Consider the following 115343-nt stretch of genomic DNA (forward strand, 5'->3'; position numbering starts at 1 on the left):
AGAGAGACGTAACCATGCGCCAGCGCACCGCCGGCCATACATAATGTAATAACTGCCAGGCCTATTTTTGAATAATTCATACCTACTCCGTTTATTAGCGAAATAAATCCACGGCGTTAAATTAATCACTTATTGCCCCAGCAGTAATATCAACCTTCTTTTTCCTCTTCAGATGCAACGCAATAAATCGAGGAAAATTCCCAGCGAGAATAAATAAAAAAAGCCGCAATAAAAATATTGCGGCTAAAACATCAAAAAGATTAACTCAACTAGAACTTACTCAACTACTTGCCACACTTCATTCGTGCCTGGTTCATTACCACGTGTCCACCAACGTGCTTTATATTCAAGCCCTTTCCACGAGACTTTATCACCGCCAACATAAACCTTATCGCTCTTCCACTCATCAGCAGCGGCGGGGTTATCCGGGTTTGTGACGCTACCCTCCTCCGGAACGTGCTTGATGGTCAACGTCAACGGCAGGGAGTCATGCTCACCATCGTTTACCGTCAGGTTGAAGACCAGTGTGCTCTCCTGCTCCGGCGCATTGAGCGTAAAGCTCGCTTTCTGCTGGTTAGCATTATTCAGCGTCACATGGGGACCAGAAACCTGCGTCCAGCTCCAGCTTAGCGCTGCGCCCTCCGGATCCGTTGAGGCAGAGCCATCAAGCACCACGGTATCGGCACCGGTCACCGTTTGCGGATAAACGGCTTTCGCCACGGGAATGTGATTCTCCACCTGCGGTACATCGCCACCCGCCGCCTGTTTCATCTCGTTGATGTAGCTCACCTGATCCGGGAAACTCATCTGCACATTATTGGAGCCGAGCGCCCAGACGAAGACACCGCCGTATCCCTGCTCTGCCTGCCAGGCAGCACGCTTCAAATTATTCTCTTTTGATTCAACATAGCGGCCTTCCGGCCCCCACTGGGAGTTAATGGTGTTGCCGAGAATAACCTTCTTCTTGTCGCCTACCGCACGCGCATAGTTAGCCATTGCGACGTCATAGCGGAAACGTGGACCGGCGTCATATGCCATGACATTAAAGAAGTCGAATACATCGCGCCCGGCGGTGAGCAGCCATATCACTTCGCCGTGATGGGTGGAACGGGCATCTTCAATAAACGAGCAGTTTTCCATCACCGACGGTCTGGAGCAGGCTTCAGGATCGGCCCCGACGTGATAGGTAGTCAGGCTCAACACTTTACCGCTGTTCGGTCCAAGCAGCTCCTTGACGCGTTTCGCCAGGATAAGCAGGTTTACGTTCTCCTGCAGCGTCAGGCGGGCCACTTTTTCATAGTCGAAATCAATGCCATCCAGTTGCACCGTGCCGGCTTTCTGGAAGCTGGCCATATTGCAGGTTTTATCCCAGTTGGCGTTTAAACAACCGCCCACCATCTCTTCCGGCTTCATATCCTTTTTGTAAACCGGGAAGTCGGTTTTCAGCAGTTTAACCAGCCCCTGCGCAATCTTTTCGCGGCTCGCCGGATCGCCGAGATAGCCCCACATTCTTTCATAGGTCTCCCCACCGAAAGCCACCAGCATACGTTTAGATGGCGCAGCCAGCTTGGCCTGTGTCCAGGAGGTATAGGAGGGAGAGAGCCAATAAGGGTCGTACTCAGCAGGCGTAACGATGTTGTCAGAGGAGGAGATATCTCCATTCTGATTCCAGCCGCCAAATGAGAGGAAGAAAGTATCAACATTGGACTTCTCTAACTGGGTCGCGGCATCCTGTGGCAGCCCCCAGGATGTGAGATAACTCATGGTGCGGTTATTTTCAGCCGCGGACACAGATTGCGTCAGTAATACCGAGCCAATCAAGGCAGCTAAAGAGAGCTTTTTCAACGTAACCTCCTGTTACAGGGTAAGTAATTATTCTGTCCTCCATATTAATCTCTGCCATTAATAATCCTATTAGCGCCCTCTTTTCCAGGTTGAGAAGCGAGAGGTATTAACAAGGAAAATTCCTGGCAATAATAGATGCGGATTTTAATTCGCTAATTAGCCCGGCGTTTATATTATCCATTTGGCGATCTCCTGCTGGCTGCAGGGTTTAAATAAGCAGCCATCCATGCCGGAGTTTTTGCACTGCTCAATGATTTCCGCCTGAGCAAGAGCGGTAAAACCCAACAGCGTCGCGCGGGAAATAGCCCGTTGCTGCTCCTGAAGACGAATGATTTTCGCAAGCTGAAAGCCATCCATCAGCGGCATATTGCAATCCATCAGAATGTAATCAAACGGTTTATCGGCATGCCATTTTGCCAGCGCCTCTTCTCCGCTTTGTGCTTCTGTCACCTGGTGGCCGAGCAGTTCGAGCTGGTGGCGCAGCAGCAGCAGGTTTGGCCGGTAGTCATCAACAATCATCACCCGCTTGCCCGCAGCGGTCGTAACCGGTATCGCGGGCAGGCTTCGCTGCGCAGGATAAGGCTCGGGAGACGCCGGTAAAGTAAGTTGCAAGGTGACGCGGGTGCCTTCGCCTGGCGTACTGGTAAGGGAGAGTTCCCCTGCCATTAATTCGCATAGCGCCCGACAGATGGCGAGGCCAAGGCCTGAACCGTTTTGTGCGCGATCCTCACAGGGGCCGAACTGCGCAAAAGGAGTAAAAAGCCGCGCCTGATGTTCTGGCGCAATGCCCGGCCCGGTATCGGTGACGGTCAGCGAAATTGCAACCTGCTGCGCATCCGTTATGTGGTGGCAGAGCGTAATGCGGATCTCCCCTTCGCGGGTGAATTTAATGGCGTTACTCACCAGATTGGAGAGGATCTGCTTGTAGCGCCCGGGGTCAATCAGTACCGGGCAGCGCTCCCCGCCTACAACTGAAAAGTGGAGAGCAAGCTGCTTCTGTTCGCTCGCTTCTTCAAAAAGCAGCACCACGGCGCGGGTGAGGCTAACTAACTCCTGCGCAGACGGCTCAAGGATCATATGGCCCGACTCAATGCGCGACATATCAAGAACATCACCGACTAACACCAGCAGATCTTTTGCCGCGTCGTGCGCTACTTCAAGCATCGGCTGGGCATATTGCCTCTGCGCATTCTGTTTAATTTGTAACTCCAGAATGCCCAGGATCGCATTGAGCGGCGTGCGAATTTCATGGCTTACCATGGCGAGAAAGTGGTTTTGCATAAGATTTGCGGCTGCCGTCTCATCGCGCGGCAGGATGTGCCTGCGCTTTCTGCGCTGTGCGAGCCCGTAAAACAGCAGCAGGAGAAGCACGCCCATACATATGGCGCTCAGCAAACCCGCATCATGCCAGCGCGCAGGGAGAGCGGCACGTGCAGGCAGAGAGAAGAACAACAGCCCCGGCACGCAAGTAAGCCATAAGAGGCGAGAACATGGATCGCTGCGCATCATCTGCTCCGCTTAAATAGGTTCACCATTAAGATCAGGGAGAGCTATTTAACCGTCAGCATCGCGTTAACAGTGCGCGGGTAACAGCCTCCTGCATTGACGAAGCGACGCAAACAGCACTGAAATAAAATTGATGCGCATCTTTTCGCTCTCCTGCGTGCTTATGACCCCGTTATTCAGAAGCGCGGGCAGGCGTTCCATAATGATGCAGCTCCGTCTGGCATGGCTCATGCCCAGCAGATGCCACGAGGATTTCATTCGGTGGGCAATATCTGCGATTGCCGTAAACGACGCCTGTGGAAGCAGGCTGTCGAGGTGATGGATATCATCCTTGAGAGTCTGGATAAGCACCGGGATCATCGCATCAAACACCGCCTGCTGCCCGCCTGCCAGTGCATACAGCTCGCTGAGGTTCGCCGTCGGCGGCGCGCTACATACCAACGTTTCGGTTATCGGTAAAGGAAGAAGCCTGTCAAAACCGTTAAGACGTAGCAGAGAGGGATTTAAGGTTTCCGGGGTCGCACTGCATGCCAGCAGCAACGCTGGCGGTGTGAAGGTGCCGATCAGCCCGGCCGTCAGCACTCTGTCGATAAGCATCAGGCCCGGAGTGGGTTGATGTGTTAAATCAATGATTAAGGCGTTCCAGCACTGGCGGCGCAGCGCGCAGAGGGCGGATTCACTATCAACGACGTCGATCTTATTAAGAACATCCGCCCGGCACTGCCGGGTTAATAGCCGCTGTTGCGAGGCGTTAAAAGTGACGAGCAGGTTTGCTGGCTTTGTCATCTTTATGTCGGCGATCAGCTGGCCAACCCAAGCTGTTGCAACTGTTGGTAGAGCTCATATTCGGAGGTGACGCCGAGCTTGCGCATTGCGCTCTTCTTTTGTGCGCTAACGGTCTGTTTGGTGCGGTTAAGGCGGGTACTGATATCGCTTATCGTTAAGCCGCGCAGCAGCAGACGCAGCACTTCGCTCTCTTTTGGCGTCAGGCTGATGCCTGTCGGGGCGGTTGGTTTGCTGAGTGCAACTGTGCCGGTAACCCCTTTGATAAAATGCACGAGCTCCGTTGAGAGACCTGCTTTGCTGAGCACGGCATGCACGCCGAGCTGCCGTAATGCGCGCTCAATACCCGGGTTGTTGATCATTGTCACCACAATAATCATCAGTGCGGGCCAGCGCCGTTTAATTAGCTGGATAAGCGCGAGGCCATCGTTATATTTATCCCCTGGCATACTGAAATCGGTAATCAGAATATCGATATCACCACTCTCGAGTTTGCTTATTACGTCATCGGTGGTGAGCGCCTCGTCAACAATATGATATTGCCCGGCAAGCGGTGAGAGTAATGCGCGCAGCCCCATTAAATAGATGGGGTGATCGTCTGCTATCAGGATCTTTTTTTCCATTACCATGCTTACGGATGTTGAGGTGGCATCATTGTTACGAGAGTGGCGGCTACTCTAGCAAAAAACCTCCCGGTGCAGGTTGAATATTTATTAGTAATAGCGCGAGAGAAATGAATAAAATTGCAGAACCAATATAAATAATAAATAAAAATAATTAACCAATAAACGCTATGTATATTTCAGGCAAAAAAAACCGCAACGTTAAGCTGCGGTTTTTTATTATTGCTCGTTTGTTACGGCAGAATCGAGGGCTGATCCGCCCCCTCTTTCTCCACTTTCTGCTGCAGGAGATGCTCGCGCTTCATCCCAAGTTTCAGCGCCAGCGCTGAAGCAACATAGATGGAAGAGGCCGTACCGATAGAGACACCGATCAGCATCGTCAGCGAGAAGCCTTTCAGCATCGCGCCGCCGAAGAGATAGAGCATCAGGATCACCACCAGCGTTGTGCCGGAGGTAATCAAAGTACGATGCAGCGTCTGCGTCAGTGAGATGTTGAAGATCTCATACGGCGTACCGCGACGGATCTTACGGAAGTTCTCACGGATACGGTCCGATACCACGATACTGTCATTGAGCGAGTAACCGATCACCGACATCAGCGAGGCCACGATGGTCAGATCAACCTCGATCTGGAACAGCGACAGCACGCCCATGGTAATGATGACGTCGTGCGCCAGCGCGATAACCACACCCGCCGCCAGACGCCATTCAAAACGGAAACCGACATAAACGAGGATGCTGATCAGCGCCACCAGCAGCGCCATGCCGCCGGTTTGTGCCAGATCCGCGCCCACGCTCGGGCCGACGAACTCAATACGCTTCACGGCGGCATTCTGGCTGGTCGCTTCGTTAATCACGCTAACCACTTTGCTGCCCAGCAGCTGCCCGCCGTTATCGCTCTGCGCGGGCGGCATGCGTACCATGATGTCACGGCTGCTGCCGAAGTTCTGCAGCAGCGGATCCTGGAAGCCCGCCTTCTCCAGCGCTTCGCGCATTAAGTCCATATCCGCCGGTTTCTCCAGCGAGATCTCAATGACCGTACCGCCGGTAAAATCCAGGCCCCAGTTAAAGCCGCGAACACCCATCACGACGATGGAGAGGATCAGCAGCGCGCCGGAAATGATAAAAGCCCAGTTGTCCCAGCGCATAAAGTCCCAGACTTTACGGCCATGGTTCAATTGTTCAACAGTATAATCCTGTGCCACAACGCACTCCTCAGATAGACAGCTTGTTAATGCGTTTGCCGCCGTACAACAGGTTGACGATGGCACGGGTACCGACAATAGCGGTGAACATGGACGTCGCCACACCGATACCGGTGGTGATTGCAAAGCCTTTGATTGAGCCAGTACCGACCGCGTAAAGGATAAGCACTTTGATCAACGTGGTGATGTTGGCATCGAAAATGGACGAGAACGCGCCCTGATAACCTTCGTGAATCGCCTGCTGTACGGATCGCCCGTTGCTCAGCTCTTCTTTAATACGTTCGTTTATCAGTACGTTAGCATCCACCGCCACCGCAAGGGTTAGCACGATCCCCGCAATCCCCGGCATGGTCAGTGTTGCACCCGGCAACAGGGACATAATGCCGACAATCAGCACCAGGTTCGCCAGCAGCGCTGAAGTCGCGATCAGGCCAAACTTCTTATAGAAGAAGAGCATGAAGATGATCGACACCGCCAGACCAGCCAGGCACGCTTCCAGACCCTGAGTGATGTTCTGCGCCCCGAGGGTTGGACCGATGGTACGCTCTTCCACGATCTGAATCGGCGCAATCAACGCACCTGCGCGCAGCAGCAGTGAAAGCTGACGTGCTTCATTGGCGTTTTCGATACCGGTAATACGGAAGCTGTTACCAAGGCGAGACTGGATATTGGCGATGTTGATCACCTCTTCCTGCTTCACCAGCACCGAACGACCGTTAGCATCTTTTTTACCGCTGTCTTTGTACTCCACAAACAGGGTCGCCATCGGTTTATTGATGTTGTCCTTGGTGAAGTTAGCCATGATGTTACCGCCCGCGCTGTCCAGTGAAATATTCACCTGCGGCACGTTGTACTCATCCATACTGGAGGTTGAGTCGGTGATATGGTCGCCGGTGAGGATCACGCGTTTGTACAGCACAACTGGCCGCCCATCACGTGTCTCTTTCACTTCGGAATCACCCGGAATACGACCATTTGCCGCAGCGGAAGCATCGACATTGGTGTTAACCAGACGGAACTCAAGCGTTGCGGTTGCGCCAAGGATCTCTTTCGCGCGCGCCGTATCCTGAATACCCGGCAGTTCAACCACAATGCGGTCAGCGCCCTGGCGCTGCACCAGCGGCTCGGCAACGCCAAGCTGGTTGACACGGTTACGCAGGATAGTGATGTTCTGCTGAACAGCATATTCACGGGCTTCGCTCAGGCGCGCATCGCTCATCACCACGCGCAGCACGTTATCGCCCTGATTAGAGAAGACGAGATCGCGATGACGGCCGGTCAGGTAGGTATTCGCCTGATCGCGCGCCGCGCTGTCGCGGAACTGAATGCTAAGACCATAGTTATCTTCCTTACGCACGGTGGAGTAAGGAATGCCTTTTTCCCGCAGATCGCTGCGCAGGCTGTCGATATTCTGTTCCTGCAATTTGCCCAGCGCCGTTTGCATATCCACTTCCATCAGGAAGTGAACCCCGCCACGCAAGTCGAGGCCGAGTTTCATCGGTTCCGCTTTCAGGAGGGAGAGCCAGCGAGGCGTTGCCGGTGCGAGGTTGAGCGCGACAACATACTTGTCGCCTAATGCGCTGAGCAGGACTTCGCGGGCGCGCAGCTGGGTGTCGGTCGATTCAAAGCGAGCAAGTACCGTGCCCTCTTCCATCGCCACAGATTTCCAGCTGATCTTTTCTTTTGTTAGTTCGTTCCGGACCTGGATCAGAGTTTGTTCGCTGGCGGCGACACCGCGCGCGCCAGAGATCTGAACAGCCGGATCCTCACCATAGAGGTTGGGAAGTGCGTAAAGCAGGCCGACGATAAGAACGACGACCAGCATGATGTACTTCCACAAAGGATAACGGTTTAACACGGCAGTTCCCTTTGGGAAAAACGAAAATTACAGCGCCTTCATGGTGCCTTTCGGCAGAACGGCAGCTACGAAGTCACGTTTGATTACCACTTCAGTGGTGTCGTTCAGTGCGATAGCAATGTAGCCGGTTTCCGCTACTTTGGTTACGCGCCCAACCAGACCACCGTTGGTCAGCACTTCATCGCCTTTCGCGATGGAGTCCATCAGCTTTTTATGCTCTTTGGTACGTTTTTGCTGCGGGCGCAGGATCATGAAGTAGAAAATCAGACCAAATACAACCAGCATCAGGATCAGAGACATCGGGCTGCCCTGTGACGGTGCGCCTGCTGCCGCTACCGCGTCAGAAATAAAAAAGCTCATTCAAATTCCCTCATTATTAAATTAATCAACGTTCAAAGGTGGAACCGGTCGACCCTGACGCTGGTAAAAATCTGCTACGAAGCTCTCTAATTTACCCTCTTCAATAGCCTTGCGTAAACCAGCCATTAAGCGCTGATAGTAGCGCAGGTTATGAATGGTATTGAGACGCGCGCCCAGTATTTCGTTGCAACGATCGAGATGATGCAAGTAGGCGAGCGAATAATTGCGACAGGTGTAGCAATCACACTCGGCATCGAGCGGGCTGGTGTCGCTCTTATATTTTGCGTTACGGATTTTCACCACGCCGTTGGTCACGAACAGGTGGCCGTTACGCGCATTACGCGTCGGCATGACGCAGTCGAACATATCGATGCCGCGACGCACGCCTTCGACCAGATCTTCCGGTTTACCTACGCCCATCAGGTAACGCGGTTTATCTGCGGGGATCTGCGGACAGACGTGCTCCAGAATGCGGTGCATATCCTCTTTCGGTTCGCCCACAGCAAGACCGCCGACAGCGTAGCCATCAAAGCCTATCTCTACCAGACCTTTGACGGAGATATCGCGTAAATCTTCGTAAACACTGCCCTGAATAATGCCGAACAGCGCGTTTTTGTTGCCCAGACCGTCAAAGCGGTCGCGGCTGCGTTTCGCCCAGCGCAGAGACATCTCCATTGAGCGTTTAGCGTAATCCCAGTCCGCCGGGTACGGCGTACACTCGTCAAAGATCATTACAATATCGGAGCCGAGATCGTACTGAATCTCCATCGACTTTTCGGGATCGAGGAAGATCGGATCGCCGTTGATTGGGTTACGGAAGTGAACGCCCGCTTCGGTGATTTTGCGGATATCGCCGAGGCTAAACACCTGGAAGCCGCCGGAATCAGTGAGGATTGGCCCTTTCCACTGCATAAAGTCGTGGAGATCGCCGTGCAGCTTCATGATCTCCTGCCCCGGGCGCAGCCACAGGTGGAAGGTGTTACCCAGAATGATCTGCGCGCCGGTGGCTTCGACCTCTTCCGGGGTCATCCCTTTTACGGTGCCGTAGGTGCCAACAGGCATAAACGCCGGGGTTTCAACCACGCCGCGCTCAAACACCAGCCGGCCGCGGCGGGCGCGTCCGTCGGTGGTATCCAGTTCGAATTTCATCGTTTCTCCAACACCAGATAGACAGTCTGATGATTACTCTCTGTTGCGGATTCACTCCACAACCTCGAATTCGCCAATCCGCACGCAGGGCGTTATTGGCGCAGCCACTCTGGACGCGGGCACTGCCCGGGTCCAGAAGGGCACGTAAAATAGCCCTGTTAAGGGCGCTCTAAAATCGCTTGCGGATTGTACGTGATAAACATCGCGTCCCCGTAACTAAAAAAGCGATATTTTTCAGCAACTGCGGCGCGGTACGCATTCATGGTGTGTTGATACCCGGCAAATGCAGATACCAGCATGATCAGCGTCGATTCCGGCAGGTGGAAGTTGGTGACCAGCGCATCAATCACTTTGTATTGATAGCCCGGATAGATAAAGATCTGCGTGTCGCCGAAGAAGGGTTCGATCAGATCCGCTTTTGCCGCCTGCGCGGCACTCTCCAGCGAGCGCACGGAGGTCGTGCCGACTGCGACTACGCGGTTGCCGCGCGCTTTTGCCGCCAGCACCGCATCAACCACCTCTTGCGGCACTTCGGCATATTCGGAGTGCATGATGTGATCTTCGATGCTATCAACGCGCACCGGCTGGAAGGTCCCGGCACCAACGTGCAGCGTGACAAACGCCATCTCGATGCCTTTATTACGCAGGCGCTCCAGCAGCGGCTCATCAAAGTGCAGGCCCGCTGTCGGCGCGGCAACGGCACCCGGCTTCTGGCTATAGACCGTTTGATAGAGTTCGCGGTCGGCGTCTTCATCCGGGCGATCGATATAGGGCGGCAGCGGCATATGGCCGATGGCGTTGAGAATATCGAGCACCGGGCGCTCATCGTGGAATTCCACTTCAAACAGCGCGTCGTGGCGGGCGACCATGGTAGCCTGAATATCTTCCGCGTCGCCCAGCAGCAGCTCGGCACCCGGCTTCGGCGCTTTCGAGGCGCGAATATGTGCCAGAATACGTTTATCGTCGAGCATGCGCTCAACCAGTACTTCAATCTTGCCGCCGCTGGCTTTACGCCCGAACAGACGCGCCGGAATCACGCGGGTGTTGTTGAACACCAGCAGGTCGCCCGGGTTGAGCTTATCGAGCAGATCGGTGAAAGTACCATGCGTCAGCGCGCCTGTTGGGCCATCCAGCGACAGTAAGCGACAGCTGCTGCGCTCAGGCTGTGGATAGTGGGCAATCAGGGATTCGGGTAACTCAAAGGAGAAATCGGTAACGCGCATGACACTGACTCGAGACATAAAATAAGAGGCGGGTAGTCTAGTGCCCACGCCCCTTCGCTGCAACCGTTAGCCGCTTTTGGATAAATAATAGAGATGAATTTTTTAGCACACCTGCACCTTGCTCACCTGGCGAACAGCTCCCTTGCCGGTAACCTGCTGGCGGATTTTGTTCGCGGCAATCCGGAAAACCTCTACGCACCGGAGGTGGTGGCGGGGATCCATATGCATCGCCGTATTGATGTGCTGACTGACAACCTGCCGGAGGTGAAAGTCGCCCGCGAGTGGTTTCGCCCCGAAACGCGGCGGGTCGCGCCCATCACGCTTGATGTGATGTGGGATCACTTCCTCTCGCGCCACTGGGCAAAGGTCTCGCCCGATATCGAACTGGCAGACTTTATCCGCTATGCCCATTCGCAGGTGGCGACTATTCTGCCCGACTCGCCGCCGCGTTTTATCAATCTGAACAATTACTTATGGTCGGAGCGCTGGATGGAGCGCTACGGCGAGATGGCGTTTATTCAGAATGTGCTCAACGGCATGGCGAGCCGCCGCCCGCGGCTCGATGCGTTGCGCGACTCATGGCAGGATCTTGATGCCAATTATCAGGCGCTGGAGACGCAGTTCTGGACGTTTTACCCACGCATGATGGCGCAGGCGCGCGCGGGGACGTTGTAAACATCGTCACGTTTGGCATTGCATTGCCGGATGGCGCTAACGCTTATCCGGCCTACAAAACCTGCGTTGTACCATCCGGCGTTGATGATCGCCGCCCGTAGGCCGGATAAGGCGCAAGCCGCCATCCGGCATCAATAATCGCACAACCCGTAGGCCGGATAAGGCGTAAGCCGCCATCCGGCATCAATAATCGCACCGCCCGTAGGCCGGATAAGGCGCAAGCCGCCATCCGGCACTTTATCGGCGTTAAACTTTAGGACTCTGCGCTTCGCGCCAGATGCGGATTGCCATCCACGCCAGCACCGCGACGCCCAGCACTAATGCTCCCCACACCAGCAACGTCTTCCACATCCCCTGCTGTTCGGTGACGGAAGTCGCCGTCATGCGCGCCTCGCCACCCAGCGTGACGTTTTCTCCCACAAACGCATCAGGAATCGACGCGGGATCGAGCTGCTTACGCAGATCCGGCGGGATCAGCGTATCCGGCGTGACGGCGGCAGGCTGTGCCGCTTTATTTCCCCACGCCAGCATAAACGGCCCTTTCCCCTGGGCGTTAAACACCAGCGCCAGCCGATCGCGGCTGCCGGAAACTTCCGGGAGCGTATCAGGCAATCGCGCGTCCAGCGTGGTGATGCGCACCGCCTGTACCGTCTCGCCCGGCACTTCTACCGGTGCGGATCGCTGCCCGTTACGTTGCCAGAGCACGGTTTTGGTCAGCGGTTGCCACGGCGAGGTGGCCGTGCGGCGAATGGCAATCTCTGCCGGCAGCACCGCATCGTCGTTAAAGCCTACCGAGAGAGAGCGGAACGGCTGTGGCTGCGGCCATTGATATTGCGCCTCGGTCGGCGAAATCTGCCGTCCGTTGCCTGCCATCTCGATTTTTTCAAGCGGTGCAGGCTCGCGGCCAGGTATCGCCGTCGCCTCGGTGAGGGTGACCGGCAGGTTTGGTGTATCAAACACCAGCAGCAGATAGAGTTCACCATCGGATAACGGCATTTCCGGAAGCTGTATACGATCGAGCTTCAGCTTATCGTTCCCGCTCGCCAGCGCCATCACCGGAGCATCATCCTGCAACGTATCCCAGCTGCGCATATCGTGGCTCATCAGAACGGAAACCTTGCTGCGCCAGTTCTGGCCGTTTTCCTGCCAGCCCAGTTTGATCTCGCCAAGCCGGAAGGTATTGGGCAGATTCGGAGGCAGCACCAGCAAATAGCTCTTTCCGACCGGTTTGGAGGCGTCGCCTTCAATACGGATCTCGACCCCGGACGGTGCCTGGAGGCGCACAACATTCTCCTCCTGCGCCGCGCCGCTTACGGGCGATGCATCCAGCGGAAAGAGGCGCAGCGGCACCGCTTCAGGGGGAGTGGTTTTTGTGTTTTGCGTTTCAAGGGCGAACGGTACCCGCTCACCGTCCTGGTTAAACACCCGGACATCGCGCAGATCCGGCCACGCGCTGTGGGCATAGACCTCCTGCGGCAGATCAACGCGATACCAGGAGGAGGGCTGAGGCGAATCCAGCATCACGCCGCGGGCATAATCCTGCGGTTTTTCAGGGAGATCTGCGGCACCCGCCGGGGCGCAAAGCAGCATACTCAACAGTAATCCGTACAGCCTTTTCATTGTCCTTCTCCCTTGTTCTCTTCCCGCGCCGCTTTGGGCGGCAGGGGTGAAAAATAGCCCACGATCAGCACCAGCACCGCGACGCCGATAAAGGCGATGGCGCGCGACAGCCCGCCGCCGCCCGCGCTGTCGACAAGCATCAGTTTCAACAGCACAACGCCCAGTAATCCCCCACCCACCAGCCACTGCTGGCGGGCCTGCCGACGCGTCGCGCGGATCATCACCACCAGCGCAATCAGCATCCAGAAGAGAGCAAACGTCGTCTGGATAAGCCGCGACGCCCACAGGCTTTCCGCACTCCACGTCACCTCGCCATAACAGGAGAGCGCGCGCAGCAGGATGCCATTCAGCCACCAGAAAGCCAGCGCAGCGAGCGCCCACGGACGAGCGCGCCAGAGATCGGGCGCGACGTGCGGATAGTGTTTCCAGGCGAACTGGGTATAGAGCCACACGCCGAGCAGCGCGAACGCCGCGCCCTCTTCCAGCGGATTAAGCAGCGGCAGGTACGGCATGCCCATCACCTTGCCGTCGTTCAGGTTGGCAAACAGCAAGGCGATAATGAGCAGCGGCACCAGCGGTGCCAGCGCCTGTGCGCCATAAAGCGCAGGCCAGACGCGGAACGGCCACAGATTACGGCGCACCGCCGCCAGCGTCAGCATAATCACCGCGCCGCCCGCCGCCATCGGCAGCCCCCAGCGCCACGGCGCATTACCCCACGGCAGCGAGTCTACAAACCACCACAGCTCGCTGCCAGCCGCGATCAGCAGCAGCCAGAAAAGGGAGATGTGCAGCCCTTGCGACAGACGCGGTAACAGCGCGCTGCCCGCTTTACGCAGCAGTAATAGCGCGGAAGGCAGCGCCACGCACCAGACCAGATTTTGCCAGCCGGAGGCCAGAAGGTGCCCCTGAGCAACCAGACGCTCGCCGATTAACAGCGCCATCGCTGGCCACAGCAGCCACTGGGCAAGCCCAAGTTCCGGCCAGGCAAAACGTAAACTGCCTGCACGCCACAGCCACACGGAGAGCGCCACCAGTAGCAGCAGACCAAAGCCCACCTGCATCGACTGCGGCAGTATCAGCTCTGCCGCGCCCGCCAGTGCGACAATCCAGAAGAGGATGCCGCCCGCCAGCAGCAGCCAGCTTCCCTCGCGGCGAATCGTGCGCCACAGCCACGCGCCAACCAGCCAGCTTGCGCTGAGGACGGCAAAGATCATCAGTGTGGAGAGCGCATTGATGCCGTTTGCGGCGGCCCATAGCGCGCTGAAGAGTGCCAGCAGTAACAGCGCCGTGCCGCTGTAGCTCATGCGCCGCTGCTGTTGCTGCACACCGAGCCACAATACGCCCAGCCCCTCAAGCGACCAGGCCATCGCCGTCCAGCGCGCGGACAAGGCCAGCGGAATGGCGAGCGTAGCGAATGCGCCGCCCAGCGCCAGCGCGGCGAGCACCAGCGGTTTACCGGCTGTCGGGAAGCGTTTAAGGGCAACGGCGGCAAGCGTCAGATAGAAGAGACCAAAGCCGAGGGCGCTGAACGCCGGGCCGTAGGTCCAGTGCTGCGTCATGGCGTACTGCATGCCAAAACCCGCCAGCGGCGGTGCAAACAGCAGCACACCGTCAATAATACGCTCGCCCCGGCGCTGGGCGCGCAGGGAGAGCCCGACGCTGAAGACGCCGAAAATCAGCAGGTTGGCGATCAGGAAGAGCTGGCAGCTGAGGTAATCTTCCGGGCGGTAGCTGGCAATGCCCCACAGGGCGGCCACGCCAAAGGTGAAGAACATGCCGAGGATATTCAGCTCGCGCCAGTGCTGCCATACGCTGATGGCGAGAATACCGACGGAGAGCAGAAGATAGAACGAGAAGAGCGCGATATGGCTCCCGCCGCCGGTAGAGAGCAGGATCGGCGCAAGATAGCCGCCGAGGCTTGCCAGCAGCGCCAGGCTCAGCGCGCGTTGCAGCACCGCAAGCCCGACGCTCGCCGCACAGATCACAATCAGCAGCGCAAAGGCGAGCGTCATCGGCAGCATCTGCCAGAGGCGAAACGCGCCAAACACCGTGAGATAGAGTGCGCCGACCGCCCCGCCCTGCAATATAAGGGCAAAGACCGTCTGTTTATGCCGCAATCGCCAGCCGAGAACCAGCAGCACCAGCGCGACAACCGCCACGGCGACAAGCCGCAACTCCAGCGGGAAGAGCGCATATTCAACGCTGTAACGCAGCAGGAAAGAGAGACCGATAAACAGCAGCACCACGCCGAGTTTCGCCAGCGGGTTGCCCTGCATAAACCAGCGCACCAGCGCGGTAACCACGCCCCAGGATTCACCATCCGGTGCTTTCACCTCTTCACGTTCGCGCACCACAGGTGCAGGCGTCGGCGTCGGCTCTGCCGTCGCGACTTTGCGCCCCCAGACATTGGCTGCGGGTTGCGGCTGTGCAGGGGGGATTTCGCTTGCTGCAATCGGCTGCGGCTCAGGGATTGGCGGCCGCGGCTCAGGAGTTGGCGGTGGCACCTCAGGCGCTGCGCTTACCGGCTCGTTTATCGGCTCAACGACCGGTTCCTCGCTTACCGCAGGCGCAATTGCCCGCTGTTCAAGTATGCTGACGCGCTGGCGCAGCAGTTGCAGTTCGACCTGCGTGGCAAGGCTGCGCCGCCAGGCGACAATCGCCATTATCGGCACCACGACCAGCGCCAGAATCAGCACAATGACACCGAATATCAGAAGACCATCCATGTACTTTCGCCTTCGCTAAAGGGGAGACGTTACGCCCGCCTCCCCGCGCGCAGGCTCAGGAGGCAGACCAGACAGAAGCGCTGATGGCTGAAAGCGTCAGCACGCCGTCCTGTAGGTTACCTGTACCTTCCAGAAGCCGCCACTGTTTCGCTTGCAGCAGCGGTGAATCTTCCAGCACAACGTCACACGCCTCGCCGCGGTTGATAGCAATCAGTACCCGCTGCTGGCGATAAACGCGCAGAAAAACCAGCACATCCTGCCGGGCATAGACCACCAGACAACCGCCGTGACGCAGTGCCTGGCTGCGGGCGCGCAGCTTCGTCATTCGCTGGTAGAGCGCCAGCAGGTGGCTATCCTGCTGCGTTTTATCCCACGGGAAGGGCTTGCGGCAGAAGGGATCGTTCGCACCATCCAGCCCTACTTCATCGCCGTAGTAGATGCAGGGCGTGCCGGGCCAGCAGAAGAGCCACACCACTGCCAGCGGCAGGCGGGCGAGATCCTTGCCGAGAATGGTTTTAAACCGCGGCGTATCGTGGCTGTCGAGCTGGTTAAACATCCGCTGCTGCTGCTGATGCGACAGCGCAGCGCGGTAGTTATCCATCCACGCGGCGCAGGTCTGCGCATCGATACTCTGCGGATCAAGGGAGATATCGGTATTGGCAAGAAACGCCCACACCGGCAGGGTAAAGCCGCGATAGTTCATCGCCGCATCTTCCGCATCCGCCTGCAACCACTGGCGCGCATCGCCAAAGTGTTCGCCCACCACATAGGCCTGCGGCTGGGTCTCTTTCGCCGCCCGGGTGATGCCGCTTACGTGATGCAGGTTGTTTCGCGCCCCGCCGTTTTCGCCTAGCATATGCACCACGTCGAGCCGCCAGCCGTCCATATTCCACGGCGCTTTCAGCCAGTGGCGCACAATGCTCTCCTCGCCCTGATAGATCTCTTCAATCAGCGACGAAGAGCGGTAGTCGAGTTTCGGCAGGCTGGCGTAGCCCAGCCAGTCATGGGCGTAGCCGTTCTCATCAAAGTTGTACCAGCTGCGCCAGCGCGAATCGGGGTTATGGCAGGCACCGCCGGTGGCACGGTTATGGCGGTCGAACCAGGCGTGGGAGTCGCCGGTGTGGTTAAAAACGCCGTCGAGGATCAGCCGTATGCCGTTCTCCTGTGTGTTATGGCGCAGACGCAGTAGCGCCTCGTCGCCGCCAAACTGCGGGTCGACGTGGCGGTAATCTTCGGTGTCATATTTATGCACGCTGGGCGCGACAAACACCGGGTTGAGGTAGAGCGCGGTGACCCCGAGCTTTTTCAGGTACGGCAGCTTTTCGCTGATGCCGTCCAGATCGCCGCCGTAAAAGGTCGATCCGCCCGCTTCGCCGGTAAGCGGCTCATCCCAGTCACAAAAACGAATTTCGCGCCCTGCGGCGTGGTGCCAGTAACGCTGGTCCTGCTGCGCGGTGCGCGCTTCGCTACGGGCAAAGCGATCCGGAAAGATTTGGTAGAAGACCTGATCGGCGACCCACGCCGGGCCTTCATCGGGCGCATCGATAGCAAACTGCTCAAGTCTGGCGGGCGGGAAGCGACTAAACCCCTGCGGGGTAAACCAGATCTGGCGATCGTCCCACAGCAGCTTAAAGCTGTAGCGGCGGCGCGGCTGGCCGTTGCGGATATCAATGGCGGCGCGCCAGAGGGTGACGCCATTATTGGCGGTGTTGCGCGCGCGGTGCATTGCAACCGGCGTCTCTTCGTTATCGATCTCAATTCGCAGCGTGACGCGCGACGGTAAATCCGTGCCGCGCAGCCAGAGGTTAATGATTAACTGCTGCTGGTGCGCTTTGACAAACGGCGCGACGGGCAGGTGCCATGCATTCAACATCAACGATCCCCTTTACATAATCAGGATCACTGTAGCCAACGTTCGGCCCGACCCGCCTCCTTCTTTCAACTTTTTTAAGGGGTTGAGAGACGGGGCGCAGAGATAAGACGGAAAAAATGGGGGAGAAATCGTAGGCCTGATAAGCGCAGCGCCATCAGGCATAACGCCTTACCCGGTCTACAGAAGCCAGAGCACGGCACTCGTAGGCCTGATAAGCGTAGCGCCATCAGGCACAACGCCGGGTGGCGGCTACGCCTTACCCGGCCTACAAAAGCCAGAGCCCGGCACTCGTAGGCCTGATAAGCGTAGCGCCATCAGGCACAACGCCGGGTGGCGGCTGCGCCTTACCCGGCCTACAGAAGCCAGAGCCCGGCACTCGTAGGCCTGATAAGCGTAGCGCCATCAGGCATAACGCCGGGTGGCGGCTGCGCCTTACCCGGCCTACAGAAGCCAGAGCCCGGCACTCGTAGGCCTGATAAGCGTAGCGCCATCAGGCACAACGCCGGGTGGCGACTGCGCCTTACCCGGCCTACGAAGTAAAACGACGCTAGCGGAGATTACGCCCGGCGCTTAAACGCCCAGCCAATCAGCAGCAGCACAATCCATGCAAAGCCGACATAGAGCGAAATGCGGGTTTCCGGGTGCCAGCCAATCAGCGCGATGATAAACACCAGGAAGATCAGCCCGGCAACGGTGGTTGCCACGCCACCCGGCACTTTAAACTTCAGCGCCTTCACTTCATCCGCCGAGAGGCGACGGCGGAAACCAATCTGCGACAGCAGGATCATAATCCACACCCACACCGTGGCGAAGGTCGCCAGTGAGGCAATCACCAGGAAGACATTCTCCGGCATGATGTAGTTGAGATAGACCGCCATCAGCAGCGCCAGCGTCATCACCAGCACCGTTACCCACGGAATGCCGCGGCGGGAGGTTTTGGCGAACATCTTCGGCGCACTGCCCTGCTCCGCCATGCCGTGCAGCATACGCCCGACGCCAAACACATCGCTGTTGATCGCCGACAGGGAAGCGGTCAGCACGACAAAGTTCAGGATGCTGGCGGCAAAGGTGATGCCCATATGCTGGAAGGTCAGCACAAACGGGCTACCGTTAGTGCCCACCTGGTTCCACGGGTAGATCGACATAATCACAAACAGCGTGCCGACATAAAACACCAGGATACGCATCGGCACCGAGTTGATGGCGCGCGGAATCGACTTCTCCGGCTCTTCCGCTTCACCGGCGGTAATGCCGATGATTTCGATACCGCCGTAGGCGAACATCACCATTTGCAGCGCCATTACCGTGCCCAGCCAGCCGTTACTGAAGAAGCCGCCGTGGCTCCAGAGATTGCTGATGCCGGTCGGTTGCCCGCCGTTGCCGATCCCCCAGATGATGATGCCGAAACCGGCGGCGATCATGATGATAATGGTGGCGACTTTAAAGAAAGAGAACCAGAACTCCAGCTCGCCGAAGACTTTTACGCTCATCAGGTTGATGGCGCAGATCAGCAGCACCACGCTCAGCACCCAGATCCAGTGCGGCACCGTCGGGAACCAGACGCCCATATAGATGCCGAAGGCGGTAACGTCGGCGATGGCGACAATCAGAATTTCAAAGCAGTAGGTCCAGCCAGTGATATAACCGGCCAGCGGGCCGAGGTTTTCCTGTGCGTAGCGTGAGAAGGAGCTGGCGGAGGGGTTGTGCACGGACATCTCGCCCAGCGCACGCATAATGATATACGCCGCGACCCCGCCAATAATGTAGGCCAGCAACACGCTGGGCCCGGCCATTTTGATGGCGTCCGCGGAGCCGTAAAACAGCCCGGTGCCGATCGCTGAACCCAGCGCCATAAAGCGAATGTGGCGGGTACTTAGCCCACGCTTCAGCTTATTCGTACTTTCCATCGTTTCCACTGCCGTTATTCATCACAAAAAATAAAAAACCACGGAGTGCGCTACCCCGTGGTTCAACAAACCGTGCTTGCTGCTGTTAATGCGCGCTGGAAGTCACCTGACGTCCCGCCGCGCGATCCCAGATAGCGGCCAGAACCACCATCACCAGGCTCGGCAACAGCCAGGCCAGGCCCTGCTCCGCCAGCGGTAAGCGCTGTGTCCAGAGCGGAAGGTGCTCAGCAAACGCGGAGGCTTTCACGCCGTCAAGGATACCAAAAAGCAGGCTGATAAACATGGTCGGCGCAATTACGCGGGTGGAACAATGCCAGAAAGAGCGGGTAAAGCTCAAGACCACCAGCACGATACACGGCGGATAGATCATGGTCAGCACCGGAATCGAAATCTGGATCAGGTGGCTCAGACCGAGGTTTGAGACCGCCATTGAGAAGATGCCGAGGATAAAGACCAGCGCACGGTAGGAGAGCGGCAGGTACTGGGCGAAGAACTCTGCGCAGGCGCAGGTCAGGCCAACCGCCGTCACCAGGCAGGCGATGAAAATCAGCGCTGCCAGCAGGAAGCTACCCGCACCACCAAAGGTGTGCTGGACGTAAGCATGCAGTATCGCCGCGCCGTTAACGGACTGATCGACCAGCGTCGAGCTGTCGGAGCCGAGGCGGAAGAGCGCCAGGTAGAGCAGCGTCAGGCCAACACCCGCCATCAGACCCGCCCAGACGGTGTAGCGAGTCAGCAGACGCGCTTCGGTCACGCCGCGCGAACGGGCGGCATTAACGATAACAATCCCGAAGACCATCGCGCCGAGAGTATCCATCGTCAGGTAGCCATTGACGAAACCGTTAGAGAACGGCGCGGTCTGGTAGGCTTCCAGCGCGTGGCTAATCGGACCGGCTGGCCACACCAGTGCGGCGACTGCCAGAATCGTCAGGGCGATAATTTTCAGCGGTGCGAGGAAGTTGCCGACGGTATCAAGCAGTTTGCCCGGATAGAGAGAGACCAGAATCACCAGCGCGAAGTAGACCAGGCTGTAGATCAGCAGCGCCATAGAGCCGTCGCCGGTCAGCGGCGCAATGCCCACTTCAAACGAAACGGTTGCGGTACGCGGCGTAGCGAACAGCGGCCCCACGGCCAGGTAGCAGATCGTTGCCAGCAGCACGCCCGCGACTTTGCCAATCGGTGTGCTGAGGCTATCAATGCCACCGCCCACTTTCGCTAACGCAACTACCGTTAGCACCGGCAGGCCCACCGCAGTAATCAGGAAGCCCAGCGCCGCCGTCCAGACGAATTCACCCGCCTGCAAGCCGACCATGGGAGGAAAAATAATATTACCTGCGCCAACAAACAGCGCGAAGGTCATAAAGCCCAGCGCGATGATGTCACGCGGTTTTAAGTGATGGGTCATAATGTTTACTGCCTGTGGATGTGGTGTCGTAAAAATGTTGAATAATTAGCCTCTCCGCACCGGACAATAACGCATCATTAACGCGTTAATCAGCGGGAAATGCTTAATGTGCTGCGTGGCGAAGAATAGTTTTTCGGTTTACCGCGCAAACACAGTCGGTCTGGCAATGCATGGGGCGCAATTTAAACGCTTATAACGTTTAAAGGCAAGTCAGGATCGCAAAACCAGATAGTTATACTAAACAGCAGAACAGAGCCAGTGAAAAACTCTATTTATCAGAAAAACACGTGGCTGATCGTGCGAACAAAAAAGCAACAACCGTACAAACTACGTTGCAGGCGCGGGATGAGGCGAGGCAGAGCGGCTCGCCGTAACGAGCCGCCGGAAAGATAAGCTGACAAGGTGGTTATGGGTGGGCGTTTTTGGCAATCAGGCGTTCCGGCAGGACAAAGCTAAAGCGCGTCCCTTTGCCCGGCGTGCTGCTGATATCAAGGCGGCTGTCGTGGTGATTAACCGCATGTTTGACTATCGCCAACCCAAGCCCGCTGCCGCCCGTCTGGCGCGAGCGCGCTTTATCCACGCGGTAGAAACGCTCGGTCAGGCGCGGAATATGCTCGGCGGCGATCCCCGGCCCATTATCCTCGACGCTGAACTCCGCGCCGTGCGCCACCGGCTGCCAGCGCACGATAATGTGCGTCCCGGCGGGGGTGTGATTCACCGCGTTATAGACCAGGTTGGAGATGGCACTGCGCAGCTGCTCTTCACTGCCCAGAACTTTCAACTGGCTGTCAATTTCAAAGCTGAAGCTCTGTTTCTGCTGGCTGAGGGTTTGCGCTTCCCGCTCCACCACGCGCAGCATCATCGGCACATCAATCACTTCATTTGCGCCATGGGTCGGCGCAGCTTCGATTTTTGACAGGGTCAGAAGCTGGCGCACCAGCCCCTCCATCCGCGAGGTTTGCTCGCGCATGGTGTGTAACGCTTTTTCGCGCGGCGCGCCTTCCAGCGTCTGCTCCTGCATCATCTCAAGGTAGCCCTGCAACACCGTTAGCGGCGTGCGCAACTCATGGCTGACGTTAGCGAAGAAGTTGCGTCTGGCCCCTTCCAGCTGGTGCATCTGCGTGACATCGCGCGCCACCATCAGTAGTTGTTGCTCGCTGTAGGGCATCACGCGGATCTCTAAGTGGCGACCGTTGTTAAGCACCAGATTGAGCGGTTTGCTGAAGGACTGGCTTTTCAGGTATTGGGTAAATTCGGGGTAGCGCAGCAGGTTGAGGATGTTCTGCCCGTTATCATCGGGCCAGCGCAGCCCCAGCAGCTGTTGCGCAAGGCCGTTACACCAGAAGATCATCCCCTCTTCCGTGGTCAATACCACCGCATCCGGCAGCGACTCAGCGCCGCTGCGAAAGCGTTTAATCAAGTTACCCAGCTCGCGGCGGCGCTTTTTATTGCGCATCTGCATCTGATGCAGGCCGTAGAGCAGCGGCTCCCAGCTGCCGGTGCCGGGCGGCGGCGTCATGCTTTTATCGACCCATAGCCACCAGGAGAGACGCAGCAGATTCCAGAAGTGCCAGATCAGAAGCCCGGTCACTGCCGCCAGCAAAAACCACGGCAGATAGCCGAACATCGCGCCCAGAATAAAGGCGGGGATACAACAAAGGAGGAGCTCCAGCACCAGCCTTTTCCATGACAGCCTTTCCAGCACGCGTCACACTCCTGTCAAATTTCAGAAACGGGTCGAAAAACGATATCCCGTGCCGCGTACCGTCTGCACCATCCGGTCGTGTCCACTCCCTTCCAGCGCTTTACGCAGACGACGAATATGCACGTCTACGGTTCTGTCTTCAACATAGACATTGGTGCCCCAGACGTGGTTCAGCAGCTGTTCGCGGCTGTAAACACGCTCCGGGTGGGTCATAAAGAAGTGTAAGAGTTTAAATTCGGTAGGGCCCATATCGAGGGGGTTTTCGCCGGTCATCACGCGATGGGAGGAGGGATCAAGGCTTAAGCCCTGCATCTCAATCACCTCTTCCACCGCCATCGGCGAAATGCGGCGCATCACGGCTTTAATGCGCGCCACCAGCTCTTTCGGCGAGAAGGGCTTGGTGATGTAGTCATCGGCGCCCGTCTCAAGGCCGCGAACGCGATCTTCCTCTTCACCGCGCGCGGTGAGCATCATCACCGGAATATCGCGGGTCATCGCTTCGCGCTTCAGGTGCTTGATAAATTGAATGCCGGACCCGCCGGGTAACATCCAGTCCAGCAGCACCAGATCCGGCCAGGGTTCATTAAGCTGGTTTACTGCGCTGTCGAAATCTTCCGCTTCAACCGGTTGAAAACCATTTTGTTCGAGCACAAAGCACACCATTTCACGGATCGGTGCTTCGTCTTCCACGACCAGAATTCGTCTCGCCATCATTCGCCCTGTATTAATTAGTCTGCAGTATAAATAGCGTCGCCATTATGCGTCAGTTTTATGACAGATTTATGAATAACATGACCGCTATATGACCCAGCCCGCGCGATTGTGACAACGCAAATTTGCGCCAGGCGATGTCCCTGACCCGCTTAATGTTTATAATCGCCGTTATGCTTTTTTGCCACGGGATCACTATGCGCATTCTTCACACATCGGACTGGCATCTCGGCCAAAACTTCTACAGCAAAAGTCGCGCCGCCGAGCACAGCGCTTTTCTGGACTGGCTGTTAACCACAGCCGAGCAGCAGCAGGTCGACGCCATCGTGGTGGCGGGCGACATTTTCGATACCGGATCGCCGCCAAGTTACGCCCGCGAACTCTATAACCGCTTTGTGGTTAATTTGCAGCGTACCGGCTGCCAGTTAATCGTGCTGGCGGGCAACCATGACTCCGTGGCGACCCTGAATGAATCAAAAGAGATCCTCGCTTATCTCAACACCACCGTGGTCGCCAGTGCGGGCGTCGCGCCGTTTCTGCTCTATCGCCGCGACGGCGAACCCGGTGCGGTCTTCTGCCCGGTGCCCTTTTTGCGCCCGCGCGACATTACCGTCAGCCAGGCGGGGATGTCCGGGCAGCAAAAACAGCAGCACCTGCTGGCGGCCATCACCGACTACTATCAGCAGCAGTATCAGGCCGCCTGCGACCTGCGCGGCGATAAGCCGTTACCGATTATCGCCAGCGGCCATTTAACCACCGTCGGGGCGAGTAAAAGTGACGCGGTGCGTGATATCTATATCGGCACGCTGGATGCTTTTCCTGCACAGAACTTTCCCCCGGCGGATTACATCGCGCTCGGCCATATCCATCGCGCGCAGAAAATCGGCGGCACGGAGCATATTCGCTACTGCGGCTCGCCGATTCCCCTCAGCTTTGATGAGACCGGAAAAAGTAAAGGCGTCAATCTGGTGACTTTCGCCGACGGCAAGCTGGCTGAGGTCACCACGCTTGACGTGCCTGCCACTCAGCCGCTGGCGGTGATTAAGGGCGAGTTTGCCGATATCTGCCGCCAGCTTGAGCAGTGGCGCAATGCCCCCGCCACGCCGCCGGTGTGGCTCGATATTGAGATTGTCAGCAGCGACTATCTGGTCGATATGCAGCGCAAAATCCAGCAGGTGACGGAAGATCTGCCCGTCGAAGTGCTGCTGGTGCGCCGCAGCCGCGAACTGCGCGATCGCCTGCTCGCCGGTGAACTGCGTGAAACATTGAGCGAGTTGAAAGTTGAAGAGGTCTTTGACCGCAGGCTGGCGCAGGAGGAGCTCGACGAGATGCAGAGTGCGCGCTTACATACGCTGTTCAGCGAGACCCGTCAGGCGCTGGATGAGGAGAATGACGCATGAAGATCCTCAGTTTACGGCTGAAAAATATCAACTCGCTGAAGGGCGAGTGGAAAATCGACTTTACCGAAGAGCCCTTCGCCAGTAACGGGCTGTTCGCCATTACTGGGGCCACCGGGGCCGGGAAAACCACCCTGCTGGATGCCATCTGCCTCGCCCTCTACCACGAGACGCCGCGTCTTAGCACGCTGTCACAGTCGCAAAACGATCTGATGACGCGCGATACCGCCGAGTGCCTGGCGGAAGTGGAGTTTGAGGTCAAAGGCATTGCCTATCGCGCCTTCTGGAGCCAGACGCGCGCCCGCGGGCTGGCGGATGGCAATTTACAGGCTCCGCGCGTGGAGCTGGCGCTCTGCGAAACGGGGAAGATCCTCGCCGATAAGGTCAAAGATAAGCTCGATCTCACCGCCTCCCTCACCGGGCTGGATTATGGCCGTTTCACCCGCTCAATGCTGCTCTCGCAAGGGCAGTTCGCCGCATTCCTCAACGCCAAACCGCGCGAGCGCGCCGAACTGCTGGAGGAGCTGACCGGCACCGAGATCTACGGGCAGATTTCGGCGATGGTGTTTGAGAAGCATAAAAGCGCCAAAGGCGAGCTGGAACAGCTACGCGCGCAGGCCGAGGGCGTCGTGCTGCTGGACAGCGAGCAGCGGGCGCAGCTTGAGCAACGTTTGCAAGTACTGACTGACGAAGAGCAGACACTGCTGAGCGCCCAGCGCAGCGCGCAGGCGCAGGCGCAGTGGCTCAGCCGCGAAGCGGAGCTACAAGCGGCGCGCGGGCGGGCAAAAGCGACGCTGGCGCAGGCGCTACAGGCGCGTAATGACGCCAGGCCGCAGCTTGCGGCTCTTGAACTGGCGCAGCCGGCGCAGCAGCTGCGCCCGCTGTGGGAGCGGCTTGAAGAGCAGCGTAAAACCCTGACGCGCACCCGTACGCAGAGCGAGGAAGTGAATACTCGCTTACAAGCCAGCCTGTTACAGCGCGCGCAGATACGCGCCAGCGCCGGGCAGCAGCAAGCCTCGCTGCTTGCATCGCGGCAAACGCTGGAGGCGTGGTTAAACGAGCATGCCCGTTTCCAGCGCTGGCAGAGTGAGTTAACCGGCTGGCGGGCGCTCTTCAGCCAGCTGGCGGAGGAGAAAAAGCAGTGGCTCGCGGCGCAGCAGCGGGTGCAGAGCCAGCAGGAGCGCCTGCGCACCCTGCCAATCTCCACCCTTGAGATGAGCCTTGAGGAGACAGCGGCGGCGATGGCGCTCTGCGCGCAAAACCGCCCGCTGCGCCAGCAGCTTACCGCCCTGCACGCCCGCTATGCGCCGCTGCGCAAGCAGTTAAGCCAGCGCCAGCAGAGCCTGCTGGATCTGAAAGCGGAGCAGGAGAAACTGACCGCCGAGCTGGCGCACAAACGCGAGCAGTATAAAGAGAAGAATCAGTTACTGAACGAGGTGCGTACCATTTGCGAGCTGGAGAGCCGGATTAAGGATCTCGAAAGCGAGCGCGCGCGTCTCCAGCCTGGCCATCCCTGCCCGCTGTGCGGCGCAACGGAGCACCCGGCAGTTGCCCACTATCAGGCCATCGAGCCGGGCGTCAATCAGACGCGCTTTAATGCACTCGATCTGGAAGTGCGCACCATGAAGGAAGCGGGCGTGGCGCTCGGCGAACGGCTAAAAGGCCTCGCTGAGCGTTACGAGAAAGATGAGCGCGAAGCAAAACTGCTCCAGGAAGAGGAGCGCAGCTGGCTTGAGGCGTGGGCAAAAGCCTGCGCCGCGCTGAACGTCACCCTTGAGCCGCAGCGCGATCTCAACAGCTGGCAAAGCGCGCAGGATGCCTATGAGCATCAGCTTTATCTGCTCAATCAGCGCCTGACTTTGCAACAGCAGATCAATGAGCTGCGCCAGCAGAGCGAGCAGTATCAGCAGGCGGTTGAGCGCCGCCGTGAAAGCCTGGCCGCAACCCTTGCTGAACTCGATCTGGCGCTGCCCGCCGAAGATGACGAAGCGTCGTGGCTGGCCGCCCGCGCCGATGAAGCGCAGCAGTGGCAAGAGCATCAGCAGCAACTTACCGCGCTACAGGAACAGCTGGCGCAGCTTGCGCCGATCCTCGAGACCCTGCCCGAAGAGGAGATCACTGTTGGCGAGGCTCGCGTGGCGCTGGAAGGGTGGCGCAAAGTGCACGACGCCTGCCTGGCGCTGCAAAGCCAGTGGCAAACCCTGCACCAGCAGTTGGCGCAGGTGGCAGAGAGCGAGCGTCAATCTGAGCAGGCATTTAACGATGCGCTGGCGGCGAGCATTTTTGACGATCGCGACGCCTTCCTCCGCGCCCTGCTTGATGATGGCGAGCATCAACGCCTTGCGCAGCTGCGCCAGACGCTGGAAAGCGATTGCCAGCAGAAACAGGCATTGGCGGCAAGTGCGGAGCAGGCACTCACTGACCATCAGCAGCAGCGCCCCGCCGGGCTTGCGGCGGATGCCAGCATGGAGAGCATCGCTCCGGCGCTGGAGCAGCTTGCGCGACAGCTGCGCGAGAACACCACAGGCCAGGGCGAAGTGCGCCAGCAGCTCAAGCAGGATACGGATAACCGCAAACGCCAGCAGACGGTGTTACAGCAGATTGAGCACGCCAGCGCCCGCTGCGATGACTGGGGCCATCTCAATGCGCTGATTGGCTCCAAAGAGGGGGATAAGTTTCGCAAATTCGCCCAGGGGTTGACGCTGGATAACCTGGTGTGGCTGGCAAATAACCAGCTGACCCGCCTGCACGGACGCTATTTGCTTAAGCGCAAAGTGAGCGACGCGCTGGAGCTGGAAGTGGTCGATACCTGGCAGGCGGATGCGGTGCGCGATACCCGCACGCTCTCCGGCGGCGAAAGCTTCCTCGTGAGCCTGGCGCTGGCGCTGGCGCTCTCCGATCTGGTAAGCCATAAAACGCGTATCGATTCGCTGTTCCTCGACGAGGGCTTCGGCACGCTGGATAGTGAAACGCTGGACACGGCGCTGGATGCGCTCGATGCGTTAAATGCCACCGGGAAGACCATCGGCGTGATAAGCCACGTCGAGGCGATGAAGGAGCGTATTCCGGTGCAGATTAAGGTGAAGAAGATAAACGGGCTTGGCTACAGCAAGCTGGATGGGAAGTATTCGGTGTCGTAGGCCGCAGCATCGTGCCGCTGAAAACGCCCAGGCCGGATAAGGCGTAGCCGCCATCCGGCAATGGGATTACCTCGGTGGAATGGTTCCGTTCACCAGGTGCAGTAGGGCACGGCATCATGCCGCTGAAACCGCGTAGGCCGGATAAGCGGTACGCGCCATCCGGCATTATCACCGCACCACTGCCGGATGGCGGCTTCGCCTTATCCGGCCTACAAAAACGTGCTTTCAGCGACACCGACTTTGTTTTTATCTGCAATATGACAGCGACGGGGTTGTGTCCCCGCTGAAATCGGCGAACCGAAGCGGGAATGACAAGGCCTGGACGCCATGGATGGCGGACAGAGGCGAACCGAGACAGGATGTCGAGTCGAGCCGGCCGCAGTCAGGCACGCGGGAGGTGAGCGCAGTGCGCGGCACCGATTTCCTCGCGGGGCCGCGGGGATTGACAAGGGGAGCGCGGCCTCTTCCCTTGTCCCGTTCACCGCATAAGAGGTCAATGAAACCCCACCACGTATGGTGAACGGAACCCTTCCACCGAGGCAACATGCCGCACCCATTGCCGGATGGCGCGTAAACGCTTATCCGGCCTGGGCCGTTTCAGCGGTTCGATTGGCGCATTACTCCCCCTGTGGCCAGAGCCACGCCGCGCCGCGCACGCCGCTGGAATCCCCGTGCAACGCTTTGCGGATTGGCGTTTCACACTCGCCGCCAAAAACCCACTTCTGCATCAACCCGGGAACCGTCTGGTAAAGGCGATCGACATTACTCATCCCGCCGCCCAGCACGATCACATCGGGATCGAGGATATTGACCACATGTGCCAGTGATTTCGCCAGCCGCATCTCATAACGGCTCAGCGCCAGCTCGGCAACCGCGTCCTGCTCGTTTACCAGGCGAATAATCTCGTTGCCCTTCAACGCCTGGCCGCTCAGGCGCTGGTAATCGGTGCCAAAGCCGGTGCCGGAGATAAAGGTCTCAATGCACCCCTGTTTGCCGCAATAGCAGGGCACTTCATTGCGGTAACGCAGCTCATCCTCATCCATCCACGGCAGCGGATTGTGCCCCCACTCGCCCGCCGTACCGTTAGCGCCGATATGTGAATGGCCATTGAGCGCAATGCCGGAACCGCAGCCGGTGCCGATAATCACCGCAAACACCGTCTGCGCGCCCGCTGCCGCGCCGTCGACCGCTTCCGACACCGCCAGGCAGTTGGCATCGTTCGCAAGACGCACTTCACGATTAAGGCGCTGGCTTAAATCTTTATCAAAGGGTTTACCGTTAAGCCACGTGGAGTTGGCGTTCTTCACCACCCCGGTATAGGGCGAGATAGAGCCCGGAATGCCCATGCCCACCGTGCCGCGCTGGCCGGTCTCTTTTTCCGTTAAGTCGACCAGCGAAGCGATAAGCTCAATGGTCTGCTGATAGTCGCGCGGCGTCGGCTGCCGATGGCGGAACAGCGTCTCGCCGCGCTCGTCCAGCGCAATAATCTCTGTCTTTGTACCACCCAAATCGATACCGATACGCACATCAAACTCCTCGTAGTGGACCACGCATTAGCAATGCAAGCGCGGCGACAATTCGCTATTATGCCCGCTGCATTTAACGACAAGGCCGTGGAAAAAATCATGCTGTGGTTCAAAAATTTAATGGTATACCGTCTCAGCCGCGATGTGGCGCTCCGTGCGGAAGAGATGGAAAAACAGCTCGCCCCGCTCTCGTTTACGCCATGCGGTAGTCAGGATATGGCGAAAACCGGTTGGGTTCCACCGATGGGCTCACACAGCGAAGCGCTGACCCACACCAACAACGGCCAGATTATTATCTGCGCGCGCAAAGAAGAAAAAATTCTGCCGACGCCGGTGGTGAAACAGGCGCTGGAAGCAAAAATTGCCCGCCTCGAAGCCGAGCAGGCGCGCAAACTGAAAAAAACCGAAAAAGATGCGCTGAAAGATGAAGTGCTGCACTCGCTGCTGCCGCGCGCCTTCAGCCGCTACAGCCAGACGATGATGTGGATCGACACCGTCAACGGCCTGATTATGGTCGACTGCGCCAGCGCGAAAAAAGCGGAAGATACGCTGGCGCTGCTGCGTAAAAGCCTCGGCTCTCTCCCGGTTGTCCCGCTGACGATGGAAAACCCAATTGAGCTGACGCTCACCGAATGGGTCCGCTCCGGCACCGTGGCGCAGGGTTTCCAGTTGCTGGACGAAGCCGAGCTGAAAGCAATGCTGGAAGATGGCGGCGTGATCCGCGCGAAAAAGCAGGATCTGGTGAGTGACGAAATCGCTGTGCACATTGAAGCGGGCAAAGTGGTGACCAAGCTGGCCCTCGACTGGCAGCAGCGCATCCAGTTTATGATCTGTGATGATGGCTCGGTAAAACGCCTGAAGTTCAGCGATGAGCTGCGCGATCAGAATGAAGATATCGATCGGGAAGATTATGCCCAGCGATTCGATGCCGATTTTATTCTGATGACCGGCGAGCTGGCGGCACTGATTCAAAATCTGGTGGAAGGCCTGGGCGGCGAAGCCCAGCGCTAACGCTTTTAGCAACTCACTTTCACAGGCCCGGTCAGCGCAGCGCTACCGGGCTTTTTTGTCACCGGACGGCGCAAGCGTTACAGATAACGGCAGAGATAGGCACTCGGCTCGGCAACCTGCAGATGGAATTCGCTGTGGCCCGGGACATTGAACACTTCGCCGGCAGCGTGCCTTTTCCATTCGGTTTCACCTGGCAACAGCACGTTCAGCGCGCCGCTGACCACCGTCATCTCTTCCGGCTGCGCGGTGGAGAAGGTGTACTCCCCTTCCATCATCACGCCGACGCTGGCGCGGCCAGTGCTGCTGCTGGTAAACCCAATGGACTTCACTTTACCGGAAAAGTATTCATTACTTTGAAGCATAAACAGGCCCTTATAGAGAAATGACTGGAAAACCACTATAGAGGCCGGGCTTAAGTGATGTCACGCGAAATTGCGCCGTTATGCGGCTACACCAGCAGTTCTGAGGCGAGGCGCGCCACCAGCACATTGGAGAGTAAAACCGGTACATCCAGCGCTTTTTGCAGCAGATCGCGATGCAGTTGGTGGAAGCCAAGGCAGTCGAGCATCAGCACATCGGCACCGCGTTCCAGCAGCGCTTTTCCGGCGTCAATCAACTCTGTTTCGCTCGCCTGGTAGGGATGGCAGAGTTCATACAGCGGCTCTTTTTCCAGCACCTGCCACTTCTTCTTCTGCGGCGCCATCAGTTCTGGCACCGGCACAATCACGCCGACCTGGTGACCATCAACAATCGAGGCGACCAGCGGGGGAATAATGCGCTGCGGTTCAATCAAGATGGCGTTTCGCGCGTTTAAGCCGCGGATGTCGGCGGTGCTCATCAGCAGGATAACGTCATAGGTCCCCTGGTTATCGAGCACTTCGATCACGCTTTGCAGATCGCGCTCCACCTTCTGGCGCGAAACCATGCCGAGGCTGTCATCGCTCAGACGCGTCGGGATGGCGGTCTCGCCGGGATCAACGCAATAATCGATACGAACTTGTGCCGGGTCCATCTTCCCCAGCAGGCTGACATGGGTGATTTGATCTTCTGAAACATGCTCTGCCAGAAGCGGCAGGATCTCTTTTACCGGCACCACACCTATGGTGAGGATCGCCAACGTCGCACTCATTTTCGCTTTCCGCCTTTCAAAACTGCTTTTAGTTATGATTCTCTGCACAACAACCGACGGAGGATGGAGCACCGCCGCCGTGTAAAGAGAATGTGCCACTCCTGTGTTCTAATAAATTCCAGTAACAATGAATATAAACAGTGACTGGCATTAAGCCAGTCAAAAAATGTGATGCAAGCGACTTTCTGAAAGGTTCAGGAAATCATGCTGGCGGGATCGCCGGATTAGCTTTTATCGGGATCCTCGTAACGCTTTTTCGCATCCAGCGCTTCCTGCTCCGAAGGGTGTTCGCTGATCAATGAGTCCGGTTTCGGATGATCCGCGCGCAGTTCATACCAGGTTACAGTTGCGTCGCTGGGTCCCTTCTCAACAGCTACAACACGGGCTTCACGCGGATAGGGCGGTTTAGTCGGCATAGCTTATTCTCCTTTTGCGGTTAGAGAGATAAGTATAGTCAAACGTTTCGCTAACTGGCGCGCGCCAGGTGTAAAGCCGCCTCAATTTCTGCCACCACCGCCAGCGGCGGCTGCGCGGCATCGACCACAAAGTGCGCCGCATCGCGATAGAGCGCATCGCGGGTGGCGAGCACTTCGCTCACCTCTTCGCTGATCGGCTTTCCGGTCAGGGTCGGACGCAGCCCCTCTTGCGGAAAGGCTTCCAGCCGCCCTGCCAGCACATCGACCGGCGCACAAAGGTAAACCACGCGCCCATGTTCACGCATAAAACGGCGGTTATAATCGCTGAGAATAATGCCGCCGCCGGTGGCGACGACCAGAGCGGGTTCGGTCACGGCTTCAAGTGCTGCCGTTTCGCGGGCGCGAAAACCGGCCCACCCCTCCTGCTCTACGATTTGCGCAACGGTCTGCTGCGCCTCTTCCTGCAACCAGCTATCGGTATCGATAAACTGGAAGCCCTGTGACAGCGCCAGCGCCCGGCCAACAGTGGTTTTACCGCAGCCGCGTGCGCCGATGAGAAAGATGGGTAGCGTCATGAGCAGGTTGTTCCTCCAGGCCCCCGGTTGGGGGACAACAATAAGATGGCGATGATAGCACTAAACCAACGGCGCGCGCTGCGTAAGATTAACGTTACACACTCTCAATTTTGCGTAACAGAACGTTCTGGCGCAGCCTTTGTGCCTGTAAAGTTTCTGTGGCATCACCTGTAGCGGCAACCTTACTGGAAGTGATAAAAACTGACAAGCCCGGTTACGGTGTCTGGCGGCGCTGGCGCTCGAGCAGCCACTTATCGAGCTGCGCGGCGAACTGCTGGCGATCGCGCTGCGAGAGGGAGTCCGGGCCGCCGGTCTGGATGCCGCTGGCGCGCAACGTATCCATAAAGTCGCGCATGGTCAGCCGCTCGCGAATAGTCGCTTCCGTATAGCGCTCACCGCGCGGGTTAAGCGCTGCAGCCCCTTTTGCTATCACCTCCGCCGCCAGCGGAATATCGGCGGTGATCACCAGATCATCCGGCGCGCAGAGGCGCACAATTTCGTTATCGGCAACGTCAAAGCCTGCCGGCACCCTGAGCGCGCGGATCACCTTGGAGGGCGGCACGCGCAGATTCTGGTTAGCGACCAGCGTTAACGGCGTCTGCGTCCGCTCCGCCGCACGAAATAAAATCTCTTTAATCACATTCGGACAGGCGTCCGCATCAACCCATATCGCCATGGTGACTCCTTTTTGTTTCGGCGCATTGTCCCTTTAATTGCCCGCGGGGGAAAGCAGAGATCCTTTCGCCCTTGCCGGAAAAGCGCGTTAAGCTATGAATCACATGCAATAACAAGCAGAGAGGGACGTGATGGAAAAGAAAATCGGTTTTATCGGCTGCGGTAACATGGGTAAGGCGATTCTTGGCGGGCTGATCGCCAGCGGCGAGGTGAAACCGGGGCAGATTTGGGTTTACACGCCAACGCCCGATAAGGTCGCCGCCCTGCAACAGGAGTATGGCATTAACGCCGCGCAGAGCGCGCAGGAAGTGGCGCAGATCGCCGATATTGTCTTTGGCGCCGTGAAGCCGAACATCATGGTGAAAGTCCTCAGCGATATCGCCTCCAGCCTGAATAAAGAGACGCTGGTGGTCTCTATCGCGGCGGGCGTGACGCTCGATCAGCTGGCGCGCGCACTCGGCCACGACCGCAAAATTATCCGCGTGATGCCGAACACCCCTGCGCTGGTTAACGCCGGGATGACCTCTATCACGCCCAATGCGCTGGTCACCTCTGAAGACACCGCCGATGTGCTGACTATTTTCCGTTGCTTTGGTGAAGCGGAAGTGATTGCCGAAGGGATGATCCATCCGGTAGTCGGCGTCAGCGGCTCGGCTCCGGCTTATGTGTTTATGTTTATCGAAGCGATGGCCGATGCTGCCGTGCTGGGCGGTATGCCGCGCGCGCAGGCCTATAAATTTGCCGCGCAGGCGGTGATGGGTTCGGCGAAGATGGTGCTGGAAACGGGCAAACACCCTGCCGAGCTGAAAGATATGGTCTGCTCGCCGGGCGGCACCACCATCGAAGCGGTGAAAGTGCTGGAAGATAAGGGTTTTCGCGCCGCAGTAATGGACGCAATGGCCGCCTGTATGGCGAAATCAGAAAAACTGAGCGCGTAAAAAGTAGCGCCACGGCGATTAAACCGTGGCGCGAACGTTATGAGAGGAGTTCGCTGGCCGCACGCATGGTCAGCGGCTCCTGCATTTTCAGCACCAGCTCCGCCGTGGCGGTGTTCTCGCCGCAGCTCAGCACCGCTTTCAGCATCCCTTCCTGGCCGTAGAGCACGGCAAAGCGTTTATTCTCAAACGAGCCCAGCATCTTCATGCTGTCCCACTCGCGGGCATAGCCGAGGTACTCAAAACGCGTGCCGAAGTGGGTAGTCCAGAAAAAGGGCACCCGATCGAAAGGCTGTGATTCCCCGAGCATATTGAGCGCTGCAATGCGCCCCTGCTGCTGCGCAACGCGCCAGTGCTCAATACGTCGAGGCCCTTCCGGTGCCGGATAGGTGGCGATATCGCCCACCGCCCAGATATCGGGCGCGGCGCGCAGATACTCATCCACCGTCAGGCTGCCATCCTCTTCGTGGGGTAGATCGCCCACCAGATCGGTCGACGGCTCCACGCCGGTAGCAAACACCACCACATGCGCCGGAATGGTGCGACCATCTTTCAGCGCCACGCCCTGCACGTGCTTATCGCCCTGCAACTCCGCTGGCTCGCCGGTGACAAATTTGACGCCATTTTGCTTATGCAACTGCATAAAGTGGCGGCCAATCTCTTCCCCGAACTGCGGCACAAACGGCAGCGCGTGGCGCGAAAGGACGGTGACATCGACATCCTGGTTACGCAGCGCCGCCGCCAGCTCCATAGCGATAAAGCTGTTACCAACAATCACCAGTTGCTGCTCATCCTCCACTTCACTGAGCAGCGTCTGCGCCTGGTGGATATCACGTAGCACATGCACGCCCGCCAGCTGATTGCCATTGATCTCCGGCCAGACGGGGTGTCCACCGGTCGCCAGCAGCAGTTTGTCGAAGGTAATTTCGCGCCCGTCGGCGAGAGTTAACTGATGTGCTTCGGCATCAAGCTTTGTCACTTCTTGATCAATGTTTTCCACCCCAGGCTGGGCATAAAACGCTTTATCCAGCAGCTGCGGCACTTCGCTGATCTTCATCTTGCCTGACGGCACAAACTTGCTCAGCGCCGTGCGGTCATAGGGCGCTTCGCTCTCTTTATCAATCAGCATCAGATGGCCGTTAAACCCGGCGTCGCGCAGCGTCACCGCCGCCGAGCTACCGGCCGCGCCGGTCCCGAGGATCACTATCGTTTGAGGCCCGTCGCCGCGAATGGTGTTGTGATTGGTCGGCGAGAGCGGGCGCGGGTTAACCAGTACGCGGTTCTGCTCAATATGCACCGGATACTGCTTCAGATTTTGCAGCGCCAGCGGCTCGCACCACTCGCCATTGGTGATATCAAAGTTAGCTTTATGCCACGGGCAGACCAGCCGCCCGTCGCACACCGCGCCCTGCTCAAGCGGCGCACCGGCATGGGGGCAGCGGCTCTGGAACGCGCGCACCTGGGTTAAGGTGCGAATGAGGATAAGCGAGGTGCCATCGACATCGAATTTCACCGGCTGGTTTTCCGGCAGATCGTTCAGGTCGGTAACATATTGATAATTCATAACTCTTGCTCCCGTATTGGTGTGGCAAAACGGGCGTAACGTCTGGCGACGTACACTCGCAAAGGAAAAAAAGACAACACAGCTCACAAATTAAGCCTGGCAGAGATTAAGCGGGGAGCAACAGAGCGGCAGAAAGGCGTTGAGTATGCGGGCGCGATGTACGCCCGCGCGGGAAGGATTACGCCGCTTTTTTCAGGCAGGCGCTCATAAATTTACTGCGGTCATCGCCTTTGAGGGATTGCTGCGTCGCCTGGGCGTTACATTCGCGCATCCGCTGCTGCTGCGGTGTCAGACTTTTTTGCCCCGGCTCGGTTTTGGTGTTCTTCAGGCAGTCGCTCATGTAGCTCTTGCGCGCATCGCCGCCAAGGTTCTGCGCCTTAGCCTGCTGATTGCAGAGCGTCATACGTTGTTGTTGCGGGGTCAGTGTTTTCTCGGCGGCGCTTAACGCCGTCATAAACAGCACACCGAAGATAAGAGTAACGAGGAGTGTAATTTTCATAGCGCCATCCTTCTGTCAATGAACCCTTTAAGGATGGTCCTAATTGGCGAAAAAACCACCCGGCAGCAAATCTTTACCGCCGGGCAGCACTTACTTGAGGCTCAGCGCCGCTTTCATGGTGTAGAAGAGATCGGTCTGATCCGTCAGCCCCACCACGTTCGCCGCGTGCGGGCCGTACGCCGCAATGCGCACCTGCGTGCCGGTATGCTCCATCGACTCCTCTTCCGAGTTGCCGTAGGTCATCGCCATTACTGCGCCATCTTTGGTGGTCAGCGCCTGGCTCAGCCCCGGTGCTTTAGTATCTGCCGGAATGATCTGGCTGGCATGGGCGTGGTCTGCGGTGACGATCACCAGCGTATTGCCATCTTTACGCGCAAACTCCAGTGCTTTCTGTACCGCTTCGTCGAGATCGACGGTTTCGCCAATCTGGCCGCACGGGTTCGCCGCGTGATCCTGCTTATCAATCGACGCCCCTTCCACTTGCAGGAAGAAACCCTTCTCATTTTTGCTCAGCAGTTCAATCGCTTTTTCCGTCATCGCCGCCAGCGTCGGCACGCTGTCGGTGCGTTTCGGGTTTGGCGTACAGGTCACGGCAGGCTTATCCAGGTTGCCATGCAGAGAGGCTTTCGGCCCTTCCCAGCGCACCGGCATATTGCCGTCGGCGAAGAGACCGAGCAGCGGTTTATCCTGATTGGCTGTACTGATTGCCGCAAGCGATGCGGCATCACTCACCAGCTGGTAACCGCGCGCCTGCGCCTGCTCGCGCAGGGTTTTGCCCTGCCACTCACCGGCGGTGGCGGTTTCACTGAAGGTTTTAGCCCCGCCGCCAAGCGTCACGTCCGGGCGTGCATTCAGCAGCTGTTCGGTAATCGATCCTTTACCGCCCTTCTCCAGCGCGTTAAGCGCACACTTCTCGCTGGTCACTGTCGGGCCGTAGCAGCGGCGGGAGATGACATGGGAGATCAGCGCGGCAGGCGTCGCGTCCTGCAATTCCGCGGTGGAGACGTCGCCCGTCGCCAGACCGGCGGCTTTTGCCATCTCGAGGATGGTCATATGATCTTTGTCGTGGATATCGACGCCGAGCGCGCCGTTATAGGTTTTTACGCCGGTGCTCCACGCCGTCGCCGAGGCGGCAGAGTCGGTGACGTAATCGGGCTTACCGCTTTTTTTGTCCAGCGAATAGTGGGTGTATTGCCCGGTCAGCGGCAGCGCATCGATACCTTTAAAGAAACCGCCCGCCCCTTCGGCATAATTTCGCGCGGCGGTAATTTCGGAATCGCCCATGCCGTCGCCAATCAGCAGAATAATATTTTTGGCTGGCTTGTCATTCAGGGAATCACGCAGGGCGGCAGTCTGGTCGCCCGTCAAACGGCGTGCGCCGCCGGGTGCGGAAATATCGCCGTGAGCTGCGCGGCTTTCAAGAACCGGCGCTACAGATGATTCTGCATAAATAGCAGGCGAGGAAAGCAGGGATAATAGTGCAAGATATAACGCGCTCTGTTTCACTTAATATTCTCCATGTACAAATACTTAAAGAAAATAAAACAGAGCGACTATAGGCAGCCCAGATGACAGTGAGATGACAAATGTTACATGCTAACGCGGGGTCAACTGCGTGGGTGCCTTAAAAGCTTTTTTACGTATTGTTGCAGCAATTCAGAGTCTCTGGATAAGGCCTCATCGCCCGGCAGAGCCTCTGCCAGCGCGCCTTCAACGCTTAAAATGAGCGACTGCTGCTCTGACGCAGCCATCTGGCGCAGCAGCGCGGTGACGACAATTTCCAGCGCTTCAACCTGGGCGACCAGCTCCTTCGACTCCTCCTCCTTTTCCGCAAGCTTGACCAATAACTCAGCAATGAGATTTTTCATGGCGCTATTTCCTTTTGAGATGTTGCATGAAGTTAGCACTCGATTTAGTAGTTGCAAAGGAGATGCATCTATTATTTTTGCGCATTAATTCACACTGTTAGTAAGGTCATTGGGGAAATAACGGCGTCGCGGGTTGCGAAGTATATAGAGAACCAGGATGCGCAGGCCGGAGATCTATTTCCGGCCTGCGTTTAGCGTGGTTGCCGTACGCGGCGAAATGCCCGTGCCAGCTGTATCAGGTTAATCAGCACCACCACCGCCGTGGCGGCGAAGACCCAGCGAAAGCCAGCCATCGCCGAGACCGAGGCGCCCATCAGCGGGCCAGCAACGTTACCGAGGTACATAAAGGATTGGTTATAACCAAAGATGCGCCCGGTGACCTGCTCGCTGGAGTACTTCAGCAGCAGCGTCTGCACGGCGGGCAGCATCGCGCCATCAGCAAAGCCGAGCAGAAAGCGCAGAATGCCAAGCTGCAATGGCGAAGTGACAAACGACATGGCGAAGAAGAGCACAATCGCGCAGGCGAGCGTTGCTAACAGAATGCGTGAGGTGCCGATGCGATCGCCCAGTTTGCCAAGCCTGGGTGCCGAGAGCAGCGCAGAAACGCCGGGAACGGCGGCGATAAGCCCGCTGAGAAAGGCGATATTGGCGGTATCGGGCGACAGTGACTGGACAAACAGCGCGAGGATCGGACCAATCGAGCCGTTACAGAGCTGAATCACCATCGTGGTGACAAAGAGGCTGATCACCAGCGCCGGATAGGGCAGCGTTGAGAAGACCGCCTTGCCGCTGAGCCGCTCGCCCTTCTTCACCTTCGGTCTGCCCCCCTCTTTAATCAGGAACAGCGTCACCAGGAAGCTCACCATCAGCAGCATCGCAGTGATGATAAACACCGTGCGCAGGCCTAAGTGGTCAGCGAGAAAACCGCCCATCAGCGGGCCGCCGATCACGCCGCTGATCTGCGCCGTGGAGAGCGTGCTGAGCGCCCAGCCGCTGCGCTCGCGCGGCACCTGCGAGGCGACCAGCGCCATCGCGTTAGGAATATAACCGGAGGTCAGCCCCATTACGCCGCGCAGCAGAAGCAACTGCCAGACGTTAGTGGCGAAAGCCTGCAGCAGAATGGCGATCGCCATGCCGAGCGAAGCGCGCAGCAGCATCAGCTTGCGCCCTTTGCGGTCCGCCAGGCTGCCCCACATGGGCGAGACAATCGCCGAGATGAGGAAAGTGATGCTGAAAGTTAGCCCTGACCACATCGACAGCGCCTCGTGCGAGGTCACCCCCAGTTGCGCCACGTAGAGCGGCAGAAACGGCAAAATCTGGCTGATGGCAAGCCCGGTAAAAAAGCAGCCGAACCAGACCGAGATAAGATTGACCTTCCAGGATTCCATAAATACGCGTAATCACTCAGGGTTTAAAAAACGGCGCATAGGGTAGCAAGAATGCGCCAGCGATAAGTTACCAGATATGCGCTTAGCGGCACTTTGGAGTTTTATCTCTCAACCCACGCCGAATGGCGCAGCGGCGAGGAGAAAAACCTTAAATGCTAAGCGCGATATGCTTAGCGACAGAGGCCGTAACCGCGCATGCCGAGATGGAAATGATCCGCGTGCGCGGCGTTATACTCCGGCCCGAGGCCGTTACCGTAATAACCGCAGCTGGCGCTCAGCATCGCGCGTAGCCAGGGTTGCGTACGCGCCTGCCGCCAGCCGCGCAGGACAGAAACCTGCTCGCCATTCGCCAGCCTGAAAGCGCTGATATCGAGCGCTTCCGCGCTGGCATGTTCGCTGCGCCGCGCATCCGCGCGGTTGTAGATATTGCGGCAGGCGTAGCTGCCGACATGATCGATGCGCGTTAAGGCGCTGCCCATCATCGTTTCGCTTAATGGCCGCGCCTGCTGCTCAACAAACAGCGCCGAGCTGAGCGCCAGCGGGCAGCTCGCCAGAAAGCTGCTGCTCAGCTTCACGGCACCGAAATCTTTTACCCGCACCACGTTGGTTAACGGGCAGTCGCCGCCGCTGTCCGCCACCGCGACGGAGGAGATAAGCCGCTGCTGATTCGCCTGCTTCAGCAGCGCGGCGCAATCTTCAGGCGTTAAACGCCGCAGTTTGAACTGGGTGATGCGCCCCGGCGGATCGCTCAGCTGAAGCGGGGCAAAAGGGTTGTACCACGCTGGCAGCGCGCGGTAGCCCGCATAGACGCTGCCAATAAGAATAGCGATTACGATCAGGCTCTTCCCGCTCACCTCTCCTCCTCTTTTTTTCTCCAGACATTATGGCAGAAGGCCGCGAATCGTGCGTTTTGACGTGATATCGTATGGGTTTTCTCATCAGTGTGAGTGATTGTTGAAATGGCAAAACTGCGGGTAGGGGTCGTCTTCGGCGGCAAATCGGCGGAGCATGAAGTGTCGTTACAGTCGGCGAAGAACATTGTCGATGCGATGGATAAATCGCGCTTTGAAGTGGTACTGCTGGGTATTGATAAATCAGGGCAGTGGCATATTAGCGATGCGCAGAACTATCTGCAAAACGCCAGCGATCCGGCGCGTATCGCGCTCAATCCGTCGGACAACAGCGTGGCGCTGGTGCCCGGCGTCGCCGAGCAACAACTGATTGCGGCGGATAACCGCTCGCCGCTGCCGAATGTTGATGTCATTTTCCCGATCGTTCACGGCACGCTCGGCGAAGATGGCTCTTTGCAGGGGATGCTGCGCCTCGCCAACCTGCCGTTTGTCGGCTCCGATGTGCTTGCTTCCGCAGCCTGCATGGATAAAGACGTCACCAAGCGCCTGCTGCGCGATGCCGGTCTGTCCATCGCGCCGTTTATTACCCTGACGCGCGCCAACCGCGACAGCTTCAGTTTTAGCGACATGACCGCGCAACTCGGCCTGCCGCTGTTTGTTAAACCCGCCAACCAGGGCTCATCTGTCGGCGTCAGTAAAGTGACTAACGAAGCGCAATATGCCGAAGCGCTGCGTCTGGCCTTTGCCTTCGACAAAAAAGTGGTGGTAGAGAAAGGGATCGTCGGGCGCGAGATCGAGTGCGCGGTGCTGGGCAATGATGAGCCGCAGGCCAGCACCTGCGGTGAAATTGTGCTGAACAGCGAGTTCTACGCTTACGACACCAAATACATTGACGATCAGGGTGCGCAGGTGGTGGTGCCGGCCGCTATCGATCCGGAAACCAATGAGAAGATCCGCGCGATCGCTATTGAGGCGTATAAAACGCTGGGCTGCGAAGGGATGGCGCGGGTGGATGTGTTCCTGACGCCGGACAATGAAGTGGTGATCAATGAGATCAACACCCTGCCCGGCTTTACCAATATCAGCATGTACCCGAAACTGTGGCAGGCGAGCGGCATCAGCTATAGCACGCTTATCACCCGCCTGATTGAGCTGGCGCTTGAGCGCCACCAGCAAAGCAGCGCGCTGAAGATCTCAATGCAAGAGTAAGCGTTACTCGGTACTTTCCGCCGCCTCATCTTGCACGGGGCGGCGGATAATCAGCCCCGACAACCAGAACCCCACAAGCCAGGTCACCAGCCCGACAGCATAGGTTTGCCACCCTTTCGCTTCAAACCCCAGCAGCCCGACCACGCCATTGAGAATAAAGATCAGGCCGATCGCAAACGCATAGTAGTGCCAGTCACGGCGAATTTTCTCAGGCAGCTTCATGACAACTCCAGCAGGTAAAGGGCGCATCATCGCACAGCGCGCGGGTTGAGAGTGTGTGCTGTGCGGTAATTCCGAAATGTTACTGAAATAATTAATACGTTACAAAAATGTGATGACTCACAAAAAACGCTTCCCTGGGATCCTTCCCGGTCCGAAATTATCACCATTCTGATGTTGACAATGCGGGACTGGTGCCAAACTAACCAGGAGTTACGGCTCTGAGCCTATCTTCCCTGAGCGTTTAAAAGTAACGAGTACCGGAGGTCTTATGGCTGATTTTACCCTATCCAAACCCTTTAATAAGGGCGCGAAAAAACGAGACACCTCCAGACCGGGTAATATTGCTTACGCCGTCTTCGTACTGCTCTGCTTCTGGGCAGGCGCGCAGTTGCTTAACCTGCTGGTGCACGCGCCTGGCGTGTTTGAACACCTGATGCAGACGCAGGACGTCTCCCGTCCCCACGTTGAGATGGGTATGGGCGTAGGCACGATTTTCGGTCTTGTGCCGTTTATCGCCGGCAGCGCGTTTCTGGGCGTGATCTTCCTCGTCCTGCGCTGGCGTAGCCACAATCTGCGCTAATTGCGCGCCATGCAAGCGGCCCGACGATCGTCAACGCGTTTCGCAAACCACGCCGTGGTTAAGTTACGCGTGATTTTCGGGCTCTCTAACTGAATCCCCGGCAGCATCTCGCGCGGCAGCGTTTTTCCGCTACGTTTGTCCGCCAGACGATAAATCTCCCGATAGAGCTTCGTCTCTTCAAACTCCTGGCTGTCGCCACGCTCAAGCTGACGGCGAATATCCCGATCGCTCATCGCAAGCTGCGCGCCCAGCGTCTGTACCGCACGCTCGGTAGTGCCCGCTTCGCGGCTACCGTAAAGGATCAGATCGCCATCCAGCGCCAGCTTAATGCCTGTCACTTTGCTCACCGCGTTTTGAAACGCTGCGTTACGGCTGGCGTAGAAACCGGCGTTGTAATCAGCGAAGCGGTAGATCGGCGCGCTGTAGCTGGCCGGGTAGTTAAGCAGATGATAGGTGCCGAACCATAATCCGCCGCGGCGGCTGAAGACCTCCTGGCGCACGGTGCCGGACATCTCCCACGGGTAGCCGTCAGTGTGCTGCTCGGCAAACGAGACGCTCACCTGCATCGGCCCGCCGGTGTGCACCGGGTTATAAGAGCCAAACAGCGTCTGCCCCATTGGCACCATATTGATCATGTCATCGAAGATCGCGCTCAGCTCGCGTTCGGTGCGCACCTTATCAAGCCGCTCGCTGTAGCTTTTGCCATTGGGCGACGGGATTTTCAGCGCCGTGTGTACCAGCAGCGCAGGGATGTGCAGCTGCCCGGCGCGCTTGTCGATCTCTTTCCAGGCGATCTTATTCAGCCCCGGCACTACCGGATCGGACTGGTAGTTGGACTCCTGCTGCGCCACCGCTAATACGGAGCAGATATTCTCCAGCGTCGGCGGCAGCTTCTGGCTTTTAAAGGTGGTCGCCAGATCTTCAGCCCAGCCGTCGCGATCTTTAACGCTCGCGGGAATGGTGTTACGCACCACGCTTGCGACATCCAGCGCTTTCGCCTTTTTAGGCCCCTTCGATGCCTCTTTATCAGAGAGCGAGCCCTGCGAACTACACCCGGCGACAATCAGCGCCGCCAGCAACCAGCTAAAACGAGGTACGTAAGACATAACCTTCCTTTGTTAATGACCGTGAGAGGCGACAGGAACGAACTCCTGATTATCGACCTCACGCTCAAAACTGCGCAAACGTTTATAGATAGACATCAACTCCACCAGCGTGGTCCACGAGGTGATCAAATACTGGAACGAGCTGCGCACCTGTTCAAAGACGTTGGTGATCTGCTGCATCAACCCGAAGGTAATCGCCCCGGCTGCCAGCGTCGGGAAGAGCATAACCAGGCCAAACACCGCGTCAACCTGGAGATAGAGAATGCGCACGACGTTGAAATAGGTGTAGTGGAAATAGAGCCGAAAGTAGTTACGACGCACGGCGCTAAACAGCTCCACCACCGTATGCGGCCGCGCACGTTCGGCATCATCTTCACCATAGACCAGCTCTTTACGGTACGCCGCTTCGACGCGCTGATTTTTAAATTGCAGGCCGGGCAGCTTGATGCCCACCACGCCGAGCACCAGCGTGCCAAACAGCGCCCAGCCGATGGCGGCAAACACCAGCCCGTAAGGAACATGCCCAATAAGCGGCAGCTCCTGCACGTGGGGCGAGAGCGCTATCAGCACCGGCAGAAAGGCGAACAGGGTCATAATCGCATTGATAAAACTGGTGCCCATATCCTCCAGCGTGCTGGCAAAGCGCATGGTGTCCTCCTGCACACGCTGCGCAGCACCCTCGATATGGCGCAGCTGCTGCCAGTGCGCCATATAGTATTCGTTCATCGCCGTGCGCCAGCGGAAGACATAGTGGCTGACGAAGAAGTTATTCAGCACCGCCACTGTCACACCGATCAGCGCGATGCCCAAAAAGACGCCGCTGCTGCTGTAAAACTTCTCCAGCGGCACGGTATTGGGCGCGGTAAGCGCCTTTTGGATCAGATCAAAAAAGGGCTGATACCAGGCGTTAATGGCAACGCTCACCTCCACCTGAAACCAGGTAACGAAGATAATCAGCGCGGTGCCCAAAATCGACCACCGCTGCCAGCGATGGGGCGAATAGATATACCAGAAGGCGGCGAAGAGGCCGACGCAGAGCGCGTAGTAGGCGTAGAAGAGCAGAAAGTTGGGGCTCCAGAAGCGCGCGGCGCTGATTGGCACCTCGCTTGATATGCCGGTCAGGTGTAACAACCAGCGCTCGCCGCCTGCCAGCCAGAAAACAATGGCGAGAAGCGTCCAGATAAACGCCGAGGCAAAAAAGGGCGTCGGCCGAGGGAAAAAGGAACGAAACATAGTGCTCTCCTGGGTCTTTCTTATTCTTTACGACGTGTGCTGTGTCATGCTCGCGGCCAGCGACAAAAAAGCGCCGCAGGTGCGGCGCTGGCTCGTTTAATCAGACCTCAGGTTAACCGTTTAGTGGCTTTGCCAGTCATAAACAATTGTATCGACACTTTTCACCTGCACCGGGTTGTCCGGCACGATCAGCGTGCAAGGCAGCGGCGGTGGGCAGAAAAAAATGCTCTTATTTACCTGGCGTTACGGATTAGGGCGAAACATTCCGCTTTTCGCCCCTTTGCAACGGCGCGCAAGTAGTATAAATACGCTCTATCTTTCCCCGTGATTAATGGATCCTTTCGTTGAAACGTTGTCTGCTTCTCTCCGCGATGTTGTGTGCGCTGGGCCTGACCAGCGTCCGGGCGGCGCAACAATCCCCCGACCCGGTGTTTGCTTCTGAAATCGTCGATCGTTATGCCAACCATATCTTTTATGGCAGCGGCGCGACCGGCATGGCAATGGTGGTGATTGACGGCAACCAGCGCGTCTTTCGCAGTTTCGGCGAAACCCGTCCCGGCAACAATGTGCGCCCGCAGCTCGACTCGGTGGTGCGCATCGCCTCGCTCTCTAAGCTGATGACCAGTGAGATGCTGGTGAAGCTGCTCGATCAGGGCCGCGTGCGCCTTGACGATCCGTTAAGTAAATACGCCCCGCCCGGTGCGCGCGTACCCACTTATCAGGGCGCACCGATCACGCTCGTTAACCTGGCAACGCACACCAGCGCCCTGCCGCGCGAACAGCCCGGCGGCGCAGCGGTGCGCCCGGTCTTTGTCTGGCCAACGCGCGAGCAGCGCTGGAACTGGCTTGCCACCGCCAAACTGAAAACCGCGCCGGGCACCCAGGCGGCCTATTCCAACCTGGCCTTTGATCTGCTGGCGGACGCGCTGGCGCGCGCGGCGGGAAAACCCTATCCGCAGCTGTTTGAAGAGCAGATCACCCGCCCGCTGGGCATGAAAGACACCACCTTTACCCCGTCGCCGGATCAGTGCAAACGGCTGATGGTGGCGGAAAAAGGGGCCAGCCCGTGCAACAACACGCTGGCGGCGATTGGCAGCGGCGGCGTCTACTCCACGCCCGGCGATATGATGCGCTGGATGCAGCAGTTCCTCTCCTCCGACTTCTACCACCGCGATACGCAGGCCGACCGGATGCAGACGCTGATCTACCCGCGCGAACGCCTGACGAAAGTGGTGGGAATGGATGTGCCGGGTAAAGCCGACGCCCTCGGCCTCGGCTGGGTCTATATGGCCCCGAAAGAGGGCCATCCGGGAATTATTCAGAAGACCGGCGGCGGCGGCGGGTTTATCACCTATGTGGCGATGGTGCCGCAGCATAACGTTGGCGTGTTCGTGGTGATCACCCGTTCACCGTTGACCAAATTCACCAATATGAGCGACGGCGTGAACGATCTGGTGAGCGAGCTGAGCAACAATAAACCGGTGGCGATCCCCGCCTCCTGATGAAGTAACAGGCAGGTGCATTGCCGCCTGCCTGTGGCTTAACGGCGATTTTGGTAAAACGGGGGGTTATATTTTCGGCTACAATGCCGCCATCTGTTCCATAAATCTTAGGCATATCATGACCGATTTAATCACCCGTCCTCGCCGCCTGCGTAAAACCCCTGCGCTGCGCGCCCTGTTTGAAGAGACAACACTGAGCAAAAACGACCTGGTGCTGCCGATCTTTGTTGAAGAAGAGCTGAATGATTACCAGGCGATCTCCGCCATGCCCGGCGTGATGCGCATTCCGGAAAAATATCTCGCCCGTGAAATTGAGCGCATCGCTAAAGCGGGTATCCGCTCGGTGATGACCTTTGGTATTTCACACCATACCGACGACACCGGCAGCGATGCCTGGCAGGAAAATGGTCTGGTGGCGCGCATGTCGCGCATCTGTAAAGAGACGGTACCGGAGATGATCGTGATGTCCGATACCTGTTTTTGTGAATACACCTCCCACGGCCACTGCGGCGTGCTGTGCGAACACGGCGTCGATAACGACGCAACCCTGCTGAACCTCGGTAAGCAGGCGGTGGTTGCGGCGGCAGCCGGGGCGGATTTTATCGCGCCATCGGCGGCGATGGATGGCCAGGTGCAGGCGATCCGCCAGGCGCTGGACGCGGCGGGCTTTAAAGATACCGCCATCATGTCCTACTCCACCAAATTCGCCTCCTCCTTCTACGGCCCGTTCCGTGAAGCGGCGGGCACCGCGCTGAAAGGCGATCGTAAAACCTATCAGATGAATCCGCTCAACCGCCGCGAAGCGATCCGCGAATCGCTGATCGATGAAGCGCAGGGCGCCGACTGCCTGATGGTGAAACCGGCGGGGGCCTACCTCGATATTCTGCGTGATATTCGTGAACGCACCGAACTGCCGCTGGGCGCATACCAGGTGAGCGGTGAGTACGCGATGATTAAATTCGCCGCCCAGGCGGGTGCGATCGATGAAGATAAAGTGGTGATGGAGAGCCTCGGCGCCATCAAACGCGCAGGCGCGGATCTGATCTTCAGCTATTTCGCCCTCGATCTCGCCGAACGCGGCCTGATCTGATCCGCAACTGACGCTCTACCTCGTAGGCCGGATAAGCGTAGCGCCATCCGGCATTTCACAGCCCGTACCCATGCCGGATGGCGGCTTGCAGCCTTATCCGGCCTACACAATTTGTGGCCCGCTTTACCGTACGTACACCTGCCCTGCCTTTGTAGGCCGGATAAGCGCAGCGCCATCCGGCATTTCATAGCCCGTACCCACGCCGGATGGCGGCTTGCAGCCTTATCCGGCCTACATGATTCGTGGCCCGCTTTACCGTACGTTCACCAGCCCTGCCTTTGTAGGCCGGATAAGCGCAGCGCCATCCGGCGTTTCATCGCGCGCCCCCTGCCGGATGGCGGCTTGCAGCCTTATCCGGCCTACACAATTCGTGGCCCGCTTTACCGTACGTTCACCTGCCCTGCCTTTGTAGGCCGGATAAGCGCAGCGCCATCCGGCGTTTCATCGCGCGCCCCCTGCCGGATGGCGGCTTGCGCCTTATCCGGCCTACACAATTCGTGGCCCGCTTTACCGTACGTTCACCTGCCCTGCCTTTGTAGGCCGGATAAGCGCAGCGCCATCCGGCATTTCATCGCACGCACCCATGCCACAATAAATGCTCATAACGTCATTGTAATGAAATGTAAGCGTCATCTTCTCCCGCTACTGTCAGCGGCAAGACGGGAGGAGAAATCGCCATGTTTAGTCTCGACAATGTACTTGAGGATCTCTGGCCGCAGGCCAGACCGGCACCCTGGCAAAAGAACCTGCTCAGGCGCCTGCTTTACGAACAGGAGTTCCAGCAATTCGCCGCCCAGCACCGCCACCTGAAAGGGCTGGATATGGTGGAACATGTCCTCGACCATCTGCAAATTCGCTGTACCATCCCCGCTTACTGCCTCGAACAAATCCCCGAACATGGCCCGTTGGTGATTATCGCCAACCACCCGACCGGTACGCTGGATGGGCTGGCGCTGATGTATGCCGTTTCGCGCGTGCGCCGCGATGTCAAAGTGGTCACCAACCGCCTGCTGAGCCACCTCGAACCTCTAAGCTCGCTCTTTATCGCAGTGGACAATATCGGCGGTCGCACCACCAAAGCCGCCCTGCAACAGATGGAAAACCAGCTGCAATCAGGCGGCGTGCTGATCTTTTTCCCGGCGGGTGAAGTGTCGCGCCTGACCCGCAAAGGGATTCGCGATAAACGCTGGCACGCCGGATTTATCAAGCTGGCGAACAAGTTCCGCGCCCCGCTGCTGCCAGCGTGGATCGATGCCCGCAACAGCGCGCTGTTTTACGCCAGCGCCCTGCTCTCAGACACCCTGCCGCTGCTGCTGTTGATGCAGCAGATGTTTCGCCGCCGCAATAGCAGCCTGCCGATCACCCTCGGTCAGCGCATTCCCTGGGAGAATTGGCACACTACCGCCCTCGCGCCGCGCGAGCTGGCCGAGAAGTGTCGTCAGCATCTTCTGCGTCTTGGCAAGGGAGTGCCCGGCACGTTCAAAACCGAATGCGCCATCGCCCGGCCGGAAGACAGAGCCACCCTGCGCCGGGAACTGAACCGCGCCGAGTGCCTTGGTCGCACGCCGGACGGCAAAACAATCTATCTCTGGCAGCGCAACGGCCAGGAGGATGCCCCACTGCTGCGCGAACTGGGACGGCTGCGCGAGATCGCTTTTCGCGCGGTGGGTGAAGGGAGCGGAAAACGGCGCGATACGGACCGCTACGATGATCACTATCTGCACCTGATCCTCTGGGATGATGCCGATCTGGAGATTGTCGGCGCGTACCGCTTTATGCCGACGGCGCAGCTTATCGCCGAGCAGGGGCCGGAGGGACTCTACAGCCATAGCCTGTTTCACTACGACGCGCGTATGGCGGAGGTGCTGCGAGAAGGTCTTGAACTGGGGCGCAGCTTTATTCAGCCGCGCTACTGGGGACGTCGCGGGCTCGATTATCTCTGGTCCGGGATTGGCGCTTATCTGGCGCGCTACCCGCAGTACCGCTATCTCTTTGGCCCGGTATCCATCTCCGGCGGTCTGCCGCCTGCGGCCCGCGATCTGCTGATTGCTTTCTATCGCCTCTGGTTCCCCGCTGCCTGGCCGCTGGCATCCTCGCGCCGCCCCTGCCCCGCCACGCTGCCCGAGGTGCTGGCGCAGTTTACCGGCGAGGATTACACCGAAGATCTGACGCGGCTGAAATCGCTGCTTGGCAATCTCGGCTGCGGCATTCCCCCGCTCTATAAACAGTATTCCGAGCTGGGCGAGCCAGGCGGCGTGCAGTTTATCGACTTCGGCAGCGATCCCGATTTCAATAACTGCGTCGATGGCCTGGTGCTGGTGGATTTAACGCGCCTGAAGGCAAACCGTTACGAGCGTTATATCGGCGTGCATCAGGTGCAGCAGAAAGCGGGGTAAGTTCCTCGCAGATTGCCGGATGGCGCTGGCGCTTATCCGGCCTACAAAACCACATCAACTGAAACCGCGTAGGCCTGATAAGGCGTAGCCGCCATCAGGCAATCGGTGCCGCAGAGATAATGCCGGATGGCGCGTACGCTTATCCGGCCTACAAAACCGCAGTTCCAGCGATACCGGTTTTGCTTTTGTCTGCAATATGAAAGCGAGGGGTTGTGTCCCCGCTGAAATCGGCGAACCGAAGCGTGAATGACAAGGTCTGGACGCCATGGATGGCGGACAGAGGCGAACCGAGACAGGATGTCGAGTCGAGCCGACCGCAGTCAGATACGCGGGAGGTGAGCGCAGTGCGCAGCACCGATTTCCTCGCGGGGCCGCGGGGATTGACAAGGGGAGCGCGGCCGCTTCCCTTGTCCCGTTCACCGCATAAGAGATTGATGAAACTCCCTGGCGCCTGGTGAACGGAACCTTTCCACCAATGCCACATACCAGGCCCATTGCCGGATGGCGCTCACGCTTATCCGGCCTACGCGGTTTCAGCGGCTTCGGCCTGCATCCCCCTTTCCCCCCGCCTCATCTACACTCTTTTTACGTGGTTTCCACCGACACCGTGGAGGAGAGATGGAGAAGAAGTCGCACCGCTATCCGGTGGCTGACAGCCCATTCTGGCTGCATGTTGAAACAAAGGTGCAGCGCATTGGTTCTGTGCTGCTGATCGCGGTGGTCATCGCCGGGCTGCTCGGCCTCTTTTCCCAGGGGTGGCTCAGCGCGCGAAGCGCCCACAGCATTGATGGCAAACTGACGGTGCAGTATGACCGCTACGCCCGCCTGCAAAGCGATATCGATATGCAACTCACCGCCAATGCCTCGAAGGAGCGCCGCACCGTTTTTATCCTCGGCGGCGACTTTATGCAGGATTTTGAGATCCGCACCCTGCAGCCACAGCCGGAAAAGATGACCAGTCAGAACGGTGAACTGGTGCTGGAGTATGCCCGTCCTCATCCCGACCAACCCTTTACCGTCTGGCTCGGGCTGACGCCGCAAACCCCTGGCAGCAGCGAATTGCGCCTGTCGTTAAATGACACCACGCAGCTGGCGGTGAAACAGTTTATCTGGCCCTGAGGAGACGGCGATGGATATGGTGTTACGCGCAGTAGCGATCTATCTGGTGTTGATGGTGGTATTCAAAATCGCCGGTCGGCGAGCCCTGTTGCAGATGACCTCCTTCGATCTCATTTTGCTGCTGATCATCAGTGAAGCGACGCAGCAGGCGCTGCTCGGCAACGACTTCTCCGTCACCGGCGCGGCGCTAACCATCATCACGCTGGTGGTGGTGGATATTCTGTTCGGCAAGCTGAAGAAGTACGTGAAAGGGGCGGAAAACTTTATCGACGGCACGCCGGTGGTGCTGGTCGAGAATGGTGAAATGCTGCCAGAGAAGATGCGCGAGGCGGATATCTCCCGCGCCGATATTATGCTCTCGGCGCGCAATAACCAGGGCATTGTCGACCTCGCAGAGATTAAATTCGCCATTCTCGAGCGCAATGGTCATATCTCGATCATTCCAAAAAATTCGCCTTAAAAGTGCGCTGCTATACTTTTGCCAGGCAGAATTTTCTTTCGGATGGAAGGGAGTGATATGAAGAGTGAAACCACCACATTACAAAGTGAGCGCGTCGCGCCGCTGTTAAAGCTTGAGATTAGCGATCTGGCCGACAAGCTCGGCACGCTGTTGTGCGATAAAAAACTGCGCGTCACCACCGCCGAATCCTGCACCGGCGGTCAGATCGCCACCGCCCTCTGCGCCTGCGAAAGCACGCCGGAGTTTTACGGTAGCGGGTTTATTACCTTTACCGATGAAGCGAAACAGACGCTGTTACAGGTGAAAAAGGAGACGCTGGCGCGCTGGACGGCGGTAAGCCAGCAGACGGCTTTTGAAATGGCGCAAGGTGCCTGCGACGCCAGCCACGAGCCGGTCAGCATTGCCGTGACCGGCTACACCGGCCCCGATGGCGGCGAAGATGGCACCCCTGCCGGCACCGTGTGGTTTGGCTGGGGCCTGCCGGATAGCGAGCCGGTCACCGTCAAATGCCTCTTTGAGGGCGACACCACAGAGGTGATTGAGCAAGCGGTGAAATATGCCCTCGCAGGCGTGATAACGCTATTAAGTGATTGATTGTAATTTGCTTCTTGTGTGCGAATGCCGGACGATAGGGTCCGGCTTTTTTATTGCGACACTTTCATGACCGAATGGGGAAAAAATGAAAATAGTTGTGCTGGATGGTGGTCTGCTTAACCCCGGCGATCTCAGCTGGGAGCCACTGCATGCGCTGGGCGAAGTCACGATTTATGACACGACCCCGGTCGATAAGGCCGCGCAGCGCCTGCGCGATGCGGATATCGCTATTACCAATAAAGTGGCGTTTAACGAGGATCTGCTCGCCCACTGCCCGCAGCTGAAATGTATCGCCGTGACCGCTACCGGCTACAACATTATCGATCTCGAGGCTGCCCGCGCCCGGGAAATTGTCGTGACCAATGTCCCGACTTACGGCACCGCGACGGTGGCGCAATTTACCACCGCGCTGCTGCTGGCGCTCTGCAACCGCGTCGGTGAACACGACGCCGATGTGCACGCTGGCGGCTGGAGCAAATCAGAAAGCTGGTGTTACTGGCTGCAACCGATGGTCGAGCTGGCGGGAAAACGCGTCGGCATTATCGGCTATGGCCGCATCGGCCAGGCATTCGGTGCCATCGCCCAGGCGATGGGCATGACGGTGCTCGCCCACTCCCGTTCGCGCCCGCTGCCGGAGAGCGCGCAGTTGCGCTATGTCGATCTCGACACCCTCTACGCCGAGGCGGATGTTATCAGCCTGCACTGCCCGCTGACGCCGCAAACCAAAGGGATGATCAACCGTGAGGCGCTGGCGAAGATGAAGCGCAGCGCGCTGCTGCTGAACGCCTCGCGCGGGGATCTGATTAACGAAGCGGATCTTGCCGCCGCCCTTAACGAAGAGCGCATTGCCGGGGCGGCGGTGGATGTGCTGAGCAGCGAACCGCCTGGCGCAGATAACCCGCTGCTCAACGCGAAAAACTGCATTATCACGCCGCATATCGCCTGGGCATCCGTCGATGCGCGCGGGCGCATTCTCGCTACCACGGTGGAAAACGTGCGGTCGTTTATCAACGGCGATCCACAAAATTGTGTCGATCAGTAGCTTCAGGATGGCCAGATCGCACGAAAAGAAGCGACTCACGTCACACTTTTACATGATGAGCTACGCTTGATAAATCATTACAAAAATATTGCGCAAGGAGATGCCAATGACAACGCTACAGGCTCTTTTTCCACCTCGCCTGCCACAGCAAACCTCTGATGAAAATGTTGTTGTAAACTGGGCGAAAAACGCCACGCTGGCGCCCGCTCAGGCCGTAGAAACACCGGAAAACGAAGCGCAGTTGCAGCAGATCATTGCTGCTGCAAAGGGGCGAATCCGCGTGATGGGCAGCCGTATGTCGCCGGGCAGAATGCTGAAGTTAAGCGAGCCGGGCGATACGCTGATTGACCTCTCGCGCCTGCGCGGCGTGCTGGCAGTGACCGACGAGAGCGTCACCTTTGCCGCCGGAACCGTGCTGCATGAGGTGTTTGAGACCCTCACCAGCATGAACCGCATGCTGCACGCCTCGCCGGGCGTGATCGATTCACAAACCCTCGCGGGCGCAGTGTCGACCGGTACCCACGGCCAGGGTATGGGGCAGAGCTCGCTCGCTGACGAAGCGCTCGCCATTCGCCTGATTGATGCCCACGGTGAAGCGCACGATATTGAGCGGGACGATGCGGCCTTTGACGCCGCGCAGCAGGCGCTCGGCACCCTCGGCGTGATCACCGCCGTGACGCTGCGCACCCGCCCTTCAACGATCTATACCTGCTTTAAAAGCGCGGGCAGCGCCGATAACCTGGCGGAAGATCTGATCGCCTGGAACGAGGAGTGGACCTTCAGCAAAGCGTGGTGGTTCCCGGATGAGAACAAGGTTCACACCTGGAACGCGCGCGAAGCCACCGCCGAGGAGCAGGCGCTGTGGCGTGATAACCACGGCGAGCTGGTCGAGATGGAGGAGACCGACGAGCAGATGAACGCCACGGTAGATAAAACCCTGGCGCAGATGCGCGATGACACCCGCATTGTCGATGAGAACGGCAAACCGTTTCGCACCGTGACGCGCTTTAAAGACTTCACGGATGTGATCGGCGATATCTACCAGGTCTTCTGCCGCGGCATCGCCACCCCGCAGATCAATATTGAGATCGGCATTCCGATGTCGCGCGTCGCAGCGGTGATTGCGCGCATGAAAGCGTGGCACAGCGAGTCGCAGCCGCATATGCACTACCCGATTATTCTCCGCTGCACCGGAGCCTCCAGCGCCTGGCTTAGCCCGGCCGGCGGGGAACCGACCTGCTTCTTCGGTTTTGTCGTCTACTACGCTGAAGATGGCTCGCTCTCAGAAGAGGGAACTGCCTTTTTACGCGCCGCAGAACAGCTGCTCGCCGAAGAGGGCGGCAGGCCGCACTGGGGCAAATATTTTGATCCGTCGCTCTACAACTGGCCCGCGCTCTACCCGCAGTTTGAAGCGTTTAAAGCCGTGCGCCGCCGCTTCGATCCTGACGGCAAGTTTATGAACCGCTTTATGGCGGAGGTGCTGTCATGAGCGCCGCGTTTGCCTGGGTCACGCTATTAACGCAGCCGGGTTATATTCCCGGCGTGGAAGCGCTGCAACAGTCGCTACGCGACAGCGGCTCGCCGTGGCCGCTGGTGGTGATGGTGACAGAGAATATTGATGCCGCCACGCGCCAGCAGTTGCAGGCGCAGGGGTGTGAAGTGCGCGAAGTGCCGATTGTCGGCCCGAATCCTGCTCTTGCCCATCGCTACGCCAACGCTCGTTTCGCCGAGGTGTGGAGCAAACTGGCAGTCTGGACGCTGACCGAGTATCAGCGCGTCGCGTTTCTTGATGCCGATATGCTGGTGGTGCAGAACATGGATGAAGTGTTTGAGCTGCCGCTCGCCAAAGGGACGATTGCCGCCTGCCACGCCTGCCGCTGCAATCCGAACCATATTGCTACCTATCCCGATAGCTGGCAGCCGGATAACTGCTACTACAGCTGGGTTGAGGACGTGAAGATGAACGCAGCACCGCCCGCCCCGGTGGATAACTACCTGAACGGCGGTTTTCTGGTGCTGACGCCGGATCGCGACGTTTATGACGCGATGATGGCGAAGCTGGCGGCGAAAGAGGATATCGCCGAGTGGGTCTTCGCCGAGCAGGACTTCCTCAACGAGGTGTTCAACGACCGCTGGCTGCCGCTGCATTATGGTTATAACGCTCTGAAAACTCTGCCGAAGCAGCACCCACAGATGTGGGATCTCTCGCGAGTGAAGAATATCCATTACATCATCGACAAGCCGTGGGACAAATACCCCGAACCGGGCGATAAGTATTACGATTTGCACAAAATGTGGTGGCAACATGCCCCGGTTGAAGCGTAATCGTTGAGAAACAAACCGTAGGCCGGATAAGCGCCATCCGGCAATATCCCCGCCGCACCCATTGCCGGATGGCGGCTACGCCTTATCCGGCCTACAAAAACGGAGCCCGCTGAAACCGCGTAGGCCGGATAAGCGTCAGCGCCATCCGGCATTATCCCCGCGACCCCCATCGCCGGATGGCGGCTACGCCTTATCCGGCCTACAAAAACAGAGCCCGCTGAAACGGCGTAGGCCGGATAAGCGTTACGCGCCATCCGGCATTATCTCCGCCACACCATCGCCGGATGGCGGCTACGCCTTATCCGGCCTACAAAAACGGAGCCCGCTGAAATCGCGTAGGCCGGATAAGCGCCAGCGCCATCCGGCATTATCCCCGCGACCCCCATCGCCGGATGGCGGCTGCGCCTTATCCGGCCTACAAAAGCGAGCCTACAGCGACACCGTCTTTGCTTTTATCTGCAATATGACAGCGATGGGGTTGTGTCCCCGCTGAAATCGGCGAACCGGAGCGGGAATGACAAGGTCTGGACGCCATGGATGGCGGACAGAGGCGAACCGAGACAGGGAGCGAGTCCCGGAACGGGCGAGCAAGTCGAGTCGAGCCGGCCGCAGTCAGGCACGCGGGAGGTGAGCGCAGTGCGCAGCACCGATTTCCTCGCGGGGCCGCGGGGATTGACAAGGGGAGCGCGGCCGCTTCCCTTGTCCCGTTCACCGCACCAGTGATAAAAAAATTCCGCCGCACGCATGGTGAACGGAACAATACCACCAAAGCAACATGCCAGGCCCATCGCCGGATGGCGCGTACCGCTTATCCGGCCTACGGAAACCATTCGACCGAGCAAACCCCATCGCCGGATGGCGGCTGCTTGGGCCGTTTCAGCCCCCCCTAAACACAAAGAAACACCTGCGGCGTCTGCCCATCCGGATGCGGCGCCACATGCACCTGCGCGCCATACCACCTGGTGATAACCTCCGGTTGCAGCACCTGCACCGGCGTCCCCTGCTCCACTATCTTCCCCTTATGCAACAGCACAATGCGATCCGCCCACAGCGCCGCGAGGTTCAGATCGTGCAGCACCACGCAGACATGCAGCCTGGCACGCTGCGTCAGGGATTTAAGTAAACGCAGCAGCTGCTGCTGATGGTAGAGATCGAGCGCTGAGGTTGTCTCATCCAGAAACAGCCACCCTTCCGGCGCACCGTTACGCCAGAGTTGCGCCAGGCTACGCGCCAGCTGCACCCGCTGCTGCTCGCCGCCCGACAGCGTGACAAAGCGGCGTCCAATCAACGTTTCGCAGCCGGTTAAACGCATCACTTTACGCACGATATCGCACGCATGCCTCTCGCCCCATGGCGCGCGCCCCATCGCCACCACCGACTCCGCGGCCCACTCCACGCCCAGGGCATGATGTTGCAGCATCACCGCCCGGTAGCGCGACAGCGCCTGTGAAGGCCAGGCGGCAAGGGATTTCCCCGCCAGGGAACAGACGCCGCGCGACGGCGTAAGAAAGCCGGTCAGCAAGCGCAGCAGCGTCGATTTGCCCGCGCCGTTCGGGCCAATCAGCGCCACCATTTCGCCAGGCGGCAGCGTGAGGGAGATATCATCCACCAGCCGCCGCTGGCCGACCATGAATTGCACCTGATGGGCAATAAAACCGTTATCCATAGAGCGCACTCCGCTGGCGAAAAATAAGCCATAAAAACCACGGCGCGCCGAGCAGGCTGGTCAGTAAGCCGACCGGCATCTCGGCAGGTGCCACCAGCGTGCGGGCGGCGGTATCCGCCAGCAGTAGCAGGCTCGCCCCCGCCAGCAGCGAGCCGGGTATCTGATGTTGATGATCGGGGCCTAACACCATGCGTATCAGGTGCGGAACGACCAACCCGACAAAACCGATGATGCCGCTGATGGCAACAGAGGCCGCTACCAACAGCGCGCTACAGAGCAGCAGCCGCCGCTGCAAGCGCCGTACATCAACGCCCAGATAGTGCGCCTCCTCCTCGCCCAGTTGCAGAAAGTTGAGCTGTTTCGCTACCCGCCAGATACCGAGCATGGCGGGCAGGATCAGGGTCGCCGTAACGATCAGCGTCGGCCACTGCGCCTGCCCGAGACTGCCCATTCCCCACTGCGAAAGCTGGCGCAGCTGCGCATCGTTGCTGATCCACGCCAGCACACCAACACCCGCGCCGCACAGGGCGTTGATAGCGATCCCCACCAACAGCAGCCGCGATAGCGCGCTCTCGCCCTTTTTGCTGAGTAAAAAGATCACCACCATCACCGCCAGGCTACCGATAAAGGCGGCCACCAGCGGGGCATAGAGGGCAATCAGCACCGGTACCGACAGCGGCAGCACCAGCCAGCAGCCAACCACCAGCGCCGCGCCGCTGCTGATGCCAAGTAAACCCGGGTCGGCCAGCGGATTGCGAAACAGCCCCTGCATAACGCAGCCGGAAAGCGCCAGCGCCGCACCAACAAGCAGCGCCAGCAGCACGCGCGGCAGGCGAATAGTGAACCAGATCTGCCGCAGCCTCTCATCATCGCCGTACCACAAACTGACAAGAGAGACGTCCATCGCCCCCTGCGTGGAGGCGAAGAGCGTGAGTGCCGCCGTCAGCAGCAAGAGTCCCCACAGGAGACGGGAAGCCGCACGGGTTATCACGGTAGTTGCTCCGCTTTTTTACGCAACTCCAGCAATGCCTGCGGGGTGCGCAGACCAAAGCCCAGCAGCGCGGCCTCATCGACAATCAACAGCTGTTTGTTGCGCCCGGCGGGCGTTTGCGCGAGGCCCGGCAAGTGCCAGATGCTCTCTTCGCCGCCCAGATGCTTTACACCTTCGGCTGAGATCAACACCAGATCCGGCTGGCTGGCGATCACCCCCTCCTGCGACATCGCCCGGTAGTGGGAAAAGCCCTGCATCGCATTATTAAGCCCTGCCGCCTGGATAGCGCCATCCGCCGCCGTCTCTCTTCCCGCCACCAGCGTGCCCATGCCGCCGTGGCTAAGGATATAGAGCACTTTTTTATCCAGCGGCGAGGTGGGCAGTGCGGCAATTTCCGTCGCCAGCTTTTTGCGCAGCGCCAGGCTCTCTTCGTTTTTGCCGAGGGCGCGGGCGATCACCACCACTTTCTTATCGATCTCCGAGAGCGTATACCCGCCCGGTACCGGCACCATATAGACATCGTTATCCTGCACGCTTTTCAATACCAGCGAGGGCTGCGCCTGGCTGCCCGCCAGCACAATGGTGGGCCGCAGCGACAAAATGCCCTCCGCATTTAGCTGGCGAACATAACCGACATTCGGTAGCTGCTTTACCTCGGCAGGCCAGGTGCTGGTGCTGTCGCGCCCGACCAGCTGGCTCTGCGCGCCCAGGCCATAGACAATCTCCGTGACATCGCCGCCAAGGGCGACAACTTTTGGATCGGCGGCCTGCGCCAGCAGCGGTAGCGCCAGTAAGAGCATCACCACGCTTTTCATACTTCGTTCCTCCACGGCGTCAGCGCTTTGATCTGCCCGCGCCAGCAGGCCTGTTCGCGGTCCCCTTCGCTGCGCTGACCATAAAGCTGCGCGATTTGCGTACCATCTTCGGCAAACAGCTCCAGGCTGGTGACATGCCCATCCGCGCTCGGCTTGCGCGTTACCCAGCTTTCGTGGATCCCCGCTTCGCGCAGGTGCAGGGTAAAGATCTTATTCATCACCCGCAGCCAGTCGCCCACCGGTGCGCACTTCTCCAGCGCACCGGTAAAAATCTGTATGCAGCCGCGGTTGCCGACAAAGATCATGATTTCATTCCCCTCCTGCTGCACCTGTTGCAGAAGGGCGGGCAGCGCGTCGTTGCTGACCTGACAGGCAAGATCGTCGCCCACCAGCCGAAACGCCTGCTGGCGTGAGATGTTGTGCTTGCGCAGCAGATTGAAGAACTGGTGCACATCGGTCATCTCCCGCCAGTCGTGGTCAACGGCCTCTCCATCGGGCGCTTCGTCGTAAAATTTGCTCTCGGGCGCGTAAATGGAGAGCGGTACCTGACGCCGCACGCTAAAACGCTCCACGACTTCATCCCACTGACCGCCATCGGTGTAGGGCGTGGCGTAGATTTTCAGCAGTGCATCGCCCTGGTGATCGAAAAACTGAATACTGCGCCGCTCGCCTCTTGCCCCCTGCTCACGCAGGGAGTAGGCGCAGGCCCACTGGCTCATAAAGAGGCGCAGATCGAGACCGCGCGGGTTGAGCACCACCCCGGCGCGATCGCTGATATGTTGATTGGTGAAGCGCCCGGTCATCTCATGAACCGCATATTCATTACGACAGATGCTTTTGGCTTCGCCGACGCTCTCCAGCGCCTTGAAGATATGGCGCACCGTCCCCTCCAGGCGCACCGCATCGTAGCCAACGCGCGCTTCGGCCAGCTCCGCTTCGCTTATCGCCAGCTGGAACGCGATATCTCTGGCGCTTTTTGCCGGTTCAAGCGCTCTGATTAACTGGTACTCCTGCCAGATGGCAGCGTAATCTTTTGAAGATACAGGCATATTTTTCACGTCCTTTATGTGTCTTAACATCCCCGGCGCGCGCCGGGGGTAAAGAGGCTGCCGGGTCAAAAATCAATATTGACGCCAAGTTGCCAGCTGCGCCCTGGCATCACGGCCAACGCGTTGTCATAGCTATCCTGGAGAGTGCGCATCTCCTGCGTCCGGCTGCTGAGGTAATCCCAGTATTTGCGGTTGGTAAGGTTGTAGATGCCGCCGCTGACCTTCACCTGCTTTGCCACCTGCCACCAGGCGCTAAGGTCGACAACCCCGTAACCGGGCACGCGCATATAGCTACTGCTGGCGGTGGCGATCGGCTCGCCGCTGTTTTGATAGGTTTCACGACTGGTTGCGGTGGCGCGCTTACCTTTGACAAAGGTGGCGGTCAGCGCGGTGCCGTAACGTTTGGCCGGATCGTCCCAGCCGAGGCCGACAATCGCTTTCATCGGCGCGACGCTGTCGAGATCGCGATAGGCGTCGCCCATGTAGCGCGATTTGGCTTGTCCCTCGGCGTAGCCATAAGCGAGGGTTGCGTGCAGCCCTTCAGCCTGCTCAACCCAGCTGCCGACATCGAGCGTGGCGCTGATTTCCCCCCCATAGATAAAGGCTTTATCGCGGTTTTCCGCCTGATAGCTGGTGTAGATGTTCGACGGCACGTTGGCAAAGTTGCCGGGGTTGTCGGCGCGGCGATAGCGGGTGTAAGCAATAAAGTTTTTGTAGCTGTTGTAGAAGAGCGCACCGCGCAGCGTGACGCCTTCTGCCACTTCGCCTTTCAGCCCCCATTCGAGGTTATCGCTGGTTTCGGTTTTTAGCGCCGCGTTGCCGATCAGTGCGTACTGCGCGCGCCCGGCATAGTTAGAGCCGAGATTCCAGGAGCCATAGAGCTGGCTGGCATTGGGGAACTGCGCCCCGCGCCGGTATTGCAGATAGCTCAGCAAACGGGGCGTGAGCTCATACTGGAAGGTGAGTGACGGCAGCCACTCGGTGTCGCTGTTTTGGTGGTACAGCGCAGAGACATCCCGGGTATTCAGCACGCTGCTGCTGGTAGTCAGGCTGCCGAGGTTCTCCGGTTTCATCGACTGGTACATTACGCGTATGCCGGGAATGAGGGCAAAGTTGTGCTCTCCGGCGGCAAAATTGATCTGATCCTGCACAAATGCGCCGAGGATCTCGCTTTTACTGTCCGCTTCAGGCTGCATGATCGCGCTGCGCGCGTTCGGCATTGGCTGCTGGTGGAACGGGCGCTGCGTTTTGCTGGCGCTGGCATTAAAACCAGCACGCAGATCGTGGCGGCCGATGCTTTTCGCCAGCGCATGCTGAATGCCTATCCTATCGGTGTCGTAACTGGAGTAGACGGTGCCGGGAATACGGGTGGTGCTGTCCGGCATCCACGTAGCGTCGTGCGCCTGGGTGCGCTGTAGATAGATCTTTGTCGAAGCGCTATCGACCCACGCATCGACCGGTGTCCAGTCATCCTTCAGGCTGATGGCCCAGCGCCGGGTGTAGCTACCCTGCTGAGCGTTGCCAATAATCGCACTGCCGTCACGGTTCCAGGCGTCAAAGTGGCTATGGGTCGTTTTGTTGTAGTACTCCGCTGTATAGGTCCGTTTGTGCACTTCGGAGGCTTGCAGGATCCCGGAGAGCAGCAGCGCATCGGAGTGCCAGTTAGCGGGGTAAGCCCCGACTCTGTCGCTGTTGTTACGCGTTTGCTGACCATCGCGGCGGCTGTAAACCACAATGCCGCGCACGCGTTCATCGCCTGCCGCGGCCGTTACGCCGTTGTGCCAGCTGCGATCGCTGGAGTCATAATCGCTCTGGTAACCCGCGTAGTAGTGCTTCGCCCCTTGCAGGTAGTCATTGGCAGATTTTGGCCGGAACGAGACATTGCCGCCGATGGCGGTGTTGGCTTGTTCCGCAGGCGTTGCGCCCGGCTGGATCGCCACGTTGCCGTAGAGGTAGGGGTCGATATAGTCGCGGCCAATGCCGAAGGTGTTAAGCCCGGCGCGCCCGGCGTAGCTGCGTCCGGTGGCCTCCGGCTGGGGAATGCCATCAACATCAATGCCGACGCGGTTACTCTCAAGGCCGCGAATGTTATAGCCGGTGTAACCGCCGCGGTCGAAGCCGCTCTTACCGTTGCCGGAACCGCCCCCTGCCCCGGTAGCACCAATCAGCGGCTCATACCGCATGATGGTGCCAAAATCATTCGCCCCGTTGCGTTGCAGAGCGTCAGCAGTGATGGCGCGATCGCTCCCGGCTTTGAGACGTGGCGCAGGCGCGGTAATGACCATCTCTTCGGCGCGATCTTGTTCATCGCGTGGTGCGGTTTCAGCCGCAAAGGCCGCGGTGGGCGTAAGCGTTGTCAGGAGTGAGGTGACCAGCACGCGGTTTCTGAAACGTAGCTGGCAAAAAGGTGTAGTCGTCATAAGTGTGTGTGCCTTTGAATTATTATCATCCGGCTCACATCAACTCCCAGAAATCAGCGGAACCGTACACCAGCCGCCCGGGCCAGGCATCAGCTCTCTGTTATGGGCAAGATAGTAATGATAACTATTATCACTTGCAACGATTTCATAATGCCAACATATTGCTTACACTTTGTGAACCCTTTTCCCTTCTGGTAACGAGATGATGCCCACTAAACCTGCCATCACGCTGCACTACTGTGTGCAATGCAACTGGATGCTGCGCGCCAGCTGGATGGCGCAAGAACTGCTCCACACCTTCAATACCGACTTAGGATCCGTGACGCTTATTCCCGGCACCGGCGGCATTTTTGTCATCAAAGCCGATGGCAGCGTTATCTGGGATCGCAAGCAAGAGGGCGGCTTTCCCGATGCCGCAGAGCTAAAACGCCGCGTGCGCGACTGCTGCTTCCCGGAAAAACCGCTTGGTCATGTGGAAAAGCGCAGCGAGTAACCTACTGCGCGAAGGCCTGCTTCAGCGCGCGGAACGCTGCCAGCTGCTGTGGAATAAGCTGGTGGCGATCGTCACGGGCAACAAAAATTTTTAGCATCGCGCTGCCTGCGGCGTTGAAAAAGAGGATGGTGGCGGCGTCCATCGCCATAAATTTGCGTTCAATAAACGCGATATGGCGACAGTGATCGGCCTTGATATGGCCCGATACCTGCTCTTTGCCCTGCAGGTTGAAGTAACCGTGGCTGTAAAATCCCGGCGGAAGAGCGATGCTGCACTCCAGGATCACATCTTCGGTGTGGATCAGGAGCAGCACCGTGCCCCAGGTGGTGACCTCTTGCCATACGTCGTCAAAGTGCGCACCGGCAATCATTTTGCTGCCAGGTAACTGCCGCACCACTTCCAGCAGCGTGGTCTGGTAGTGCCGGGCGACGTGTTCAAGTATGCAATCCGGCTCGGTGTGCAGAAACTCCTGTAAGCTTTTCTCTGTCATCTCTCTCTCCTTTTGACTTTCCCTTCGCCACCTCTCCCCTGCAGCGATTAATGAGAATTACTATCATTTGCCTCGAAAAAAAACTGCGAGCTAGCGCGCAATAAAAAAGGTCGCCGAAGCGACCTTTTAACTATTTTTTAACCGGTTGCGGTTTTTTGTCGCCGGATTCCGGCGCTTCGCGTGGATCGTCTTTTTCAATAGTGAGCACAAAACCTCCTTTTGCGAATGAATGTTTAGTAAATATAGCTAAGCCTTGCAGGCTAAACCAGGCGGCAGAGGATTAAAAAACAGGCATTGGCGGAGAAAAATTAAGCTGAATCGGTTCAAAAAGCCGCCCGCATAGCTAAAAATGGCGTATTTTCAAATATTTGTTCATGAAATAATTTATTCGTGAGCAGCGTAAAATTTCATTACAAATGCGGGTTTTAGCAGCTTATGCTGATGCCCAATTGTGCATAGCTTGCCAACTCATTGTTAGTAACGAAGATGCATTTGCATACCCTCAGGCGCAGATCGGATTTCCTGTACCTGAGGGATTTTTTTTGCCTGTAGTCGCACAGGAAAATAATTAACCAAGGGAATTAATTTTATTTCTTTTGGAATTTAAAAACCGTACAAATAATTAAGCGAGCCGTTTCCGACTCGCTGGCGTTTAAAATTAGATTTTAAACTTCAGGTTAAAACAGCAACGGCACCACTATTTTTTATTGCTGCTGTTGCTATTCTGTCCGCCTTTTTTACCGGCTTCGGACGCGCGCTCTGGGTCGTTTTTGAAGTTCCCACCGCTCTGCTGTCCGCCTTTACGCCCTGCTTCTGAGGCTTTTTCACGATCTTCAGCGAAATTACCGGAACCGCCTCTATGCTCGGCCATGTTATTTCTCCATCTGTCGTTTCAAATATAATCAATATGACATCAGCGTCATATCAATCGCCTTTCATGATTAAGTCTGGCTATAAACATAATTTATGTCAAAGCGCAGCCGTTAATTAATATCGCGTTTATGTAATGCATATTTTTTATCTCTTCTATCCCACTGGTTAGCCGAGAAAAAATAGCGCAGCGGGAGGCTAAATTTATTTTACGGCTGCGTTTAGTGTACTAATCACACAGCCTGCCGCCTGCCCGCCGCGAGCGGCTCTGCCGGGGCTGGCATTTGCTTTTGTTATAATATAACATTTCAATTTATGACAAACGTAACCAGGGAGTGATACCGATGATGAAGAAAACGGCTTTTGCTTTGGCGATGGGCGCGCTGCTGATGAGCACGCAGGGCTTTGCCCATGGGCACCACCACGGCAAACCGCTGACGGAAGTGGAGCGTAAAGCGAGCGAAGGGATTATTGATGATAAAGATGTGAAGGACCGCCCGCTCTCTGACTGGGATGGCGTCTGGCAATCCATTAACCCTTATCTGCTGAGCGGCGATCTCGATCCGGTGCTGAAGAAAAAGGCACAGCACGGCGATAAAACGGTGGAGGAGTACCGCGACTATTACAAAAAGGGTTACGCCACCGATGTCGATATGATCGGCATTGAAAACAATGTGATGGAGTTTCACACCGGCAAAACCGTCAACAGTTGCCGCTATGATTATGCTGGCTACAAGATCCTGACCTACGCTTCCGGCAAAAAGGGCGTGCGCTATCTGTTTGAGTGTAAAGACGCAAACTCCAAAGCGCCGAAGTATGTGCAATTCAGCGACCACACCATCGCGCCGCGCCAGTCCCAGCATTTCCACATTTTCATGGGCAGTGAATCCCAGGAAGCCTTGCTGAAAGAGATGGATAACTGGCCAACTTACTACCCCTACAATATGACTAAAGCGCAGATCGTCGACGAGATGCTGCATCACTGATTTCTCTGCGGGCGGCCATCGCTGCCGCCCGTCTCTCCCCCCTCTTTTCCCCCGTTTTTCCCGCGCCGATGATTTAGGAGTAATCCTCTCCAGAGTGCCGTCTATGCTTAAGGCTTAAAAAAACGATAACGCCGTTATAAGCACACCCCTTTTTTATTCACCCGCATTGATGACTGGAGGCCTGGTATGAGCAACCAAGGCAACAACCCGGACGCGCACCGCGCCCCGGAAATGATCCCGCTGTCCTTAACTGTTAACGGCGAGCGCCGACAGCTTGAGGTTGATACCCGTACCACGCTGCTGGATGCGCTGCGTGAAAGTTTACATCTCACCGGCACCAAGAAAGGGTGCGACCACGGCCAGTGCGGCGCCTGCACGGTGATCGTCAACGGGCGACGCATCAACTCCTGCCTCACCCTGGCGGTAATGCAGCAGGATGCCGACGTCACCACCATTGAGGGCCTCGGTTCGCCGGACGATCTCCATCCCATGCAGGCGGCCTTTGTCAAACATGATGGCTACCAGTGCGGTTACTGCACGCCGGGGCAGATCTGCTCCTCCGTTGCCATGCTAAAAGAGATTGAGCAAGGCATTCCGAGCCATGTGACCCTCGATCTTGTCTCCCCGCCGGAGATGACGGCAGATGAGATCCGTGAACGCATGAGCGGCAATATCTGCCGCTGCGGCGCCTACGCCAACATGCTGGCGGCGATTAAAGAGACCGCCGGGGAGAAATCATGAAGACCTTTACCTATGAGCGGGTCACCACCCCTGCCGAAGCGGCTGCCAGCGCACAGCGCACAGAGGGGGCGAAATTTATCGCGGGCGGCACTAACCTGCTTGATTTGATGAAGCTGGAGATTGAGACGCCGACCCATCTGATTGACGTTAATGGCCTGGCGCTCGATAGCATTGAAGTGACCGATGAAGGCGGCCTGCGCATTGGCGCGCTGGTGCGCAACACCGATCTCGCCGCCGATGGGCGCGTGCGCCGCGATTATGCCGTGCTCTCGCGCGCCCTGCTCGCCGGGGCTTCCGGACAGTTGCGTAACCAGGCAACGACCGCAGGCAACCTGCTGCAACGCACGCGCTGCCCCTACTTCTACGACACCAATCAGCCCTGCAACAAACGCCAGCCGGGCAGCGGCTGCGCGGCGCTTGGCGGCTACAGCCGTCAGCTTGCGGTAGTCGGTGCCAGCGAATCCTGCATTGCCACCCATCCGAGCGATATGGCGGTTGCCATGCAGCTGCTTGATGCGGTTGTCGAGACCGTCAACCCGGACGGTCGCGAACGCCAGATCCCGCTGGCAGAGTTTTATCGCGCGCCGGGCGACACGCCGCATCTGGAGACGGTGTTGCAGCCCGGCGAACTGATTGTCGCCGTCACCCTGCCGCCGCCTGCGGGCGGAACGCATATCTACCGTAAAGTGCGCGACCGCGCTTCTTACGCTTTTGCGCTGGTCTCCGTGGCGGCAATTGTCCACCCGGACGGCAGCGGGCGCGTGGCTATCGGCGGCGTTGCCCACAAACCGTGGCGGCTAGCCGAAGCGGATGCGGCACTGCCGCAGGGGGCGCAGGCGGTGTATGACAAGCTCTTCGCCGCCGCGCAGCCCACGGCTGAGAATGCATTTAAATTGACGCTGGCGAAGCGCACGCTCGCCTCGGTGTTGTCAGAAGCGAGGGCGTAAATGATGAAATTTGAGAAACCGGCAGGCGAGAACCCGATCGATCAACTGAAAGTGGTCGGTCAACCCCATGACCGCATCGACGGCCCGCTAAAAGTGAGCGGCCGCGCCCACTACGCCTACGAATGGCATGATGTACTGCCCAATGTCGCCTATGGCTATATCGTCAGCGCGGGGATTGCGAAAGGCAAAATCAGCGAGATTAACTGCGATGCGGCTGGCAACGCGCCGGGCGTGCTGTCGATTATCACCGCCGATAACGCCGGCCCGCTGGGCAAAGGCGAGCGCAACGCCGCCACGCTGCTTGGCGGCCCGCAGATTGAGCACTATCACCAGGCCGTTGCGCTGGTGGTGGCTGAAACCTTTGAGCAGGCGCGCGCCGCCGCCGGGCTGGTGGACGTCACTTACCAGCGCGAAAGCGGTGGCTACGATCTGGCGGCGGAGAAACCGGCGGTCAACAGCGCCCCGGAGAGCACGCCGGACAAAAATAGCGGCGATTTTGACGCTGCCTGGGCAAGCGCCGAGGTGAAACTCGACGCCATCTACACCACGCCGGATCAGAGCCATATGGCGATGGAGCCGCACGCCTCGATGGCCGTCTGGGAAGGGGATAAGGTGACGGTCTGGACTTCCAACCAGATGGTCGCCTGGTGCCGGACCGATCTGGCTACCACCCTCAATCTGCCGGAAGAGAATGTGCGCATCATCTCGCCCTACATCGGCGGCGGCTTTGGCGGCAAACTCTTCCTGCGCAGCGATGCGCTGCTGGCTGCCCTCGCCGCTCGCGCCTTGCAGCGCCCGGTAAAAGTGATGCTGCCGCGCCCGATGATCCCCAATAACACCACCCATCGCCCTGCAACCATTCAGCACATTCGCATCGGCACCGATCGGCAGGGAAAAATCACCGCCATTGCGCACGACAGCTGGTCCGGCAACCTGCCGGGCGGCACGCCGGAGACGGCGGTGAACCAGACCGAGCTGCTCTATGCGGGTGCCAATCGCCATACCGGTTTACGGCTGGCGACCCTCGATTTACCCGAGGGCAACGCCATGCGCGCGCCGGGTGAAGCGCCCGGCCTGATGGCGCTGGAGATTGCCATTGATGAGATGGCAGAGCGAGCCGGGATCGATCCGGTTGAGTTCCGCATTCTCAACGACACGCAGGTTGATCCGAAAGATCCACAGCGCCCCTTCTCACGTCGCCAGCTGGTGGAGTGCCTGCGCAGCGGCGCGGATCGCTTTGGCTGGTCGCAACGCAATGCCACGCCCGGCCAGACGCGGGACGGAGAGTGGCTGGTGGGCTACGGCGTCGCGGCGGGCTTTCGTAACAACCTGCTCGCCCCATCCGGCGCGCGCGTGCACCTCGACGACGCAGGCCGGGTGACGGTGGAGACGGATATGACCGATATCGGCACCGGCAGTTACACCATCATTGCCCAAACCGCCGCCGAGATGCTCGGCGTGCCGCTGTCACACGTTGAGGTGCGCCTTGGCGACTCCAGCTTCCCGGTCTCTGCCGGTTCCGGCGGGCAATGGGGTGCCAACACCTCTACCGCTGGCGTTTATGCCGCCTGCGTCAAACTGCGTGAAGCCATCGCCAAAAAACTGGGCTTTGATGCCGCTTCAGCGGTGTTCGCTGATGAGACGGTAAGCGTGGGCGAGCGCAGTGCACCGCTAAAAGCTGCGGGCGCGCTCAGCGCGGAAGATACCATTGAGTTTGGCGATCTGGATGAGCAGTATCAGCAATCGACCTTTGCCGGACACTTTGTTGAGGTCGCCGTCGATGCGGCAACCGGTGAAGTGCGGGTACGCCGCATGCTGGCGGTGTGTGCCGCCGGGCGCATCCTCAACCCGAAAACTGCGCGCAGCCAGGTGATTGGCGCGATGACGATGGGGCTGGGCGGCGCATTGATGGAGGAGCTGGCGGTCGATACGCGCCAGGGTTACTTCGTCAATCACGATATGGCGACCTACGAGGTGCCGGTACATGCCGACGTGCCTGAGCAGGAGGTGATCTTCCTCGACGATACCGATCCCATCTCCTCGCCGATGAAGGCCAAAGGCGTGGGCGAACTGGGGCTGTGCGGCGTCAGCGCGGCGATTGCTAATGCGATCTACAACGCGACCGGCGTGCGGGTGCGGGATTACCCGGTCACGCTCGATAAGCTGCTCGACGCCTTACCGGATATGGCCTGAGGAGACGTTATGCAGCAGACCATTCTGGCTCCCGACACGGCAGATGAAACGCTGCTGACGCCTCAGCAGGCGCTGCTCACGGATGACAGCGAAGAGATTTTGCGCTTCGCCGTCGATGCGATCGGCGCAGGCATGGAGACGGCTCTGGTGACGCTGACTGCCATTCGCGGCGGCGCAGCTCGCGCGGCGGGCGCGCAGATGGTGGTACGCGAAGATGGCGGCTATTGCGGCTTCGTCTCTGGCGGCTGCGTGGAGTCTGCCGCCGCCTTTGAAGCAATGGCGGCACTCGCCTGCTTTGAAGATCGCGTAGTGCGCTACGGCGATGGTTCGCCGTGGTTCGACATTGTGCTCCCCTGCGGCGGTGGCATCACGCTGCATATTCATCGCCTGCGTAGCGCGCAACCGCTGCTGGCGGTGCTGAACCTGCTTGCGCAGCGCCAGCCCGCCGCGCTGCGCTACCATCCGGCTCGTGAACAGCTTGAGTGCGTTACCGGTGTGACCGAAAGCGGCTGGCATGAGGAGATCTTTACCGTCGCCTACCGCCCGCGCGTACGGGTGATGGTGTTTGGTCGCTCGATTGAGGCGCAGGCTACTGCCTGCCTCGCCCGCGCGTCGGGCTACGATGTGCAGCTTATCGAGACACTAACGGATGGCGCGCAGATCGACGCGCAGACGGCGGTGATCCTGCTGTCGCACGATCTGCACCGGGAACTGCCGGTGTTGCAGGCGGCGCTCCGCGCGCAGCCTTTCTACATCGGCGCGCTCGGCAGCTATCGCACCCATCAAAAACGCACGCAGAAGCTCAGTGAGATTGGCTTTGCGCCCTCGGATATTGCGCGCATCAAAGCGCCGATTGGTATTTTCCCGAAAGCGCGCGATGCGCGTTCGCTGGCGCTCTCAGTGCTGGCGGATGTGGCTGCTGCACAGCTTGCAGCGGACGAAAGCTGATGGTTGATCCAGTGGTAATTATTCTTGCCGCAGGCCACGGCGAACGCTTTCTTGCCTCCGGCGCGCAACGCCATAAACTTGATACGCTGCTCGGTGAGCGCACGGTATTAGAGCACGTTATCCATGCAGTAGAGCGCGCCGGTCTCAGCTGGCACCTTGTTCGCCCTGTGGGCGGCACGGGCGGGATGGGCAACTCTATCGCGCTGGGCGTTAACGCTACTTCGAACGCCTCCGGCTGGCTGATTCTGCCCGCCGACCTGCCGCTGATCGCCCCGGAATCGTTGCTGCGCGTCGCCGACGGGTTAGGTGAAAAACTGCTGGTGGTGCCGTGGCATCAGCAGCACCAGGGCCACCCGGTGGCCTTTTCGCGATGCTACTTCCCTGCCCTATGGTCATTAACTGGCGATAGCGGCGCGAAAAGCATTGTGCAGCAGGCAAGAGCGCGCGGCGAGGTGCTGGATCTGCCGCTGAAGGATGCGGGGATTATTCAGGATATTGATACGCTGGAGGATTTGCGGCGAGCGGAACGTATCTACGATAACCCTTTACGCGTCCAGCGTACGTAAGTGAGTCGCCACGCCCCAGCGCAGCACCTCGCATTTTTCTTCTGCCATTTCTAACACTGCGTAGCTCGCATTGGGCTGGGCATAGCGGGCGAAGTTCTCCAGGCTCCCATCCTTCAGCAGCGCCAGCAGCCCCTGAGTGACGTGCCCATGGCAGACAACGCAGAGGGTTCTATGCGCCGCGCGAGTGTGCTGAAGCTGTAAAAACGCCAGCATGCGCTGAACCGCCTGCGCCAGCGATTCGCCGCCAGGCGGGCAGAATGCGGCATCGTGCGCGAATAATGCATCTGCTTCAGCGGGACATTCAGCCCGCAAATCCTGCGTGGAAAGCCCCTCGTAGCATCCGAATGACTGCTCCATCAGCGCGACATCAATCACCAGCGGCGCCTGAAAAAGCGCGGCGAGTTGTTCACCCATGCTGCGCGCCCGCGCGAGCGGTGAGCTAAAAACAGACTCTGCGGCGTAACCTTCATCTTTTAATGCAGCGAGTAATGCCGCCGTTTCCCGCTCGCCGCGTTCGGTGACTGGGCTGTCCTGCTGGCCCTGAATCATGCCCGCGCGGTTCCATTGCGTTTGTGCGTGGCGTACGAGAATAACTTTCATCTGCCTGCTCCAGTTTGCTACTGCGCCCGGTATATTCACGGGGGATTTTAAAGAGTGGCTGGTAAGTTAGAGTACGCGCTGATACTGATTCACCCGGTGGCCCACCGCGATACATTTCGCCTCGACCATGCTGATGTAGTAATAGCGGGGGTTTGGCAGATGGGTCATCAGCCACGGAAGCTCCGTGGAGTATTCGACATCAGTGGTGGCGATCATCCACACCGGTTCGCCGTATAAGGTGATGACCGTAGCGTGATGGGCGTACTCATCCCACCCGCGTCGGCTCTGCGCGGCATAGGCTCTGGCGATCTCAATGGCTTCAGCTTGAGTGATCAATACCGCATCCTGAGCAGAAGAAGTTTTGAGTAAGCTACACGGCTTTGTTGCGAGTGGCTATGACGGTTTTTAGCTGAGGGAGTGGGGATAAATTATCTCGTGCCTGGCAATCCATCAGTTTCGGCGAGAGGGAAATCATTTCTGCCAGTGATGCTTTTGTTTGGGCTTCGTTTTTACATTCTCTTTTCGGCTCAGCTACACTACCCGCTCAATTTTTCTTGCTGAACTCAATAATGTTAAAAAAATTACGCTTTATCATTCCACTGCTCGCGCTGGTTGGCGCTGTCGCCTACTGGCTAACGCCGCACTACTCCGAAGAGGAAGAGAGCTATTACCGCGCGGTGTTCTGCACCATCGATCATGACGATTCACAGAATTTTGCCCGTGATATGGAAAACATTATCGAGGGCGGCAACTCCGATTACGCATTACGTAAAAATCACTACATCTCCGCGCTGGGCACACGGATGATCGATACCTGGACGTCGCTCAGCGCGCAGCAGCAGGCAGCGATCAAAGAAAACCAGCAGAAGTGCCGCGACATAATGAGTGACAAACAGCGGTCATAATAAAATTATGAGCTTTGCAGCAGTGGCCTTCTGGTTTAACGGCAGGGATTATTTGAGAGTAAGTTATGAGCAAAAAGAGTACCGACACCAGTAAATTCTTAAGTTATGTCTTGCGCCATGAACCAGAAGCCATTGAGCTATCTCTGGATAAAGAGGGCTGGGCAGTTATAGACGATCTTATCCTGCGTGCTGGTAATAAAGGCTATGCACTCGATAAAGATCTTATTTTCGACGTTGTTGAAAGCAGTGAAAAGAAACGCTTTACGATTTCAGAAGATGGCTTACGCATTCGCGCGGCTCAGGGGCACTCTACTCAACAGGTCAATATCACTTACGTAGAGAAAATGCCTCCAGATATTTTGTATCACGGCACTGCAACTCGCTTTATCGTTCAAATCAGAGATCAAGGCCTACTCCCTTTGTCGCGCCAGTATGTACATCTTTCCTCTGATGAAGATACGGCAATTCAGGTCGGGCAACGTTATGGAAAGCCAGTGTTATTAAAAATTAAAGCCGTGGATATGTATGAGAAGGGCTATAAATTTTATCAGGCGGATAATGGGGTTTGGTTAACGGCGCATGTGCCGTATGAGTATATTCAGGAGTGACGGCTACTCATCGTCATCCTGATCATCTTTATGACGGGTTGCGTCAAGACGAGCCGATTTTCACCTGAGTAATTCCAAATGCGAAGAGATGAAAACCAACCCGACAAAAACTACGTAAATTTGATCACACATTCAGATAATGCGAAAGAACGTCCATCAGAGATCACAAACCGATCATTTTCAATATGGGCGAGCAACAGGCCAAGCCCATGCGCGCCAGTTTCGATATCTTTACGCCAGCCTTCCAGATCGCCATGATAGCCTATTGCATAGAAAGTGAGGCCTTCAGGTATAGTGATAGAACAGCCTCGATCATTTCTGCCTCCACTCTTAGCACTTCTTGGTGATACAGAGGCAGTGAGGTTATCGAACTGTTTGCTAAATTTACTTTTCCCATCATCAGAGAAATAGACGATTTCTAAACCATCAACTTTTTCTGTGCCGGGAACAACACGCGCATCACTTCGCTCAATCTTAGCGCCACAATTCTTTTCAAGCTCATCTAAAAATTTAGTCATACTATCGCTATTTATCTGCTTTTGGTTTAAAGGGGGATATTTAGCGTTTATTACCGCTAATGCCTGGATCGCTGCTTTTAGCAAAACGGCTGATAACGCTCTTGAATCCTGGTTAAATAAATCATTACTAACCCTTCATCATCCTGGTACTCTTTGACATAACTTCGAGAGAGAAAGGACATTAACTCAACAAATTTTTGAGGAGAAATTGCTGAACTTTCATAGTCCCCAAACATAAAGCTGACTTCGTTAAAATCTTCAGGAACATCCCAATTTTGATCTAGCGAATAACCGCATCCTTCTGATGGGGAACATCCATACCCTTCGCTAGCTCGTTTCAAAAAGGCGATATAACTCATCTTATTTAGTGATAAAACCAAATAAACAATATCATATAAATCCCTGCCATCATTTTGATAAAAATAGTTTTTTGTTGTTTCTAACCACTTTAAATTTTTCATACGCGTTAATGATGACTTGTAAGAAGTAGAATAAATTTTTTATTCACAGTGTACCCTCTGTAGTTGCGCCAGAATAATTTACGAAATCAGACAAGCTTGCCAATTATCACTCATTAGGGTCAATATTATCCAGTGCAACTTCCCAATCAACTGTCAGTTGATGAGGGTCACTAACGAACTCAGGGATAAACTTCCCTGCACGGTACTGTTTTGTGCAAGATTTCTCGCAATCCATTCTTTTTTTCATAACTTTTTCTTAGATCTGTAAGTTAACGCTATTCTAAATTTGCTTTGATAATTACTGTCAACTATTAAACATTATAGTTTTTGATCGCAACGTTTCCAGTTTCGCTATAATCGAAATATTTAATATTATTATCAAACCTTAAGAGCTCAGACTTTACATTATTAAAACCTAAATTTTCTATTCTTGTTTTTTTCAAAGATATAAAAGAATCATTGGCTTTATTAAAGTCATTTACATTATAAAAATTAATATGGCTATTGAAATTGATCGACTCAATAACTATATCTGATTCATGGAAGTTTAAATGAATTTCCCCATCAAAAACTAACATTATATTAATTGTCGTATTTTCGAAATCAGAGCAGTAGCCAGCAAGCCATATGTGCTTATCTCCAACACAAAACTCATTCCCTATGGAGTGATAATAGTTATCGGTATCAGTCGATAACTTAATATACACACATTTAATTCCTGAAATCGTTAACTCTGCTCGTTGCATCATTAAAGTAAAAATATCTAAGCCATCAATATCTAAGCTATTCAAAGCTCTAGCCACAATACTATTGCTATTTGTTTTAGTTATTACGCCATACCATAATTCATCATCAATATTTATAACCATATTGTTCAACAAAATAGATGAGTTTTCTTTTTTATTAATGATATCTAAAATTGAAAAATATGATTTCAAACCAATGTTATTATCCAGGCAAATCACTTGGGGATAGCAATCCGTTATATTTAAATTATACTTAATCATTTACTGGCACCTTTTTTTTTAAATTTATATTCAGTAACTGTTGATTTGTTTATCTGTTTCCCATCAGTCTATGGAAACCCAGTAAAGTTCCCACGCTCTTCGAGCTTTCGTCAACATAACGCTCAAATAATCTGTGTCTTGTTATTTTATTTTGTAGCTATAGTGATATTTTCAATTTTTTCTTTATCGGATAAGCTAAAGCACACTTCTGGTTCATGCTTATCATCATCAACCCAGGACAAAATAGCATCATTTAAGATATCAAGATAAATATCTAAATCGTGCACTGGTAACTCAGGGAGTTGCTCGTGAATGAGCACTATTTTCTTATTAGTGATCCAGTGAAAATCGCATACATCATCAGGATAAACATTCTAATTTACGAGAAAATAAAACCAATTATTCTTATGAATTTCACGCCATTAAGAAGTGAGTGCTATCCACATTGTAAATCGATATGGAACACCAAAAATAATATTTATCTCACCCGAACACTCCGTTTTTTTTACAAGATATACATTAGAAATGATGCACCCCGGAGATCCTCCAATGTACAGTTGCGCTAAAGGGCCTGAGTAAGCCTGACGGTCGATAATATGCTTACAGCCTTTATGATGTCGCTCATTGTATTACTCTCAAAAATAGCACTTGGCTAAAAATTAAATTACCTTCGTTCATAACGGTCGTCCTGAACAATATAAGGCTCAGCAATCTCTTTCCAAACAATCTGAGCCATCCTCTGCCATTCTGTTGGATTTTTTTGCTCTGAAATATATTCTCTAATTAACCTGACAGCCAAGTTAAAATCCTGCTTGTTAAGTTCAGCAAATGAATAGAACTTCAAATACTCGCCTTCCTCACATTTAACCATCTCATGTAATTTAGAGTAGCCCGGCGAAAAAACCGCATCCAGAAGATCGCCGAATGCATCCCAATACCTGCTATTGACATATGTAGATTTAAATTTATCCTCAATTTTCTCTACAGTATTATCCTGACTGAAAATTATAACTGCCCCCACGGAATTGCCTCACAATAAAAATTTTATTCTTTTTGCTGTTGTAACAGAACTGCATCAGGTTAACGAAAGCAAGGTAATTATCGAAAGACAAGCATAAAAACTGAATACCCACCCATTATTTACCCCCTCTATATATTAATCTTTTTGATAAAAAGTAAGAGTTGGCCCATATTCAGCGTCGTCATTTGATGACTCTATAATAAATTCCTTTTCAGGGAAGATCTCTTTCAACGTCATTCTCCATGAGCATTTCATTACGGTACATAATTGGTTGAAAACTGAGTCTGACACATTATCAGCTATACTCCCAAAAAGGTCGTAAACATGAGTGTGGTTTAACATTTTCTCTACAGCTGAATTTTTCTGCGAGAGTTTTAGTTTCCATGCCCGAAAGTTGTTTTCCTCGTATCTTTCATAAAGTAAGACACAGTTATCAACCACGATGAACTCAGGAAAAAAAAGACGCGAGTAAATTAAAACATCCTCCGGATGGCATTTTTCACTTATATATTCATGCAATCCTAATGTCTCAGGCTCCTCCCATTGAGCTTCCCAGGCATCATATCGTACAAGGTCATGAGGTTCGTCAATTAGAGATTTTTTTATCATGATATTTCATCCTGTGTTTCTAAAGAGCTCTTTCCCCACATCACTTTCAGATTGTCTCTGGCTCTGACGCGGAGTAGTTGCCATCTTATCACTTAGCTGTGTTGTTTCACGGAAAACAGGTCAGAGCATCATTACAGGAGAGAACATCCGCACCATGTTTTTGTACAGCATGCAAATGATTTTCTTCTGTTCCAAGAAAGTTATTCTCAACAAAAAAATTAATTAGGGTTCATCTGTATAGATGCTAAATTTATTAGATCCAGTTTCATCTTCAATGATGACTCTTCCGCAGGAAGGGCACTTGTAAACGTCTCGCCTAAATTTGTTATAACAATCAAAAAAATCGTCACCTGTGATATAGCCGCGAGTTTACGCGGGTTGGTGAATTAAAAAATGAGGCAAACAAACCAGCATTGCTAACTGACTATTATTTAATAGTGGGGGTAAGCCAGGTTAAGCTAGCTTTTCCGCTCTGTGCTAGAAGCAGACATTGATAATATGTTGATAAGATCAGTTTCACATGCACTTTTGCCAGCACGACGTTGACTAAGGTACCTGCCCAACCGGGTCAGCCTAACCCGCTGCGGCAGCTCACCATTTAAGGCCGCTGGCTGGAGCACTGGAATTCAGCACCGGGCAGGTGGTGGTACCGCTGAAAAGGGACGGCTGATTATTGAGACGCAGTTGAAGAGCGACCATAAAAAGTTAAAATCCCGGCTTTTGAGGGCGGGGATTTACTACTCACCTATATATATAACCCCACTTTCAGGCGGGATCGAGTGATCCCATCCCATTACATTCAGGATAGCCTTTGCCTGGCCTCTCATTTTTTCCCATTCCTGACTGTGACAGAGTGCATCGTCGTTCCAGTACTTAAGATTATCAGCCCCACTAATTGATAAAATATAATCATCCAGCTCCTTGATCATCTGTCTCTGAATGTTCGCTAGTCTTGAGTCATCCATTTCATCCAAGGCTACTTCCCATTCAACAGCTAATTGATCGGCCGCATTTACGAACTGAGGAAATAAGTTTTTCTGTATTTCAAAGGGTTGAGAAAATGCTTGAGTAACCCATTTAAATTTAGTCATATACCTACTCTTAAGGTCTATTTATGATCGTGGCCTTTTCACCAGCACCTGGCTTATAAGAGGCAGGATCTACAACTTTGATCGTACCTTGCGTTGTAGTTGAGACCTTATTATAGCTACCACCGTGTCTTCCTCCTCGCGGATGATATTGGATCTGGTTGATCTCAGGATACCCCTTGACTTCAATAACTACTAACGATTTGATAACTTTTATTCAACCCAATTTTAAAATCATTTAGATATTGATATACAATATCTCCCCCCCGCGTACTTGATCAAATTCAATCCCGTAAATACTAAATATTTCTTCTCCGCCAATCTCACCACCTGTATAATTTTTCAAAAACCACACATACGATGGAGTTAGCTTGACTCCGAGAGTACTCTCTGCCTTTCTTATCCAATCGTCATCTACTACATTCTCAGAAGTGCCAAAATTCACGATGTCACTGTGAGCATTGAACAGTTCAACAACGTCTGCAGCTGTGATATTTTTCAATTGACTATTTCCTATAAGTTTTAGCTCTCTTTTCCCGCTAAAAATTGCCGTAACTTCTCATCACTTACTTTCATTCTTTTCTTCCCCCTGAATTATTTTGTCTTGTAACTTTTTCAGTTTTTCATACCTTACTCCATATTGATCCTTCGCTTTCGTAAGAAGAATAATAATTGGTTTCCAGAAGCGATTAGTTTAATCCTGGTGACCTGCCCCAGTTTTTACCTCAAGGGCAACTGACTGGAAAAGGCGGGGTTTGTGACCGATACACCAGTTACCGTAGCGGTTGAGCACGGGCAACTGGTGATCCGGCCTGTAAATGAATGACAGAGAACAATCCCAAGTTGGCGATCGTCTAAACGATTACCGTTAAATATGGTGGGAATTGCACAACATTATTGAAAATATGAAAAATCAATAAAAGATTCTATTTTAAAAAATTAGAATCTTTTTTGTTCCTTCATAGAAAATGTTAATTTTCATTCAACTGGTCTTAATGAAACAGCCATTTCTAAAGCTGTTTTTGAATAATTTATACTCCCATCAAAATCTGGTTGTGCTTTCATTTCATCCAAAGCATAAACAATACTTGCCATATATCCCACTTTAAAAAGATTGGCATCTATTTCTTTATTAGTATAAATACCAACAGACTGAGTGGTTCCATCATCAAGTAGTAAATCAATGGTATTATTGAAATCAGAAGGGTCTTGCCCTGCCACATAAGCTCTCTTTATTATTCCAGACTGGAACAATAAAGGCATTTTTCCTTTTTTGATACTATCCCACCATTCCTGAGAACCGAAAAGCCCATGAATACCTTTAAGACCCATCATTGGTTTTGATGAGTTTAAAGTTAGAGCTTGTGTCAGAGCCACTCGCCCGGGATTCATTTTTAATTCTTCTGATAACAAAAAAACCATTTTCATTGGTATTTTTGTTTCTTCCAAATTTAATAGCATAACTTTTCCTTTCATTTAACTTGTTCGAAATGGACAATATTATTATTGAATATTCCCATACCTTTACCTTGTCCAAGCTGAGTTGTCATCTGTCCACCTTCAACCTTAAATCGGGCATTAGTATCCATCCATTTCCCTGTCTGAGTTGACATGTTAGGTAATTCTTTTGCTGCTGCAGAATTTGCTGCAATGCCTATCTTTTCAAGCTCTGAGAATGTGCCAGGCTTAACCACTATTTTTACAGTCACTCCATCATATTTTGACGAATATCCCAATACCGGAGAAACAGAGGTCTCAGTTGTGGCTGGCATAACACCGGTTTCCCTGAATATTTGGTATTGTTTTTCAGACATAGTGCGATAAACAATTTCATTTCCGTGAGCATCATATTGTTGTACTGGATTTAGCGGATTTTTAGACTGAGTTGCAGGTACACCTATTGTTTGTTTCCCTGTCTGAGCCGTTCCCTTTCCGGCAACAATATCATCAATAGCCGAGGCTCCCGACGCTCCCACAGGACGAGCGGACGTTCCCTTTCCTGATTTAACACCCGCGGTGCCAACAAATTCTATAATAGCAGCGGCTGTAACCGCTTTGACAATGTTACGTTGATGTAATGCAGTATCATTAACCACCGGCTCAAGTTGAGAGATAGAGTATTGAGCCAGTTGACGGCACTGCTCTCCGCATTCTGGTGATGTAACAAGCAGCCGGAGTTTTTCCAGCTCAGCTGTCTGATCGTTTACTGAAATCCCCATAGCCAAGGCTTTGTTCTGCCGCTGAACATCAAGGTCATTCAGCTCTGTCCGTAGTTGCTCTCTCTCAGTATCCGTTTTCGCCTTCGCGTACTTTTCAGTAAAGGTAGTGATATCCTTATCACTCAGATAGTTATTCTCAACCGTCGTTTTCCCGGCCTGCGCCGCGGCAACCACACTTGCGCTGCTGTCGCCCACCAGGCCGCCGGCAAGGCCGGATGCCAGGGTTGCCAGTGCGGAAACGGTCTGTTTCTCTTCCTCGCTCAGTTCACCAACGGTTTTATGGTATGCGTCAACGGCAATTATCCCTGCCAGTTCGCCGGTGGCGGCTCCTGCCGCTGCGGTCGCTGCATCTTTTTTGCTGGCTGCCGCCAGCGCGGCATTTACCACGGCGTGGGCCAGCACGCGTGCTTGCCAATCTGTTTCGGGAATTAACCTGGCAATCTCATTCGCCAGGTAAGGTGCGGCGCCACCAGCAATCGCTGATTTGAGATCGCCTCCGGCAAGCGCCTGCACTGCGGCGGTTGTGGCGGTGATGGCACGCTGAACGCTGCCGCCCGTGCCCTGCTGTGTTTTCGCAAACTCACGGTTATAGAAGGTCTGGTACATCTGGTCACTGATGGCCTCATCAGTGACCGGCTTACCTGCCTTCTGCAGCAGGCTGATGGCTGCCGCGCGGTCTTTCTCATCCGCGTGTTGCATACTGGCTTTAGCATTTTCCGTCGCGGCGATCTTCGCGTCGGTGCGCACAATATCCGAGACCTGACTACCAATCTCGCCAATCAGCTGTGCCGTTTGCAGCCGCCGTTGCTCTTTTTCCTTGTTGAATATCGGGTCGATGCTGCCGTTGGCATGTTCCGTGTCGCGGCTCAGCGTGCCGACATCCTGCTGCTGATTTGCGGTATCGCGCACAATCACCGTACCGTCAGCCACCGCCGATTGCGTGGTGCCTTCGGCATGCCCGCTACCGCCCAGCCCGGTCAGCATGTTGCTCGCCATATTGCCGAGCACGTTGCCGGCAATGCTTCTCCCGGTGCTGAACCCGCCGCCGACGTGTTCGGCTTTGTAATCCGCTTTGTTGGCGATATCCGTGAAGCCAAGCGTACCGGTGTCCAGCCGGTTTTTGTCAGCCTCTGCGCGGCTGGCAAGCACCGCGCCATCCAGCTGCGTATGGTTGCCGACCGTAACATCGAAACCACCTTTGCCAGCGAAGATACCCGTCTGCTCCTGCACCGAGTCGTAGTTGCTCTTCATCTTGTCGCGGCTGTAGCTGAAGCTGCCACCCGCTCCGCTGCCGAAGGTGTAATTCAACCCGCCGCTGACGCTCTGCTGCTTGCTGTTATAAGTGTCGCTGTCCTGCAGGCTGCTCAGCGTCAGGTCTCGGCCAACATCCGCCGTCACCTTGTCGCCATTAACCTGCGCGCCCTGCAACAGGGTGTCGCGACCGCTGCTTAGGCTGACATTTTGCCCGGCATCAAGCGTGCTCTCCTTCCAGGTGGTGCCATTACCTTTCTCGCCGCCCTTCGCGGCGTTACCGCTGGCGGAAACGGTAAACCCTGCGCCATCTTTTCCGGCAGTAATGCCGACGCCAAGGGAGCCGCCCTTGCTGGAGTTGCTGCCGGTGGTTTTCTGGGTATCTGCTGCGCCCGTAAGGGTGATATCCCGCGCGGCATCGAGGGTGAGATCTTTCCCGGCTTTCAGCTGGCTGCCCGCAATGGCAATATCGCCGCTGTTCGCCATCTGACCTTTGCCGCTGGCGGTGATGCTGAGATCGTTCCCGGCGTTAAGGGTGCTGCCGGTATTGGTCTCCTGCTCCGAGTGGGAGGTGGATTTCGACGACTGCCCACCGATGGAGGCCATCACGCCGAACGCACCGTTCTTCGTCATGTCGCCGCCGCTGACCGCGTCCGCCAGGCGGCTCGCCTGCCCGGCCTGAATGCCGGATAGCGCCGCTTTGGTGGCCTGCAATGCGGCCAGTCGTCCGTCGCTCTGATCTTTGGCTTCCATGGCGGTGGTCGCCGCTGTGTTCACCGCATCGCCGACCGCGCCGGAGAGCGCCACTGTCAGGCCGCTGCTCTTCTGCCTGAACGTCTGGTCACTGACCCGTTTGTCACGGCCAGGTTCGACAACCACACTGTCGCCGGAAAGGGAGAGATCCTTTTTCGCCACCAGATCTGCGCCGCCCACATGCAGTTGCTCGCCAGCGTTAATCGCGACATTGCCACCGTTGCTGCCAATGGTGCTCATGCTCTGGCTCTGGGTGGTGCCCTTCTCTTTCAGATCCTGCGTGGTTTTGCTGGTGCCGATGGTGAAACCAATCCCGCCGGAGCCCATCAGGCCGCTCTTTTTCTTCTCTTTGAACTGCCAGTTGGAATCCGTGTTGGTGGCGGCCTCAATATTGACGTCGTGATCGGCACTCAGCGCCACATTGCCATCACCTACTACATTCGAGCCTTTCACCAGCAGGTCATTGCCGGATTTGAGGGTGATGTTATCGCCGCTCAGCAACGTGCCGGACTCGCGCGTCGCGCTCTGCTCAGAGATGGTGTGCGTGGTGGTTTTTTTCAGGAACCCTTTTTTGGTTTTGGTTTGTTCCTGGTAGTGGTAATCGCTCTCGGTGGCGGTCGTCAGGTTGATGTCACGCCCGGCCTGCACGCCGATATCGCCCTGCGCTGTCACCTGCGCCGCTTCGGCGTTCATATCGCGCCCGGCGATAATCGTCGTGCCCGCGCCGCTGGCAATCTCCGTACCCTGCTGGCGTACCTGTTCGTTGATAACAGTTTTTTTGCGGGCTTTATAACTGTCGCCCTGCGTCGTCTCTGCGGCTTGTAGATCGGCATCGCGACCGGCCTGCATCCCGACCTGCTGCTCTGCTGCCAGCCCGGCGGCCTGGGAATGAATGTCCTGCCCGGCGGTGAGGATCAGGTTACCGCCCGCACTGGCGGTGGTGCGATCAAGCCCGGCGCTGTGATTTTCGCTGTTGCCGTTACGGCTGCTCTGGCTAGTCTGCTGCGCATTCAGGTTGAGGTCATTGCCTGCGGCAAGCGAAGCATCTTTTCCTGCGCGAACATCGCTGGCGGTCAGCGTTAAATCTTCGCCTGCCTGCATGGAAAGCGAACCGCCCGCCGTGATGCCGCTGCCCTGATAGCTCACGGTGGACCGGCTGGTCGGCGTTTGCCGCCGGAAGCCGGACTGACTGTAAGCATCGTTAATGTCAATGGCGTTGACGGCGATATTGCCGCCCGCGTCCATCAGCAGATCGCCGCCTGCCGCCAGGGTAGAGCCGGTGAGCGTGATATCTTTTCCGGCCGTGAGTGTTAAGCCATCCAGCGCCGTGATACTGGCGATGCTGCCAAGGGTGGTGTCCTTCAGGCTTATCGTGCCGCCCTTACCCTGCGCATTGAGCGCAAGCTGGTCGGCCAGAGTGATGTTGTTGATGCTGCCGTCGAGGCTCTCAAGCGCTACCGTTTTGCCACTGATGGCAGAGCTGATGTTGTTGATATCGCCAACTGCGCTGAGATCGACATTGCCGCCCGCTTTTAACAGCGCATCGTTGGTGTTGATAATCTGCGAGGCGCTGTTAACGCTGAGATCGTTGCGCGCCAGCAGCGTGCTGCCGCTGTTGGTGACCTTGCCGCCATTGATGGTGACGTTATTCCCGGCAATAACGCTGCCGTTATTAACGGTGACATCTTTCGGCGAGAGGTAAAGTTTCGGGATCATCACCGTTTCGCCGCCGATGGTCGCGCGCTCCCACCACAGGATGCTGTGGTCCAGCGCCGCAATCTGATCGGCGGTGAGCGCGATACCAAACTGCAGACCCAGGGATTGCTTCGCGTTGGCGGCGTTATCCATCAGGTAGCGCATCTGCTCCAGATCGGAGCCGATACCGTTCAGGTAGCGGTTACCGGTCTGGTTCAGCATGGCATTGCTGACATAACGCGTATCAAATGCGGCATCACCGAGGAAACGGTAGTCGTAATCCGGTTTCAGGTTGATGCGATCCAGCATGTAGGCTGAACCGAGGAACAGCTTCTCGTCGGTATACTTTGGATTGGTCTCGCGCGGCGCAACCAGTGTGGTCATGCCAGCCTGGACGAAGAGCGGGTTGCCCGCCAAATCAGGCGTTGATACGTCAGCCCCGGCGATACCACCTGGCGCACTGACAAGCTTCACGCCCTCCGACTGCCTCATTCCCTGCGGTAGCGAAGGACCATTTACCTGGCTGACTGGCGTAATGCCGCCAGGTAACCCGGAAGAGTTCTGCCCGGTGGGCTTCGCCGCAGGGTTAACCCCGGCCGGCAGGTTCGCGGCGTTATAACCGGGCGCGGAGGCCGAAGGCGACAGCCCCAGCAACGCATTCAGGTCGCCGAACAGCGCCGGATCTAAATCACCCAGCCCGTCCAGTTTTGGGTTGAGGGTAATGAGATAGGGGCTTTTCGGGTTAGTCGACACCACGAAGTAGCCGTTATTACCCGTTGGCAGCGGATAGGCGCTGGTATCAACGGTTTTCCCCTGGTGCTGGCCGGGGCCGCTATTAGCGATATTTTTCAGCGCGGCCTGAGTAACATTGGCACTGGCCAGGCTTCCTGCATTACCAAGGCTGGCACTGCCTTTTTGCTGACCGCTGACGGTGCTCAGCGCCGCTCCGGCCGTTGTGCCATTGTCCAGCGAACCGCCGCCGTTAATCTGCTGCAGCGCGTTTTGTAGCTGATCCTGCCACTGTGGCGAGTTAACGGACGCAGAGCCTGCGGCAAGCGCCTGTTTTGCCACGCTACCGCCAATACCCTGGTTGCTCAGGGTATTCAGTGCAGGAGCGGTAATCGTACCACTCACACCACCCGCGTGGGAGGTGGTAGTTTCGTTACTGATATTGCTACTGAAGTTAGCGGTTACATTACCACCGGCCTGGATAACGGCGCGATATAATTGCCCCTGAGTGGTCTCAAGCTCATGACCCTGCAAGGTAAATTTGATGTCCTGAATGTACTTTAAGTATCTTGTGTTTTTGTTAGATAAACCGCCATCCGGAATCTCTTTTTCAGCATATTTTCCCGCCCGGCCTGGGTCATATTTATAAACAAGAACATCAGTGGTTGTGCCATTTTGCCAACTCTGATTGTTAAGCTGGCCTCCTTGTAACGTAAGGTTATTCCCACTCAGTATTTCACTGGCTTTGTTATCAAGGGAGTTTGCTGAAATAAATGCATTTCTGCCTGATGCTATACGTGCGCTTCCACCACTACTGGTGACATCAGTGCGTGTCTCACTTAATACAAATTTTTGTGAAACAGAGTCTTTAAAGGGAAGATAGTAAAACGTCGTTACTGTCCATGAAGAGCATCCGCCATCTTTACCTCCGCAAGAGGGAGACTCATGATATTCATCATTTCTATAGTAGCCATAACTACCTGTAGGCAGCAGCGAATAATGTACGTTTAAGGTTGCGTTGCCCACACCGGGAATTGTTTGCGCATTTGTTGTGACTGTATTGGCTTTAAGCCCATCCCGCTGATTCAGCAGATGCCCGGTTCTGATGGTGATATCACCACTCTGCGTCTCAATATTCCCTGACGTGTTAACGACTTCACTATTCGCATTCCCCGCCGCATCGCGTTGCATCGACAGGTTATTCCCCGCCAGCATATCGCCGCGCTGGTTGGTAATCGTGTTCGCATAGAGCGCCAGGTTATTCGCCGCGTAGAGCAGCGCGGTGTTAACAATGCTTCCCGGCGCGCTGAGCGTCAGGCTGCCGCGGGTGCCGGTAAATCCGTTTACCGCGATCGCGCCGCGGCTTAACAGTGTCACATCACCGCCACCCTGCAGGGAGCCGTTACCATTCAGCACAATCGTGCTGCCGCTTAGGGTGCTGCTGCCGTTGCCGGTGGTGATTTGCCCGTTGTTCGTCAACTGCCCGCCTGCGCTCAGGTTGACCGCCTGGCCCTGCATCACAGACTGGTTATCAATCGCGCCATTGCTGCTGATGTTCAGATTCCTGCCCGCCGCCAGCGCCGTTTTAGCGGTAAAGACATCGGCGAGTTGCAGCGTCAGGTTACCAAGCGCAACCACCTGCCCCAGCGCATTCATGCCGGTTGCGCCAACAAACAGATCGCCGCCGCTGAAGAGCTTGCCGCTGGCGGACTGATTCACTTGTGAGGCATTCACCGTCAACTGGCTGTTCCCCAGCAGCGTACCGTTGTTAGTCAGCTGGGCGTAATTCAGCGCCAGGTTGTTGGCCTGGGTGGTGCCCTGGTTAGTGAAGGTGTTGCCGGTCAGCGTCATCTGGTCGGCAAGCAGCGTCCCGGTGCCTGCGTTATTAGCCGCATTGAGGATCAGATTGGTGGCCTGTAACCAGCCCGCGCCGCTGTATTGCGGGGTGGTTAAGGTCAGACGCGCGTCGGAGAGGAGTTTGCCCGTATTTATTGCCTGTGCGGTGCTATCAATGCGGGTTTCGCCCGCCCCCTGAATCAGCCCGTAGTTGAACAGCGATGGTGCGGTAAGCGTCAATCCACGGCTGCTCACCAGTTCGGCACCCGCATTGTTGGTCAGCGAACTCGCCGTAAGCGTAAGATCTCCGCCCTGGATTTTGCCCTGGTTGCCGACGGTTGCAGCGGTAAGCCCCAGCACACCGTTGCTGGCAAACGTGCCTCGCGCCTGCTGGGTGAATGCGCCGTTGAGCGTCGCGGTCGCGCCGTCGCGTCCGCTGATGGCACCGCTGTTATCGAGTGTATTCCCCTTCAGCGTAAGGGTGGCTGCCGCCCACTGTCCCTGGTTGGTGAGCGAGAGCGCCTGCAACGCCGCCGCGCCCATGGCGGTAATTTTACTGCCCGCCGTGGAGTTGAGATTGCTCGTAAGCGTCAGGTTCAGCGCCCCGGCGCTCTGCACCGCGCCGCCATTCTCCAGCGACTGGGCCGCCAAAAGCACCCGGTTCCCTTGCCAGCTCCCGGCGTTACGCACCGTCCCGGCGGTAATATCGAGCGTGCCCTGAGTGAGTAACGATCCCGTCGCGCCGTTGCTCAGCTCAAGCGCTGGTGCCACCAGCGCCATACGTGCCAGTGTGGTGACAGCGGGTTGACGGTTATCCAGTTGCAGGCCTTTCAGCCCGATCAGTTTGCCGGTGTTGGTGATGCGGCTCTCATGTGCCGCCAGGCTGTTGCCCTGCAGCATGCCGGTGTTGGTCAGCGACTGGCCGCTCAGCGTGATATCACCGGCGCTCAGCATCTGCCCGTCGTTATTCAGCGTCTGGGCACGTACATTCATTCCACCCTGGCTGGTTAACGAGCCGGACAAGGCCAGCGTATTGCCGACATTCGCCGTCAGCTCACCCTGGCTCAGCAGCGAGCCGCCGAGCGTCCAGTTATCGACGGCCACATTGACCTGGCTGCCCTGCAACGTCCCCAGCGTGGTGAGCGATCCGCTATCCAGCGTCAACATATCGCCGCTCAGGGTGCGCGATCCCCCGCCGGTGGTCAGCGTGTCACCGCTCACCGCCAGGCCATTATTGCCCTGCCACAAGCCGTTGTTGTGCATTTCCGGGCCCGTTAACGTCAGGGTGTTGCCGGTGATGCGTCCGCTGTTGGTCAGGGTTTGCGCGTGTAAATCGGTCGCGCCGCCGCTGACCAGTTGCCCGTCGTTGATGAGATCTGCGCCGTAAACCCCGGTCAGCCCCTGCAAGCCGTTAACCAGACCGCGGTTGTTCAGGCTCGAACCGTTTAACGAGACGTTGCCACCCTGCACTGTTCCGCCATTTTCCAGCTTGCCAACATTGAGCGTCATGGCATCGCCGGAGAGCAAACGGCCGCCCGCATTATTGGTTAGCGTGTCTGCCGTGGCCTGCAATCCGTGCGCTCCCTGCATCAGCCCGCTATTGCTGAGCGCTCTGCCCTCAAGGGTCAGTGACTGCGCGGCGATGTCACCGCTGTTGGTCTGTGTATCGCCACGCAGCACCGCGTCCTGATGGGCAAGCAGAGTTCCGCTGTTGGTCAGCGTGCCGCGCAGTGTGGCGTCGAGAGCGTCAGACTCCACGCTGCCCCCGTTGACCAGCGTGAGCGCGTTCAGGGTCAGCCCACCGTTCACATAGAGCTGCCCCTGGTTCTCCAGCCGATCGAGATTCAGCGCCAGCGCGTTGCCGCTGACCAGTTGACCCTTGCTGCCATTCAGCAGGTTAAGGGTGCTGAGCGTCAGGGCATCGTTGCCCTGCAACAGGCCGGTGTTGGTCAGTTCAGGCGCGGTAAGCCGCAGTACTTTTGCCGCCAGCTTGCCGCCGTTCTGGGTTTGCGCGGTGCGGATATCCGCTGCGCCCTGGCTCAGCATCTGCCCCTGGTTATCCAGCTTGCCGCTTAGCGTGGCGTTAAGATCGTCCTGCGCCTGCAGGGTGCCGCCGTTGTGCATATTGTCGGCGGTTGCAGTAACGGTGCGGCCCTGGAGCTGCCCCTGGTTATCCAGTGTGCTGCCATTAAGCGTAAGGCCGTTGCCGCTCAGCAGCTGACCACTGGCCGCATTCACCAGCGAGGCTCCATCCCAGGCAAGCGTGTCGCTGCCCTGAATCAACCCGCTATTGCGCACATCGCCATGCAGGGCGAGCACTTTAGCCATCAGCGTGCCGTCATTCTCGCTGCCTGCCGCCTGGAGCATCATTGCCTGCTGGCTGATGATGCGCCCCTGGTTTTCCAGTTTGCCGCTAACTTCGGCATTCAGGCCATTTTTACCCAGCGCGGTGCCGCTGTTGAGCCACTCGCCGGTGGCTAAATCCAGCGTATCGCCCTGCAACTGACCTGCATTGACCAGGCGACCATTTTTCACGGTGACGGCGCCATTGCTCAGCACGACGCCGCCCTGCTCATTGGTCAGGCTGGTGCCGGTTGCCGTCAGGCCGTTCGTGCCCTGCAACGTTCCACTGTTGTTGATATCGCCCTGCTTCAGCGTCAGGGTGTTACCCGCCATCAGGCCGCGGTTAAGCAGCGTCGGTGCGCTGAGCGTCAGGCCGCTCTCGCCGATGATGCGCCCGTTATCGTGGTTTATCGCCTGCCGTGTGAGCGTCAGCAGCAGCGAGGTGGCGGTCAGCTCACCGCTGTTCTCCAGACTCTGCGCCGTCACGCTGCCGGTCTCTGCCGAGACCAGCCCATCGTTCACAATATTGGCTGAATTAAAGGTGAGGTTTTTGTCGGCCAGCAGACGCCCGCTGGCGGCGTTGGTCAGGTTTCGGTAATCGCTGGAGAGGCTGACGCCGTTGATCTCGCCGTCGTTCACCAGCGTGTTACCGCCAATATGCAGATCGCCATCAGTGGTGATGAGACCGCTGTTGGTTAATTCAGGTATGGCGAGGGTGAAGCCCTGCGTGGAGTAGATCGTCCCGCCGGAGAGGTTATCCAGTTTGCCGGTCTGAAGATCGAGCACGCGGGTGCCCTGCAACAGGCCGCTGTTGCGGATCTGCTCGCCGTTCATCGCGAGGTTGTCGGCAACCAGCGTACCGCTATTCTCAAGCGCAGTTTGCCCATTTAAATTGATGCCAGCGGCGCTGGACTTGCCGCCGTGGCTCAGAGAGTTAGCCTTAACATCCAGCGCGCCTTTTACCGCCTGCGTCCCGTTAAGCGTGACGCGGTCCGCATCGAGGGTCATATCGCCCCCGCTCTGCAACTGCGCCTGTTGCTGGCTGCTCAGCGTCCCGGCGTGAACAGTAAGCGCACCGCCAGCGTTAACCTGCCCGTCGAGATCGGCCTGCGTTTGTGCACGCAGCGCCACATTGCCGATACCGGTAATGGTGGAGCCCGCGCCGCTAGCGAGCGTTCCGGCCTGCACGCGCAGTGCGCCATCGGATGCCAGCGTGCCGCTGTTTTGCACCCGATCGCCCGTGATATCAAGAGCCTGCCCCTGTACCGTACCGGTGTTAGTAAGCGCCGTGACAGTGGCGGTGAGCTGGCCTTTTGCTGCCACCGCACCGCTGTTAGTTACCTCTCCGCCACGGATCTGCGCCGCGCCCGCTGCGTTCAGCGTGCCGCTGTTTTGTATGGCGTCGCCGCCAATATCCAGCGTCTGGCCCTGCAACGTGCCGCTGTTGATAAGCGTCTGGCTATCGGCTGTTAGCTGGCCTTTTGCCGCCATCATTGCCCGGTTATCCAGCAGCCCGGCGCGCAGTTGCGTATCACCCGCAGACAAGGTTGAGCCGCTGTTGCGCAGCGTATCAGCAGCGATCTCCAGCGTCTGGCCTTCGAGCGAGCCGCTGTTATCAAGCGTTGCGCCTTCGGTGGTTAAGCGCCCTTTGGCGGTGATAGCGCCGCGGTTTTCCAGCGTGTTAGCACGCAGCAGCGCGTCGGAAGTAAAGGTCAGCGCCCCCTCGTTGCGTAACGTATCGCCGGTGAAGCCCAGGGAGAGCGCCTGAATGGTGCCGAGGTTATTGAGATGGGGAATGTTTAACAGCAGACCGTGCACCGAATAGATCGAGCCGCCGGTCTCGTTATCCAGTTGCCCGGTGTTCAGGTTCAGCGCCTGGGTGCCCTGGAGCAGGCTACGGTTGGCAATGTGCCGTGCGTTCAGCGCCAGGCTATCCGAAATCAGCGTGCCGCTGTTGGTCAGCCCATCCTGCACGGTGAGCGCGATACTTCCCGCGCTCGTTCTGCCGCCGTGGTTCAGGGTGTTAGCCTTCACCTCCAGCGCCCCTTTCGCCCACTGCGCGCCGTTAAGCGTGGCGCTGTCGGCGGCGATCGCCATCTTGCCGCCGCTTTGCAACTGGGCGGTGCTGGTCAGCGTGCCTGCCTCAACCTGCAACGATTTGTCGGCGTTGAGCTGCCCTTGCAAAGAGGCGTCACGTTTTACTGAAAGCTGGAAGTCACCTTTGCTGTTGAGCGTGGAGTCAGCCGTTGTCGCCAGGGAACCGGCATCGATGCGCAGTGCGTCATCCGCGACCAGCATGCCGCTGTTGCGCACCTGCTCACCGCGCATATCGAGGGTTTTGCCTTGCAGCGTCCCGCTGTTTTCCAGCAAATCACCGGCAATGCCGAGCGTCAGACCCTGCATCATTCCCTGGTTGTTCAACTGACCGCCACTGACGTTCAGGTCACCTTTTGCCGCCACGTTACCGCGATTTTCCAGTTGCTGCGCTTTTAGTGCCAGCCCGGTATCGGCAAGCAGCTTGCCCTCGTTTTGCAGCACATCGCTGGTGGCATTAAGCGACAGCCCCTGAATGGTGCCGCTGTTGTGCAGTTGCGGAGTGTTGAGGATCAGATCCTGAGCGGTGTAGATCGTGCCGGTCGTCTGGTTCTCCAGCCGATCCGCCTGCAAATTGAGAGCCTGGGTCCCCTGAACCTGCCCGCTATTGCTAACCTGCGCGGCATGCAGCGCAAGGTTATCCGCGATCAGCGTCCCGCTGTTGTTGATATTATCTGTCGCCGTCAGGGCGACAGCGGCTCCGCTCGTCTCTCCGCTGTTGTTGATGCTATCTGTCGCCGTCAGAGTGACAGCCGCCGCACTGGTCTGCCCGCTGTGGTCGAGCGTTTTCGCCGTTACGTTCAGCGCGTCCTGCGCGATTTGCGTCCCGCTCAGCGTCGCCTCATCCGCACTAAGATCCATGCGGCTCTTGCTTTCCAGACGCCCGGCGTTGGTTAGCCGTGCAGCGTTAGCGGTTAACTGGCCTTTTGCAGCAATGTTACCCCGGTTATCGAGCTGCCCGGCTCGCAGCCACAGGCCGGTATCGGCAAGCAACGTGCCCTCGTTTTGCAGCACATCGCCCGTCGTGCTGAGCGACAGCCCCTGAATCGTGCCGCTGTTGTGCAGCTGTGGAATGTTGAGGATCAGATCCCGGGCGGTGTAGATCGTGCCGGTCGCCTGGTTGTCCAGCCGATCCGCCTGCAAATTGAGCGCCTGGGTGCCCTGCATCTGCGCGGTGTTGTTAATCTGCGCAGCATGCAGCGCGAGGTTATTCGCCACCAGCGACCCGCTGTTGTTGATGCTATCTGACGCCGTCAGGGCAACATCAGCCGCGCTGGTCTGCCCGCTGTGGTTAAGCGTTTTCGCCGTCACGCTCAGCGCGTCATGCGCGATTTGCGCTCCGCCAAGCGTCGCGTTATCCGCACTGAGATCGACACGCCCCTTGCTTTCCAGACGCCCGCGGTTATTAAGCTCAGTCGCGCTGGCGGTGAGCTGGCCTTGCGCCGCGATGCTCCCCTGGTTTTCCAGTTGCCGTGCTTTCAGCCACAGGCCGGTATCGGCAAGCAGCGTGCCCTCATTTTTCAGCACGTCGCCGGTAATACGCAGCGACAGCCCCTGCACCGTGCCCTGATTGTTCAGCTGTGGCAGGGTGAAGTTGAGATCTTTTGCTGAATAGAGCGTGCCGCTGGCCTGGTTATCCAACAGGCTGGTGTTCAGGTTCAACGCGTCGGTGCCCTGAACCTGCCCGCTGTTGCTGATGTGGGCTGCGCCGAGAGTCAGGTTATTCGCTACCAGCGAACCACTGTTGGTCAGGGTGTCACGGGCATTGAGATTGAGCGCGCTGGCGCTGGATTTGCCGGTATGCTGGAGCGTGTTCGCCGTCACATCCAGCGCCCCGTTGGCCTGCTGAGTGCCCTTCAGCACTGCATTATCAGCGCCGAGCCGGATATTACCGCTGCTTTGCAACTGCCCCGTCTGGCCGTTATTCAGCCAGCTGGTTTCAGCGGTGAGTTGCTGTTTTGCTGCGATGGTTCCCTGGTTATCCAGTTGCCCGATCTTCAGTTGCGTATTGCTTTGCGACAGCAACGTGCCGCTGTTATGCAGCACATCGCCGGTCAGGTTAAGTGAGCGCCCCTGCACCGTGCCCTGGTTGTTGAGTTGCGGCAGCGTGAGCGTGAGATCCTGCGCGGAGTAAAGCGTACCGCTCGCCAGGTTATCCAGTTGAGTGGTGTTGAGATTCAGAGCCTGGGTGCCCTGAAGTTTCCCGCTGTTGGTGATGTGCGATGCGCCCAGCGCCAGCTCTTCCGCCACCAGCGAGCCGCTGTTGGTAAGCGTGTCCTTGCCGGTCAGCGCGATGCGATTAGCCGTAGAGGTTCCGCTGTGGGTGAGGTTTTTTGCCTTAACCTCCAGCGTCTCTTTTGCCACCTGGTTGCCGTTCAGCGCTACCGCCTGCGTTCCGGCGATGACCATATTGCCGCCCGTCTGGTGGCTTCCATTCAGCGTCACGCTCTCGCCGCTCGCGGTTAACGATCCGCTGGCGACACTCTCCCGGATGACCATTTTCCCGTTGGCATCAAGCTGGATGTCGCCCTGCCGCGCGGCCAGGTTGCCGAGGTTCACCCCAACGCCTTTTTCGGTCGACACCAGATGAATACGGTTGGCATACATGCCGCCGAGCGCGCCGGTATCCACCGCCACGACCGGAGCCGCGCCTTCGCCAGCAATCGGTGTGGCGTTTCCGCTGGCATCGACGCGGTTTGCGCCTGCGGTTACCGTTAACGCTTTCGCATGGATCGCGGCGTTCACTTCAGTCGCGCGGGAGATCAGCGACAGCGCATCGCTCGCACTGGCGTCCAGCCCCTTCCCTTCCACCGTAATGGTGCCTTTTGTCACCTCAAGCGCAGAGAGATTGCCCGCCGCGTCAAACTGCGGTTTACCGGTTGTCAGCGTTGCATTCGGCGTGTTGATAAAGCCGCAGCCATTACAGGTGATGCCATACGGGTTGGCGACCATAACATTCGCCGCTTTCCCGGCTACTTCGGTATAACCCTGCAACTGGGAACGGCTGCCGCCGGTGACTTCGTTGATAATGCCGCGCGCTTCCTGGCCTGCACGCAGGTTCGGGTTGTTCTGGACAAGCCCGCCCAGCTGCGTCTGCGTAAGCTGACCGGTGGCGTTGTTGAGGATTAACCCCTCGGCACCGACGTTGTACTCGTTGAACTGGTTATGGGAAATTCCCGCGCCGTTCGGCGTGGCGATATTGACCACCGGCACGCCATTGGCGGCCTTGTCCATGGTGGCCGGGCCATTCGGCGTGATGGCCGCGGCAAAGGAAGGCGCAACGGGCTGCCAGACCAGCAGGCTGATGATCAGCCAGCTCAGCGCGCGTTGTGAGAAACGAACAGGTTTGACTGTATCCATTGCCTTCTTCCTTAAAATGTCACCGCAACACGCCAGTTAAGCGTCAGATGATCCGGCCCCAGCCAGTCGGGATAGGCGAGCGGCGTCCCTACTGTGATTTGACTTGCGAACCAGCGCCCGGCGCTGCTAAGCGATGCCGCCGTTCCCCACAGCGTGCCCGAGGCAAACTTGTCGAAGCGATCTTTTTCCAGCCAGCCGCCGTCCAGCGCGACGGTGGCGCTGATCTGCCCGAACACCGGCAGGGTAAACAGCGGGTAGTTGAGTTCGTTGCGCCAGTAGCCCCCGTTATCGCCGGAGAGATACTGCTCTTTAAAGCCGCGAACGGAGCTTTCGCCACCGAGGGTCAGCCGTTCGCTGCCATAGAGCCTGTCCGGCGACCACTGCCCGTACAGGCTGGTAAGCCACAGAAGATCATGGGTTACCGGACGCTGGAAACTGGCGTTCAGGTTCCATTTACGAAACTCCGCGCGCGGCACATCACCGATCTTCTCTTCATCGGTTTCAGCGTTAAACCACGGCATACCGTGGCTGTAACCGGGGTTAAAAGTGGCTACACCGCCGAACATTTTTTGCGTGTGGTTGATACCAAGCTGGAGGCTGGAGAGATTACGGGTACTGCTTTTCAGCGGCGCGTCGTTAAGCCAGTTACGGCTGGAGCGCTGGGTTACGCCCGCCGAGAGCGCGGTTTTGATATCGCCATTACGAAACACTACCCATGAACCATTCAGCCGATGGGTTTTGGTGTCACCCGTCGAAATCCATGGATAACCCTGATTCATAATGGTGGTGCGGTAGTTACTCCAGGCGTAGCTGTAATCCAGCAGGCCGTAGCCATAAGGCACGCTGACGCCGGTCTGGAAACTCTGTGCGTCGTATCCGGTGGCAAAGTCACTGCTGCGCCCGCCGCTGACAAACCATTTGTCGGCCAGCCCCAGCAGGTTATTTCCACTCAGTGAACCGTTTAACTGCTCCTCGCCAGTGCTCTTCTGCCCGCTATTATCCAGAGAGAAAGTGGCACTTAACGGAAATTCCGGCGTGGCGGTGAGGTTAACGATGGAATATCCCGGCTCGGTATCCGGCACTATTTCTATCTGCACAGGATTGCTGCGCAAACGGTTTATTTGCTCCATCCCCTGCTCAATATCACGCAGATTTAAAACCTTGCCTTCCAGACCGGGGAAAACCATTTTCAGCATGCGCGGCGATTCACCGTCGAGGCGGATATGGCTTAATTTCCCCTCCATTACCACCAGGCGTAATTCACCCTGCGACAGATCTTGCTCAGTAAGAAATGCGCGGCTGGTGATATAGCCACGGCTGATATACCAGTCAGAAATAGCGGTGGTTAATTGGGTGATTTTTGCCATATCCAGGCATTGATTCAGCCAGGGAGAGATCAGTTTCTGCTGCGCTTTCGCGCTGATAAGCGTGACGCCTGAAAGGGTGATGGTGTGGATGGTAAAACAGGGGCCCTGAGCTTTGCCGTCGGGCGTACGCACGTCCTGACGCGGCAGCGGCGTGCTTCGCTCCAGCTCATCGCGCTGCTGCTGGCTCTGGCGCAACAGCTGTTCCTGCTGTTGACGCACCGCATCCCGGTCAGCTGGCGATAATGGCGCAGCCTGTGCGGCAGAAATAAATAATATAAACAGCAAGAAATAACGCACTTTTCTCATCCCTGAAGAAAACATAGGTCACCCGACCAATATAATTTTGGTTAAGTTGCTTTTAATAATGATTTCTAAGTATTTTCTTATGGATTAATTAAAAAGGCAATACTCATCAGGGCAAATAGATAATGAGATTTTAAATTTAACTTTAGTTCAGGATATATTCTGGAGAAGGTTGAAGTATATCGCAGTGGCTTTGAAGATTAAGTGATACGCAGGGCTGGTTAATAAGATGGCATTAGCATTTTTGGTAATTGTTAGCATCGATTATTTGGCTACTTAAATTAGTAGGTTAATCGAGAAATATAGATATATCAAAGCAGGGATGGGGATAATAGCCACAGTCTATTATGTTGCCGGGTTCGCCGGGCGCTCTGGCTGATGTAAGCGCGGTGCTCTCTTCTGCCTGATTTGCGCTGCTCGCGCTCTTTGGCTAAATCAATGATACTGATGCCGACCATTACCACAGCCATGCAAAACTAAGGCCTTTACCAGACTATCGTCTGTTAAATCACTGTCTAATATGGAATGATTGGCAGACAATTTTAATAATAAAGGGAGTCAATTTTGCAGCATGAACTATGGTTAGAGCCAGACGGGTGCCAGACATTTTGCCTCAAAGGTGTTCACGGGAATGCCGCAAGATCGTTATTAGCGCCCGGCGCAGAGCTTGTATGGGTAGTTGAAGCTACAAGCTATTATGAAGCAATGACACTTTATTATAAATATATGGGCTGGGGGCAATATATGACCTCTTTTCCTGACCAGGATTGTAAGACTTATAGTGAGCTGGGTTGGGAGTAAACGCCTTTAAACTCCATGCCTGCTTTGCGATCCTACGCCACGCTGCACGGCTCAGCCGGAAAGCCGCATGAAGGCCAGCAACTCAGATGCTGAGAAAACGATGCCTAAAATTATTGATAAAAATTTAGTTATGTCTTCTGTACTGTCAGCGGTATTTGGCAGTTTATCTGGCTCATTATTTCTTTTGATCTATCTTTACTGGGCAAAAAATAACGATTCCGCTGAGGAATTTGTATCTGTCATTTTTGTCTATTTGTTTACCGTGATGATAAGTATTTACGGCACACTGGCAGGGACTTTTATAGTGGGTCTTCCGGTGGTGGTAATAACAAGGCGAATATACCCTGCACCTTCATTTAAGCGATGCTTTTTTATACTGTTCACTACGCTCTTCATATGGCTGGCTGTACTGGCATGGCCTGTCATCAGCATATTCGAAATTACTTACCACGAAATTCTGCTTTTAAGCCCTTATGTTCTTTGCTCAGTTGCTGCACTTACGTATCTGATTTACTGGAAAGGAAGCGAACGGCACAAATCAGGTTCTGCTTAGAAGGTTTGTACTAATAATCCAGGCTTCCTGCCGGGGAAGAGGAAATGGTCATGTGCGGGCTGGCTTCATCAGAACGAGTACTGACTGAGATCTAACTCGCCGCCCGGTTGCGACGAGATTCCGGCCCGATGAAAGCAGGATAACACCCTGCTTTTAACGGTTATTCCGGACGCGGGCTGGAACCTTACATGCTCGTTACCAGCTAATATTGTTACACTTCCTGAATGATTTAGTAGGAACGATTTTCATCATATGGTTTTTTGCCATGCACTGGTTAAAGATTTCAGACCTGAAACCTTCAACGTTTAAGCCCAACAGTGTGGAAGAACGTTTATCTGCATCGTTTTTGATGTAAGCCCCACAATACTCCTTGAAACTGTCAGGATTATCGCTGTGCGCCACTGACCATTTCAACTGTGATTCGGCTGACTCTTTCTTCGGCATTTTTGCATTCATCATTCCTGAAACTGCTCTGGAATAATGAGGATCGCTGAATATCTTTTCAACGAAGAGGCGGTTCCCGGTATCAAGATGACCTGCTTTGCACAACTGGATATAGGCCGATGAAAGGCGCTCCTTCTCCGCATCAGACTGGGTGTTACACTCCATAACGACCTGCTTATCACTCTTCAGAGGATTTTTTTTAGTTGACTCCCAGTAACTCTTATCGAATTGCTGGATCTCGCCTTTATGTGCGCCGAAAAGGCACAGTAGTTGGTAGTTGGAGGAACAACTGAGTAATAAAAATGACGCTGGTATCAGCACCAGACAGCGGTTGAACCGAAACGATAGCAGGTGCTTAATTTTCATTTGAGGGGGTTCCAGAAGTTTTATTGTTAAAGGGTCGCGATGTGCTGGAGTGAAGCACCGGCGTTACAACATAAAATCGACCGTAAACTGTGTATTAACGGCTCCAGTCTTCAAGCTCGAGTCCGGGAACGCGGGCAAACTCACGGGTATTGTTGGTCACCAGAATAGCGCCAGCCGCAATGGCGTGCCCTGCAATCGCCGTGTCATTTGGACCAATCGGTGTGCCAGCTGCGGCCAGAGCGACCTTAATTTCGGTCGTGGCATCCACTGCTGCACGATCCCAGGCGAGAACTGCATCAAGACGGGCGCAGAATGCGTCAACAAGCTTTGCGTGACGCGGTGAGGCTTTCTTGCCGACAGCACCAAAGCGCATCTCGGCATAGGTGATGGCCGATACCACGATGCGGTGGTTACGCAGAACGGTCTGCTCCAGGCGTTTCAGGACTGCCTCAGGCTGCTCGCGCATGATGAATGAGCAAATATTTGTGTCGAGCATATAAGTCTTGTTCACAGATCAAATCGTCCTTCATCGGTGACAACGTCCTCACGCTCCGCCATAAAGTCCGGATCGGCCTTCTCAAGTTGAGAGAAAGAGCCCCAAGTGGGGCGCACAGGGCGCAGAATGATGCTGTCTCCTTCACGAATGATCTCCAGTTCACTCACCCCTTCAAAATCCAGATCGCGGGGCAGGCGTATGGCACGGTTGTTGCCGTTTTTGAAAATAGATACGGTTCTCATAATTCACTCCCGAATACTATGGATATGTGGAACATATCAGGAACACTGACCCGGTACCGGGTGGTGTACATATGCCAAGTATATGCAAGCTCAATACATGTGTATAGGGTTTGCATATGTATATGCTCATCACATGGCAATGTAACGACACTTAACAGCATTGCGAAGAGTCGGTACAGGAGCTGTGGTGAGTTGCCGTACAAAGGAAATAAGCGGCAGGGAGTATGCCGAAATGGTCCGTCGCTGTGCGCAATTGGCACCTAATTACCGGACTGAGCATGCGAAACAAATCGACTCTATCCTTTGGTGATTGGGTCACAAATTTGTCCCACAGCGAAAATGAGAAAGGTACTAATGAGGCGTAACTTATTGAAGTGACTGGTGCGATAATAGGAGTGCAACACCATAGGCATTTACTTGATTTTTAATTAACTTTATTCATTTAAACTTCTAATATCCCCCCAAAAGTACCCCCACATTGCCTACTAAGAACATGGTCAAAAAATCATCCCTTTTTTTATTCTTTAGGTACTGAGCATATGATAACCAAGGTGTTAAATTTAACGCACGAAATGAAGATAAGTTATAAATTAATAAAGAGGGTTCACAATAGAACCCTCTAATATTTAGAAGTACAAACTAAAGCTCAGTATCGAACAACATTTCGTACACTGATTCCCTAAATCGTACTTGAATCATTTTTCGCGCATCAGTGAGGTTCACATCGCTGAGCGGATAATAGGAATATAAAGCCTCTTCAAGCATATTGATGCATTTTTCATAGCTCCAATCTTCTCTGACTTTATGCATGTAAATTATATAGAAAATCTTCTGTTCTATTTTCTGTATACTATCGGTTGAAGATGAATAAGCCTTCTTGATTTCGTAATAACTTTCCACTAGCTGTGGTGCATTTGAAAAATTAAAATTATCCTCGCTAAAAATACTATCGTAGTATTTCCCAAAAATATGTTGCTTTTGGTTTGAAGATTTTTCAGGAAAACCTTGATAAGCGAAAAGTATCTGACCGAACTGCTCCATACTAATTTTGTATCGGTATTCTTTTTCGTCATGAATCCCGGTATCGCCATTTTTCCTAGAATAAATAATACCATGCTCATCCAGTAGTTGTTCTAATTGTATTTGCAATGTACTTAAAGATTTCAAGTCTACATTAGAAATAGAGTTTTGACTGTTTGTGTATTCCGCTATTTTATTTGCAGTTTCGTTATTGGACGCATTGAATATCCGAACAAGAAGTTCGCCTTTTGAAATATATTCTGTAATATTTGATTTATCCACCGCATTAAAATCATGAAGTGTTCTAAGTGTTTGCCCACCATTTAAGACCTGGATTCCAGACAAACTAATTCTAACTTTTCTGTGACCATTTACTGGGTGAGCTTTAATATCATTAGATACTATCGTTAAACCATTGTTATACATGAATAATTTATTCGGTTCTTCACGTAACGTTTTGGCTATGCCTGCATTATAGCGCGAGCGTTGAACAAACCCCCTGACGTTATCGAAAAGAACCCCAAAATCTATTTTTTCGTTTGCCAATAATTCAAAGTTCTCACAATTGTGATCTCCGCGTAAATCAGCATTGCGACAAGTAATTCTTATTACATCGGCAGCATTTAGTCTGATAACATACGATTTAGATGTCGAAATTGAACTCTCTGAATAAGACATTAGAGAATCATTGTCGATAATCAATTCCGCATTAATTGGAGCGGGGCGTATTGACATAATACTTGTTATATGTGGAAGGCATATAGATATTACTTCCATGTCATATACATTTTTCAGTTGTTGGATAGCACTTTCATCATGTTCTATAGGCAAAGCTTCATTGCTCACCATATATAAAGAAAGTTTCCATACTTCATTCCCATTGAGTAATTCATTTATTTTTGTCACATACAACGCCAACTTGCCTTCTAATCCATCGACACTTTCATTCATAATACAATTCACAAGTTTTGTTGATACAAAAGCCTCATTGAAACTTTGCTTCTGATCAACTTTGAATCGTTCTCTGAATTTAAAGTTAAATAACTTGATTTCCTTATCTTCACTATCTATAAATATCGCGTCAATACCATGGTCATCATTTCGGTTACCATATAAATATGAGTTATATTCAGTATCTGTAATGTAATCACTAATTCGATCTATATCTTTTTCATTACATAATGATTCAAGCATGAAGAGATAAAAACCAAACCTTTGTTGTAACTTAAGTTCATTCACCTCTTGAACAAATTGGTTAGTTTTACTGAATAAATCAAAGTATTTTTGGCATTTAATATTAAGCAATTTAAAATCATTAATACTTACATGCGACATCGTACAGTCCTTTTAAACAGATGATTTCTATCCATTATGCCTTACAGGACTGAGTTCTGCTTGTGATCTCCCGCTCGTTAAATCAAATATTGTAGGTTATATTGATACTGTTTTAAGCAACTGTAACTTAGAGCGCGTTCTGCCAAAAATCCCCACTGGCGCTGCCGGTGGGTGACAACTTTTGACAACTCAATCTGAACGCCAGCGTCCGGGCAAACCAGAACAGCGATCTGAAAGAGGCTCGAGGATGCGCCCTTAGTAAGGCGTCCGCCAACTCCTGATGCTTTCCACTGTGCATCGACAGCAGCATTTTTTCCTGGCTGCGGCGATCCAGTCGTGCGAATGCCTGGCGCATTTCGCTGTCACGCATGAATCCCTGAACATTATCCGATGCCAGTGGTTTAACCGGTACCAGTTTGTTCTTCAGGCACCGCCTCTAGACCGAACAGCAAATAAGCCCATAAGTAAGTCCCCCCAAACGACCGTAGATCTCAGCGAACTTTGGTAGACGTAGAAATACTAAAAGGGGGCTGTAAAGCGCGGAGCATACAGTCCTTCAATGGACAGAGTGCGCATAACTCCAGGTTATGTGGCTTCAGGAAATGGGCGGATGGGAGTCGATCGAAGTGGTTCGTCGGTATGCATACCTGGCGGAGAATGGCACAAATATGGCACAAGGCGCTTTTGCTGAACTGGTGAATATTGCGTGAAGCCGCGTGGTTGTTGGTGCCGATAATAGGAGTCGAACCTACGACCTTCGCATTACGAATGCGCTGCTCTACCAACTGAGCTATATCGGCCCTGCGAGGTGTCCACGAGCGTGAATCACGGGTTAGAAGGTTAAAACTAAGCGGGTGATGCGTCAATGCCCCTGTGAATCAAACGGCTACTTTTGCATCACCCGACTTTATTTACGCACGAATGGTATCGTCACCAAAACCGATCCACTTATAAGTGGTCAGTGCTTCGAGGCCCATCGGGCCGCGCGCGTGCAGCTTCTGCGTGCTGACCGCTACTTCCGCGCCGAGGCCAAACTGGCCGCCGTCGGTAAAGCGCGTCGAGGCGTTCACATACACCGCTGAGGAGTCGACCTCGTTGATAAAGCGGTTGGCGTTGCGCAGGGTGCGGGTAAGGATCGCATCGGAGTGCTGCGTGCCGTGCTGGCGAATATGATCGATCGCATCATCGAGATCGGCGACGATCTTCACATTCAGATCCAGCGACAGAAACTCATCGTCATACTGCTCCGCTTTTACCGCTTCAACCTTCGCCGGGCCGCTTTGCAACAGGGCGAGCGACTGCTCGTCCGCATGCAGCGTCACGCCGCTCTCCGCCATCTGCTGGCTGAGCGCCGGTAAAAAGGTACCGGCAATGCCCTGATGCACCAGCAGCGTCTCGACGGTGTTGCAGGTGCTCGGACGCTGGGTTTTGGCGTTGACGATAATCTTCAGCGCCGGGGCGATCTCTGCCGTCTCGTCGACCAGGATATGGCAGACGCCGATACCGCCGGTGATAACCGGGATGGTCGACTGCTCGCGGCAGAGCTTATGCAGCCCTGCCCCGCCGCGCGGGATCAGCATGTCGATGTACTTATCCATACGCAGCATCTCGTTGACCAGCGCGCGATCCGGGCTCTCAATCGCCTGTACCGCACCCGCCGGTAAACCGCACTCCTCCAGCGCCTGCTGAATCACTTTTACCGTCGCGGCGTTGGTGCGCCATGTCTCCTTCCCGCCGCGCAGGATCGCGGCGTTGCCGGTTTTCAGGCACAGAGAGGCGACATCCACGGTAACGTTCGGGCGCGCTTCATAAATCACGCCAATCACGCCGAGCGGCACGCGGCGGCGCTCGATGCGCAGACCGCTGTCCAGCACGCCGCCATCGATCACCTGGCCGACCGGATCGGCAAGTTTGCACACCTGCCGCACATCGCCGGCAATGCTTTTTAAGCGCGCCGGGTTGAGTGCCAGGCGGTCGAGCAGCGCCTCGCTAAGACCATTGTCGCGCGCTTCCTGCAGATCCTGCTCGTTAGCCAGCAAAATCGCCTCGGACTGCGCCTCTAAATAGTCGGCAATCTTCTCCAGCACGCGGTTTTTTTCCTGGCTTGTGAGCAACGCCAGCTTGTACGACGCAGCTTTCGCCGCGATGCCCATCTGTTCCAGCATACTTCTGCTCCTTAACGGGTGATCATATCGTCGCGGTGCACCGCGACAGGGCCATACTCATAGCCCAGAATCTCATCAATCTGCTGCGAGTGGTGGCCGGCAATCCGGCGCAGCGCATCGCTGTTGTAACGGCTTACGCCGTGGGCGATATCGCGCCCCTGCAGATTACAAATGCGGATCACTTCCCCACGGGAGAAGTTGCCTGTCACGCTTTTAATCCCTTTCGGCAGCAGCGAACTGCCGCGCTCAAGAATAGCGGCGGTGGCCCCTTCATCAACGGAGATCTCACCGGCAGGCGGTGCGCCGAAGATCCAGCGTTTACGGTTCTCCAGCGGCGAAGTCTGGGCATGAAAACGCGTGCCGACCGGCGTGCCGCTCACCACATCGGCAATCACACCGGGCTTGCCGCCTGCGGCAATGATCGTCTCGATACCGGCGCGGCAGGCAACGTCGGCAGCCTGTAACTTGGTGCCCATGCCGCCGGTGCCGAGGCCGGAAACGCTGTCGCCCGCAATAGCGCGCAGCGCGTCATCAATGCCGTAGACATCTTTAATCAGCTCCGCCTGCGGGTTGTTGCGCGGATCGGCGGTAAACAGCCCCTGTTGATCGGTCAGCAAAAGCAGCTTATCGGCTCCGGCCAGAATCGCCGCCAGCGCCGAGAGGTTATCGTTGTCGCCAACTTTAATCTCCGTGGTCGCCACGGCGTCGTTCTCGTTAATCACCGGCACGATGTTGTTATCAAGCAGCGCGCGCAGCGTGTCGCGGGCGTTGAGGAAGCGCTCGCGGTCTTCCATATCGGCGCGGGTCAGCAACATCTGACCAATATGAATACCGTAAATGGAGAAGAGCTGCTCCCAGAGCTGAATCAAACGGCTCTGGCCGACAGCTGCCAGCAGCTGTTTTGAGGCGATGGTGGCGGGCAGTTCCGGGTAGCCCAGGTGCTCACGCCCGGCGGCGATAGCGCCGGAGGTAACAATTACAATGCGATGCCCGGCGGCGTGCTGCTGCGCGCACTGGCGCACCAGCTCCACAATATGGGCGCGGTTCAGGCGACGGGAACCGCCTGTTAAAACACTGGTGCCGAGTTTTACCACCAGCGTCTGGCTGTCACTCATGATTCTCTGCCGTTTTTAGAAAAAATAAGAAGTTTATTAGTAATCAGACGTTGTAACAGGAGTGAGCGCGCTTGCCAACCGCCAGCGTGAATCGACCACTTTTTTGTTGCGCGGGATCAGCAAGCGTAGCGGCAGAGTTTGACAATTTTATGGCAAACACAAAAAAACATAACTTTTTCAAATTACTCTTACTTTGTCATAAATGTTTCATTTCAGAGCGTTACAACCCTTCCTGTTTTTCACGGGGCGAGAGCCCAGCGAATAGTGGCGCGTTAGTTCAATCAGGAATTCAAAATGAAAAAGAGCACTCTGGCATTAATGGTACTGGGCGTTGTTGCATCGGCTTCTTCTGTTCACGCGGCGGAAGTCTATAACAAGAATGGCAACAAACTGGACGTGTACGGCAAAGTGAAAGCCATGCACTACTTCAGTGATGACAACAACAACGACGGTGACAAAACCTACGTGCGTTTCGGCTTCAAAGGTGAAACCCAGATTAACGACCAGCTGACCGGTTTCGGCCGTTGGGAATCTGAATTCGCCGGTAACAACGACGAAACTACCTCGGGCCAGAAAACCCGTCTGGCCTTTGCCGGTCTGAAAATCAAAGATTTTGGTTCTATCGATTACGGTCGTAACCTCGGCGTGCTCTACGACGTGGCTTCCGTGACCGATATGTTCCCGGAGTTCGGCGGCGACTCGCTGGCCCGTACCGATAACTTTATGACCAAGCGCACCACTGGCGTGGCAACCTACCGCAACACCGACTTCTTCGGCATGGTGGATGGCCTGGACATGACCCTGCAATACCAGGGTAAAAACGAAAACGGCCGTAACAGCATCATCAAGCAGAACGGCGACGGCTGGGGCACCTCTCTGGCCTACGATTTCGGCGGCAGCCCGGTCACGATTATTGGTGCTTACGCCAACTCTGACCGTACCAACGCACAGAACACCGCGCTGGCGCTGGGCCGTGGTCAGAATGCCGAAGCCTGGGCGACCGGCGTGAAATATGACGCCAATAACGTTTACCTGGCGACCTTCTACTCCGTCTCATACAACATGACGCCGGTCTCCTCTTCGCTGGGCTTTGCCAACAAAGCGCAGAACTTTGAAGCCGTCGCGCAGTACCAGTTCGACTTCGGCCTGCGTCCGTCCGTTGGCTACGTGCTGACCAAAGGCAAAGATATGGAAAACGGTATCGGCGACGAAGATCTGGTGAACTACATCGACGTTGGCGCCACTTACTACTTCAACAAAAACTTCTCGGCGATGGTCGATTACAAAATCAACCAGATCAAAGACGACAACAAACTGGGCATTGCTGACGACGACATCGTTGCCGTTGGCGTGACCTACCAGTTCTAAACCCTGTAGTGACCCTCGTTATATGAAATGCCCTCGGTTGAGGGCATTTTTTTCCCGTCAGATGGGAGAAAGCAGGTTAATACCTGTTCATGCCCGGCGTGCGAAGAGCAGCCGGGCATTTTTTATCGGGGGCGTTATGCGGGGAGTTTTAACTTCTCTTTGAAGTCATCGGCAGGTTCAAGCTTCAGCTCAAGGGAGGCTAAGAGCGTACGCGCGCGCTCGTGGAAGTCGCGCAGCGTTTTTTCCAGACGGTCGACCACTTCCTGGTCTTTGATAGCGGTGGGTTTCCAGTGCCCCTCTTTGTCGAAGAGCCCAAAGTGGTAGCGATAGGTAAAGCGCTTCTCCTGCGCCTCCATTTCCATCCACCATCCCCAAAACTCGCGTTTTTCCGGCGCGGGTTTCACATTCACGCAAACTGCCAGGCAATCAAAGAAAAAACGGTTTTCTTCGCACTGCTCTTCGCGGATATAAGGTCCTAGCGCAGTAAACTTTTTAATCAACCTGCTTCTCGGATGTCCACTTGGTAACGTCATTGCGATCTCCTTTTGTGATGCAACTGTTTTACCAAATCAATGGAAATTCTCAAAGTATTAACCGAACTGATGGTTGATCCAGTCAACAATCTTTCTCAGCGCAGCGTCAAAATTGCGATAAACCGGGTTAAACGGGATGTCGAGCAGCTTTCCATTGCTGGATGAAGAGGTGATTAAGCGCGACTCCGCCTCCGGGCTGAAGGGATCGTTTTGCCAGAAACCGGAGAGCATCGGCGTCGGACAGCGGCGGCCGAGTAACCCCTGCGTTTTTAATGAGTAGCGGTTAAGTTCAACGCGCAGCGCCTCATCGGAAGCGTCATGCATGCCTAAGCGGCTGGCGAGCACATCGAGATACATCTCCGGCACATCGCCCTGGCGCAGCGGCTCGCTGAGCAGGGAATGCACCACCGGCCCGAGGCAGGCCACCGCTTTCAGGCGCGACGCCTCAAGATAGGCTAGCCGCACCGCCACGTTGGCACCAAAGCGGAAACCAAATGCTGCCACGCGGGTGTGATCGATCCACGGAATGTTCGGCAATGCCTGGAGCGCATGCTGATGCAGCAGGCTGGAGTCCTGGGTCAGCTTCCATTTAGTAGAGAAGCCCACCGAGGGCATATCGAGCGTCAGCATGGCAATGCCTTTCGGGGCCAGGTAGCGCTCATAGAGGGTGTAGTAATCGATCTGCAAGCCATCCAGCCCGCCGCACATCAGCACCGTCGGGAAGGGGCCTTCGCCTTCCGGCATATGCAGAAAGCCGGTGACCGGCGCGCCGCCGGGAATGGCGAACTCCAGCTCTTTAATGCTGCCCGGCAGGCGCTGCGCGGCCTCTTCATAGGCGCGGTTAGCCAGCGCCTGCGCCTGCTCGGCCAGGCTATCGCCTTTAATATGTGGATAGGCCGCGATGCTATATAAGTTGGAGGCGTGCAGCCAGTGGCGACCGCTCAGCGCGCTGTCCGTCTCCTGCATCGCTTTTTGCTGCCAGCTCATCGCCTGCGCGGACCATTCGTAGATCCAGTTGCCGTTGCGGTAGCCGACCACCGTATCGAGCAGTTCCGCGTCGGTGCGCTCGGCCTGGCTCATCACAATGCGCGCCTGCACTTCGAGGATCTCGCGCGCGTCGATACCGCGCCAGATCCACATCAGCCGGTTGATCATCCGGTACCACTGCGGCACGTTTTTGCCATCCAGCGCAGACTGCACGGGCGGCTGCACGCCAGGGTTAAAGCGGCGCACCAGCGTCGAGGTCTCAGGGTATTTAAAGCGGGGTTTGAACAGCGTTTCGCTAAGATTTGACTGGGGCATGGCGCGCAGCTCCTTAAAATTCACCGGAGGGCATTGTAACCCGTGACGCGCCAAAAAGAACAACGCCCGGCAGAACCGGGCGTGTGTACAACAGGAGGGATTAACGGCCGCTAATTGGCGGAACGAAGGCTACGCCCATATCCCACGGCTGTTCAATCCAGGTATCCTGCGGGATATCAATCACATAATCGTTCACCAGCGGGCGACCGGCCGGCTTGGCGAAGATAGTGACAAAATGTGCTTTCGGGTACATTTCGCGGATCGCTACGGCGGTGCCGCCGGTATCCACCAGATCGTCAATCACGATAAAGCCTTCGCCGTCGCCTTCCGCGCGCTTCAGCACTTTCAGTTCGCGCTGGTTGTCGTGGTCATAGCTGGAGATACAAACGGTATCGACATGACGAATACCCAGTTCACGCGCCAGCAGCGCGCCTGGAACCAGACCGCCACGGCTTACGGCGATAATGCCTTTCCACTGTTCTGAAGGCATTAAACGGGCAGCAAGTTTGCGGGCGTGAATCTGCAACATGTCCCAGGTGACGACGTATTTTTCGCTCATGTGAAGTGTCCCAGCCTGTGTTTTACGGCTTAAAAAGTGTTCGAGGGGGAAATAGGTTGCGCGAGATTATAGAGATCTGACGCGCTAAAAACCAGTCTTACCCGGCATCGCCGCCGCTTTTTCCCCAATCCCGTGCTCGCGCTGTCGCCATAAAGTGGTATTCTCAACCGCATCTCGCAAGAGGGTCTTGCGATTCGTTTATCTAACCCGCGACCTGCACGCAACCTGTTCGCAGGCGCTTTTAAGGAGACTCATCGTGTCTGAACTGTCTCAACTATCTCCGCAGCCGCTGTGGGATATTTTTGCCAAAATCTGCTCTATTCCGCACCCGTCTTACCATGAAGAACAGCTCGCCGAACACATTATGGGCTGGGCGAAAGAGCAAGGCCTGCACGCAGAGCGCGACCAGGTGGGCAATATCCTGATCCGCAAACCGGCCACCGCCGGGATGGAAAACCGCAAGCCGGTCGTGCTGCAGGCGCACCTCGATATGGTGCCGCAGAAGAACAACGACACAGAACACGACTTCACCAAAGACCCGATTCGCCCCTATGTTGACGGCGAGTGGGTAAAAGCGCGCGGCACCACGCTTGGCGCGGATAACGGCATCGGTATGGCCTCTGCGCTGGCGGTGCTGGCAGATTCCACCGTGCAACATGGCCCGCTGGAAGTGCTGCTGACCATGACCGAAGAAGCGGGCATGGATGGCGCATTCGGTCTGCAACCCAACTGGCTGCAGGCGGATATCCTGATCAACACCGACTCTGAAGAAGAGGGTGAGATCTATATGGGCTGCGCGGGCGGTATCGATTTCATCACCACCCTGCCCCTGACCCGCGAAGCGGTGCCTGCTGGTTTTGAGACCGTCAAACTGACGCTGAAAGGGCTGAAAGGCGGCCACTCCGGTGCCGATATCCATTTAGGTCTGGGCAACGCCAACAAACTGCTGGCGCGCTTCCTGGCGGCCCATGCTGCCGAGCTGGATCTGCGCCTGCTCGACTTCACCGGCGGTACGCTGCGTAACGCCATTCCGCGCGAAGCGTTCGCCGTGATCGCCCTGCCGGCCGATAAAGCCGCCCAGCTGAAATCCCTGGCAGATGAATACCAGGCGATCCTGAAAAACGAGCTGGAAGCGAAAGAGAAGAATCTGGTGGTGCTGGTCGATAGCGTAAGCAGCGACAAAGCGGCGCTGACCGCGCAGTCGCGCGATGCATTTGTCCGCCTGCTGAACGCCACGCCGAACGGCGTGATCCGCAACTCCGACGTAGCCAAAGGCGTGGTGGAAACCTCGCTGAACGTCGGCGTAGTCACGTTGCAGGATGAGAGCGCGGAGATCATCTGCCTGATCCGCTCGCTGGTTGATAGCGGTAAAGATTACGTAGTAAGCATGCTGGAATCGCTGGGCGCGCTGGCCGGTGCGAAAACCGCGCCGAAGGGCGGTTACCCGGGCTGGCAGCCGGATGCCCAGTCGCCGGTGATGGCGCTGGTGCGTGAAACCTATCAGCGTCTGTTCAACAAGATGCCGAACATTCAGATCATCCACGCGGGTCTGGAGTGTGGTCTGTTCAAAAAACCCTATCCGGAGATGGATATGGTGTCGATTGGGCCGACCATTACCGGCCCGCACTCGCCGGATGAGCAAGTGCATATCGAAAGCGTTGGCCAATACTGGATCCTGCTGACCGAGCTGCTGAAATCTATCCCGGCTAAATAAGCCTGCTGTCCGCGCCGCCAGGCGCGGACATTTTCCTTCCTTTACTGCGCCTTAAACCTTGGCCCCTTAAAGGTGCGCACCGGGTTGCCGCGCTCTATCTGATGATGAAACAGCCTGCGTTCCGACTTCAGCGCCGCGCGCTCGTCATCCTGCGCCTGCTCCAGACGGTGTGAAATCAGCAGCATCGCCAGCCGCTTATTCGCATGCTGGCTGCGCTCCGACTGCACTTTTACGCTAATGCCGGTGGCAATATGCGTGGCGCGCACGGCGGAATCGGTTTTATTCACGTGCTGGCCGCCCGGCCCGGATGAGCGCAGCGTCTCAAAGCGAATGGCGCTATCCTGCAACGCCGACTGCGGAATAAACTCCGCCACGCCGATAAACCAGTTCTTCCGTGCATGATTGGCGCGATAGGGGCTCGGGCAGATCCACTGCACCGTGCCGCACCAGCGCGCACTCAGCGCCTGCGCGTTTTCGCCATCGAGTGAGACCAGCACCGAGCGGTAGGCGCCCGGCTGGCGCGCCGCTTCCGTTTCGATCACTGCCAGCGACACCTTTTGCGCCTCAGCCTCTTCAGTCAGCCGCGCTAACGCTTTACCCACCGCCAGGCAGCACTCATCAGGCCCCTGCGCGGAGGAGAGTTGCAACAGTCTCATTCGCCCGCCCCTCCGCTCACTTTCAGGGTTAACACCGGGCGCAAGCGCGCAACCGGCGTCACCAGATCGGCATCGACCAGGCACTCAAGCACGCTCTCAACGGACTTATAGGCCTGCGGCGCTTCTTCATAGATCAGCTGACGATCGCGGCAAATCACCCGGCTGCCGAGCGGCGTGCGCGCCAGCTGTGCCGGGGTGAATTTCCCGGACAGGCGACCTTTGCACTCGGTGCGCATCCATTTGCGTCCTGCGCCGTGCGCCAGCGAATAGAGGCTCACCTCGCTCACTTTCGGCATTACCAGCCAGCTGTGATCGCCGCGTGAACCGGGGATCACCACCAGGCCCTGCCCGTCCGGCGTCGCCCCTTTGCGATGCAGCCAACCCGCTTCACCGCCCACGGTGCAGGCTTCAACAAAGTTGTGCGCCACATCGAGCAGCGCTTCGCCATCGGCGTTGAGATGATCGAGAATGCGCCGCGCAATCAGCGCCCGGTTGATGCGGGCAAAGTTGAGCGCGTCATCGTGCTCGGCAAGATAGTGGCGAGCCGCGTCGCTCCCCTCCACCAGCCCGGCGTGCGAGAAGGCGTCGACGTGGCGGCGCAAAATCTGCTGCCCCAGCCCGCGTGAACCGCTGTGAGCCAGTAACAACAGGCGCTGCTCATCGAGGCCGCTTTGCGCAAACAGCGCCGCATCGGTCACGCTATCGACCTGTTGCAGCTCGGCAAAGTGATTCCCGCCACCAATCGATCCCAGCGCGGCGCGCCAGGGGTGGTTTTGCCACGCATCCGGCACCGCTTCATCCAGCCAGTCGGCAGAGGCGCTATCGCCCAGCGCGCTGAGGCGTTTTTCGACCTTATCGGCGTTATATTTGCGCCGTACCAGGTCGGTCTGCCACAGCGCCATGCCGCAGCCGATATCGTTCCCGACCAGCGCCGGGTAGAAACGCCCGGTGGAGAAAAAGGCCGCGCCAATCGGGTAGCCGCGACCGGGGTGAAGATCCGGCATGCCGACGACGCGCGTCATACCCGGCAGTGCCGCAGTGGTGTGTAATTGTTGGATCGCTGAACCTTCGATCCACAGGTTTTCCGACGCAATATAGGAGATCGCGTCTGAGATATGACAAACAGAGTTGCCCATATACCAATCCATATGTAGAGAAATAAAAGGAATTGGCAGACGAAACCAGGGGCAAGTTTTGGAGAAATTAAGCCTGGAGAGGTCTGCAAAGAGAAATCAGGGCATGGTGTGTCATGGTGAACCTCCTTTGCAGTTAACAGGGAATGAATAAACGCCGGGGATGATAGAGAAGCGGGCGGGAAATTACCAGCGCAAATTCTGGTAGGGTTACAGCCCGAGCACCAGCTGGCGCTCAAGCTGCGGGTCGAGCAGCGTGACATGCAGGCCGACAAGACGGACGCCGCGCCCGCCGCGTCGCTCATTCCACGCCTGACGCGCGGTGGCGAGCAGATCCTCTTTATTCAGACACGGCCAGACATGCTCCTGGGTGGTCTGCTGAAAGTCGTTGAACTTCAGTTTCACCCCCTGGCGGGCGATGCGCAGATCCGGTTTTACCACCGAAAGCCGCCGCTCAAGCTCCGGGTAGAGCCGCTCGATAATCGCCTCGCACTCCTCCCACTGATGAATATCCTCCACCAGCGTGCGCTCGACGCCGACCGATTTTCGCAGCCGCTCGCTGCTGATCTCCCGCTCATCGATCCCCTGGCTGCGCTCCCATAACACGCGGCCAAACTTGCCAAACCGCTTAAGCAGCATGGCGAGATCGCTCCTCTGCACATCTTCACAGGTGCGCAGCCCCAGGGTCTCCAGCTTGGCCGCTGAGACTTTGCCGACGCCGGGAATTTTGCTTAGCGGCAGCGTGCGCAGAAAGGCAGGCACTTCCGCCGGGGTAATCACATATTGCCCGTCGGGCTTGTTGAGATCGGAGGCGATTTTAGCGAGGAACTTCACCGGCGCGATGCCCGCCGAGGCGGTAAGTTGCGTCTCATTAAAGATGGTTTGGCGGATCTCCTGCGCCATCAGCGTCGCGGAGCCGTAGCAGTGCGGACTGTCGGTAACATCGAGATAGGCTTCATCCAGCGACAGGGGTTCAATCAGTGAGGTGTAGCGCGAGAAGATGTCGCGGATCTGGCGGGAGGCTTCTTTATATGCGTCGAAACGGCCGGGTAACAGCGTGAGGTGCGGGCAGAGTTTCAGCGCCATCCCGGTCGGCATCGCGCTGCGCACGCCATATTTACGCGCCGGGTAGTTGGCGGTGCTGATGACGCCACGCTGCACGCGGCTGCCGCCAATGGCAATCGGAATGTCGCGCAGCGCCGGGTTGTCGCGCATCTCTACCGCCGCGAAAAAGCAGTCCATATCGACATGTATGATTTTGCGCATGCGTACACCCTCACAGAACACTGGATAAGTATACAGCACGTTTCAGGCAAATGAGAAGCCAGCCGAGAAACCGCCGAAAAGAGGGCAATCTGCTGTTTAATTCTCAGCATTTACTTTCATAATAGCCGTCGCCAAATCGCGCAGGTGGTTGAAAGGCAAAACAGAACACTTTTTGCGCGATGGCGAAAAGACAACCAACAGGATCGACGGGCGCGGAATCACCGCTATTCGGGGCTTGCGAAAAAATGTCGGAGTGCTAAGGTTAGCGCTCAAAACAGAATTGTCCGAATTCTGGGCATCTTTTGCCGTTCTGGCAAAGTCGTATCCGTTTTATCAAGGAAACACGTTGTATGCGCAAAATCGCATTGTTCATTGCGATGCTTCTGATCCCGTGCGTCTCCTTTGCTGGCCTGGTCGGCAGCAACAGTGCCACTAAGCCGGTAAGCAAAGATTTTAAACAGCAGTTGATGGGGTCGCCGGTCTATATTCAGATCTTCAAAGAAGAGCGCACCCTTGATCTCTACGTCAAGATGGGCGAACAGTATCAGCTGCTCGACAGCTATAAAATCTGCAACTACTCCGGCGGCCTTGGGCCTAAACGCCGTCAGGGCGATTTTAAAAGCCCGGAGGGGTTCTATTCGGTACAGCGCAGCCAGCTCAAGCCGGACAGCCGTTTCTATAAGGCTATCAATATTGGCTTTCCGAACAACTTTGACCGCGCCCACGGTTATGAAGGCAAATACCTGATGATTCACGGTGCCTGCGTCTCCATCGGCTGCTATGCCATGACGGATACCGGCATTGATGAGATCTTCCAGTTTGTTACCGCAGCGCTGATTTTTGGCCAGCCGAGCGTGCAGGTGAATATCTATCCGTTCCGCATGACCGATGCGAATATGCAGCGTCACAAATATTCGACCTACGCGGATTTCTGGAAGCAGTTGAAGCCGGGGTATGACTACTTCGCGGCCACCCACCAGCCGCCGATTGTTGCGGTCGTGGATGGACGCTACGTGGTCAGCAAGCCGCTGGCTACATCCGTGCAGCCGCAGCTGGCGTCAAACTATACGCTCACCGAGGCAAAATAACGCCCACTCGCCTGGCATAATCTTGTGCCAGGTTTCGTTCGCCGTTAACGGCTGCGTCGCAATCACGGTGACCACATCATTCGGTGTGGTCTCACGCTGAAAATCGATCTCCACATCCTGATCCAGCAGCTTCGCCACGCCAAACGGCGCGCGCCGGGTAATGCAGAAGAGATTGGTGGAGCAGAACGCCATCACATAGCGCCCGTCCGACAGCAGCATGTTGAACACGCCCTTCTCACGCAGTTCCAGCGCCAGCGTCGCAATGTACTTAAACACTGCCCCCATATTGCCCGGCGTACGCGGGTAGCGCTGCGTCAGCTTGTGCAGCATCCAGCAGAAGGCTTTTTCGCTGTCCGTTTCACCGACCGGGCGGAAGTTGCCGGTCTGCAAAGATTTATAGCCCGTAAGCTGGCCGTTGTGGGCATAGGTCCAGTTACGGCCCCACAGTTCACGGGTAAAGGGATGGGTATTTTCCAGCGCCACTTCACCGCGGTTCGCCTGGCGAATATGGGCAATCACCGAGCAGGATTTAATCGGGTACTCCTGCACCAGCTTAGCGACGGGCGAGTTGTAGCTTGGTTGCGGATCTTTGAAGGTGCGACAGCCTTTGCCTTCGTAGAAGGTGATACCCCAGCCATCTTTATGCGGTCCGGTTCCCCCACCGCGCTGGACGAGACCGGTAAAACTAAAGCAGATATCGGTCGGCACATTAGCGCTCATCCCGAGCAGTTCGCACATAGTCACCTCCACAACCGCCTCAATCTGAGAAGGCGTTATTGTTGCAGCCCGTCAGATACGGGCAGCGCCGCGATTAACTGCGATGTCACGCAGGAACGTTGAGCACTGCCCAGGCTGAACAGGGCAAAGAAAAAGCCTGCTTTACGCCTTAACCATCTCTTTTTCGATCAGCTGAATCAGGATATGGATCACTTTGATATGGATCTCCTGAATACGATCGGCATAACCAAAGTGCGGAACGCGAATTTCGATATCCGCGGTGCCGGCCATTTTGCCGCCATCTTTACCGGTCAGGGTGATCACTTTCATCCCCTTCTCACGCGCCGCGGCAATCGCTTTGATCACGTTGCCAGAGTTACCGGAGGTGGAGATCCCCAGCAGCACGTCGCCCTCGCGGCCAACGGCTTCCACATAGCGGGAGAATACATAGTCGTAACCGAAGTCGTTGCTGACGCAGGAGATATGGCTGACGTCAGAGATGGCGATCGCCGGGTAGCCAGGACGGTTTTCACGGTAGCGCCCGGTTAACTCCTCCGCGAAGTGCATCGCATCGCAGTGCGAGCCGCCGTTACCGCAGGACAACACTTTGCCACCGGCTTTAAAGCTGTCGGCCAGCAGCACCGCCGCGCGCTGAATAGCGTGAATATTGGCTTCATCTTTCAAGAAATTCGCCAGCGTTTCCGCCGCTTCGTTCAGTTCGTTACGAATAAGATCCTGGTACATGAGGATATCCTTCAGCATAAATGTAAATAACACTGCGCAGTGTACCGGATAGGCTTTCAGCCGAGAAGCTAAAGCCGCCGCTCCCGCCGCCGTTTTCATTTTCCGTGCGCAAAACGACCTCAACAATGTGAACCAGGTTGTAATTATTTTGTAAACACATTGCTAAAAGAAATGACATCCACTACAAACAATACATCACAAGTGGTCAGACCTCCTACAAGAAGGGAGCTTTTCGTTATGATGATTTTGAGTATTGTCGCAACGCTCGTTCTGCTCGGTGTGCTGTTCTATCACCGCGTTAATCTGCTGCTGAGCAGCGTGATCCTGCTGGCATGGACCGCAGCCCTTGGGCTGGCGGGCATCTGGTCTCTCTGGATGCTGGTGCCGGTGGCACTTATCCTCCTGCCATTGAACTTCACGCCGATGCGTAAATCCTTTATCTCCGCGCCGGTGTTCCGCGGTTTCCGCAAAGTGATGCCGCCGATGTCGCGCACGGAAAAAGAGGCCATCGACGCAGGTACAACCTGGTGGGAAGGCGATCTGTTTCGCGGTAACCCGGACTGGAAAAAGCTGCACAACTACCCGCAGCCGCGCCTGACCGCAGAAGAGCAGGCCTTTATTGACGGCCCGGTTGAAGAGGCGTGCCGCATGGCGAACGACTTCCAGATCACCCATGAGATGGCCGATCTGCCGCCGGAGCTGTGGGCTTATCTTAAAGAGCACCGCTTCTTCGCAATGATTATCAAAAAAGAGTACGG

At 56.2% G+C, this 115343-nt stretch carries 99 protein-coding genes and 1 tRNA gene (2 of these 100 only partly in view); 31 read left to right on the forward strand and 69 right to left on the reverse strand.

What is annotated here, in order from left to right:
- The 10 genes from EH164_RS17220 to queA form a co-directional block, all read right to left on the reverse strand.
- Positions 1-80: the start of a lytic polysaccharide monooxygenase gene (locus EH164_RS17220; protein ID WP_124969471.1), read on the reverse strand. It extends 697 nt beyond the left edge of the window; 80 of the gene's 777 nt are visible here — the first part of the coding sequence; its start codon is at positions 78-80; its stop codon lies beyond the left edge, outside the window.
- 196 nt (positions 81-276) lie between these two features.
- Entirely contained in the window at positions 277-1845 is a 1569-nt protein-coding gene (locus EH164_RS17225) for a glycosyl hydrolase family 18 protein (RefSeq protein WP_124969473.1), read from the reverse strand.
- A 168-nt stretch (positions 1846-2013) separates the two neighbouring features.
- On the reverse strand, positions 2014-3126 hold the full coding sequence (locus tag EH164_RS17230; RefSeq protein ID WP_241174973.1) for an ATP-binding protein: 1113 nt from the start codon (positions 3124-3126) through the stop codon (positions 2014-2016).
- 291 nt (positions 3127-3417) lie between these two features.
- The gene (locus EH164_RS17235; RefSeq protein WP_124969477.1) at positions 3418-4137 is read right to left on the reverse strand and encodes an Hpt domain-containing protein; all 720 of its coding nucleotides are present in this window, start codon (positions 4135-4137) and stop codon (positions 3418-3420) included.
- 14 nt (positions 4138-4151) lie between these two features.
- Positions 4152-4757 carry a response regulator gene (locus tag EH164_RS17240; RefSeq protein ID WP_241174974.1) on the reverse strand — a complete coding sequence of 202 codons (606 nt, stop codon included), beginning with the start codon at positions 4755-4757 and terminating at the stop codon, positions 4152-4154.
- Positions 4758-4990: 233 nt separating this feature from the next.
- Entirely contained in the window at positions 4991-5962 is a 972-nt protein-coding gene (secF, locus tag EH164_RS17245; protein WP_094419490.1) for a protein translocase subunit SecF, read from the reverse strand.
- A 10-nt stretch (positions 5963-5972) separates the two neighbouring features.
- Positions 5973-7820, reverse strand: coding sequence for a protein translocase subunit SecD (gene secD / locus EH164_RS17250; protein WP_124969481.1), 1848 nt, complete (start codon positions 7818-7820; stop codon positions 5973-5975).
- 27 nt (positions 7821-7847) lie between these two features.
- Positions 7848-8180, reverse strand: coding sequence for a preprotein translocase subunit YajC (yajC, locus tag EH164_RS17255; protein ID WP_023481946.1), 333 nt, complete (start codon positions 8178-8180; stop codon positions 7848-7850).
- A gap of 21 nt (positions 8181-8201) precedes the next feature.
- Positions 8202-9329 (reverse strand): tRNA guanosine(34) transglycosylase Tgt, encoded by a 1128-nt coding sequence (gene tgt / locus EH164_RS17260; protein WP_023481912.1) that lies wholly within the window; start codon positions 9327-9329, stop codon positions 8202-8204.
- Positions 9330-9487: 158 nt separating this feature from the next.
- Entirely contained in the window at positions 9488-10552 is a 1065-nt protein-coding gene (queA, locus tag EH164_RS17265; protein WP_042712175.1) for a tRNA preQ1(34) S-adenosylmethionine ribosyltransferase-isomerase QueA, read from the reverse strand.
- Positions 10553-10645: 93 nt separating this feature from the next.
- Between queA and acpH the strand changes: the two genes are divergently transcribed.
- On the forward strand, positions 10646-11227 hold the full coding sequence (acpH, locus tag EH164_RS17270) for an ACP phosphodiesterase (protein ID WP_124969483.1): 582 nt from the start codon (positions 10646-10648) through the stop codon (positions 11225-11227).
- A 246-nt stretch (positions 11228-11473) separates the two neighbouring features.
- Here acpH and EH164_RS17275 read toward each other — a convergent pair whose 3' ends face one another.
- The 7 genes from EH164_RS17275 to phoB form a co-directional block, all read right to left on the reverse strand.
- The gene (locus EH164_RS17275) at positions 11474-12847 is read right to left on the reverse strand and encodes a DUF3999 domain-containing protein (RefSeq protein ID WP_124969485.1); all 1374 of its coding nucleotides are present in this window, start codon (positions 12845-12847) and stop codon (positions 11474-11476) included.
- On the reverse strand, positions 12844-15573 hold the full coding sequence (locus EH164_RS17280; protein WP_124969487.1) for a DUF2339 domain-containing protein: 2730 nt from the start codon (positions 15571-15573) through the stop codon (positions 12844-12846). The genes EH164_RS17275 and EH164_RS17280 overlap by 4 nt, the downstream gene beginning before the upstream one ends.
- A gap of 55 nt (positions 15574-15628) precedes the next feature.
- A complete protein-coding gene (gene malZ / locus EH164_RS17285; RefSeq protein ID WP_124969489.1) occupies positions 15629-17446 on the reverse strand; it encodes a maltodextrin glucosidase in 1818 nt (605 codons plus the stop codon).
- Between the two features lie 557 nt (positions 17447-18003).
- A complete protein-coding gene (gene proY, locus EH164_RS17290) occupies positions 18004-19353 on the reverse strand; it encodes a proline-specific permease ProY (RefSeq protein ID WP_124969491.1) in 1350 nt (449 codons plus the stop codon).
- 85 nt (positions 19354-19438) lie between these two features.
- Positions 19439-20758 carry a branched-chain amino acid transporter carrier protein BrnQ gene (gene brnQ / locus EH164_RS17295; protein WP_124969493.1) on the reverse strand — a complete coding sequence of 440 codons (1320 nt, stop codon included), beginning with the start codon at positions 20756-20758 and terminating at the stop codon, positions 19439-19441.
- A gap of 406 nt (positions 20759-21164) precedes the next feature.
- On the reverse strand, positions 21165-22463 hold the full coding sequence (gene phoR, locus EH164_RS17300; RefSeq protein ID WP_124969495.1) for a phosphate regulon sensor histidine kinase PhoR: 1299 nt from the start codon (positions 22461-22463) through the stop codon (positions 21165-21167).
- Between the two features lie 21 nt (positions 22464-22484).
- On the reverse strand, positions 22485-23174 hold the full coding sequence (gene phoB / locus EH164_RS17305; protein ID WP_023481914.1) for a phosphate response regulator transcription factor PhoB: 690 nt from the start codon (positions 23172-23174) through the stop codon (positions 22485-22487).
- A gap of 197 nt (positions 23175-23371) precedes the next feature.
- Here phoB and sbcD point away from each other — a divergent pair, with 197 nt between their 5' ends.
- Positions 23372-24574 (forward strand): exonuclease subunit SbcD, encoded by a 1203-nt coding sequence (gene sbcD, locus EH164_RS17310; RefSeq protein ID WP_124969497.1) that lies wholly within the window; start codon positions 23372-23374, stop codon positions 24572-24574.
- On the forward strand, positions 24571-27711 hold the full coding sequence (gene sbcC, locus EH164_RS17315) for an exonuclease subunit SbcC (RefSeq protein ID WP_124969499.1): 3141 nt from the start codon (positions 24571-24573) through the stop codon (positions 27709-27711). Before sbcD ends, sbcC begins: the two co-directional genes overlap by 4 nt.
- A 617-nt stretch (positions 27712-28328) precedes the next feature.
- On the opposite strand, the gene mak is transcribed toward sbcC, so the two are convergent.
- Positions 28329-29237 (reverse strand): fructokinase, encoded by a 909-nt coding sequence (gene mak, locus EH164_RS17320; protein WP_124969501.1) that lies wholly within the window; start codon positions 29235-29237, stop codon positions 28329-28331.
- Positions 29238-29336: 99 nt separating this feature from the next.
- On the opposite strand from mak, the gene rdgC reads away from it, so the two are divergent.
- Complete coding sequence (gene rdgC, locus EH164_RS17325; protein ID WP_023478948.1) at positions 29337-30248, forward strand: recombination-associated protein RdgC; 912 nt, start codon at positions 29337-29339, stop codon at positions 30246-30248.
- Between the two features lie 77 nt (positions 30249-30325).
- On the opposite strand, the gene ppnP is transcribed toward rdgC, so the two are convergent.
- From ppnP to EH164_RS17350, 5 genes are all read right to left on the reverse strand, one after another.
- Positions 30326-30610 (reverse strand): pyrimidine/purine nucleoside phosphorylase, encoded by a 285-nt coding sequence (gene ppnP / locus EH164_RS17330; protein ID WP_023478933.1) that lies wholly within the window; start codon positions 30608-30610, stop codon positions 30326-30328.
- A gap of 86 nt (positions 30611-30696) precedes the next feature.
- Entirely contained in the window at positions 30697-31377 is a 681-nt protein-coding gene (locus EH164_RS17335; RefSeq protein ID WP_124969503.1) for an AroM family protein, read from the reverse strand.
- A 224-nt stretch (positions 31378-31601) separates the two neighbouring features.
- A complete protein-coding gene (gene yaiA / locus EH164_RS17340; protein ID WP_034812321.1) occupies positions 31602-31793 on the reverse strand; it encodes a protein YaiA in 192 nt (63 codons plus the stop codon).
- 50 nt (positions 31794-31843) lie between these two features.
- Positions 31844-32368: a shikimate kinase AroL gene (aroL, locus tag EH164_RS17345; protein WP_124969505.1), complete on the reverse strand. Its 525-nt coding sequence runs from the start codon at positions 32366-32368 to the stop codon at positions 31844-31846.
- A 214-nt stretch (positions 32369-32582) separates the two neighbouring features.
- Positions 32583-33044 (reverse strand): YaiI/YqxD family protein, encoded by a 462-nt coding sequence (locus EH164_RS17350; RefSeq protein WP_023478951.1) that lies wholly within the window; start codon positions 33042-33044, stop codon positions 32583-32585.
- A gap of 130 nt (positions 33045-33174) precedes the next feature.
- Here EH164_RS17350 and proC point away from each other — a divergent pair, with 130 nt between their 5' ends.
- Positions 33175-33981, forward strand: coding sequence for a pyrroline-5-carboxylate reductase (gene proC, locus EH164_RS17355; protein ID WP_042712193.1), 807 nt, complete (start codon positions 33175-33177; stop codon positions 33979-33981).
- A 37-nt stretch (positions 33982-34018) separates the two neighbouring features.
- Here proC and EH164_RS17360 read toward each other — a convergent pair whose 3' ends face one another.
- The 6 genes from EH164_RS17360 to EH164_RS17385 form a co-directional block, all read right to left on the reverse strand.
- Positions 34019-35542: an FAD-dependent oxidoreductase gene (locus EH164_RS17360; RefSeq protein ID WP_124969507.1), complete on the reverse strand. Its 1524-nt coding sequence runs from the start codon at positions 35540-35542 to the stop codon at positions 34019-34021.
- Between the two features lie 178 nt (positions 35543-35720).
- The gene (gene psiF / locus EH164_RS17365) at positions 35721-36041 is read right to left on the reverse strand and encodes a phosphate starvation-inducible protein PsiF (RefSeq protein ID WP_023478946.1); all 321 of its coding nucleotides are present in this window, start codon (positions 36039-36041) and stop codon (positions 35721-35723) included.
- Between the two features lie 90 nt (positions 36042-36131).
- On the reverse strand, positions 36132-37547 hold the full coding sequence (gene phoA, locus EH164_RS17370; RefSeq protein ID WP_124969509.1) for an alkaline phosphatase: 1416 nt from the start codon (positions 37545-37547) through the stop codon (positions 36132-36134).
- Between the two features lie 101 nt (positions 37548-37648).
- Positions 37649-37909, reverse strand: a complete 261-nt coding sequence (iraP, locus tag EH164_RS17375) for an anti-adapter protein IraP (RefSeq protein ID WP_042712200.1) — start codon at positions 37907-37909, stop codon at positions 37649-37651.
- 191 nt (positions 37910-38100) lie between these two features.
- A complete protein-coding gene (locus EH164_RS17380) occupies positions 38101-39297 on the reverse strand; it encodes a multidrug efflux MFS transporter (protein WP_076769454.1) in 1197 nt (398 codons plus the stop codon).
- A 170-nt stretch (positions 39298-39467) separates the two neighbouring features.
- The gene (locus EH164_RS17385) at positions 39468-40151 is read right to left on the reverse strand and encodes an extensin family protein (protein WP_124969511.1); all 684 of its coding nucleotides are present in this window, start codon (positions 40149-40151) and stop codon (positions 39468-39470) included.
- Between the two features lie 105 nt (positions 40152-40256).
- Here EH164_RS17385 and ddlA point away from each other — a divergent pair, with 105 nt between their 5' ends.
- Complete coding sequence (gene ddlA, locus EH164_RS17390) at positions 40257-41357, forward strand: D-alanine--D-alanine ligase (RefSeq protein ID WP_124969513.1); 1101 nt, start codon at positions 40257-40259, stop codon at positions 41355-41357.
- A gap of 3 nt (positions 41358-41360) precedes the next feature.
- Here the strand turns inward: ddlA and EH164_RS17395 are convergent, their stop codons facing one another.
- Positions 41361-41579, reverse strand: a complete 219-nt coding sequence (locus EH164_RS17395; RefSeq protein WP_124969515.1) for a DUF2754 family protein — start codon at positions 41577-41579, stop codon at positions 41361-41363.
- Positions 41580-41847: 268 nt separating this feature from the next.
- Here EH164_RS17395 and EH164_RS17400 point away from each other — a divergent pair, with 268 nt between their 5' ends.
- The gene (locus tag EH164_RS17400) at positions 41848-42159 is read left to right on the forward strand and encodes a DUF2755 family protein (protein ID WP_034812308.1); all 312 of its coding nucleotides are present in this window, start codon (positions 41848-41850) and stop codon (positions 42157-42159) included.
- Here EH164_RS17400 and EH164_RS17405 read toward each other — a convergent pair.
- Both EH164_RS17405 and sbmA read right to left on the reverse strand, forming a co-directional pair.
- Complete coding sequence (locus tag EH164_RS17405) at positions 42156-43265, reverse strand: DUF1615 domain-containing protein (RefSeq protein ID WP_124969517.1); 1110 nt, start codon at positions 43263-43265, stop codon at positions 42156-42158. The two genes, EH164_RS17400 and EH164_RS17405, sit on opposite strands and share 4 nt — an antisense overlap.
- A gap of 12 nt (positions 43266-43277) precedes the next feature.
- A complete protein-coding gene (sbmA, locus tag EH164_RS17410; RefSeq protein WP_124969519.1) occupies positions 43278-44498 on the reverse strand; it encodes a peptide antibiotic transporter SbmA in 1221 nt (406 codons plus the stop codon).
- 344 nt (positions 44499-44842) lie between these two features.
- Here sbmA and ampH point away from each other — a divergent pair, with 344 nt between their 5' ends.
- The 9 genes from ampH to EH164_RS17455 all read left to right on the forward strand — a co-directional run bounded on the left by ampH (position 44843) and on the right by EH164_RS17455 (position 55026).
- Positions 44843-46000: a D-alanyl-D-alanine-carboxypeptidase/endopeptidase AmpH gene (gene ampH / locus EH164_RS17415; RefSeq protein WP_124969521.1), complete on the forward strand. Its 1158-nt coding sequence runs from the start codon at positions 44843-44845 to the stop codon at positions 45998-46000.
- A gap of 118 nt (positions 46001-46118) precedes the next feature.
- A complete protein-coding gene (gene hemB / locus EH164_RS17420; protein ID WP_034812298.1) occupies positions 46119-47090 on the forward strand; it encodes a porphobilinogen synthase in 972 nt (323 codons plus the stop codon).
- 677 nt (positions 47091-47767) lie between these two features.
- The gene (locus EH164_RS17425; protein WP_124969523.1) at positions 47768-49486 is read left to right on the forward strand and encodes a lysophospholipid acyltransferase family protein; all 1719 of its coding nucleotides are present in this window, start codon (positions 47768-47770) and stop codon (positions 49484-49486) included.
- Positions 49487-50104: 618 nt separating this feature from the next.
- On the forward strand, positions 50105-50605 hold the full coding sequence (locus EH164_RS17430) for a hypothetical protein (RefSeq protein ID WP_124969525.1): 501 nt from the start codon (positions 50105-50107) through the stop codon (positions 50603-50605).
- Between the two features lie 10 nt (positions 50606-50615).
- Positions 50616-51065: a DUF421 domain-containing protein gene (locus EH164_RS17435; RefSeq protein ID WP_023478242.1), complete on the forward strand. Its 450-nt coding sequence runs from the start codon at positions 50616-50618 to the stop codon at positions 51063-51065.
- Between the two features lie 57 nt (positions 51066-51122).
- Entirely contained in the window at positions 51123-51659 is a 537-nt protein-coding gene (locus tag EH164_RS17440; RefSeq protein ID WP_124969527.1) for a 2-oxo-tetronate isomerase, read from the forward strand.
- A gap of 85 nt (positions 51660-51744) precedes the next feature.
- A complete protein-coding gene (locus EH164_RS17445; RefSeq protein WP_124969529.1) occupies positions 51745-52701 on the forward strand; it encodes a D-2-hydroxyacid dehydrogenase in 957 nt (318 codons plus the stop codon).
- A 106-nt stretch (positions 52702-52807) separates the two neighbouring features.
- Positions 52808-54190: a D-arabinono-1,4-lactone oxidase gene (locus EH164_RS17450; protein ID WP_124969531.1), complete on the forward strand. Its 1383-nt coding sequence runs from the start codon at positions 52808-52810 to the stop codon at positions 54188-54190.
- A complete protein-coding gene (locus EH164_RS17455) occupies positions 54187-55026 on the forward strand; it encodes a glycosyltransferase family 8 protein (protein WP_124969533.1) in 840 nt (279 codons plus the stop codon). Before EH164_RS17450 ends, EH164_RS17455 begins: the two co-directional genes overlap by 4 nt.
- An 886-nt stretch (positions 55027-55912) precedes the next feature.
- On the opposite strand, the gene EH164_RS17460 is transcribed toward EH164_RS17455, so the two are convergent.
- The 5 genes from EH164_RS17460 to EH164_RS17480 form a co-directional block, all read right to left on the reverse strand.
- A complete protein-coding gene (locus EH164_RS17460) occupies positions 55913-56692 on the reverse strand; it encodes a heme ABC transporter ATP-binding protein (RefSeq protein WP_124969535.1) in 780 nt (259 codons plus the stop codon).
- Complete coding sequence (locus EH164_RS17465) at positions 56685-57680, reverse strand: iron ABC transporter permease (RefSeq protein ID WP_124971535.1); 996 nt, start codon at positions 57678-57680, stop codon at positions 56685-56687. Before EH164_RS17465 ends, EH164_RS17460 begins: the two co-directional genes overlap by 8 nt.
- Positions 57680-58498 (reverse strand): hemin ABC transporter substrate-binding protein, encoded by an 819-nt coding sequence (locus EH164_RS17470; RefSeq protein WP_124969537.1) that lies wholly within the window; start codon positions 58496-58498, stop codon positions 57680-57682. Before EH164_RS17470 ends, EH164_RS17465 begins: the two co-directional genes overlap by 1 nt.
- A complete protein-coding gene (locus EH164_RS17475; protein WP_124969539.1) occupies positions 58495-59547 on the reverse strand; it encodes a hemin-degrading factor in 1053 nt (350 codons plus the stop codon). Before EH164_RS17475 ends, EH164_RS17470 begins: the two co-directional genes overlap by 4 nt.
- A gap of 65 nt (positions 59548-59612) precedes the next feature.
- Positions 59613-61967, reverse strand: coding sequence for a TonB-dependent receptor domain-containing protein (locus tag EH164_RS17480; RefSeq protein ID WP_124969541.1), 2355 nt, complete (start codon positions 61965-61967; stop codon positions 59613-59615).
- 205 nt (positions 61968-62172) lie between these two features.
- Between EH164_RS17480 and EH164_RS17485 the strand changes: the two genes are divergently transcribed.
- Positions 62173-62460 carry a SelT/SelW/SelH family protein gene (locus EH164_RS17485; RefSeq protein WP_124971538.1) on the forward strand — a complete coding sequence of 96 codons (288 nt, stop codon included), beginning with the start codon at positions 62173-62175 and terminating at the stop codon, positions 62458-62460.
- Between the two features lies 1 nt (position 62461).
- Here EH164_RS17485 and hutX read toward each other — a convergent pair whose 3' ends face one another.
- The 3 genes from hutX to EH164_RS17495 all read right to left on the reverse strand — a co-directional run bounded on the left by hutX (position 62462) and on the right by EH164_RS17495 (position 63821).
- Positions 62462-62950, reverse strand: a complete 489-nt coding sequence (gene hutX, locus EH164_RS17490; protein WP_124969543.1) for a heme utilization cystosolic carrier protein HutX — start codon at positions 62948-62950, stop codon at positions 62462-62464.
- 130 nt (positions 62951-63080) lie between these two features.
- Positions 63081-63158, reverse strand: a complete 78-nt coding sequence (locus EH164_RS22800) for a hypothetical protein (protein ID WP_235180437.1) — start codon at positions 63156-63158, stop codon at positions 63081-63083.
- 489 nt (positions 63159-63647) lie between these two features.
- A complete protein-coding gene (locus EH164_RS17495; RefSeq protein ID WP_023478999.1) occupies positions 63648-63821 on the reverse strand; it encodes a general stress protein in 174 nt (57 codons plus the stop codon).
- A gap of 346 nt (positions 63822-64167) precedes the next feature.
- On the opposite strand from EH164_RS17495, the gene zinT reads away from it, so the two are divergent.
- The 6 genes from zinT (at position 64168) to EH164_RS17525 (ending at position 70201) form a co-directional block, all read left to right on the forward strand.
- The gene (gene zinT / locus EH164_RS17500) at positions 64168-64806 is read left to right on the forward strand and encodes a metal-binding protein ZinT (protein WP_124971541.1); all 639 of its coding nucleotides are present in this window, start codon (positions 64168-64170) and stop codon (positions 64804-64806) included.
- 186 nt (positions 64807-64992) lie between these two features.
- Positions 64993-65547, forward strand: a complete 555-nt coding sequence (paoA, locus tag EH164_RS17505; protein WP_124969545.1) for an aldehyde dehydrogenase iron-sulfur subunit PaoA — start codon at positions 64993-64995, stop codon at positions 65545-65547.
- On the forward strand, positions 65544-66494 hold the full coding sequence (locus EH164_RS17510; RefSeq protein WP_124969547.1) for a xanthine dehydrogenase family protein subunit M: 951 nt from the start codon (positions 65544-65546) through the stop codon (positions 66492-66494). The genes paoA and EH164_RS17510 overlap by 4 nt, the downstream gene beginning before the upstream one ends.
- Before the next feature lie 3 nt (positions 66495-66497).
- Entirely contained in the window at positions 66498-68687 is a 2190-nt protein-coding gene (gene paoC / locus EH164_RS17515) for an aldehyde oxidoreductase molybdenum-binding subunit PaoC (RefSeq protein WP_124971544.1), read from the forward strand.
- Positions 68688-68696: 9 nt separating this feature from the next.
- On the forward strand, positions 68697-69635 hold the full coding sequence (locus EH164_RS17520) for an XdhC family protein (RefSeq protein WP_124969549.1): 939 nt from the start codon (positions 68697-68699) through the stop codon (positions 69633-69635).
- Positions 69635-70201 (forward strand): NTP transferase domain-containing protein, encoded by a 567-nt coding sequence (locus tag EH164_RS17525; protein ID WP_124969551.1) that lies wholly within the window; start codon positions 69635-69637, stop codon positions 70199-70201. Before EH164_RS17520 ends, EH164_RS17525 begins: the two co-directional genes overlap by 1 nt.
- On the opposite strand, the gene EH164_RS17530 is transcribed toward EH164_RS17525, so the two are convergent.
- Both EH164_RS17530 and EH164_RS17535 read right to left on the reverse strand, forming a co-directional pair.
- Positions 70181-70801, reverse strand: a complete 621-nt coding sequence (locus tag EH164_RS17530; protein WP_124969553.1) for a histidine phosphatase family protein — start codon at positions 70799-70801, stop codon at positions 70181-70183. The two genes, EH164_RS17525 and EH164_RS17530, sit on opposite strands and share 21 nt — an antisense overlap.
- Before the next feature lie 66 nt (positions 70802-70867).
- Positions 70868-71137 (reverse strand): hypothetical protein, encoded by a 270-nt coding sequence (locus EH164_RS17535; RefSeq protein ID WP_023479001.1) that lies wholly within the window; start codon positions 71135-71137, stop codon positions 70868-70870.
- A 233-nt stretch (positions 71138-71370) separates the two neighbouring features.
- On the opposite strand from EH164_RS17535, the gene EH164_RS17540 reads away from it, so the two are divergent.
- Positions 71371-71706 carry a hypothetical protein gene (locus EH164_RS17540; RefSeq protein ID WP_124969555.1) on the forward strand — a complete coding sequence of 112 codons (336 nt, stop codon included), beginning with the start codon at positions 71371-71373 and terminating at the stop codon, positions 71704-71706.
- A 65-nt stretch (positions 71707-71771) separates the two neighbouring features.
- The gene (locus EH164_RS17545; RefSeq protein WP_124969557.1) at positions 71772-72314 is read left to right on the forward strand and encodes an RNA 2'-phosphotransferase; all 543 of its coding nucleotides are present in this window, start codon (positions 71772-71774) and stop codon (positions 72312-72314) included.
- Positions 72315-72424: 110 nt separating this feature from the next.
- Here EH164_RS17545 and EH164_RS17550 read toward each other — a convergent pair whose 3' ends face one another.
- The 8 genes from EH164_RS17550 to EH164_RS17580 form a co-directional block, all read right to left on the reverse strand.
- A complete protein-coding gene (locus tag EH164_RS17550; protein WP_124969559.1) occupies positions 72425-72832 on the reverse strand; it encodes a hypothetical protein in 408 nt (135 codons plus the stop codon).
- A 77-nt stretch (positions 72833-72909) separates the two neighbouring features.
- Positions 72910-73293, reverse strand: coding sequence for a hypothetical protein (locus tag EH164_RS17555; RefSeq protein WP_124969561.1), 384 nt, complete (start codon positions 73291-73293; stop codon positions 72910-72912).
- 311 nt (positions 73294-73604) lie between these two features.
- Positions 73605-74300: a hypothetical protein gene (locus EH164_RS17560; RefSeq protein WP_241174975.1), complete on the reverse strand. Its 696-nt coding sequence runs from the start codon at positions 74298-74300 to the stop codon at positions 73605-73607.
- Between the two features lie 146 nt (positions 74301-74446).
- Positions 74447-74587 carry a hypothetical protein gene (locus tag EH164_RS22610; protein WP_164483624.1) on the reverse strand — a complete coding sequence of 47 codons (141 nt, stop codon included), beginning with the start codon at positions 74585-74587 and terminating at the stop codon, positions 74447-74449.
- Positions 74588-74964: 377 nt separating this feature from the next.
- Positions 74965-75321 carry a hypothetical protein gene (locus EH164_RS17565; protein ID WP_206430681.1) on the reverse strand — a complete coding sequence of 119 codons (357 nt, stop codon included), beginning with the start codon at positions 75319-75321 and terminating at the stop codon, positions 74965-74967.
- A gap of 135 nt (positions 75322-75456) precedes the next feature.
- Positions 75457-75930, reverse strand: a complete 474-nt coding sequence (locus EH164_RS17570) for a hypothetical protein (RefSeq protein WP_124969563.1) — start codon at positions 75928-75930, stop codon at positions 75457-75459.
- A gap of 737 nt (positions 75931-76667) precedes the next feature.
- Positions 76668-77021, reverse strand: coding sequence for a hypothetical protein (locus EH164_RS17575; protein WP_124969565.1), 354 nt, complete (start codon positions 77019-77021; stop codon positions 76668-76670).
- Between the two features lie 235 nt (positions 77022-77256).
- Positions 77257-77520 (reverse strand): SMI1/KNR4 family protein, encoded by a 264-nt coding sequence (locus EH164_RS17580; protein WP_124969567.1) that lies wholly within the window; start codon positions 77518-77520, stop codon positions 77257-77259.
- Positions 77521-77775: 255 nt separating this feature from the next.
- On the opposite strand from EH164_RS17580, the gene EH164_RS22805 reads away from it, so the two are divergent.
- Positions 77776-77844 carry a type I toxin-antitoxin system SymE family toxin gene (locus EH164_RS22805; RefSeq protein ID WP_241175055.1) on the forward strand — a complete coding sequence of 23 codons (69 nt, stop codon included), beginning with the start codon at positions 77776-77778 and terminating at the stop codon, positions 77842-77844.
- Positions 77845-77996: 152 nt separating this feature from the next.
- Here EH164_RS22805 and EH164_RS17590 read toward each other — a convergent pair whose 3' ends face one another.
- Genes EH164_RS17590 through EH164_RS17610 form a run of 3 tightly spaced genes read right to left on the reverse strand, consistent with a single transcriptional unit; the run spans position 77997 to position 94971 of the window.
- Positions 77997-78479, reverse strand: a complete 483-nt coding sequence (locus EH164_RS17590) for a hypothetical protein (protein ID WP_124969569.1) — start codon at positions 78477-78479, stop codon at positions 77997-77999.
- Between the two features lie 11 nt (positions 78480-78490).
- Entirely contained in the window at positions 78491-93298 is a 14808-nt protein-coding gene (locus EH164_RS22810; protein WP_164483625.1) for a hemagglutinin repeat-containing protein, read from the reverse strand.
- Between the two features lie 11 nt (positions 93299-93309).
- Positions 93310-94971 carry a ShlB/FhaC/HecB family hemolysin secretion/activation protein gene (locus tag EH164_RS17610; protein WP_124971553.1) on the reverse strand — a complete coding sequence of 554 codons (1662 nt, stop codon included), beginning with the start codon at positions 94969-94971 and terminating at the stop codon, positions 93310-93312.
- Positions 94972-95836: 865 nt separating this feature from the next.
- Between EH164_RS17610 and EH164_RS17620 the strand changes: the two genes are divergently transcribed.
- Positions 95837-96322 (forward strand): hypothetical protein, encoded by a 486-nt coding sequence (locus tag EH164_RS17620; protein ID WP_241174977.1) that lies wholly within the window; start codon positions 95837-95839, stop codon positions 96320-96322.
- Between the two features lie 195 nt (positions 96323-96517).
- On the opposite strand, the gene EH164_RS17625 is transcribed toward EH164_RS17620, so the two are convergent.
- The 8 genes from EH164_RS17625 to proB all read right to left on the reverse strand — a co-directional run bounded on the left by EH164_RS17625 (position 96518) and on the right by proB (position 103505).
- Positions 96518-97132 carry a hypothetical protein gene (locus EH164_RS17625; RefSeq protein WP_124969573.1) on the reverse strand — a complete coding sequence of 205 codons (615 nt, stop codon included), beginning with the start codon at positions 97130-97132 and terminating at the stop codon, positions 96518-96520.
- 94 nt (positions 97133-97226) lie between these two features.
- The gene (locus tag EH164_RS17630; RefSeq protein WP_076769435.1) at positions 97227-97643 is read right to left on the reverse strand and encodes a type II toxin-antitoxin system VapC family toxin; all 417 of its coding nucleotides are present in this window, start codon (positions 97641-97643) and stop codon (positions 97227-97229) included.
- A complete protein-coding gene (gene vapB / locus EH164_RS17635) occupies positions 97640-97870 on the reverse strand; it encodes a type II toxin-antitoxin system VapB family antitoxin (protein WP_042715980.1) in 231 nt (76 codons plus the stop codon). Before vapB ends, EH164_RS17630 begins: the two co-directional genes overlap by 4 nt.
- Before the next feature lie 639 nt (positions 97871-98509).
- Positions 98510-100225, reverse strand: a complete 1716-nt coding sequence (locus tag EH164_RS17645; RefSeq protein WP_124969577.1) for an AIPR family protein — start codon at positions 100223-100225, stop codon at positions 98510-98512.
- Positions 100226-100352: 127 nt separating this feature from the next.
- On the reverse strand, positions 100353-100595 hold the full coding sequence (locus EH164_RS22820; protein WP_241174978.1) for a hypothetical protein: 243 nt from the start codon (positions 100593-100595) through the stop codon (positions 100353-100355).
- Positions 100596-100949: 354 nt separating this feature from the next.
- Positions 100950-101025: transfer RNA gene (locus tag EH164_RS17660), tRNA-Thr, on the reverse strand.
- 111 nt (positions 101026-101136) lie between these two features.
- Positions 101137-102390 carry a glutamate-5-semialdehyde dehydrogenase gene (gene proA, locus EH164_RS17665; RefSeq protein ID WP_124969579.1) on the reverse strand — a complete coding sequence of 418 codons (1254 nt, stop codon included), beginning with the start codon at positions 102388-102390 and terminating at the stop codon, positions 101137-101139.
- A gap of 11 nt (positions 102391-102401) precedes the next feature.
- Positions 102402-103505 (reverse strand): glutamate 5-kinase, encoded by a 1104-nt coding sequence (gene proB / locus EH164_RS17670; RefSeq protein WP_023479003.1) that lies wholly within the window; start codon positions 103503-103505, stop codon positions 102402-102404.
- A 294-nt stretch (positions 103506-103799) separates the two neighbouring features.
- Between proB and phoE the strand changes: the two genes are divergently transcribed.
- On the forward strand, positions 103800-104873 hold the full coding sequence (gene phoE / locus EH164_RS17680; protein ID WP_042715969.1) for a phosphoporin PhoE: 1074 nt from the start codon (positions 103800-103802) through the stop codon (positions 104871-104873).
- Between the two features lie 134 nt (positions 104874-105007).
- Here phoE and crl read toward each other — a convergent pair whose 3' ends face one another.
- The 3 genes from crl to gpt all read right to left on the reverse strand — a co-directional run bounded on the left by crl (position 105008) and on the right by gpt (position 107267).
- Positions 105008-105406 (reverse strand): sigma factor-binding protein Crl, encoded by a 399-nt coding sequence (gene crl / locus EH164_RS17685; protein ID WP_023479000.1) that lies wholly within the window; start codon positions 105404-105406, stop codon positions 105008-105010.
- 57 nt (positions 105407-105463) lie between these two features.
- On the reverse strand, positions 105464-106708 hold the full coding sequence (gene frsA / locus EH164_RS17690) for an esterase FrsA (protein ID WP_124969581.1): 1245 nt from the start codon (positions 106706-106708) through the stop codon (positions 105464-105466).
- Positions 106709-106808: 100 nt separating this feature from the next.
- Positions 106809-107267 (reverse strand): xanthine phosphoribosyltransferase, encoded by a 459-nt coding sequence (gpt, locus tag EH164_RS17695; protein ID WP_023478997.1) that lies wholly within the window; start codon positions 107265-107267, stop codon positions 106809-106811.
- A gap of 256 nt (positions 107268-107523) precedes the next feature.
- Between gpt and pepD the strand changes: the two genes are divergently transcribed.
- Positions 107524-108981, forward strand: a complete 1458-nt coding sequence (gene pepD / locus EH164_RS17700; protein ID WP_124969583.1) for a cytosol nonspecific dipeptidase — start codon at positions 107524-107526, stop codon at positions 108979-108981.
- Positions 108982-109022: 41 nt separating this feature from the next.
- On the opposite strand, the gene prfH is transcribed toward pepD, so the two are convergent.
- From prfH to dinB, 3 genes are all read right to left on the reverse strand, one after another.
- Entirely contained in the window at positions 109023-109637 is a 615-nt protein-coding gene (gene prfH / locus EH164_RS17705; RefSeq protein ID WP_124969585.1) for a peptide chain release factor H, read from the reverse strand.
- On the reverse strand, positions 109634-110773 hold the full coding sequence (locus tag EH164_RS17710; protein ID WP_124969587.1) for an RNA ligase RtcB family protein: 1140 nt from the start codon (positions 110771-110773) through the stop codon (positions 109634-109636). The genes prfH and EH164_RS17710 overlap by 4 nt, the downstream gene beginning before the upstream one ends.
- A gap of 207 nt (positions 110774-110980) precedes the next feature.
- Complete coding sequence (dinB, locus tag EH164_RS17715) at positions 110981-112036, reverse strand: DNA polymerase IV (protein ID WP_124969589.1); 1056 nt, start codon at positions 112034-112036, stop codon at positions 110981-110983.
- 350 nt (positions 112037-112386) lie between these two features.
- Here dinB and dpaA point away from each other — a divergent pair, with 350 nt between their 5' ends.
- The gene (gene dpaA / locus EH164_RS17720) at positions 112387-113124 is read left to right on the forward strand and encodes a peptidoglycan meso-diaminopimelic acid protein amidase (protein WP_023479016.1); all 738 of its coding nucleotides are present in this window, start codon (positions 112387-112389) and stop codon (positions 113122-113124) included.
- Here dpaA and EH164_RS17725 read toward each other — a convergent pair.
- Together EH164_RS17725 and lpcA are read right to left on the reverse strand one after the other, a co-directional pair.
- A complete protein-coding gene (locus tag EH164_RS17725; protein ID WP_023478998.1) occupies positions 113095-113862 on the reverse strand; it encodes a class II glutamine amidotransferase in 768 nt (255 codons plus the stop codon). The genes dpaA and EH164_RS17725 overlap by 30 nt on opposite strands.
- A 141-nt stretch (positions 113863-114003) precedes the next feature.
- Positions 114004-114585: a D-sedoheptulose 7-phosphate isomerase gene (lpcA, locus tag EH164_RS17730; protein ID WP_023479022.1), complete on the reverse strand. Its 582-nt coding sequence runs from the start codon at positions 114583-114585 to the stop codon at positions 114004-114006.
- A 237-nt stretch (positions 114586-114822) separates the two neighbouring features.
- Between lpcA and fadE the strand changes: the two genes are divergently transcribed.
- On the forward strand, positions 114823-115343 hold the 5' portion of the coding sequence (fadE, locus tag EH164_RS17735; RefSeq protein WP_124969591.1) for an acyl-CoA dehydrogenase FadE. The gene runs 1927 nt beyond the window's last position; 521 of the gene's 2448 nt are visible here — the first part of the coding sequence; its start codon is at positions 114823-114825; its stop codon lies off the right edge, out of view.

It is taken from the genome of Kosakonia sp. CCTCC M2018092 (genome assembly GCF_003864115.1).
Lineage (GTDB): Bacteria > Pseudomonadota > Gammaproteobacteria > Enterobacterales > Enterobacteriaceae > Kosakonia > Kosakonia cowanii.

Excerpts from the sequence above, each read along its gene's own strand:
- sbcD (WP_124969497.1), top strand. The coding sequence starts at position 23,372 with ATGCGCATTCTTCACACATCGGACTGGCATCTCGGCCAAAACTTCTAC.
- EH164_RS17555 (WP_124969561.1), bottom strand. The coding sequence starts at position 73,293 with ATGAAAAATTTAAAGTGGTTAGAAACAACAAAAAACTATTTTTATCAA.
- hutX (WP_124969543.1), bottom strand. The coding sequence starts at position 62,950 with ATGACAGAGAAAAGCTTACAGGAGTTTCTGCACACCGAGCCGGATTGC.
- EH164_RS17625 (WP_124969573.1), bottom strand. The coding sequence starts at position 97,132 with ATGAAAATTAAGCACCTGCTATCGTTTCGGTTCAACCGCTGTCTGGTG.
- ppnP (WP_023478933.1), bottom strand. The coding sequence starts at position 30,610 with ATGCTTCAAAGTAATGAATACTTTTCCGGTAAAGTGAAGTCCATTGGG.
- EH164_RS17545 (WP_124969557.1), top strand. The coding sequence starts at position 71,772 with ATGAGCAAAAAGAGTACCGACACCAGTAAATTCTTAAGTTATGTCTTG.
- gpt (WP_023478997.1), bottom strand. The coding sequence starts at position 107,267 with ATGAGCGAAAAATACGTCGTCACCTGGGACATGTTGCAGATTCACGCC.
- EH164_RS17230 (WP_241174973.1), bottom strand. The coding sequence starts at position 3,126 with ATGCAAAACCACTTTCTCGCCATGGTAAGCCATGAAATTCGCACGCCG.
- EH164_RS17530 (WP_124969553.1), bottom strand. The coding sequence starts at position 70,801 with ATGAAAGTTATTCTCGTACGCCACGCACAAACGCAATGGAACCGCGCG.
- EH164_RS17560 (WP_241174975.1), bottom strand. The coding sequence starts at position 74,300 with ATGATTAAGTATAATTTAAATATAACGGATTGCTATCCCCAAGTGATT.
- EH164_RS17470 (WP_124969537.1), bottom strand. The coding sequence starts at position 58,498 with ATGAAAAGCGTGGTGATGCTCTTACTGGCGCTACCGCTGCTGGCGCAG.
- EH164_RS17540 (WP_124969555.1), top strand. The coding sequence starts at position 71,371 with ATGTTAAAAAAATTACGCTTTATCATTCCACTGCTCGCGCTGGTTGGC.
- EH164_RS17275 (WP_124969485.1), bottom strand. The coding sequence starts at position 12,847 with ATGAAAAGGCTGTACGGATTACTGTTGAGTATGCTGCTTTGCGCCCCG.
- malZ (WP_124969489.1), bottom strand. The coding sequence starts at position 17,446 with ATGTTGAATGCATGGCACCTGCCCGTCGCGCCGTTTGTCAAAGCGCAC.
- lpcA (WP_023479022.1), bottom strand. The coding sequence starts at position 114,585 with ATGTACCAGGATCTTATTCGTAACGAACTGAACGAAGCGGCGGAAACG.
- EH164_RS22820 (WP_241174978.1), bottom strand. The coding sequence starts at position 100,595 with ATGCGTGACAGCGAAATGCGCCAGGCATTCGCACGACTGGATCGCCGC.
- yaiA (WP_034812321.1), bottom strand. The coding sequence starts at position 31,793 with ATGCCGACTAAACCGCCCTATCCGCGTGAAGCCCGTGTTGTAGCTGTT.
- EH164_RS17550 (WP_124969559.1), bottom strand. The coding sequence starts at position 72,832 with ATGACTAAATTTTTAGATGAGCTTGAAAAGAATTGTGGCGCTAAGATT.
- EH164_RS17570 (WP_124969563.1), bottom strand. The coding sequence starts at position 75,930 with ATGATAAAAAAATCTCTAATTGACGAACCTCATGACCTTGTACGATAT.
- phoB (WP_023481914.1), bottom strand. The coding sequence starts at position 23,174 with ATGGCGAGACGAATTCTGGTCGTGGAAGACGAAGCACCGATCCGTGAA.
- sbmA (WP_124969519.1), bottom strand. The coding sequence starts at position 44,498 with ATGTTTCGTTCCTTTTTCCCTCGGCCGACGCCCTTTTTTGCCTCGGCG.
- EH164_RS17240 (WP_241174974.1), bottom strand. The coding sequence starts at position 4,757 with ATGGAAAAAAAGATCCTGATAGCAGACGATCACCCCATCTATTTAATG.
- ddlA (WP_124969513.1), top strand. The coding sequence starts at position 40,257 with ATGGCAAAACTGCGGGTAGGGGTCGTCTTCGGCGGCAAATCGGCGGAG.
- EH164_RS17445 (WP_124969529.1), top strand. The coding sequence starts at position 51,745 with ATGAAAATAGTTGTGCTGGATGGTGGTCTGCTTAACCCCGGCGATCTC.
- queA (WP_042712175.1), bottom strand. The coding sequence starts at position 10,552 with ATGCGCGTTACCGATTTCTCCTTTGAGTTACCCGAATCCCTGATTGCC.
- iraP (WP_042712200.1), bottom strand. The coding sequence starts at position 37,909 with ATGAAAAATCTCATTGCTGAGTTATTGGTCAAGCTTGCGGAAAAGGAG.
- EH164_RS17435 (WP_023478242.1), top strand. The coding sequence starts at position 50,616 with ATGGATATGGTGTTACGCGCAGTAGCGATCTATCTGGTGTTGATGGTG.
- tgt (WP_023481912.1), bottom strand. The coding sequence starts at position 9,329 with ATGAAATTCGAACTGGATACCACCGACGGACGCGCCCGCCGCGGCCGG.
- EH164_RS17450 (WP_124969531.1), top strand. The coding sequence starts at position 52,808 with ATGACAACGCTACAGGCTCTTTTTCCACCTCGCCTGCCACAGCAAACC.
- dpaA (WP_023479016.1), top strand. The coding sequence starts at position 112,387 with ATGCGCAAAATCGCATTGTTCATTGCGATGCTTCTGATCCCGTGCGTC.
- EH164_RS17525 (WP_124969551.1), top strand. The coding sequence starts at position 69,635 with ATGGTTGATCCAGTGGTAATTATTCTTGCCGCAGGCCACGGCGAACGC.
- EH164_RS17280 (WP_124969487.1), bottom strand. The coding sequence starts at position 15,573 with ATGGATGGTCTTCTGATATTCGGTGTCATTGTGCTGATTCTGGCGCTG.
- EH164_RS17400 (WP_034812308.1), top strand. The coding sequence starts at position 41,848 with ATGGCTGATTTTACCCTATCCAAACCCTTTAATAAGGGCGCGAAAAAA.
- crl (WP_023479000.1), bottom strand. The coding sequence starts at position 105,406 with ATGACGTTACCAAGTGGACATCCGAGAAGCAGGTTGATTAAAAAGTTT.
- EH164_RS22810 (WP_164483625.1), bottom strand. The coding sequence starts at position 93,298 with ATGGATACAGTCAAACCTGTTCGTTTCTCACAACGCGCGCTGAGCTGG.
- yajC (WP_023481946.1), bottom strand. The coding sequence starts at position 8,180 with ATGAGCTTTTTTATTTCTGACGCGGTAGCGGCAGCAGGCGCACCGTCA.
- brnQ (WP_124969493.1), bottom strand. The coding sequence starts at position 20,758 with ATGACCCATCACTTAAAACCGCGTGACATCATCGCGCTGGGCTTTATG.
- aroL (WP_124969505.1), bottom strand. The coding sequence starts at position 32,368 with ATGACGCTACCCATCTTTCTCATCGGCGCACGCGGCTGCGGTAAAACC.
- EH164_RS17455 (WP_124969533.1), top strand. The coding sequence starts at position 54,187 with ATGAGCGCCGCGTTTGCCTGGGTCACGCTATTAACGCAGCCGGGTTAT.
- dinB (WP_124969589.1), bottom strand. The coding sequence starts at position 112,036 with ATGCGCAAAATCATACATGTCGATATGGACTGCTTTTTCGCGGCGGTA.
- EH164_RS17620 (WP_241174977.1), top strand. The coding sequence starts at position 95,837 with ATGAAGGCCAGCAACTCAGATGCTGAGAAAACGATGCCTAAAATTATT.
- EH164_RS17350 (WP_023478951.1), bottom strand. The coding sequence starts at position 33,044 with ATGGCGATATGGGTTGATGCGGACGCCTGTCCGAATGTGATTAAAGAG.
- acpH (WP_124969483.1), top strand. The coding sequence starts at position 10,646 with ATGAATTTTTTAGCACACCTGCACCTTGCTCACCTGGCGAACAGCTCC.
- EH164_RS17395 (WP_124969515.1), bottom strand. The coding sequence starts at position 41,579 with ATGAAGCTGCCTGAGAAAATTCGCCGTGACTGGCACTACTATGCGTTT.
- proA (WP_124969579.1), bottom strand. The coding sequence starts at position 102,390 with ATGCTGGAACAGATGGGCATCGCGGCGAAAGCTGCGTCGTACAAGCTG.
- proB (WP_023479003.1), bottom strand. The coding sequence starts at position 103,505 with ATGAGTGACAGCCAGACGCTGGTGGTAAAACTCGGCACCAGTGTTTTA.
- frsA (WP_124969581.1), bottom strand. The coding sequence starts at position 106,708 with ATGCCCCAGTCAAATCTTAGCGAAACGCTGTTCAAACCCCGCTTTAAA.
- prfH (WP_124969585.1), bottom strand. The coding sequence starts at position 109,637 with ATGAGACTGTTGCAACTCTCCTCCGCGCAGGGGCCTGATGAGTGCTGC.
- EH164_RS17480 (WP_124969541.1), bottom strand. The coding sequence starts at position 61,967 with ATGACGACTACACCTTTTTGCCAGCTACGTTTCAGAAACCGCGTGCTG.
- EH164_RS17485 (WP_124971538.1), top strand. The coding sequence starts at position 62,173 with ATGCCCACTAAACCTGCCATCACGCTGCACTACTGTGTGCAATGCAAC.
- EH164_RS17710 (WP_124969587.1), bottom strand. The coding sequence starts at position 110,773 with ATGGGCAACTCTGTTTGTCATATCTCAGACGCGATCTCCTATATTGCG.
- EH164_RS17460 (WP_124969535.1), bottom strand. The coding sequence starts at position 56,692 with ATGGATAACGGTTTTATTGCCCATCAGGTGCAATTCATGGTCGGCCAG.
- EH164_RS17645 (WP_124969577.1), bottom strand. The coding sequence starts at position 100,225 with ATGTCGCATGTAAGTATTAATGATTTTAAATTGCTTAATATTAAATGC.
- EH164_RS17405 (WP_124969517.1), bottom strand. The coding sequence starts at position 43,265 with ATGTCTTACGTACCTCGTTTTAGCTGGTTGCTGGCGGCGCTGATTGTC.
- vapB (WP_042715980.1), bottom strand. The coding sequence starts at position 97,870 with ATGAGAACCGTATCTATTTTCAAAAACGGCAACAACCGTGCCATACGC.
- EH164_RS17235 (WP_124969477.1), bottom strand. The coding sequence starts at position 4,137 with ATGACAAAGCCAGCAAACCTGCTCGTCACTTTTAACGCCTCGCAACAG.
- EH164_RS17335 (WP_124969503.1), bottom strand. The coding sequence starts at position 31,377 with ATGAGTGCGACGTTGGCGATCCTCACCATAGGTGTGGTGCCGGTAAAA.
- zinT (WP_124971541.1), top strand. The coding sequence starts at position 64,168 with ATGAAGAAAACGGCTTTTGCTTTGGCGATGGGCGCGCTGCTGATGAGC.
- EH164_RS17520 (WP_124969549.1), top strand. The coding sequence starts at position 68,697 with ATGCAGCAGACCATTCTGGCTCCCGACACGGCAGATGAAACGCTGCTG.
- EH164_RS17380 (WP_076769454.1), bottom strand. The coding sequence starts at position 39,297 with ATGGAATCCTGGAAGGTCAATCTTATCTCGGTCTGGTTCGGCTGCTTT.
- rdgC (WP_023478948.1), top strand. The coding sequence starts at position 29,337 with ATGCTGTGGTTCAAAAATTTAATGGTATACCGTCTCAGCCGCGATGTG.
- EH164_RS17475 (WP_124969539.1), bottom strand. The coding sequence starts at position 59,547 with ATGCCTGTATCTTCAAAAGATTACGCTGCCATCTGGCAGGAGTACCAG.
- EH164_RS17725 (WP_023478998.1), bottom strand. The coding sequence starts at position 113,862 with ATGTGCGAACTGCTCGGGATGAGCGCTAATGTGCCGACCGATATCTGC.
- EH164_RS17430 (WP_124969525.1), top strand. The coding sequence starts at position 50,105 with ATGGAGAAGAAGTCGCACCGCTATCCGGTGGCTGACAGCCCATTCTGG.
- EH164_RS17440 (WP_124969527.1), top strand. The coding sequence starts at position 51,123 with ATGAAGAGTGAAACCACCACATTACAAAGTGAGCGCGTCGCGCCGCTG.
- EH164_RS17610 (WP_124971553.1), bottom strand. The coding sequence starts at position 94,971 with ATGAGAAAAGTGCGTTATTTCTTGCTGTTTATATTATTTATTTCTGCC.
- phoE (WP_042715969.1), top strand. The coding sequence starts at position 103,800 with ATGAAAAAGAGCACTCTGGCATTAATGGTACTGGGCGTTGTTGCATCG.
- psiF (WP_023478946.1), bottom strand. The coding sequence starts at position 36,041 with ATGAAAATTACACTCCTCGTTACTCTTATCTTCGGTGTGCTGTTTATG.
- EH164_RS17590 (WP_124969569.1), bottom strand. The coding sequence starts at position 78,479 with ATGCTATTAAATTTGGAAGAAACAAAAATACCAATGAAAATGGTTTTT.
- EH164_RS17495 (WP_023478999.1), bottom strand. The coding sequence starts at position 63,821 with ATGGCCGAGCATAGAGGCGGTTCCGGTAATTTCGCTGAAGATCGTGAA.
- sbcC (WP_124969499.1), top strand. The coding sequence starts at position 24,571 with ATGAAGATCCTCAGTTTACGGCTGAAAAATATCAACTCGCTGAAGGGC.
- EH164_RS17425 (WP_124969523.1), top strand. The coding sequence starts at position 47,768 with ATGTTTAGTCTCGACAATGTACTTGAGGATCTCTGGCCGCAGGCCAGA.
- hemB (WP_034812298.1), top strand. The coding sequence starts at position 46,119 with ATGACCGATTTAATCACCCGTCCTCGCCGCCTGCGTAAAACCCCTGCG.
- EH164_RS17360 (WP_124969507.1), bottom strand. The coding sequence starts at position 35,542 with ATGAATTATCAATATGTTACCGACCTGAACGATCTGCCGGAAAACCAG.
- paoC (WP_124971544.1), top strand. The coding sequence starts at position 66,498 with ATGAAATTTGAGAAACCGGCAGGCGAGAACCCGATCGATCAACTGAAA.
- EH164_RS17575 (WP_124969565.1), bottom strand. The coding sequence starts at position 77,021 with ATGACTAAATTTAAATGGGTTACTCAAGCATTTTCTCAACCCTTTGAA.
- paoA (WP_124969545.1), top strand. The coding sequence starts at position 64,993 with ATGAGCAACCAAGGCAACAACCCGGACGCGCACCGCGCCCCGGAAATG.
- proY (WP_124969491.1), bottom strand. The coding sequence starts at position 19,353 with ATGGAAAGTACGAATAAGCTGAAGCGTGGGCTAAGTACCCGCCACATT.
- EH164_RS17510 (WP_124969547.1), top strand. The coding sequence starts at position 65,544 with ATGAAGACCTTTACCTATGAGCGGGTCACCACCCCTGCCGAAGCGGCT.
- proC (WP_042712193.1), top strand. The coding sequence starts at position 33,175 with ATGGAAAAGAAAATCGGTTTTATCGGCTGCGGTAACATGGGTAAGGCG.